Raw genomic sequence first — 81,199 nt, 5'->3', positions numbered from 1 at the left:
AAACGCTCGGCTGGGAAGCCCCAGCCGAGCGCCTGCATAAACTGCTCGCGGCCTGATCAACCGACCACGTGTTGCGACGATCCCCAGAATCCGCCCGCGGCGATCGGGGCCCTGGCGGTGGCCGCCCAGATATTCATCGGCATCGCGCGGGGCGTCCTGTTCACCGAGAACCTTGAGGCGCAGATCGCCGCGCTGGTGATCGTCTCCGCGCTGGTCGTGCTCTTCGCCGCCGTACGGGACCGCAATGAGCGCCGTCTCACCCAGAGCCGCTCGGTGGCCGCGGTGGCCCAGCAGGTCCTGCTCCGGCCGCTGCCGGCGCAGAGCGGTGAGCTGGAGATCGCTTCCCTCTACCTGCCGGCCGAAGAGGAGGCGGAGATGGGCGGTGACCTCTTCGCGCCGGCGCGCACCACCACCAGTACCCGGTTGATCATCGGCGATGTCCGCGGCAAGGGGCTGCCGGCCTACAGCCACGCCGCCCTCCTCCTCGGCGCCTTCCGGGCGGCCGCCCATCGCCAGGCCACGCTGCCCGATCTCGCCCGCCACCTCGACGGCGCCGTCCGTTGGGACAGCAGCCAGTGGTACGCCACACCGGACGTCACGGCCGGGCCCGGTACCCCACCGAAGGTCAATACCGGGACCGGGACGAGCAACCGACCAGCGGACCGGTCGGAGGGCCGGCCACCGGACCGACCGGCGGACCGGTCACCGGACCGGGCTGCTGTCGATGCCGACCCCACTGCCCGGCGCGCCCCTGCTCGGACCCCAAGGCCCGACCGCCACCCTGCCCCTGCCCTGGCCCCCGACCGCGCCCCCGAAGCCGGGGCGGCAGCTGGCGCCGCAACCGACACCGAAGCTGCCGTCATGGCCGGGGTCGAGACTGCGGCTGAGGTCGGGAGTGCGGCCGAGGTCGTAGGCACTGCTGCGGTCCGAGGTGCTGCTGCGGGCGATGGTGCTGCCGAGGCCGAAAGCGCCACCAAGGTCGACATCGCTGCCGCTGGCGGAGCCGGTGCGGCTGGCGGAGCCGGTGCGGAAGCCCAATCGGACTCCGAAGCCCACTCGCACTTCGAACCCCACTCCGACTCCGATTTCCACTCCGACCCCGACTCCGACGCCGTCATCGAAGCCGACGAAACCTTCGCGATCGTCTCCCTGCTGGACATCCCCGACCGCTGGCCCGTGCTCCGCAGCATCACCTGTGGCCACCCACCCGCACTGCTGCTGCGCGACGGACGGGCCCGCACCCTCCCCTCCGAGCGAACCGCCCTCCCCATCGGGCTTGGTGGCCTACCCGGCGCCCCCGACTACGAGGTCGAGACCTTCCCCTTCGAGCCCGGCGATCTGCTGCTGCTCTATACGGACGGCGTGACCGAGGCCCGCGACGACAAGGGCGCCTTCTATCCGCTCGTCGAGCGCGCGGGCGCATGGAGCGGATGCAGCCCGCGGCAGCTGGTGCGGCAACTGCGTAGGGACCTGCTGGCGCACACCCGCGGCAGGCTGGGCGACGACGCCGCCGTGGTCGCCGTCCGGCGGAAGCCCGTCCCGCCGACAGCGCGCACCGAGGGCGACCCCGCGCCTGCTGGACGATGAATGATGAATTCCGTCACGCTCGGATTGCCCCATTGATCGAGTACGGCGCGGCGAATATCGCCCACGCCGCCCCAATCCACTCCAGTTTCGCCACTTTCATCCCTTTCGTTCGAACACTCTGTGTCACCACCTCAACCCGCCTCGCGTCCGCCGTCCGACCGCAGCGAGGTCCCTGCGCCACCCCTCCCCGTCTGACGCTTCCTCAGTGCCGTCCCGCTTGATAGACACGTCCGAATCATCCGCAAGTGGTAGGGACGCGCACCATGAACGACCGCCAGACCTCGGACCACCACATATTCACGCTCGACCTCACCGAGCATGAGGTCCGCCGGCGGACCGAAGTCCTCGCGGCGCTGGGCGACACCTGGGACCCCATCGCGGTGATGGAGGGCGAGGTCGACGCGAACCGGCTGCTCTACTCGGGGCTCGACGCGGAGCAGCAGGCCACCTACGACATGCTGGTCGCCGCCGGCGTCCTGCCCGGCTCCGGACAGGACTGAGCATGCTGCCGCTCGACCCCACCGCCGACATCGGACGCCGGGCATGGGTGCCGTGCCCCGGTTGCCAGGACCACCGGGGCTGCGGTACCTGCCTCGACGGCCGCACCTGCAATGACCACTGGCGCTACCTGCTGTCCAACGAGGGCAGCGTGCTGCACCTCCAGTGCCCCAACTGCACCCACCTGTGGGCCTGGCAGTCGGGCTTCGGCGCAGACGGACGCAACGCTGAAGGACGCAACGCAGGCGGTCGCAACGCTGACGGGCGTGACGCAGAGGGACGCCACGCCGACTGACGGCCCCGCTCCACCCCGGGCCGCATCGCGCTCCGCCCGGCCGTCGGATCACGTCCGGCTCACTCCAGGCGCCGTATCGCTCCCTCGTACGCCGCCTGGTACGCCTCCTCCAGTGCCTTATCGGCGGGCACCGACACGTCCGGCTTCACCCCGACGCCCTCCCAGTTGGTGCCCGTGACCGCGTTGATCGTCCGGGCCGTCGGCGCCGTGACGGTGATGTGCTCGGTCACCGGATGTCGGCCGGTAGGGTGCGCACCGCCCCGCGTCGTCTCCCCGACGACCACCGTACGCCCAGTGCTCGCAGGGCGTACGCCACGTCCTCGCCGCCCCGACACTCCCGCAGGTCCAGAATCGGCGCGCGGGTGTGCGCCGCCAGCTCCATGGCCGGCCCGGTCGCCCGTCCGCCTTCCCCGGCGTCGGCGATCCACCGCATGTCGAGGTAGTCGATGTTGCCGTCGAGCTGCTCCAGGCGTCGGATTCCCTGGTTCTCGGCCCGGAGGAGCGCCAGGAACGCCGCCCGGACGGCATCGTCGGGCGTGGTGGGGTGGTGGGAGTCGATCGGACTGGCCTGTATGCAACCGGCGCGGTGCACTGGGCGGCCGGCGGCGGTAGCGTGCGGTTCATGGAGCTGCACGCACGATCGCTTTGGTTGGTGACCGAGCCGCTGCACGCGGTCTGCTACTTCGCCGAGGAGTGTCGCGGCCTGGGGAGGGCGCTCGGCCTGAAGGGCTTCTGGATGGGCTACTTCGCCTCCCGAACCGCCCCTCTGGGCGCCGTGGAACCTGCGGCCGCCACCGCCGTACTCGGGGTGTTCGCCCCCGGAATGGTGGCTCGTGCACTGCCCGCGGCCTGGAGCATCGCCAGCCCGGCCCATGTCCTCGACGAGCGCGGCACCCGCGCCGCACACGCCCTGCGCCGGATCGACCCCGATCTGGAGCGCAAGGCCACCGAACTGCTGCCCCCACTCCAGACCGTGGTCGACGACGCCCCGGACCTCGCCCGGCCCCTCTTCGCCGCCAATCGCGCGCTGTGCGACCATGCCGACCCCGTTGAGCGGCTGTGGCAACTCGTCACCGCTCTGCGCGAGTTCAGGGGCGACGCACACCTCGCCGTGCTCGCCGATGAGGGGCTCGACGGCTGCGAGGCCCTCGTCCTGGCCGCGGCCTCCGGCCGGGTGCCGCGGGACACCATCCGGCAGGACCGTGGCTGGAGCGAGGAGGAGTGGGCGGACGCCACAGACCGGCTGCGCGCCCGTCATCTCGTTGACGCACAAGGCGAGGCGACTGCACTGGGGCGCCGGGAGCGCGACCGCATCGAGCAGGCCACCGACCGACTGGCCGCCCGGCTGCTGCACTCGCTGCCCGAAGCGGAGACCGAAGCACTGCTGGAGTCGCTGGATCCTCTCGCCCGCCGCGTCCTGGCTTCGGACGTGCTGCCCTTCCCCAACCCGATCGGCCTGCCGCACCTCGACGAACCCGTAGCGCGCACCTGAGGCCCCATGCACTGACCCAGCCGTCACCCCACCCCCACCCCCACCCCCTTCACCTTCTGCTCCAGGTCGATCGTGTCGGAGGCGGGCGTCGCCTGGACCGTGCCCGGCTTGTCGGCATCGAAGTGAACGCCCTTGGTCCGTATGCGAGATGAGTGCACGCGAACCCTTCGCGTGAGGAGGCGTAGCGGTTCGAGGCAGAGAGAGCGACAGCTGAGAAAACGGAGAGATCGAAAGTCGGGAAACCTGAGAGCGGGAACCCGGAGAACGAGTGGCCTGGGACCAAGCGACGTGGGACCAAGCGACCTGGGACCGAGGGACCTGAGACCAAGCGACGTGAGACCGGGCGATCTGAGCTTGGGTGACCTTGGCCTGAGAGACCTGAGGTCGGGTGTCGGTGTCCCGGGACCGAGAGATCGGCGACCGGGCGGCCATAGGTGAACGATGAGTCATGGCTCCCCCCAATGAACCACGTACACAGAGCCTCACGACTCTGAAAATCCGACTGATCAAGACCGTAACGCACGGCACTGACAATCCGTGTGGAGTAGTAGCCCAGCCGCCTGACCAGCGTAAATGTCGCTGGGTGACCCCGGAATGGCCCTGTCTCGGTCACGCGGAGTGATTTTCATCTGGTGGTTCGATGGGTGCTTTGGGGTGCTTTGCTATGGCAGATCGGGACACCTCCGCGTAAGAGGCGTTGAATGGGTATGGATCCTAGAGAGTTGTGGGACCGCAACGCCGTTCTGGCGGAAGCGTTTTGTATGGGCGACGAACGCGTGCGGGAAGCGCAGGCCCGGCTCGACGAGGCACAGGCCGACAGGTCACGCGTACTGGCGGCGTTTGCAGTGACGGTGGGCAGTACCGGCGCGGTGGCCGGACTGTTCGGATTGAACGAGCGAGAAGTGCGGATCGCCCGGCGAACGGTGGGCAAGGACGACGCCCGCGCCGTCGCCGAGAAGCTGCTGGCCTCCGGCTCGCTCTCAGCCCTCACCACGCCACCACCAGCGGAGCCGGAAGAGGCATCCCCGACTCCCGATAGCCCTGCCGAATATCCCCATCTGAACACCACCACCCCGGCCCGACCCACCGGCACCACGCAAGAGAGCACCAGCGGCACCACACCGCCACCCGACCAGAACTGGTCCCCGGCCATGGACGCGGTGCTCATCGGGAGTTGGCAGACCGGAGTCGACTTGCGGGAACTCGCCAGCGAATTCGGACTCGACCTCACGCGCCTGGTTACCCGTGCCCAACAACTCTCCGCCCAGGGGCGGTTCTATCCAGGTCCGGCAGAGAACCACGCCGGACGCCACCGCCGCGGCCCCGGCGACATTCACGAAGCCGAATACGCCATCCCCGCACAACAGACCGCCGCCTGGAACGCCGCGCCCTCCGCCCACCACATGACATCCGCCTGGCACACCGGCACCATGGCGGCCACGGACTCCGTTCCTGACGTGACGGCCCTCGCCTCCGAATGGGACAACGCCCTCGCCCCTTGGGGCAGCATCGCTCCGTCGCCCGATGACGCCGCGCCGGCCCAGCAACCCTGGACCCAATACCACCTCAGCTCGTGAGACCTCCTCAACCGTTCCCGTGCCATTCCGGCATCCGTCCCTGAACCGTTCCTCATCCGCCCCTAATCCGCCCTTGATCCGTCCCCGAACCACCCCCGAGCCACACCCGAACCACCCCTGAATCGACCCTGATCTGTTCCTCATCCGTTCCTGATCTGTTCCTGACTCCGCACCTGGCCGACGGCGCATCTGCGACGATGCCGAACGACGCAGCGCGCGCACCGGCGCGCTGGACGGGAGAGTGGCGCTGGTCGCCGGCGCCACCCGTAGCGCCGGACGCGCCAACGCGGCGCACTTCAGCACCTGCGCCTGCCACCCCCGGCCCACGTCGCCCGCGCGATCGCCGCGCAGGCCGCCGCCCCGAACGTCGCCCCGAACGTCGCACCCAACGCAGCCCACTGCTGCGCCACGCTCCCGGCCGCACACTGCTGTCGCCCCACTGCTGGCGCCCGCAGGCCGATGCCCAGGTGCCACGGAAGACCGTCCCGACGGCCCGCACCACGCTCGGCTAGGGTGGCCGCATGCTGTGACACCGCACCCCCGCCAGCCGGGCACCCCCGCCACTCCTTCGTTCGTCGCACCCCGACCCTCACCCCACGAAGGAGCCCTCCCCATGAACTCGTCGACGGCCCTCGACGTCCCGGACGCGTTCGCCGCCTCGTACCGCGCACACGGCGCGGAAGCCAGCGCCTGGATCGCCGAACTGCCGCGGCTCGCCGGCGACTTACTGGCCCGCTGGGACCTCCGGCCCGACGGCCCGGTCGCATACGGGATGGCCTCGCTCGTCGTGCCCGTCCTCCAGGCCGACGGAACGCCCGCCGTCCTCAAGCTCCAGCAGCTCCGGGACGAAACCGCCGGCGCCGCCGCCGGACTGCGGGCATGGCGCGGCGACGGCATCGTGCGCCTGCTCGACCACGACGAGGACACCGGCACCCAGCTGCTGGAACGGCTCGACGCCACCCGGACGTTGTCCTCGATCACCGACGACGCGCAAGCCATGCAGATCCTGGCCGCATTGATGGCCCGCCTCACCTCGGTGCCCGCCCCCGAGAACCTACGACAGCTGTCCGCCATCACCGCCACCATGCTCGACCTCACCCCGCAGGCCGTGCCGGCCCTGCACGACCCCGCCGAACAACGTCTGGTGCGCACCTGCGCTTCCGCCGTGGCCGAACTTCTCGGCGAACCCGGCGACCGCCTGCTCCACTGGGACCTCCACTACGACAACGTCCTCGCCGGGGAGCGGGAGCCCTGGCTGGCCATCGACCCCGAACCCCTGGCCGGCGACCCCGGATTCGAGCTGCTGCCGGCGCTCGACAACCGGTGGGACGACGTGGTCGCGACCGGTGACGTCGCAGCGGCGATCCTCCGCCGCTTCGACCTGTTGACCGAGGTCCTCGGCCTGGACCGGCGACGGGCAACCGGATGGACACTCGGGCGCGTCCTGCAGAACGCACTGTGGGACATCGAAGACGGCGCAACCGCACTCGAACCCGCCCAGGTCGCCATCGCCAACGCCCTCCTGCGCCACCGGACGTAGCGGGCATCGGTACCACCGGCCCCTCGGCCTCTGAGCGTCGCGGCTCACGTCTCGGTCACCGCCGGTAAGGTCACCCGCATGTGGGGCGGGCTGGACGCGGTCGACTGGGCGGGGCTTCAGCACCATTTCGGGTCTGCCGAGGAAGTGCCAGCCCTCCTGCGCCGATGCTCAGGAACGGACCCGGAGGACGCCGAGGTGGTTCTGGTGACGGAGGCCGGGCAGGTCGCCGGGAGGTTCCTGCATCCCGGCTGGTCGTCGGCCTGGGCACATGCGCTGCCCGAGGTGCTCGCCTTGCTGGCCGACCCCGTACCCGAGGTCCGACGGGCCGCGGCCGACCTGACCCGCGTCTGCGCCAGCTCCGGCACGCTGCTGCTGGCACCGCTCCTGCACCGCTGGCAGGTCGAGAGCGACATGGCCACGCGCCTCGACCTGGTCCTCGCACTCGGCCGGGCGGTCCGGCGGGAGCCGGCCGGCGACCGGTCCCAGGAGACCACCCTCCTCCTCCACGGGTTGCTCGACTCTCCCGAGCCGCAGCTCCGGTTGGCGGCGGTGCATGCACTCGCGGACGGCGACGCGGGCCGTGCGCAGCGGCGATTGGAGCTGGTGCTGGACGCGGTCCGTGACCCGAGCGTCGAATTGTGGCAGCACACGAGCGCGGTGGAGTGCGGGGTACAGGGCGTTCAGCACTGGACGGCGGCGCTGTTCACCGGAGCGTCCGCTGTCGGGTTCGCCGACGAGTCCACCGGCACCGACACGTTCACCGACACCGGCACCGACACGTTCACCGGCGCGCGCAGTGAGGAGTCCGCCGGCGCGTGCACCGACGAATTCGCCAGCGCCTCAGCTGGCGCGTCCACCTCCTTCACGCTCGGTCTGTTGGCCGACCACCCCGACCCGGAGCAGCGGATCGGAGCGCTGGCGCAGGCGGGCGGACTGCTGTCCCAGTGGCGATCGCCGGCCACCGCGTTGCTGCCGGCCATCGCGGCCCGGCTGAACGACCCCGCCGCCGAAGTGCGCTACCGCGCAGCCGAACTGCTGGCCTGCCTCGGCCCGTCGGCGGCAGCCCACGGGGACGCGGTCGCCGAACTGCTCGACGACACCGTCGCCCGCACCACACGGACACCGGAAACGGTCGCCGATGCGGCCCTGTGGGCGCTGGCCCGGATGAACGACCCGCGCTGCGTGCCCGGCCTGGCCGCCCGCGTGGCCGGCGCCCCGTCCGGCTTCCCCTCGACCGGCGTCTTCCACAGTGCCCGCCACGCCGTCCACTTCCCCCTCCTCCCCGCCCTCCACGAGGTACTCGCTCGCCTCCCCGACCACGCCGAGCTCCTGCTGCCAGCGATCCGCGACCGCCTCGGCACCGCCACGGACCCCCGCCTGCTCGACCAACTCTGCGACGTGCTCGCCGCCTGGGGGCCCGCAGCGGAGGCGGCCGTGCCACAGCTGCTCGACCTGCTGGAGGACGACCACACGTGGCCACCCGCCGCCACTGCGCTGGCCGCGATCGGGACGGCGGGCAACGGGGCAGGCGAACTGCTGCTGGCCCGCTCGACCGCCGGGGGTGCCGGCGCAGACGCGGAGCTCGCCGCCTGGGCGTACTGGCGGATCGGCGGGGAGCCGGCCCCGGCCCTGAACGTGCTGGGACCGGCCGTCGCCAAGAGCCGTCACCTGCACCCGGCCCTGCGCAGACTGGCCGACCTCGGCCCGCACGCCGCCGGCTACGTCGACGAGATCCGGACGGCCACCACGGACACCGACCCCTGGACCAGGGTCGAGGCCGCGCACGCCCTCTGGGCCGCGACCGGTGATACCGACACCACCATCCCGGTCCTCGTCGACGCCGTGCAGGAACTGGCCCACGGCACCTATGCACCGGTCATGCTCCCCGCCGTGCGCCATCTGAGCCGGATGGGCCGTGCCGCCCGGCCCGCCGCTCGGCTCCTGCACAAGCTGCCCATCAGGGACCGGCGCCTGCACCACTTCGGCGCCTGGCGCACGTTCACCGAGGACGAGTCCGTCCGGGCCGCCGTCGACGAACTGCTCACCGCGGCCGGCTGACCGCCGAGGCGAGCCCGCCCGGCGGGACACCCGGCAGGACACCCGGCAGGTCGTCCAAGATCGTCCATTAGAACGCGCAGCAGGACGCGCAGTAGGGGCTCCTGGGCCTGCACGGTGTGCGGCGTGCGGCGTGCGGCGTGAACGGGGAATCGGTGCGCGGGTACTGCCGCCACGGAGAACGGGCCCGAGGCGGGCTCAGCTCTCGCCGGGTGAGGCCTTCTCGGACGGCGTCGGATCCTGGGCGGACCGCTCGTCCGCGGTCAGACTCCCGAGGAGGGCGAGTGCCTGTTCCGAAGGGCTGCCAGGGACGGCCTGGTAGACGACCAGCTGTTGGCCGGGGGTGCTGTTGACGGTCAGCGCCTCGTAGTCCAGCGTCAGCTCCCCTACGAGGGGGTGCCGGAAGCGTTTGGTCTCGTGGGTCTTCCGGCGGATGTCATGGCGGGCCCACAGCCGGCGGAACTCCGGGCTCTTCAACGACAGTTCACCGACCGTCCGGACGAGCTGTGGGGCGTCGCGGTCGGTCCCCGCCGCCGCCCGCAGAGCGGCCACGGTATCGGCAGCCACCCGCTCCCAGTCCGGATAGAACTTCCGCGCCCCCGGATCGAGGAACACGAGCCGCATCAGGTCAGCGCTGTGGGTGTGGCCGGCGAACAGGGCCCGGCCCAGGGAGTTGTGGGCCAGCACCGTCAGACAGCGCCCCAGCACCACGGCCGGAGTGCGGTGCCAGCCCTCCATCATCCGTAGCAGGGCTGGGCTGACCCGCTCCGGCCGGGTGCGTGCCCGACCCCGGTCCGGGACCGGCCGCGTCAACCGGTGCAGGTGCGCCACCGCGTCCCCGTCCAGGCCCAGCGCCCCGGCCAGCGCCTCCACCACCTGCGCGGAAGGATGCCGTTCCCGGCCCTGCTCCAACCGCACGTAGTAGTCCGTGCTGACCCCGGCCAGGATCGCGACCTCTTCGCGCCGCAGCCCCGCCACCCGGCGCCGACCGGAGACCGGCAGTCCTGCCTGCTCGGGCGTGAGCAGGGCACGGCGGGCACGCAAGTACTCCCCGAGCGCGTTCGCAGTGTCCATGAACGCAACCCTAGGCACCGCAACCCGGTCGCGGGAGCCCGAAGGGTGGCCGTAGAACTCCTACGATCACCCCTACCAGGAGAGGCGTTGCCTGGTCCCCGCAGCGGGCCCGCCGCACAGTCAGGGCATGACCACTTTCTCTTTCACCACCGGCTCCGGCGATGGCCGCACCACCGGCCCGGGCAGCGCCCACACCACCGACCCCGGCGACGGTGGCACCGTCGGCCCGGGCGGTGGCCATCTCGCTCAGCCCCTGGCCGGCCGGATCGCGGTCGTGACCGGCGCCTCCAGCGGCATCGGCGCCGCCACCGCCCACCGCCTGGCCGTCGACGGGGCGCACGTCGCCCTCCTGGGGCGCCGCGCAGACCGGCTCGAAGACCTGGCCGACCAGCTCCGCCGCACGACCACCGGAGCCGCCCTGCCGGTGGCCGTCGACCTGACCGACCCCGAGGCCATCGACACCGCCGCCCGTCACATCACCTCTGCCCTCGGGCCGGTCGACCTCATCGTGGCCAACGCCGGAGTGATGCTCGGCGCCCCCTTCGAAACGGCCCGGACCGACGAGTGGGACCGCATGATCGACGTCAACCTTCGCGGTCTGCTGCACACCGCACGCGCCTTCACCGACGGCCTCCTCGCCGCCGCGGCGGACGGCCGCCCCGCAGATCTGGTGCACGTGGGATCCGTCGCCGGCCACGCCCTCTACCCCAGTTGGTCGGTGTACTGCGCCACCAAGTCCGCAGTCGCCCACCTGACCCGCAACCTGCGCGCCGAACTGGGCCCCCGCGGCGTCCGCGTGAGGAACGTCGAACCCGGCGTCACCGTCACGGAGCTCGGATCGGACATGCACGATGCCGACCAGCGCACGTCCCTGGCCCGCATGCGGACCGACCTGCGCCCACTGGCCGCGGAGGACATCGCGGAGGCCATCGCCTTCTCCGTCGCCGCGCCATCGCACGTCAACATCGCCGAGCTGGTCGTCGTCCCCGTCCAACAGGGCTGACCCCCGGGCTGAGCACTCGGGCCCGTGCCGCCGTCGGTCATGGGAGACGACTGGGAGACGACCGGGAGGCAACTGGAGGCAACTGCGCAACTGCGAGGCGAAAGGGGAGGCACATGGGAGACGAATGGGAGACGATCATGGAAATCGTCTCCCGAAGCTCGCAGGAATCTGCGAGGACCTGCTGGATCCGAGTAGTCCGAAGTCGCGGCAGAAGAGCCGGTCTCAGCCCGCCGTCCCACCCGCGTTCGGTGCCAGTACACCCGCCCCGACCAGCGCGAACAGCACGATCCCGAGCAGGATGCGGTAAATGACGAACGGCATGAAGGACTTGTTCGAGATGAACTTCATGAACCACGCGATCACCGCGTAGCCGACGACGAAGGCGATGACCGTCGCGAAGACGGTGGGCCCCCAGGCGATATGGCCGCCCTGGCCGGCGTCCTTGAGCTCGAAGACGCCCGAGGCCAGGACGGCGGGGATGGCCAGCAGGAAGGAGTAACGGGCCGCCGATTCACGGGTGTAGCCCATCAGCAGGCCGCCGCTGATCGTGGCACCCGAACGGGAGACTCCGGGTATCAGCGCCATCGCCTGGCAGACGCCGTACAGCAAGCCGTCCTTGACGCTCAGCTCGGTGAGGTTCTTGCGCTGCTTGACGGCACGGTGCCGGCCACCGCTCTCGTCGCGCGCCGCCAGCCGGTCCGCGACGCCGAGCACCACACCCATCACGATCAGTGTGGTCGCCGTCAGCCGGAGATCTCGGAACGGACCCTCGATGGCGTCCTTGAGTGTGATGCCCAGCACGCCGATCGGGATCGAGCCGACGATCACCAGCCAGCCCATCCGGGCGTCATGGGCATGCCGCAGCTCCTTGTCGAACAGGGAGCGGGCCCACGTGGAGATGATCCGGCCGATGTCCTTGCGGAAGTAGATGATGACGGCCGCTTCGGTGCCGATCTGCGTGATCGCCGTGAACGCCGCACCCGGATCCTCCCAGCTCGCGAACGCCGCGGTCAGGCGGAGATGCGCACTGGACGAAATGGGCAGAAACTCGGTCAACCCTTGGACGAGTCCGAGGATGAAAGATTCAAACCAAGTCATGGAAAAGGCGCAATCCAAGGGTGATCAAGCGCTTACCCGCGCGAAAATGGAGAAACCGGACTCCGATGACGGGTCTGAGCCACCACCGACCCGGGCAGCGTAACGTCCGAAGATGACCGGATGACCAAGAGGTCCTGGATGCACCCCATCCATCCATGGCCGCGCGACACCACGAGCGCCACGAGCGCCACGAGCGCCACGAGCGCCACGAGCGCCACGAGTGCGATGAGCGCCACGAGTGCCATGAGCGCCGCGAGTGCTGCGAGTGCCACGAGTGCTGCGAGTGCCACGAACACTCGACGCGGCTCCGCTGTCCGCCCGTTGCCCCCCGCTCAGCCGCCGCGCAACGCCTTGCGCTTGCACCACGCCACCACCAGCGCACCCACCCCACTCAGCGCGATGAAGCCCATGGAGATCAAGAACGCCGGTGACGTGGGCGCCGACGCCCGCGCACCCGCGACGACATAGGCCGCAGTGTTCGGAACGCTACCGAGCGCCGTCGCCACGAGATAGGGCGGCCAACCCATCCGCGACACCGCGGCACAGTAGTTCATGGCGCAGAACGGCAGACCGGGAAACAGTCGGATCGCCAACATCGAACGGAAGCCGTGCTCGCTCAACTGCCGATCCGCCGCCCTCAACCACCGCGCCCGCAAGAGAGGCCGCAGCGCCTCCTGCCCCAGCAGCCTGCCCAGCCCAAACGTCAGCGCAGCACCGAGCACCGTCCCGGCCAGCGCAGTGGCCATACCCGCCACACTGCCGAACAACGCACCCGCACCGAGATTCAGCACCGGACGCGGCACAAACGCGGTCGTACACACCCCGTACGCCACGGCGAAGACCACCAGAGCCACCGGACCCGACAACTGCGCCGGCCAGCCACCCGCCAGCAGACGCTGCGGATGCCACCACACCATCGCCGCCACGCCGCAGGCCAGCAGTACGCACAGCAGCACCAGCCGAGACCACGGGGAGAACAGCACACGCGCGCAGCGCGCGGTCAGGCCCTCGGGCGTTGCAGCGGGGTCGAGCACCCCGGGAGCGTACCCGACACCGCCATCGACGAGCCGTCATCCAGGCCGCACGGCCCCCAACCGGCCCCACCGCCCACGACCTGCCCCTATTCGTCGCGGCCCGCCACCCGGCGCCCACCACCCTGATAAATCAGTCGACGCCGACGCAGTGGCCCGGCACCATATGACGCATGTTCCGGTACGCCTTCACTTCGCTCCCGTCCGCAGTCGCGGACGAGCCGAAGGCTGCCGCCGATTTCCTCGCAGCCGTTTTCCTCGCGGCCGTCGTCGCAGTCACCGACGGTGCACGAAGCTGACCCTCTCCGGATCGTCCGGCGGACCCCGCAGGGGGAGGGTCGGCCAGGCCCAGGGGTCCCCACGGCGCCAAGTCGCCGTCCTCATCGCTTCGTTGCGAGGAAGAACACCATGCCCAAGACGGCATACGTACGCACCAAGCCGCACCTGAACATCGGCACCATGGGCCACGTCGACCACGGCAAGACCACCCTCACCGCGGCCATCACCAAGGTCCTCAGCGACCACGGCACCGGCACCTTCGTGCCCTTCGACCGGATCGACCGGGCCCCCGAGGAGGCCGCCCGCGGCATCACCATCAACATCTCGCACGTCGAGTACGAGACCGGCACCCGCCACTACGCCCACGTCGACATGCCCGGTCACGCCGACTTCATCAAGAACATGGTCACCGGTGCCGCACAACTCGACGGCGCGATCCTCGTCGTGTCCGCGCTCGACGGCATCATGCCGCAGACCGCCGAACACGTACTGCTCGCCAAACAGGTCGGCGTACGCCACATCGTCGTCGCCCTCAACAAGGCCGACGCCGGTGACCCCGAGCTCACCGACCTGGTCGAGCTGGAGGTGCGCGAGCTGCTGACCGCCCACGGCTACGACGGCGAGCACGTGCCCGTCGTACGGGTCTCGGGGCTGCGCGCCCTGGAAGGCGACCCGCGCTGGACGGAGGCCATCGACGCGCTGCTCGACGCCGTCGACACCTACGTCCCGATGCCCGAACGGTACGTCGACGCGCCGTTCCTGCTCCCGGTGGAGAACGTGTTGACGATCACCGGGCGCGGCACTGTCGTCACCGGTGCTGTCGAACGCGGCGCGGTGCGGGTCGGTGACCGGGTCGCGATCCTCGGCGCCGACACCGAGACCATCGTCACCGGACTGGAGACCTTCGGTAAGCCCATGGAGTCCGCCGAGGCCGGCGACAACGTCGCGCTGCTGCTCCGCGGCATGCACCGCGACCAGGTACGGCGCGGGCACGTGATCGCGGCACCCGGCAGCGTCACCCCGCGACGCCGCTTCACCGCCGAGGTGTATGTGCTCTCTACCGAGGAAGGCGGCCGCCGGACGCCGGTGTCCACCGGCTACCGCCCGCAGTTCTACATCCGTACAGCGGACGTGGTCGGCGACCTCGACCTCGGCGAGCGCGGTATCGCCCGCCCGGGCGAGACGGTGACGGTCTCGGTCGAACTGGGCCGGGACGTGCCGCTCGAAACGGGCCTCGGCTTCGCCATCCGCGAAGGCGGCCGCACCGTCGGCGCCGGCACGGTGCGCACCGTCGAGGACTGAGCACCGCATGACACGGGGCCGGGCCCCGCACCTTCCCGGTGCGGGGCCCGGCCGCGTCGCTCACCCCAACTGCACCGCCTCCGAGAGCGGGCCCGGGCAGAGAGCAGGAGCAGTCCCAGTTCCAGTTCCAAGCCCAGTCCCAGGCCGAGGCCGAGGCCGAGGGGCGAGCGGAAGGCGTGGACCACTGACCGGACAAGCTCCGGGCAATGAATGACAGGGCAGTGACAGGACAGGGTCAGGGCGAGGCAGAGGCAGGGGCAGGGGCAGGGGTAGGGCGAGGCAGGGGCAGGGCGAGAGCGGATGAAGGGCGAACCGCCGCCCCCAGGCGGAAATCGAGCCCCATGAGAAACTGCTCGCCCGAAGAATGACTCGCGCCCGAAAAATGCATGGACATGTCAACCTTCAGCCCGCATGGTGTGCACGGGCAGCCAGACCCTAGGACGCAGGACAGGGGAGGACGTCTGATGGCGGGTACGGCACTGGTCCTGGGGGGTGGAGGACTCACCGGAATCGGCTGGGAGATCGGCATGCTCGCCGGCCTGGCGGACGCCGGCATCGACCTCGCGGACGCCGACGTCGTCATCGGCACCTCCGCCGGATCGATCGTCGGCGCCCACCTCACCTCACAGCGCCACACCCTGGCCGAGCTCTACGACCACCAACTCGCCGGGCCCGACGGTGAGTCGAGCACTCGGAACGGCGAGCCGACCGCCCGGATGGGATTGGCGGCATTCACCCGCTTTGCCGGGATCGCGTTGCGTTCCCGGGACGCGGTCTCGTTCGGCGCACGCATGGGGAAGCTGGCGCTCGCGGCCCGCACCGCTCCGGAGAAGGAACAGCGCGCTGCAATCGCCCGCACCTTGGGTGGCCTGACCGACTGGCCCGCCCGCCGCCTGATGATCACGGCCGTGGATGCGTCGACGGGGCAACGGACCGCCTTCGACGACACCAGCGGTGTGACGCTCATCGACGCCGTGGGCGCCAGCTGCGCGGTCCCCGGCATCTACCCACCCGTCACCATCGACGGCACCCGGTGGATCGACGGCGGAGTGCACTCCAGCGCCAACGCAGATCTGGCCGCCGGATACGCCCGGGTGGTCGTCGTCGCGCCGATGGCGGTCAGCGGCGGACCGATCGCCGGCCCCCGGTCACAGGGCGACCGGCTGGCCCGACAGGGCGCCCGCGTCTGCGTGATCACCCCCGACCGCGCGGCCCGCTCGGCGTTCGGCCGCAACGTCCTGGACCCCTCCAAACGCGCCGCGGCCGCCCACGCCGGCCGACGTCAGGCAGCCGCCCACGCCACCGAGGTCCGACACATCTGGTCGGCCAAGAACTGACCCCGCCCACACCGACACGCACCGTGTGGCCCGCCCTTCCACTACCGCACGCGCCCACCACCGCACGCGCCCACACCGCCCGGCCGGGACGCGGGCATCCCCAGCCCCCGTTGGCGCGCAGCCCAGCCCCACCGGCACATAGGCCCCCACCGCCGCAGCAACCCTCACCATCAGGCTTGCACCGTCACGATGGCCAGCCCCGTCACGTCACGATGGCCTGCACTGTCGCGATGGTCCCCACCGTCACGATGGTGCCCACAACCCCCATGGTCCCCACCGGCACAATGGGGCAGTGGACGAAGCACCCGAGCCGACACCTAACAAGGCCACCCCCAGCGCGGAGGCCCCGAACGCGTCGACAACGACACCTCACACCGGCACCGAGCACACCCCCGGCCCTGGTCTCGGCCCCGGCCTCGTTGCTGACCCCATGCCCGGCATGGAGCCCCCTCCCGGCCCCGCCTCCGATCCCACTCCCGATCTGGCCCCTGGTCCCGCCCTTGTTCCTGGTTCTGGTGTCTGGCCCGCCGCAGGGCCTGCTTGCACCCCCGAGCCGATACCCGTGACCCGGCCCGTGGACGGCGGCACCGCCAAGCTCCTGCCGGACGTCGACCGCCCGCGAGCCTGGCTGCTCACGGTGGACGGCGCACCCCAGTCGTACGTCGACCTCGACGCACCCGCCCACCTGGAATTCGAGTACACCCAGCGCCTCGCCCACCTCCTGGACGAGATGGCTGCGCCGGGACAGCCGCTCGATGTGCTGCACCTCGGGGGTGGCGCGCTGACCCTGCCCCGCTATCTCGCCGCCACCCGCCCCCGCTCCCGGCAGATCGTCATCGAGGTGGACCGTGGCTTGCTCGCTCTGGTGGCGGAGCGGCTCCCGCTGCCCGACGACTGCGGCATCACGGTGAGCGCAGAGGATGCCCGCACTGCCTTGGAGGCGGCCCCGGCGGACAGCGCTGATGCCATCGTCGCCGACGTCTTCGGTGGCTCGCGCGTGCCGGCGCACCTCACGTCGATCGAGTACGCGCGAGCCGCTGCCCGGGTTCTTCGCGCGGACGGCTGCTACGCGGCGAACCTCGCGGACGGTGCTCCCTTCAGCTTCCTGCGTGGCCAACTCGCCAATTTCGCCGCGGTCTTCGAGCACCTGGCACTGATCGCGGAGCCCGCGGTGCTGCGGGGGCGTCGCTTCGGCAACGCCGTGCTGCTTGCCTCGCGCACCGAACTCCCGGTCGCGGCACTGGCCCGGCGAACAGCTGGCGACGCCTTCCCGGCACGGGTGGAGCACGGTGCGGGGCTGCGGCGTCTGATGGGGGACGCGATCCCCGTGCGGGATGTCGACGCGGTGGCGTCACCGGAGCCACCGGACGGCGCCTTCAGCGTGGGCTGAGGGTGGTTGAGGGTGCGTGGGCTGACGGGCTGACGGCAGAGGGGGCTGCCACTGTCGCGTCCCTGGGTTCCGACTCGGGTCAGGGGCGGGGACTCGGGTCAGGGGCGGGGAGGTGGCTCAGGGTGATCCTCCGAGCCAGGGACCGTGGTGCCTTTCCTGGCTGCTGCTGCGCCTCCTTGCTCGCCTGGCCTGACCTGGCCTGAGATGCGGAGCCTTGATTGGTTGGTTGATCAGTGGGTGGGCGGGTTGGGGTCGTACGGGCTCGTTGGGGTCGTACGGGCTCGGGGGTATGCGTAGTGGGGACGGCGGGGTCATGCGTAGTGGCGACGGTGCTCGTTCGGCCTTGCGTGCCTCCTTCTTATTCCGGCAACGATTACGGAGAGTTGTTTGTTCCCTTGAGGTTATTACGTTGAGTTAGTTGTTGTGGGGGTGTGAGGAAGAGGTCTCGCCTGGTGAAGAGGTGTCGCCTGGTGGGGTCAGTGGGGCTGGTGAGGTGGTGTGGGGGAGGGGCGGGGTGCTGGTGGCGGGGGTGCGGCGGGTGAGGTGTCGGATGTCGGGGACGCACAGCACTGCGGCGGTCAGCAGGGTGATCAGCGCTGCGCAGCCCCACAGGGCGGTGGTTCGACCTATGAGGTCTTGTGCGGGGCCGGCCAGCGCCGTGGCCAACGGGGTCATGGCCAGGGAGCCGAACCAGTCGTAGGAGGAGACCCGGGAGAACTTCTCCTCGGGGATCTCCTGGTGCAGCGCCATCATCCACGTCACCGAGAAGATCTCGACGGTGATTCCGGAGCCGAACATGATCGCGGTGAGTCCGGCTGCTGGGAGTGGTACTGCGAGCGCCGCGGACGGGAGGGCGAGCGGGAAGATGCAGAGGGTGCCGGTCAGGAGGAGGCGCCGAGGCTTGCATCGGGTCATCAGCAGGGCGCCGCCCACGGTGCCCGCGCCGAAGGCGGCCAGCGCGAGTCCCCAGGGGCCGGCACCGCCGAGGTGTTGCTCGGCGACGAGCGGTCCGTAGACCGACTCGGCGGCCGATGTCAGCCCGTTGACGATGGCGAACTGCGCGACCACCGCACACAGCCACGGTCGGGAGACGACTTCCCGCCAGCCGTCACGCAGGTCGTGCAGCATGTTGCCGCCGGCCGCGCGTGCGGGGACCCCGCTGACGTCGAGGAAGGCGCGCAGCGCTGCCGCGAGGGCGAACGAGGCGGAGTCGATCGCCAGCACCCAGCCGGGGCCGACCGCGGCCACCAGCGCGCCGCCGAGGGCTGCACCGCCGATGTTCGCGCCGTTCATGCCCATGCGGAACACGGCGAAGGCCTGCCCCGCCTGCTCTCCGGAGACGCTGGCGAGCACCATGCCCTCCGAGGCCGGAGCGAAGAACGCCTGCCCTGTGCCGCCGAGTGCGGCGAGTAGCGCCATCTGCCACAGTCGTGGCTCGCCGGCGAGGACGAGCGCGGCGAAGAGGCCCTGGGAGACGCAGTTGAGGGCGTTCGCGGCAACCATCACGCGGTGCCGGGGGAAGCGGTCGGCGACCGCGCCGCCGATGAGGAGGAAGAGGACGAGCGGGATCGTGCGGGCGGCGGCGACCAGTCCGACGTCTGTAGCGCTGCCGCCGGAGGCGAGCACCGCGAAGGCGGTGGCGATCAACGAGCCGGAGCTGCCGAGGTTGGAGATCACCGTGGCGCCGGTGAGCAGCAGGTAGTTGCGCCCCGCCCAGCTGGGGCGGGCCATCACCACGTGGGCGCCTGGTGTGCCCGGCGTATCCGGTACGCGCGGTGGGTGCGGTGCGTGTGGTGCGCCGGGTGCCGCCTTGATCCGTCCTTGCCCGGGCGTCGCGTGGGTCCGCCCTTGTGGTGTTGGTGTCCTGACTGCATGGGCGTCAACGATATGTGGGGTGTGGTGTGTGGCGCCGCGTTATTCGGTAGGCGCCGCGTTATTCGGTGATGGGCGTGATGGACGTGATGGCGGAGAGGGGCTTCCCGCCCGCCGGCTCGACGGTGGTCGCCGCTTCGAGTTGCTCGGCTCTTCACAGCTAAGCTACCGCTAGGTAACATGATCTCATGTCCTCTGAGACCCTGCCGTCGATCGGCGAGATGATGTCGGCGTCCGTGCCGATGGTGCGCACCCTGAACCTTGAGTTCACCGAGACCACCGCCGAGCGCGCCGTGGTCCGCATGCCCGACCAGTCCGACTTCCACAACCACGTCGGCGGACCGCACGCCGGCGCGATGTTCACGCTCGCCGAGTCGGCGAGCGGCGCGATAGTGATGACGGCCTTCGGCGACCAGCTCGGCCGCGCGGTGCCGCTGGCCGTGCGCGCCGAGATCGGTTACAAGAAGCTCGCCATGGGGCCGGTCACGGCCACCGCGGAGCTGGGTCGGCCGGTGGCGGACGTGGTCGCCGAGCTCGACGCCGGTGAGCGTCCGGAGTTCCCGGTGCAGGTCGTGATCACCCGCGAGGACGGCGCTGTGACCGGCGAGATGAGCATTGTGTGGACCCTGCGCCCCAACAAGGCTCAGTGATCAATGCATCCGAGCGCCCAATGCGTCCGGGCGGCCAATGCGGTCGAGCGACCATGCGGCCGCGTGGCCACCACGGTCGAGAGAGTGACCGACAGGGCTGAGTGATCAGCGCCAAGTGGTCGACAAGGTGTGTGCGCCGGCGCCAGGTGAGGGGCCCGGACCGCGGTGTTGACCGTGGGGTTGCCGTCGGGTGAGGGCCCCGTGGGGCTGGGTGAGGTGTCCCCGCGGGGCCGAGATCGAGTCGTCGAAATGCCGGATGTTGCCTACCGCACGTGGATTCGGCCCTCGGACGGAGCGATCGAGTACGCTTCCCGGGCGCGCTGCGGTGCGCCAGGGGATCGACCGGCACCGGCGTCAGGGACGCCGGGCAGCGGCCCACGGGGGCCTTTCACCAGCGGAGGAATCGGCGTTGCACATCCAGGAGTGGCTGGAGACGGTACCGGCCGTGAGCGTTTACCTCCTGGTGGGGGTGGTCATCGGACTGGAGAGCCTGGGCATTCCGCTGCCCGGTGAGATCGTCCTCGTCAGCGCGGCGATCCTTGCGGCGACCCAGGACCACATCAACCCGTTCGTGCTGGGCACCTGCGCCTCCGTCGGCGCGATCGTCGGTGACTCGATCGGCTATCTGATCGGTCGCAAGGGTGGCCAGCCCTTGCTGGTCTGGGCCGGCCGGAAGTTCCCCAAGCACTTCGGCCCCGACCATGTCGCCATGGCCGAGGCGAAGTTCGACAAGTGGGGGATGTGGGCGGTCTTCTTCGGCCGTTTCATCGCGCTGCTGCGGATCTTCGCCGGACCGCTCGCCGGCGTACTGAAGATGCCGTACTGGAAGTTCCTGATCGCGAACGTCCTCGGCGGCATCATCTGGGCCGGCGGTACGACCGCGTTGATCTACACCGTGGGCATGGTTGCCGAGCCCTGGCTCAAGCGCTTCTCGACGTGGGGCCTGGTTGCCGCGGTGCTGTTCGGTATCGGCTCGTTCCTCGTCATGAAGCGGCGGGCGAAGAAGGCGGCCGCCGCGCGGAAGGCAGCGGAAGCTCCGGTCGCCGCGACCGTCGACTGACCTGCGTACGGCGCCGCACCGCTGGTTCAATCAGTTCGTTCAACCAGGTTGAATGTTCTGAGCGTTGGGGGCGATTTGCGGGGCGTCGGCAGCGCATACTGCCCCGTTCCCGGTTCCCCGTTCGCTGCTCGCTGTTCAACGTTCCCCGTTCAACGTTCGCTGTTCACCCAGGCCCTCAGGACATCAGCCAGACGTCCGGGCCGCCGTCGCGCCATTCGATGATGCCGGTGTCGTCCCAGACGAACTTCGTGGTGCAGAAACCGGCGCGGCGCAGGATCGCGGCCACGTCACCGGGGCGCAGTGCCCGGCCCAGATCCCGTCCGTGGAGCGTCACACGGCGACCGCCGGTGGACGGCGGATGCACGATCACAGGGGCACGCTTCATTCCTCCAGGATGCGACCGGCCCGAGGGCCCCGCATCCCGACCGCGATCGGGAGCTCACCCTGCGTGTGCACTGGTGCGGGCGGCCCGGACGACCGCGTCGTGCCCCTGCCGCCCTGCCGCCCCGCCACTTCGCTGCCCCGCCACTCCGTCACTCCGCTGTCTCAGGACCCGGCCCTCGTCCGCGAGAAGAACGGCTGCGCCCGGGGGTCGGGGCTGTCGCGCTCCCACCAAGGGACCTCGTCGTGCTCGTCCGGTACCGGGGCGCCGCCGCGTACCTCGCGGCGCAGATCGGCGAGCAGATTGCGGGCCCCGGCGATGAACAGCGGATCGCCGATGAGCTTCTTGGCCACCAGGGCCTTGCGGCAGGTCCGCAGCGCGGCAGCCGGTTCGCCACGGGTGCGCTCGATCAGGGCGTGCGCGTAAAGGATCGTCGAGTACAGCCAGAAGTCCCCGTCGGAGTGCCGGGCCTGCCAGGCGTTGTGGGCCGCCGTCGTCGCCCGCTCCGCGTCGTGTGGCGCGAGGGCGATGGCGAGCAGCGCCCAGCCGTGCGCGGGTCCCGGCCCGAACCAGGGATCCCGTGAGCGGTGCCGGGCGGCCTCCTCCAGGCACACCACGGCCGCCGCGGTGTCCTTCCGGTACAGCGCCAGCACGCCGTGCGCGTGCGCGACACGGGCCAGCCCGTCGGCGTCGGCGTGCATCACCGCCGCCGCCCAGGCCTGGCCGAGCAGTCGTTCGGCGGGGCCGAGCGCACGCTCCTGCGCCGCCAGGTAGCCGGCCAGCCACAGCGCCCGGGCCCGTAGCGCGGTGTCCTCCCGGGACAGCATCAGCAGCCGGTCCAGATGGGCCCGGCCCTCGTGGCGGTAGCCGCAGGCCACCCAGTGGAACCACAGGGAGACCGCGATCTCCAGTGCGCTGAGCGCGTCCTCGGCGTCCTGCGGGGGGTGGGTCAGAGCCGTGTCGAGGTTGTGCTGTTCGTCCTCCACCAGGCGCACGGCGACCTGTTGGTTGGGGCCCTGCCAGGCGATCTGCGCCTCGGCCGCGAGCGCCGCGCAGGCCTGCCGGAACCGCCGTAGCGCCGCGGACTCCTCGCCCGCCTCGCGCAGCTGGGTCCGGCCGAAGTCGCGCGCGGCGCGGGGGAGTCGGTAGCGTGCCGGCAGGGCGGCACCGGTGTCCTGGTGCACGCTGCCCGCGTCCCGTACGCGCTCGATGACCGAGGCGCTGCACAGCCGCTCCAGCGAGCCGTCCACCGCGGCCGCAGGAACGTCACTGCTGGCACAGACGCACCCGGCGAGCCAGGGATCGAAATCACCGGGCAGTACCGAGAGCCTCGCCCACACCCGCCGGTCGGTGGCCGAGCAGAGGGCGTAGCCGGCGGCGTGGGCGGCGTAGAGCGAGGTGTGCCGTGCGCTCGTTCCCGGCCCCGAGTAGAACAGCGCCCCCTCCGCGCCCACCTGGGCCGCGAGCTGCGGCAGCGACATCCGGTCCAGTTGGTGCGCGGCCAGGGCGATGGCCAACGGGGAGCCCTCCAACGCCTGGCACACCGCGACCAGCAGCTCCGGCGCGGCCGGCCCGGTCCGGGCGGCCAGCAGCTCGACGGCCGGACCGGCGATCCCCTCGCCCAGCGTCACCGGCAAAGGCGCGATCCGGACGACCCGTTCCTCGGTCAGCCCCAGCGGTCGCCGGGCGGTGACCACGATCCGGATGCCCGGCTCGGTCCGCAGCAACCGCCGTACCAGGTGGGCGCATTCGTCGAGCACCGGGTCGCAGTCGTCCAGCAGCACGGTTGCGCGGTGCTGCCGGCAGTGCGTGGTGAGCGCCGCGACGGCCGAGGTGTCCGTCGGGGGAGTGCCGGCCCGTGCGTCCCCGGAGCCGGCCCGGGGACGCGCCGGCCCGCTGACGCAGGGGTGGGCCCTGCGCCGGGCCAGCGCCCGTGCGGCGTCCCGTCGGGCGGCGTCCGGCAGGCCGGCGGCCCGGAGCAGCGCCTCGGTCACACCGCCCTCGGCCAGGCCGTCCCAGCAGCCGACCTTGAGGACCGTGCGGCCGTGCCGGGCGGTGTGCTCTTCCAGGACGGTGCGGGCCAGCACGCTCTTGCCCACTCCGGCGGCCCCGGTGAGTGTCACCAGCCGGGCGCTGCCCAGCAGCCCGGACACCTGCTCGTGCTCAACGGCCCGTCCGACTACGCCGGGCAGTGGCCCGCGATCGGCCCACGCGGTCATCGGTCATCCCCAACCACGGCTCAGCGCCGCGCCCTTCCGAATGAGGAACCAACCATGCCAGAACCGACCCTGGGGTAAACGGGCGGTGGCCGCATCGAACGAGGGAAACCCGGGCGGCGCATTTGACGTGGCGGGGCGTGTTCTCGTGGGGCGGAGGACGGATCGGCAGGTCACGGGGGTAGGGGTGGGCGTCGGCGGCTCTCCGGTCGCTCTTAGGGTGGTGTCTTTCGACCGGAATGGCCGTGGCGGAGTGGATGCCCGCGGCCGGCCCAAGGACCCGAGGAGAGAACGTCCCGATGAAGTGCCTGCGCGTCGGCGCTGCGGTGTGTGTGGTGGCCCTGGGGCTGCTGGCCGGATGCGGAAGCAGGGACGTCGTCGACGCCTCGGGGGTGCCGCGACTGCGGGCGCACGCCGCGGACGCGGTCGACGGCAAGCCCCGGGTGGCGCTGCCCCGTGGGCCGCGCTCCACCTTCACCCCGTTCCGCACCACCGGCGAGGACGGCACCCAGGTGGTCGTGACGAAGTGGCACGGCCGCAAGTCCGGCTTCACCGGTGACGTATGGGCCTGGGTGCCGCCGCAGTACCACCAGCGGCAGTACGCCAAGAGCGGTTTCCCGGTGCTGATCGCGCTGCCGGGTGCCTACGGCTATCCGTTCAACTACTGGGCCGGGGCGCCGTTCGCGTTGGAGGAGCGGATCGCGGAGTGGTCACAGCAGGGCAAGACGCTGCCGTTCATCGTGGTGATGCCGGTGCTCAATCCCGGCAAGAGGTACTACGACGGCAGCGACATCCCCGGGCAGCCGAAGATGGGCACCTGGCTGACCGAGGACGTGCCGGACTTCGCGCGGGCCAACTTCCGTACGTACGACAGCCGTGACGGCTGGGCCTTCATGGGGTCGTCGTCCGGAGGTTTCGCCGCGCTGAAGGCCGTCCTCAAGGAGCCGGGGAAGTTCAAGGCCGCCATCGTCAACGGGCCCGACACGGCTCCGGATTCGCCGATGTGGCAGGGCCACCCGGCCGAGATGCGCGCCAACGACCCACGGCACCTGGCACGGCAACTGGCCGCGCGGAAGGGCCCGCAGGTCTACCTGGCCTTCGAACTCGGCAGCCTGGAGGCCGCGGTGCCCGATGTGAAGCGGTTCATCAGGGAGTACACGGGCGGGCCGATCCACTCCACGCTCTTCGAGATACCGGATGGTGTGCACAGCGGGCACACCTACATCCAGCGGATGCCCGAGTCGTTGCACTGGATCAGCGAGCAGATGCAGGGGCCGGTGCCGGCGGGTTGACGCTCCGTCACCCGGCGGCCGCACGGTGATGCCGGTGGCCGGGCTTCGGCACGGGGGCGCCGAGTACCGGGTGACGGGCGCGGCCATGGCGCCCGGCACCGCTCGTCGCCGTCGACCGCTGACGGTGCCCTCGGTGGCCGGATCGGCTCAGTCGTCGGTGTCCGCCACGGCTTCCCGGTGCTGTGCCGCCAGTTCCAGGTACATCGTGGCATTGATCTTGATGAGTTCGCGCTCCTCGTCGGTCAGCGCCCGCTTGACCTTCGCCGGTACCCCGGCGACCAGGGAGCCGGGCGGCACCTGCATGCCTTGGGGGACCAGCGCCTGCGCGGCGACCAGCGAGCCCGCGCCGATGTGCGCGCCGTTGAGGACCGTGGCGCCCATGCCGATCAGCACGTCGTCCTCGACGGTGCAGCCGTGCAGCACCGCGTTGTGTCCGACGGAGACCCGCTCGCCGACGGTCACGGGGAAGCCCGGGTCGACGTGCACCGTGCAGTTGTCCTGGATGTTGCTGTCGGCACCGAGCACGATCGGGCCGCAGTCGGCGCGCAGCACCGCGTGGTACCAGACGCTGGCGCGCGCTGCGAGGGTGACCTCGCCGAGCACGACGGAGGTCGGGGCGGTGAACGCCGTCCGGTCGATCCGCGGTGCCTTGCCGCCGACCTGTGAAATCAACGCCTGTCCTGCCATGTCCGGTTCTCCTTGCCACGTGTGCGCCGCGCCACCAGCACCGTAGACGACGGTCAGGGTGCCGGGCAGGGCTCGCTGCTGGTGGGGCGAAGATCACAGCGCGGTGTGCGGTCGGGCGAACGGCGGGCCGATTACGGTGTGCGGGTGCCGATACACCAGAACGTGTTCTCATCCGTCGCGGCCTGGCGGCGCCGGGCCGTGTCGCGTGCCGTCCATCGTGGGGCGCGCTGGGTGAGGGAGACCGCGGCCGTGACCGCCGAGCGCCCCGGCCCGTACCGCTTCCGCCGGATCGGCACCGGTACCCGGCTCGCCTTCCCGCAGGGCACCGTGTTCGGCGACCCGTGGATCGAGATCGGCGACCACTGCATCATCGCCCGGGACGTGACGCTGACGGCGGGGATGATGCCGGACCTCGACCTGGGGCCGGAGTCGATCCTCACGCTGGGGAACGGGGTGGTGCTCGGCCGTGGCAGCCATGTGATCGCCGATGTCCGGCTGACGATTGGAGATGACTGCTTCTTCGGTCCTGGTGTCTATGTGACCACCACCAACCACAGTTACGACGATCCCGAGGTGCCGGTCGGCAAGCAGTGGCCGCGCACCGATCCGGTCGTCATCGGCCCCGGCAGCTGGATCGGTACCGGGGCGGTGATCCTGCCCGGTGCGCGGCTGGGCCGGAACGTGGTGGTCGCGGCCGGCGCGGTGGTCCGCGGCGAGGTCCCCGACCATGCGGTGGTGGCCGGCGCGCCGGCGAAGGTCGTCCGGTCCTGGGATCCGCGGCAGGGTTGGCAGCCGCCGCTGCGGACCCCGGCGCCGGTGCCGATCCCGGAGGGCGTCACGCCGGAGCAACTGCTCGCCCTCGGGGAGTGGCAGGAGGCGGGCGCCGGCGAGGCGCACGGGGCGCCCTGAGGGGCCGTCAGACGCCCGTGGGCGGGGCCGTGTTAGGTGCCCTTGGATGGCCCCGACCGGCCCCGCCCGCGGGCGCGGGTGGACGTCCGGGTCAGCCGCCGGAGGCGAGCAGGACCGTGCCGACCAGGGCCAGGGACGCGCCGGCCGTCTGGATCGCCCGCATCCGCTCCTTGAGGACGCCGAGCGCGGCGAGCGCGGTGACGACCGGGTAGAGGGAGGCGAGCACCGCGGCCATGGTGACCGGGCCGTGCTGTGCGGCGACGGCGTAGGTGCCGTTGGCGGCGACGTCGGCGATGCCGACGAAGGCGAGCGCGGGCAGCGAACCCCGGAGGGCCGGGAATCCCCCTTCGGGCAGCGCCGGGGTGCCGCGCCGTATCGAGGCGTACAGGGCGGCTCCGCCGACGGCGACGTTGCACACCCGCTGGACGAACAGTGCGAGGAAGAGTCCGGTCACGGTCGTGGACGCCTCCGAGATCAGCGCCATCACGGCGCCGAAACCGAGCGCCGAGACCAGTGTCAGCACGATCGTCTGGCGGGCCACGGAGGCGCCGCTGATCCGCGGACCGCCGGCCAGCAGGACGCCGACCACGGCCACCACCATGCCGGTGGCCTGGAGCAGCCCGGGCCGCTCGCCGGCCACGAACCCGACGCCGAGCGGCACCATGACGGTGCCGAGCGAGGCGAGCGGGGAGACCACGCCCATAGGGCCGAGCGCCAGCGCACGGTAGAAGCAGAGCATCGCGGCGGGCCCCACGACACCCGCGCCGACCGCGAACCACAGCTGCGGTCCGGCCTCCCGCCAGCCGCCGGTGGTCACCACGACGGTGCCCAGGACGAGGGCGGCGAGCGTCTGCGAGACCACCACGACGGTGAGCGCCTGAAGGCGTCGGGTGAGCAGTCCGCCGCCGAAGTCGGCGAGCCCCCACAGGAGGCTGGTGGCCAGGGCGAAGACCGCTGTCATGAGTAAACCTCGCAGTACAGTGAACCGGACGCTGAAGTACACCACACCGTAGTGCAAGGGATTGAACTGCGGTATCAAATATATTGGCCTACGACGTGGACGGACCGTGACGGACCTCGACCAGCTCACGCAGTCGCTCGCCCGCAACCTCAAGCACTGGCGTGCCGAGCGCGGCTTCACCCTCGACGCGCTGGCGGCCCGTGCCGGGGTCAGCCGCGGCATGATCATCCAGATCGAGCAGGCCCGTACGAACCCCAGCGTGGGGACCACCGTCAAGATCGCCGACGCGCTCGGCGTCAGCATCACCACGCTCCTCGACTACGAGCAGGGCCCGCAGGTACGCATCGTGCCGCCCAGTGAGGCCGTCCGGCTGTGGTCCACCGAGGCCGGCAGCTTCACCAAGCTCCTCGTGGGCGCCGAGGCACCCGGGCCGTACGAACTGTGGGACTGGCACCTGATGCCCGGCGACAGCAGCGCCTCCGATCCGCATCCGCCCGGCACCGTCGAGCTGCTCCACGTCCGGGCCGGCACGCTGACGCTGGTGGTGGACGGCGCGGAACACCAGGTGCCGACCGGGGCCTCCGCGACGTTCGAGGCCAAGGTCCCGCACGGCTACCGCAACGACGGCGACGAACCGGTCGAGATGACCATGTCGGTGGTCATCCCGCCCGCTCGTTGAGACGGCCCGTCGGCCGGTCGGGCCCGGCTGTTACCTTGGCGCGCATGCCCGTGCCGATGGATGCCTTCGACGAAGTCCGGCCCGCCGCCGACTGCCTGGACCTGCTGACCGAACCGGTGGCCGCCGCGATCCGCGCCTGGAACGGCTCCGTGCCCGTGCACGAACTGCGCTACGTCGACACCGACCCGGCCATCGCGGACACCGCCGCCCTCGTCGAGCACCACGGTCCTTGGCTCCTGGAACAGTCCGCGAACTGCGTGGTCGTGGCCGGCAAGCGCGGCGGCACGACGACGCTGGTCGCCTGTGTCGTGCTCTCGCACACCCGCGTCGACGTCAACGGCGTGGTGCGCCGTCACCTGGCCGCCCGCAAGGCGTCGTTCGCGCCGATGGACACGGCGGTCGGTGAGAGCGGGATGGAGTACGGGGGCATCACCCCGATCGGACTGCCGGCCGACTGGCCGCTCCTGGTGGACGCCGCCGTCGCCGACACCCCCTACGCGCTGATCGGCAGCGGCTCCCGCCGCGGCAAGCTCATCGTGCCCGGCAAGGCACTGGCCGAACTTCCCGGCGCCACGGTCCTGGAGGGCCTGGGCGTCGCATAGCCGCCCGGTACCCCCTCCGGCCTCCCGCCCGGGGATCGTCGGCCGGGCCGGAGCGGCCCCGACGGCCGTACCCGGCCGCCGCGGAAGCGCGCGACACAGCCCGTGAGAAGATCCCTGCGCAGTGTGCGCAGGCGGTCACCGTGGAGGGCGACGATGTACGCGATATCCCTGGGCGAGGACGGCGCGGAGCTGCGCCCGCTCGAACCGTGGCAGGCCGAGGAGTTCCTGGCCCACATGGACCGGGGCCGGGACTTCATCGGGCGGCACAACGGGCTCCCCGACGTGGTCAGGGACCTGGCGTCGAGCCGGGCCTACCTCCAGGGGTACGCGGAGAAGGCCGCGGCCGACACCGGGCGGATCCACGGTATCTGGTCGGACGGCACGCTGGTCGGCGCGGTGATCCTCCGGACCATGGACGTCCCGCAGCGCACCGCCGAGGCCGGCTGCTGGCTGGAGCCTTCGGCGGTCGGCAAGGGGCTGGTGACCCGGGCCGCGCGGCTGCTCATCGACTGGGCCGTCGAGGAGCGGGGCATTCACCGCGTGGAGTGGTGGGTCTCCGCGGCGAATGCGCCCAGCATCGCCGTGGCCCGGCGGCTCGGGATGACGAAGGAGGGCGTGCTGCGGGAGAGCTACCTGTACCGCGGGGAGCGGCACGACATGGAGATCTGGTCGGTCCTCGCGCCGCAGTGGCGGGCGGGCACACCGGCGCCGAACGCCTCCTAGAGCCGGCGTTCGTCCGCCGGACGCAGGTCCAGGGAGAGCGGGGTGGCGTGCTCGGTGAAACCCAGGCTCCGGTACAGCGGCTCGGCGCTGTCGGTGGCGTGCAGGTCGACGCGGCTGACGCCCCGCTCGGTGAACCAGTCGAGCAGGGCCTCGGTCGTGGCCCGCGCATAGCCGCGGCCCTGGTAGCGCGGGTCCGTGCACACGGAGAAGACGAACCCGAAGCGGCCGGTGGGGTGGCCCGGGGCCGGCAGCCGCTCCTCGACCGTGCCGACCGCGCACGCCGCCAGGTGCGCGGCGCCGGGCCCGTCGCCCGCCACCACGAACGCACCCAGGCGGGCGTCCGGCCCGGCCAGCAGGCGGCGCGCCATTGCCTCCGCGTCCTGCTCCCAACTCCCCGGCGAATCCTGCCCGTTCATCGCCCGGAACATCAGCCGACGCAGCCGGACGAGTTCGGCGGCGTCCTCGGGGACGGCGGCCCGTGTCATGATCATGTACAGACGCTAGCGCACCCCGTGCTCAGCCCAAACGCGGTATCTCAATGGCCGGACAACGATCCATGACCATGGCGAGGCCGGCGTCGTGCACCCGGTTCCAGGCGCCCTCGTCGACCACGCCGAGCTGGAACCACACGGCCTTCGCCCCGACCGCGACGGCCTGGTCGGCGATGCCGCCCGCCAGCTCGCTGTTGACGAAGACATCGACCACGTCCACCGGGAAGGGGATCGCCTCCAGCGAGGGGTAGCCCGGCTCGCCGTGCACCGTCTCCGCCTTCGGGTGCACCGGCACGATGCGCTTGCCGTAGCGCTGGAGCACCTCCGCGACGCCGTGCGCCGCCCGATGCGCGTTGTCGGACAGGCCCACGACGGCCCAGGTGTCGCCGAGTTCGGTGAGGATCCTGCGGATCGTTCGGGGATCGCCGTACACGCTCTGCCTCCTGCCGGGACGGTTCCTTGCGAGGATCAACGGCCCGCCCGGCCCGATGATTCCCGCACCGCGTCCGCAATAGGGAACGCCCCGCCCGAAGGGGAAGACGGGCGGGGCGGGTCGAAGGGGTGGGACCGGGGCAGGAGCAGGGGTGGCGTCAGGGAGCGGTGTGTGCCGCTCCGGTGGTGGCGAGGCCGGCGCCGACGGCCGTGGTGCCGTTGGCGGCCCGGGCCGGCTTGCCGATGGCCCGGCCGTTGCTGCCCACCGGCTCGGCGGCCCCGGCGCCGGTGCCCGGGCGCAGCGGGCCGGCCGTGGCCGCATCGTGGGCCTCGTCGGGCGTCTCGGCGGCGTCGGCCAGCATGGCGCGCAGCTCCTCGGTGTCCACCAGCATGCTCACCGGGCCGGTCGGGTTGAGGTACAGCGCGTGCCCCGGCGGCAGCTGGTCGACGAGTTCGGCCACCGGCCGCCGGTCGAACAGCAGCCGGCCCACGGATTCGAGGTAGCTCTGCGAGGTGTAGACCGGGATCACCGGGGTGCCCTCGGGCGAGGCGGCGGCCAGCGGGGTGCCGGTCGCGGTGACCAGTACCGCGACCTCCGCGTGGGCCAGCGCCTCGGAGACGTCCTTCCCCGGGCCGTACCCCGTCGCGGCGAGCTGGAGCGCGCGGTCGACCGCATCGGTCGGCTCCGACCAGTCCAGCATCTGCGGCGAGGGCCGGTACTCCGGGTTGTCCCGCCACTCCTCGATCTCGCCCGTCGGGCCCGACCGCCACTGTCCGATCAGTGCCCAGAGCGGTGGCGGTCCCTCGCCCTGCCAGGTCAGGTCCACCATGGCCAGCCAGTGGTCGGGCGCGTTGCGTGCCGCCTCGATGACCTCCGGCGGGGGCTCGGGCATGTCCTCGCCCGTCACGGGTTCGCCCGCCGTCATCGCCGACTGTGTGCTCTCTTCCATGCAGCCCTCCGCCAACCCGCCGTTCCGATCGTGCGTGTCCGAGCGGGGCCCCGGAATCACGAGGCTCTCGCGCTGGCCTCACCCTGCCCACGCCCGGCGCGGACGTCTCCGCGACGCACCGTGCGGACGGGGCGGGTACGCCGCCTGGCCGTGCGCACTGCGCCCGGACGGCGGACACCCGTGCCGCCACGGCGGACACCCCGGCGCGGGTCACCACGGTCGGCCGGTGCCGGCCTGTCAGAGGGGCCGCATAGGCTGGTGCGATGCAGGAGCAGTACCGGACGCTGGCGCACGAGGGCGTCCACGAGATCGAGATCAACAAGTCGCGCTTCATCTGTGCGCTCGCGCCCGTCGCGACCGAGGCCGAGGCCCAGGAGTTCATCGCGCGGATCCGCAAGGACCACCCGACCGCCCGGCACAACTGCTGGGCGTACGTCCTCGGGGCCGACGGCGGGGTCCAGAAGGCGAGCGACGACGGGGAGCCGGGCGGCACCGCGGGTGTCCCGATGCTTCAGATGCTGGTGCGCCGCGAGATGCGCTACGTCGTCGCCGTCGTCACCCGCTACTTCGGCGGCGTCAAGCTCGGCGCGGGCGGTCTCATCCGGGCCTACGGCGGGGTGGTCGGCGAGGCCCTGGACGCGCTGGGCACGGTCACCCGGCAGCGCTTCCGGCTGGTCACGGTCACCGTCGACCACCAGCGGGCGGGCCGGGTGGAGAACGGTCTGCGGTCGACGGGGCGGGCGGTGCGGGAGGTGACGTACGGGGCGGAGGTGCGCATCGAGGTCGGGCTGCCGGATTCCGAGGTGGCCGCCTTCCGCGCCTGGCTCGCGGACACGACGGCCGGGACGGCGCGGCTGGAGGTGGGCGGGGAGGCGTACGGCGAGGTCTGAGCCGCGGTGTCCCGGCGGGGCCGCGGCAGAACGTTCCGTCCGGACCGGTGCGCCCGCGCGCCGGCCGTGTCAGCCTGGCGCGGCGAGACCGGGCCGCGGAACCGGCGTGCGTGCCGGCACGAGAAGGGGCTGACCCATGCCTGAACTCCCCGACGAGCGGGCGGGGTTCGTCCGCCGGATCGGTCTGTTCCAGGCCACCGCCATCAACATGAGTCAGATGTGCGGGATCGGCCCCTTCGTGACCATCCCGCTGATGGTGGCCGCGTTCGGCGGGCCGCAGGCCGTCGTCGGGTTCCTCGCGGGCGCGGTGCTGGCGCTCGCGGACGGGCTGATCTGGGCCGAGCTGGGCGCTGCGCTGCCCGGTGCGGGGGGCAGCTATGTGTACCTGCGGCAGGCGTTCCAGTACCGCACCGGGAAGCTGATGCCGTTTCTGTTCGTCTGGACGGCCATGCTGTTCATCCCGTTGGGGATGTCCACGGGCGTGATCGGGTTCGTGCAGTACCTCGGCTATCTGTGGCCGGACATGAGCCAGGGGCAGGGGGACCTCGTCGGCCTCGGCGTCACGGTGGGCATCGTGGTGCTGTTGTGGCGCCGGGTGGAGAGCGTCGCCAGGCTCACCGTCGTGCTGTGGGCGGTGATGATCGCCTCCGTCGTCCTCGTCGTCGCCGCCGCGTTCACCCATTTCAGCCCGGAGCGCGCGTTCGGCTACCCGGCGCACGCCTTCGATCTGACGGCCAGTCACTTCTGGCTGGGGTTCGCCGCGGGCCTGACGATCGGCATCTACGACTACCTCGGCTACAACACCGTCGCGTACATGGGTGCCGAGATCCGCCGGCCCGGCCGCACCGTCCCGCGCGCGATCATCACCGCGATCCTCGGCATCATGACGATCTACCTGCTGCTCCAGATCGGCACCCTGGGCACGCTGGACTGGCGGGAGATGCTCGACCCGCACTCCACGGCGTCCTCGTCCGTCGCCTCCGCCGTACTGGAGAAGGCCTGGGGCAGGGGCCCCGCCGACGCCGTCACGGTGCTGATCCTGCTCACCGCCGTCGCCTCCGTCCTCACCGGCCTCCTCGGCGGCTCCCGGGTGCCCTACGACGCCGCTCGCGACCGGGTCTTCTTCCGCCCGTACGCAACGCTCCACCCACGCCACCGCTTCCCGGTCCTGGGGCTGCTGACCATGGGGGCGGTGATGGCCGTGGGTTTCCTCATCGGACGGCACACCGACCTGACCACCGTCATCCAGCTGCTGACCACCGTGATGGTGATCGTCCAGTCGCTGGCCCAGGTCGCGGCGGTCACCGTGCTGCGCCGTCGTCAGCCGGGCCTGTGCCGCCCGTACCGGATGTGGCTGTACCCGCTGCCGAGCCTCGTGGCGCTGGCCGGCTGGCTGGTGATCTACGGCTATGCGGACGCCAATGCGCCCGGCCGGCACCCCATCGAATGGTCGCTGGCCTGGGTCGCCGCGGGGGTGGTGGCCTTCCTGCTGTGGGCGCGGCGCGAGAAGGAGTGGCCGTTCGGGCCGAAGCGGATCGAGGAGGGGTGCCTGCACGGGGCGGATCCGGACGCCGAGCGGCCGGCCGGGGGAGCGCGCGGCGTGCCCGGAGCCGAGGGGGCGGTGGGCGCGGGCGGCTGACCTCCCGTCAACCGGCGTGGTGCACCCCGTGCGTACCGGCCCGCCGGCGGCCCGTCCCACCGGCCGCGGATCCGGCCTTGTCGCCCGGGATCCTCCGACGTGCGCCCCGGTATCGCGCCCGGCGCCCGGCCCGCCGTGCTCCGCAGATGGAGCACCGCACTGAGTGCTCCTTTAGCGGCAAATAATGACAGTAATGAGCGAATCCGGGCGATACGGTACGTAGACGGGCTACAGGGACGGAAGAGCTGACATGGCAGCGGACAGGACCAGGGTCCCGGCGGACGGCCTCACCGGACGGCAGGCATTGTTCGACGTCGCGGACGCCGCCGTGCTGCTCATCGACGCGCACGGAAGGGTCGAGAGCTGGCCCACGGCGGCCGAGTGCCTGCTCGGACACCCCGCCCGCGACACGGTCGGTCGCCCCGCCGCCGCGCTGCTCGCCCCCGACGACGCGGCCCGTCTGCCCGGTCTCGCCGCGGAGTGCCGGCTGCGCGGCGGCTGGTACGGGCTGCTGTCCGCCCGGCGCACCGAAGGCCGGCCCGCCGACCTCCTCGTCCAGGTGGCCCCGGTGACCGACCACGCCGGCCGGGCGCACTGGCTGGTCCTGGCGGCCGACGCGCCCTCCTCGCGCAGCTGGGAGACGAGCCGGCCGGTGCTGGAGCGGATCGTGACGACGTCCCCCGTGGGCATGGCCATCGTCGACACCGACCTGCGGTACGTCTGGTCCAACCCGGCGCTGGAACAGTTCGGCGGCGGGCCCGCGCAGCAGCGCCTCGGGCGGCGGTTGGGCGAGATCCAGCCGGGCCTGGACGCCGCGGCGCTGGAGGCGCAGATGCGGCACGTGCTGCACACCGGTGTACCGCTGACCGGCTACGAGCACGCCGGGCGGGTGGCGAACGACCCGTACCACGAGCGCGCCCAGACCATGACCGTCGTCCGCCTCGACGACCCCGAGGGCCGGCCCCTGGGGCTGTGCTACACGGTCATCGACGTCACCGAGCACTACCGCTCGCGCCGACAGATGGCCCTGCTGGACCGGGCCGGCGAGTACATCGGCCGCACCCTGGACGTGTTGCAGACCGCCCAGGACCTCGCGGACGTGGCGGTGCCCGAGCTGGCCGACTTCGTCGCCGTCGACCTGCTGGACTCGGTGGTCCGAGGGGAGGAACCGGTACCCGGGCCGCTCAGCGACGCCGACACCGTCCCGCTGCGGCGCGGCGGCCAGCAGTCGCTGCGCGACGGCGTGCCCGAATCGGTGATCGAGATCGGCGGCCTGGCCAGCTACCACGCCTGGTCGCCGCCCATCCGCTGTCTCGCCGGCGGCGGCTCCTGGCGGGCCGAGCGGCTGGACCCGCTCGGCCCGGAGTGGGCGGCCGAGCTCCCCGGCGGGCACCATGCGCACTTCGAGGAGCTGGGGCTGCACACCGCGATGGTGGTCCCGATCCGCGCCCGGGGCACCACCATGGGCGTGGCCACCTTCTTCCGCAGCGAGGGCGACGAGCCGTTCACCGAGGACGACCTCCGGCTGGCGGAGGAGTTCGTCGCCCGGGCCGCGGTGTGCATGGACAACGCCCGCCGCTACACCCGCGAGCGGGAGGCGGCGCTCGCCCTCCAGCGCAGCCTGCTGCCGCAGAGCTCCCCCGCACAGGACGCGGTACGGGTGTCCTCCGCCTACCGCCCGGCGAACGAGCTGGGCGACGTCGGCGGCGACTGGTTCGATGTCATCGCGCTCTCCGGCGCCCGAGTCGCCCTGGTCGTCGGCGATGTGACGGGCCATGGCATCGACGCGGTCGCCACCATGGGCCGGCTGCGGACCGCCGTACAGACCCTCGCCGCGCTCGATCTGCGCCCCGAGGAGTTGCTCGCCCACCTCGACGACGTGGTCGACCGGGTGGTGCGGGAGGGCAAGGGCAGCCGGCCCGGAGCCGGCGCGCTCGGCAGCAGCTGCCTCTACGCCGTCTACGACCCGATCGGCCGGACCTGCACCATGGCCAGCGCGGGGCACCCGGTACCCGCCGTGGTCGCCCCCGACCGCACGGTCACCTTCGCCGACCTGCCGGTGGGACCGCGGCTGGGCGTCGGCGGCCTGCCCTTCGAATCCGCCGAGCTGTCGGTGGCGGAGGGCAGCGTGCTCGCCCTCTACACCGACGGACTGCTCTCCGGCAGCACCACCGCGGACGCTCGCACCGGCAAGGAACAGCTGCACCACGCCCTGGCGGCACCCGACCTGGCGCTCGACGCGCTCTGCTCCCACGTCATCGACGAGCTGGTCTCCACCCGGCCACAGGACGACGTGGCCCTGCTGCTCGCCGAGACCCGCGCCCTGGACGCGGACCGCTACGCCTCCTGGGACCTGCCCGCCGACCCCGCGGTCGTCGCCGAGGCCCGGGCCACCGCCGCCGCCCAACTCGCCCGATGGGACCTGGCCGAACTCGCCTTCACCACCGAACTCGTCGTCAGCGAACTGGTCACCAACGCCATCCGGTACGCGACCGGCCCGATCCGGCTCCGTCTGATCCTCGGACAGAACCTGATCTGCGAGGTGTCCGACGGCAGCAGCACCTCGCCGTACCTGCGCCACCCCCGCACCACCGACGAGGGCGGCCGCGGACTCTTCCTCATCTCCCAGTTCGCCGACCACTGGGGCACCCGCTACACCACCGAGGGAAAGGTCATCTGGACGGAACAGCCCCTCTCGCGGCAGGACTCCGGGGCGCCGGTGCGGGCGGTGGCGGAACGGGCCTGACGGCGGCTCCCCGCGCGCCCGCCCGGCACCGACACGGTGACCACCACCGAGATCACCCGGCATGGGTGCAAGAATGAGATCCGCGTCGGGCGGTGCGGCCGGCAGCCGGTGCGGTGAGCGCCGGGCGCCGCACGGTGCCGGAGCGGCGTCGGATCGTCGGCCAGCGGGCTCTCGGAGGGGAAAAGGTGCAGGTCGGAGCGGATAGTTGAGATTTCTGCACACCTCTGACTGGCACCTCGGGCGGTCCTTTCACCGTGTGAACCTGCTCACCGCCCAGCGGACCTTCCTCGACCACCTCGTCGCGACGGTGCGCGACCGGGAGATCGACGCGGTAGTGGTCGCCGGCGACGTCTACGACCGGGCGGTGCCGCCGCTTGCCGCCGTCGAGCTCTTCGACGACGCACTGCACCGGCTCGCGGACCTCGGTGTGCCGACCGTCATGATCTCCGGCAACCACGACTCCGCCCGCCGCCTCGGCGTCGGCGCCGGGCTGATGGAGCGGGCCGGGATCCACCTGCGGACCGACCCGGCCGGCTGCGGCACCCCCGTCCTGCTCACCGACGCGCACGGCCCGGTCGCCCTCTACGGACTGCCGTACCTGGAGCCGGCCATGGTGCGCGACACCCTCGGCGCGCCGCGGGCCGACCACACGGCGGTACTGGGCGCGGCGATGGACCGGGTACGGGCCGACCTGGCGGAGCGTCCGGAGGGGACGCGGTCGGTGGTGCTGGCGCACGCCTTCGTCACCGGCGGCTCGGTCAGCGACAGCGAGCGCGACATCACCGTCGGCGGGGTCGCCTCCGTCCCCACGGCCGTCTTCGACGGCGTGGACTACGCCGCCCTCGGCCATCTGCACGGCTGCCAGACCCTGACCGAGCGGATCCGCTACTCCGGATCGCCGCTGGCGTACTCGTTCTCCGAGGCCGACCACCGCAAGTCGTCGTGGCTGGTCGACCTCGACGCGGACGGCGCGGTGCGGGCCGAGCGGGTGGACTGCCCGGTGCCGCGACCGCTGGCCCGCATCCGGGGGCGGCTGGAACGGTTGCTGGACGACCCGGCGCTGGCCCGGCACGAGGACTCCTGGGTGGAGGCGACGCTCACCGACCCGACCCGCCCGCACGAGCCGATGGCCCGGCTGGCCCGGCGCTTCCCGCACGTCCTCAGCCTGGTCTTCGAACCCGACGAGGGACCCGCCCGCTCGCTGGCCTCGTACGCCCAGCGGCTGCGCGGGCGCAGCGACCAGGAGATCGCCGAGGACTTCGTGGAACACGTACGGTCCGGCCGCGCGGCCGACGAGCAGGAGCGGGCCGAACTGCGCTCGGCCATCGACGAGGTGCGCCTCGACGAAGTGGTGGCGGAGGGGACGCGATGAGGCTGCACCGGCTGGCGGTGACCGCCTTCGGGCCGTTCGCCGACACCCAGACCGTCGACTTCGACCGGCTCGCGGGCGACGGGCTGTTCCTGCTGCACGGGCCGACCGGCGCGGGCAAGACCTCGGTCCTGGACGCGGTGTGCTTCGCGCTGTACGGGTCGGTGCCCGGGGCGCGGCAGAGCGGCCAGGCGCTGCGCAGCGATCTCGCGGACCCGCACACCCTCACCGAGGTCGTGCTCGAACTGACCGTGGGCGAGCGGCGATTGGAGATCACCCGGCTGCCCGAGCAGGCCCGCCCCAAGAAGCGGGGCAGCGGGACGACGAAGGAGAAGGCGCAGAGCCGGCTCCGGGAGTTCACGCTGCCCGCCGCCGGCGGCGCGGGCGAGTGGAAGGCGCTCAGCCGGTCGCACCAGGAGATCGGTGAGGAGATCGGGCAGCTGCTCGGGATGAGCAAGGAGCAGTTCTGCCAGGTGGTCCTGCTGCCGCAGGGGGACTTCGCGCGCTTCCTGCGGGCCGATGCGGAGGCCCGCGCCCGGCTGCTGGGGCGGCTCTTCGACACCCGCCGGTTCGCCGCGCTCGAAGAGCAGCTGAACGCGCGCCGCAGGGCCGCCGCCGACCAGGTCGCCGCCGGTGACGAGCAGCTGCTGGCGCTGGCCCACCGGATGGCCGAGGCGGCCGGCGGGAGCGCCGACCTCGCCGACCTCGCGGACGTCGTGGGGGCGGGGGAGACCACCGGCCCGACGGTGCCGGCGCCGGCCCGCGGCGGAGCGGCCCGGGGGAGCCACCGGACGGCGGCGGATCGGACGACGGCGACCGCATCGGCGCCGGCATCGGCCACGGGGACGGTGGTCGCCACCGTGCCGGGGCAGACCGGCGGTGCGCGGCGGGGCGGCCGCGCCGGGGCTGCCGGCTCCGGCACCGAACGACCGGCGGCACCCGGACCGGGGAGCCCGGGGTTCGCCGGCGCGGTGCTGGTCGGAGCGGCGCTCGCCCGGGTGACCGCACGGGAGCGCCTGGAGATCGCGCGGGCCGCGGTGCGGGCCGCCGAGGAGGCCGAACAGGGCGCGGCGCAGCGACTGGCCCAGGCCCGCGAGCGGCACCGCCTCCAGGAGCGGTACGCGGACGCCCGCCGCCGGGCCGCCCGTCTCGACGGGTACGCCGAGGAGCGGGAGCGCACCCGCGAGCGGCTGGCCCGGGCACGAGCGGCCGCCGAGGTGGCGCCCGCGCTCGCCCTGCGGGACGCCGCCTGGCGCGAGTTGGACGCCGCGCAGCGCGCCGAGCGGCAGCACCGCAGCCCGCTGCGGTGCGACCTCGCAGACGCCGAGGGCGACCACCTCGCCGCGATGGAACGGACGTTGAGGGAGGAGCTGGGATCGCTCGGGGCGGCCCGGCGGGCCGAGCGGCGGGCCGCCGACATCGGCCGGGAACGGGCCGCCCTCGACCACGAGGCGCGGGCCGACGAGCAGACGCTGCTCGACGCCGCCGAGTGGCTCGCCGCATGGGACGACGCCCGCCGCGCCCACCAGCAGCGCATCGAGACCGCCCAGGAGGCGGCGACCCGCGCCGAACGGCTCGGCGCCCGGATCGAACCGGCCGAGGAACGCCTCGCGGCGGCCCGCCGACGGGACCGGCTCGACGAGGAACTGCGGGCGCTGGAAGCGGAGTCGCTCGCCGCCAGGGAGCGCTCGGCGGCGGCCCGCGAGCACTGGCTCGACCTCAAGGACCGCCGGCTGCGCGGCATCGCCGCCGAGCTCGCGGCCGGGCTGCGCGAGGGCCGGCCGTGCGCGGTGTGCGGCGCGACCGAGCACCCGGACCCGGCCCGGGCCGGGTCCGGCCACGTGGACCGGGCCACCGAGGAGGCCGCGCTCGCCGCACACCGCCGCGCCGAGGAGGCCCGGCAGCAGGCCGAGTCGCACTGCCAGTCGGCCAAGGAGGCGCTGGCCGCGGCCGTCGCCACGGCCGGCGACCGCCCGGTCGACGAACTCGCCGCCCAGGTAGCGGAGTTGCGCACCGACCTGGCCCGCGACCATGCGGGCGGCGCGGACCTCCACGCCGCCCGCGAGGCGCTCGACCGCGCCGAGCAGGAGTACCAGCGACGGCTCGCCGAACAGCAGCAGGCCGACCGCCGGGCCGCCGCCCGCACCTCCCGGCGCGAGGCGCTCGACCGTGAACGGGCCGCCCTGGACAAGGAGTTGACCCGGGCCCGGGGGCGCGACGGCACCGTCGCCGAACGGGCCGACCGGCTGGAGCGACAGGTGGCGCTGCTCGCCGCCGCGGCCGAGGCGTCCCGTACGGCCACGGCCTGCGCCGAGCGGCTCAAGGAGGCCGACGCCGGGGCGTCCGACGCCGCCTACCGCGCCGGATTCGACACCCCGCAGGCCGCCGCCGAGGCGCTGCTGCGGGACGACGCCTGGCGGGCGTTGCAGCAGCGGCTCGACGACTGGCAGGCCGAATCGGCCGCGGTGGCCGCCGAGTTGGCGGACCCCGAGGCGCGGGCCGCGGCAGCGCTGCCGCCCGCCGACCCGGAGGCGGCGTACGCGGCGCACCGGTCCGCGGCGGAGCGGCTGCGCGCGACCTCGACGACCCACGCCACCGCCCGGGAACGCTGTGCCGCACTCGACCGGCTCTCGGCCCGGGCCGAGGCCGACGCCCGTCGACTGGCCCCGCTGCGCGCCGCCCACGACCGGATCGCCCGGCTCGCCGCACTCGCCTCCGGCACCTCCACCGAGAACGAACGGCGGATGCGCCTGGAGTCGTACGTCCTCGCCGCCCGGCTCGAACAGGTCGCGGCGGCCGCCAGCCTCCGGCTGCACCGGATGTCCGCCGGCCGCTACACCCTGGTCCACTCCGACGAACGGGCCGGCGGTGCCCGACGCTCCGGCCTCGGACTGCACGTCATCGACGCCTGGACCGGCCACGAGCGGGACACCGCCAGCCTCTCCGGCGGCGAGACCTTCTTCGCCTCGCTCGCGCTGGCGCTCGGCCTCGCCGACGTCGTCACCGACGAGGCGGGCGGCACCCGGCTGGACACCCTCTTCATCGACGAGGGCTTCGGCAGCCTGGACGAACAGACCCTCGACGAGGTGCTGGACGTCCTCGACGCGCTGCGCGAACGCGACCGCAGCGTCGGCATCGTCAGCCACGTCGCGGACCTCAAGACACGCATCCCGGCCCAGTTGGAGGTCGTCAAGGACCGGTCGGGCTCGACGGTCCGGCACCGCGTACCGGGGTGAGCCCGCCGGTGACACCGCCAGCCCGGCAACACGGCCGGCCCGGCAGCACCGCCAACCCCGGCCCCGTGGGCTCCGGTTACGCGGACGGCGAGCCGCACGGGGCGTTGACGCCGACGGGGGGAGTCCCGGGCGGGGCGGAGGCGTCGATCTCGTAGGCGCGCAGGCCCTCGCGGTCCCCGACGAACCGGAAGCCGGCCCGCGTTAGGACGCGCTGCGACGGGAGGTTCTCCGGCTCGGTCAGCGCGCACACCGTCCGCACCTCGGGGTGGGCGGCCGCCCAGCCGGACAGCAGCCGGGCCGCGTCGGTGGCCCAGCCGGCGCCGCGGGCGGACGGGGAGAGGTCGTAGCCGATCTCCACGAAGCCGGTGTCGTCCGGTGGGCCGTGGAAGCCGATGCTGCCCAGCGCCGTGCCGGCCGCCGCGTCGGTCAGGACGAAGACGCCCCAGCCGGGACGGTAGCGGCCGGCCGCGGCCGCGTGGACGGCGATGCCGGCGCCGCCCGAGGTGGTCTCCGGCGGTCCGCCGTCGATCCAGTCGAAGCCGGCGGCCTCGCCGTCCGCGACCCGGGCCGCGACGGCCGGCAGCAGGGCGCGCAGGGCCACCCGGCCGGCCGTCAGGGTCAGCGGATAGCCAGCGCCCGCGGTGACCAGCGCCTCGAACAGCGGCCGATGGTCCACCCCCGCCGGCAGCCCGCTGACCTGGCCGTCGCCGACCTCCACCACCCGCCAGACCCCGTCGCTGCGCAGCGCCAGATCCGTGGTGACGAAGCGGGCGCCCAACTCCCGTACGGCCGGGGCGATATGGGTGAGGTCGGGGGTGGGGCGCAGGCCCGGAGCGTCGGGGTGCGGGCCGGTCAGCACCGGCTCGCCGTCCACCCACCACACCCGTGCCTCGCCCACCGCCCGGTCGAAGTCCTCGAAGGCGCGCAGCACCACACCGCCGGTCAGGAACTCCTCCTGGAGGGCGACGAAGCGGCCGACGACCGCGGCCAGGCGGCGGGTGTCCGAGGCGTCCGGGACGTAGGACGCCTCGTCCCATTCGTGCTTGCGGGACTTGACCCAGTCCTTGACGACGAGCGGCCGGCGCGCCCCCGGAGGGCCGAACGGCTCGGCGAGCCGGGCGAGCGCCGCGGCCGTCGGCGGCCGGCCGGGCGGGCAGGGGAGCCAGGCGCTGTGCGGGGTGAGCGCGCGGAAGGCGCCGTACCAGCCGGGGAGCTCATGGGCGGTGCGATAGGCGGCGGGGGAGGTCAGCAGGCGGCAGCCGCGGTCGGAGAGCGCCGCGGCCAGCGCGGCGTAGCGGTCGGCCGGCAGCATCCAGCCGCGGTACCAGACCGGTCCGGCATCGCGCGGGACGTGGGCGACGGCCGCGGTCGCGTCCCCGGCGAGCAGCGCCTCGTGGCCGAGTACCGCGGTCCGCGCGCCGGCGGCCTGTGCCGCGGCGGCCTCGGCCGCGAAGTGCGGATCGGTGCGCCGGGGGCGCAGCGGGTCTCCGGAGAGCAGAAAGAGCGGCCGGTCCGCCGCGAGGTCCCCTGTCATGTCAGCGGACCCTACGGAACGGCGGCGGCCGGCCACAACACCCTGCGGTCGCGGCCGGCCGCCGTCGAGCGGGGCCATGGTCAGAGTGCCGACAGCTCGCTCAGCAGATCGTCCAGGCCCAGCGACCCCTGGGACAGCGCCGCCATGTGCCAGGCCTTGAGGTCGAAGTCCGCGCCGTGCCGGGCGCGGGCCGCCTCCCGGCCCCGGAGCCAGACCCGCTCGCCGAGCTTGTAGCCGATCGCCTGGCCCGCCATGCCCTGATAGCGGACGATCTCACTCTCGACGAAGTCGGCCGGGCGGCTGCTGTGCCGGGCGAAGAACTCGTGGGCCAGCTGCGGTGTCCAGCGCTCACCCGGGTGGAAGGGGGAGTCCGCCGGGATCTCCAGCTCCAGGTGCATGCCGATGTCGATGATGACCCGGACGGCGCGCATCATCTGGGCGTCCAGGTAGCCGAGCCGTCGCTCGGCGGTGGTCAGGAAGCCCAGCTCGTCCATGAGGCGCTCGGCGTACAGCGCCCAGCCCTCGGCGTTGGCACTGACGATGCCCACCGTCGTCTGGTAGCGCGAGAGCCGGTCGGCGACGTGGACCCACTGTGCCAGCTGGAGGTGGTGGCCCGGCACTCCCTCGTGGTACCAGGTCGAGACCAGGTCGTACGCCGGGAAGCGGGTCTCGCCCATGGTCGGCAGCCAGGTGCGGCCGGGGCGGGAGAAGTCCAGCGACGGCTGGGTGTAGTACGGCGCTGCGGCGCTACCGGGCGGGGCGATCCGCGACTCCACCCGGCGCACCCGCTCGGCCAGGTCGAAGTGGGTGCCGTCCAGCGCCTCGATGGCCTCGTCCATCAGCGACTGTAGCCACTGCCGGGTCTCCTCGACGCCCTCGACCGCCTCGCCGTGCTCGTCGCACCAGGCCAGCGCCTCCCACGGGGACTTCGCTCCGGGCAGGACCTTCTGCGCCTCGCTCTCCATCTCGGCCAGCAGCCGATGGAACTCGGACCAGCCGTACGCATACGCCTCGTCCGGGTCGAGGTCGGAGCCGTTGTAGTAGCGGGCCAGCCGGGCGTAGCGCTCCCGGCCCACGACGTCCGGTGCGCCGGCGATGGCCGGTGCGTAGCTGTCCCGGAACCAGTCGCGCAGCTCCACCAGGGCGCCGGTCGCCACCGCGGCGGCCTCGGTCAGCTCGGCGCGCAGCGCGTCCGGGCTGGGGTCGGTGAACTCGGCGAACCAGCTGCGGTCGGTGCCGATCCACTCGTCCAACTGACCGATGACGGTGGCTACTTGGAGCGGTCCGGCGGGGAGGTCCTGCTTCCGGCCGGCGTCCAGCGCGGCGCGGTAGCCCTCCAGCGCGGCCGGGACGGCCCGCAGCCGCTGGGCGATCGCCGCCCAGTCCTCTTCGGTCTCGGCGGGGGTGAGCGTGAAGACCTCGCGGACGTGGTGCAGCGGTGAACTGAGGTTGCTGACCGTGCGCAGCCCTTCGCCGGCCTCGTGCACGGCCAGTTCGGCGGTCAGCCGCTCCCGCAGCAGCCGTGCGCAGATCCGCTCGGCGGGGCTGTCCGCGCCCGGCCGGGCCTCGGCCGCGGTGAGCTCCTCCAGTGTCCTGCGGGCGAGTTGGGCCACCGCTTCCTGGCCCGTCGGCGAGAAGTCGGGGAGCCGGCCGGAGCTCTCGGGGATGCCGAGGAAGGTGCCGGTGATGGGGTCCAGGTCGACGAGGGCGTCGACGTAGGCGTCGGCGACCTGACGGGGCAGCTGGCCGCCCCCGGAAGTAGTGGTGTTGGACATGCGGGCCATCCTCGTACGGATCACCCGGTCACGTCACCATCAAGAGGCCGTACGTTCCTGTCGCTTTACGACGCCATTGCCTTACCCGGCGGCCGGTCGGGCGTCGGAACGCCCGACCGGCCGGCCGCGGATCGGGGTCGCGACCGGGGCCGTGCTCAACGGCGGCCGGTGCCGTCCTGGACGCGGAGCGTCTCCCGGGACTCCTGCCGGACCGGTACGCCCGCCGGACGGGCGGTGATCACCAGCGTGCCCTCCTCGATCTGGTAGTCGAGCGGCAGCCCGAGGCCGCGCATCGCCGCCACCATGCCCGTGTTGGAGGCCTGGGTGATCGCGTACACGCTGGCGCAGCCGGTCTCCGCCGCCATCGTCACCAGCCGGCGCAGCAGCTCCGCGCCGATGCCGCGCTGCTGCCAGGCGTCCTCGACCAGCAGTGCCACCTCGGTCTCGTCGCCGTCCCACAGCAGGTGGCCGAGCGCCACCAGCCGGCCGGACGCGGTCTCCACCGCCAGGGTGCGGCCGAACCGCGGGCTGAGCAGGTGCCCCAGGTAGCGGTCCGCGTCCCCGACCGGGCCGTGGTAGCGCAGCGCGAGGGTCTGCGGCGAGCAGCGGTCGTGCATCTCACGGGCCGCGGCCAGGTCGGAGGTGTCGGCGCGGCGGACGGTGATCTCGTCGCCCTCCGGCAGCGTGAGCACATCGCGGCGCGGCGGCACCCGCTGGCCGAGCCGGGCATCCAGCTCGACGAGCGCGCGGACCCGGGCGAACTCGGTGGGGGTGAACGGCAACTGCGGCCTTTCGATGGTCAGGGAGCCCCCGGAGGGGTCGCGGAACTTCATCACATGCTCCTCCAGCACTCCCTCGGCGGGCACCGGCTCGGCGAGCGGCTGACCCGTCAGCGAGCGGGCGGGCACCGAGCGGATCGTGCAGCGGCCCAGCAACTGTCGCAGAGCCAGGGGGAGTTCGGCGGAGTCGAGGGCGGTACGGGTCGCCAGCCCGAGCATCCGGGTCGGGGCGTCCACGAGGTCGTGCGCATCGGCGCGCTCCAGCCAGCTGTGGGTGCCGCCCGCACCGGCCACCGTGCGGGTCAGCTCCGCGGGCGCCAGCGACCCCGGCGCCCGCAGCAGGAACTCGTCGACCGTGCCCTCGGACAGCGGGTGGGTCTGGAGGCTCAGTATGTCCACCTGCCGGGCGGCCAGCGCCGTGCACAGCGTGGCCAGGCTGCCCGGCTCGTCACGGACCGTGGTCCGCATCCGCCACAGCACCGTCTCCTGGCGGCCGGCCGCGGGGGCCGGGGCGGCGGGGGACGGTGCCGTGGCGCCGGTATCGATCGGCGGCGGGGCGTTTTTCTCGTACCGTCGTGACCACCAGACGTGGAACGCCGCCGTGGCCAGCAGGGCCACCGCCGCGGCGCACAACAGTATGGGGCCCGACGGGCCGTGCGCGACGGTGTTGGCGGCGGCGTCGGCCACCGCCACGGCCGTGAACAGGGCGGCCAGCTCGACGACGTCCCGGCGCCAGTGGTGGCGGCGGGTGGAACGGGCAGAGGACGTTTGAGTCATGCACACAGCCTCGCCGACGGGTGTTGCCTGATCGCCAACACATTGTGTCCGACGGGTAAAAGACGCAATCGATGCATTGGCCCCTACTGTCCCACCCGTCCCGGTTGGAGCACCTTGCTGAACAACACCTCTCCGCCCTCCTGACGCAGCCGCACCGTCAGCTCCCCGCTTGCTCCGTCGATGTCGATCTCGCCGAAGTTCTGCGGACTCTCCGCCGGGGAGGTGTTGGCACGGTCCGGCGCCTTGATGAACGCCTGCTCGGGACCGAACGTTCCATCGAGTTTCACGGCCTGGAACCCGCCCGCGTTCAACGGCCCGGAGACGAACTCCCAGAACGGCTCGAAGTCCCCGAATGCGGCCCGCTCCGGTGCGTAGTGCTGCGCCGACGTGTAGTGGACGTCCGTCGTCAGCCACAGGGTGCCGGTGATCCGGTCGTGCTTGATGTGCCGCAGCAGGTCGGCCAGCTGGAGCTCGCGGCCCAGCGGCGCGCCCGGGTCGCCCTGTGCCACCGCCTCGAAGTCGGTCTTGCCGTCCGGGACGACCAGCCCCAGCGGCATGTCGGAGGCGATCACCTTCCACACCGCGCGCGAACGGGACAGCTCCCGCTTGAGCCAGCGCAACTGCTCGGCGCCGAGGATGCCCTGCGGGTCCTCGGTCTGCCGGTCGGGTGAATTGGCGTTGCGGTAGCGGCGCATGTCCAGCACGAAGACGTCGAGCAGCGGGCCGTGGTGCACCACGCGGTAGACCCGGCCGCGCCCGTCCGGCCGCAGCGTACGGATCGGGAAGTACTCGCTGAAGGCGCGCAGCGAGCGCGCGGACAGGACGTCCGCGCTCTTCTCCGTGTACCGGGCGTCCTCCAGCAGCTGCCCCGGGTACCAGTTGTTGTGCACCTCGTGGTCGTCCCACTGGATGATCGTGGGCACCTGCGCGTTGAACCGGCGCAGGTTGTCGTCCAGCAGGTTGTACCGGAAGGCGCCGCGGAACTCCGCGAGCGTCTCGGCGACCTTCGCCTTCTCCTCGGTCGTGACGTTCCGCCAGATCCGGCCGTCCGGCAGGGTCACCGTGTCGGTGATCGGGTTGTCCGCGTAGATGTTGTCGCCGCTGCACAGGAAGAAGTCCGGGTTCCGGCGCCGCATGTCCTCGTAGATGCGGTAGCCGCCGCGCTCGGGGTTGATGCCCCAGCCCTGCCCGGCCAGGTCGCCCGACCAGTGGAAGCGCACGTCCGCCCGCTGCCCGCCACCGCTGCGCGAGGTGCCGTCGGGCGTGCGCCGGCCGTCCGGAGCGGTGCGGAACGTCCCCGACACCGGCTCGCCGGCCCGGCGGGGGTCGTCCGGGTCGGCCAGCAGCACCCGGTAGTGGATCTGCTCGCCCGCCGGCAGACCGTGCAGCGCCGTGACGCCGGTGAAGTCCGTCCCCGCCCCGAGCACCGGACCGCGCCACGTCCGCGTGGTCCCCGCATCGCGGAACGACTCGGTCGCCGAGGTCTGCACCACCATCCGGGCCGGCCGGTCGGACCGCACCCACACCAGGCCCGACGACGTCGTCACGTCCCCGACCTGTACGCCCCAGTCGGCCCGCGGCCGTCCGCTGCGGGCCTGCGCCGGTGCCGCGGCAGCCAGGGCGGGCAGCGCCAGCGCCGCGGAACCCGCCGCGGCGCCCTGCAACAGCGAGCGCCGTCCGAAGCCGCCGGATCCCTGAGCCATCTCAAACCTCCATGCCGTGACCGAGTTCGGTATGACCCGTTCGTATCGGTGTTCGGTGCCGCGGGGTCGAACGGACGGTGAACACCGGCCCGTTCGGACCGCGCCGGGCCGGGGTCGTGGGCCCGGAGTCCCACCGGGACCGGGCCATGGTCGCAAGACCATCGACCGATCGCCAGGACGTCACCGGGCCGTTTACGGTCTCGGTACACGCCACCGGAACGGTGGCTCCGAGAAAGGTGACACCCCGTGCCGGCCAACGGTTCCGCCCACCTCCGCATCGCCCGCCCGTCCCGCGACCTGGCCGCGGCCGAACGCTTCTGGAAGCAGGGGCTCGGCCTGACGGAGCTGTTCCGGCACGCCACCGAGGGCACCGAGCACGCCCTGCTCATGCTCGGCTGGCCGGACGCCCAGTGGCACCTGGAGCTGACCCTCGACCCGACCGGAACCCTCCAACCCTCCCCGACGGCGGACGATCTGCTCGTCCTCTACCTGGGCGAGGAGGTGCCGGCGGAGCTGGTCGAGCGGCTGGAGCGGTGTGGCGGAAAGCGCGTTGCGGCGTACAACCCGTACTGGGACGAGTGGGGCGTCACCCTGGAGGACCCGGACGGGTACCGGCTGGTGCTGTCGCGGCGGGACTGGTCCAACTCCTGAAGCCCCGTTGGTGGCGCACGTCGCACTCCGCCGTTTCCGCTGGACAACGCGGGGACGGCCGGGTGGGATGGAGGGGTGTTGGAGGAAACCGCGACCGACGTCTTCGAAGCGCACCGACCCGTACTGTTCGGGGTGGCCTATCGCATGCTCGGCCGGGTGGCCGACGCCGAGGACGTGCTACAGGACGCCTGGCTGCGCTGGTCGGGCGCGGACCGGACGGAGGTACGGGAGCCCCGTGCCTTCCTCGTGCGGATCACCACCCGGTTGGCGATCGACCGGCTGCGGCAGGTCCAGTCGCGGCGCGAGTCCTATGTGGGGCCCTGGCTGCCGGAGCCCCTGGCGACCGACTTCGCCGGTAGCGCGCCGGACACCGCCGACCAGGCGGTCTTCGCCGAGTCCATCACCCTCGCCGTGCTCGTCGTCCTGGAGTCGCTCTCCCCGCTGGAGCGCGCCGTGTTCGTGCTCCGCGAGGCCTTCGGCTACCCGTACGCGGAGATCGCCGCGGCCCTGGAGCGCAGTGAGGCCGCGGTGCGCCAACTGGCGGGCCGGGCCCGGCGGCACGTGCAGGAGGGCAAGCCGCGCTTCGAGGTCGACCCGGACCGGCAGCGCGACCTGACCGAGCGGTTCATGGCCGCGGCGGCCGGCGACGACCTGGACGGGCTGCTGAGCCTGCTGGCGTCGGACGCCCGGCTGGTCGGGGACAGCGGAGGGAAGGCCAAGGCCCCGCTGCGGATCATCGAAACCCCCGACAAGGTCGCCCGTTTCCTCCTCGCCGTCACCAAGAACCCGGAGCCGGCCATGGAGTACACGCTCCTCGAACTCAACGGCGGTATCGCCCTGTTGGTGCACCGCGGCGGCGTACCGGACTCCGTCCTCCAGCTCGACGTCCAGGACGGCAGGATCCAGACGGTCTACATCGTGCGCAACCCCGAGAAGCTGGTGTCGCTGGCCGCCAGCTGAGCCGCGGCCCGCAGGCCCGGGCGCGGGCTCGCCAGCGCCGGAACCGGCAGGCCCGGACGGCCCGCGACGGGCGCCATGGACGCCTGCGCCAGGACCAGCACGTCGGCGTCCCGCACCCGTCGCGCCGCGTCGTCGACCACCGCCAGATACCCCTCGGTGTCACCGGCCTCGAACCGCTCCCAGGCGCCCGGCACCAGCACCGTCCGCACGTCGATCGCGTGCCCGGCCCGTTCGGCCTCCTCGGCGAGCAGCTCCCCGGTGGGCGCGAGGGTGCTCTCCAGGGCGGCGAGCACCGCGATCCGTGGTCCCGCGGCGACCGCCGCCGCGGCCATCGGGCGGTCCACCCGCAGGGTGGGCAGACCCAGCGCCGCGCCGGCCGTCTCGGCGACCGAACCGAGCGTCGAACAGGTGCAGAGAGCGGCCCGCGCCCCGTCGGCCGCTGCCGCCACGAGCGTCGCGGAGACCTCCTGCCGGACGGCGTCGGGCCCCTGTGCCCTTGCCCGGTCCAGGAGTTCGGGGCGGACCAGGTGACGCAGCGCCAGACCGGGCGCCTCCTCGTCGCGCAGCGCGTCGAAGACCGGGACATGGACGGGCGAGGTGTGGAGCATGGTGAGCATGGTCGAGAGGGTAGCCAATCGGATGCGGGATTGGTCTTGACCAAGGGTGGGGGCGGCCATATCTTCGGGATACTGCAACAACCTTTAATAAAGAAGCGCTCATAAACGGACGCCCGGGCGGGCCCGCGACGCAACGGGCCCCGCGGGCGGGTCCGGGGTCGACGGGGGCGTGCCCCGCGGGGCAACGGCCAGTGCGGAGGACAGGGTGGGGACCACGCAGCTCGAAACGGTGCCGGAACCGAAGTACTGGCACCTCAAGACCGTGCTCAGCGACGCGCTGGACTCGGAGTTCGCGGTCGGTGAGATTCTGCCCAACGAGCGTGAGCTGGCGGCCCGGTTCGGCGTCGCCCGCGCCACGCTGCGACAGGCCCTCGAACAGCTGGAGTTGGAGGGTCGACTCCAACGCCGCCGTGGCGTCGGCACCACGGTCGCCCCGCCGCGGGTCGGCGTGGCGGTCGACCCCGCCCGGCACACCTGGCCCGGCGCCCCCGGCGACGACTGGCAGCCGATCGACGCGGTCGAGAGCGACTCGGTGCCGCCCGCGGTGGCCCGCCTGCTGGAGACAGCTCCCGACGAGCGGGTGCACGTGGTGCGCCGCAGCCGGGTCTCCCAGGGGCAGCCCGTCGCCGCCGAGCTGCTGTACGTACCGGCGGCCGCGGTCCCCGGCTGTGCCGACGCGGACCCCCTCGGTGGCCCGGCCCGCGCCCGCGCCGTCCTGCGCGAGTTGCAGGAGCGCGAACTGGACGGCCAGGACCGCACCGTGGAGCTCGGCTCGGCCCGCGCCGAGGACGCCAAGCAGCTGGACCGGCTGCCCGGCGCGCCCGTCCTGGTCGTGACGACCCGCTATGTCTCCGGCGGCCGAACGACCGCGGTGGCGGTGTCCACGTACCGCGCGGACACCTGCCGGCTGACCTTCGGCGAGAGCACGGCGATGCCGCTGCTGGCCGGCTAGGCCCTGCCCGAGGGTCAGGGCCGAGTCAACGGCCTTTCCGGCCCTTGACACATAGGGAAGGCTCCAGGTCCCGCCCCTGCGCGCACCGCGCGGCCACGGAGGTCAAGCCGCATCCCCCGGCGCCTGCGCCACCCCCACCGCTGTCGCCACGGCCCGTCCCGGAGGGATTCCCCCGGCACGGGCCGCAGCGCTGTGGAAGCCGGCCCGGTCAGCGGCGGGACGTCACCGTGCCCTCCACCGCGAAGAGTTCGCCCTCCACATGGTCGAGGGCCAGCCGCAGCGCGCCGGTGGCCGCCGCCGCCTCGCCCAGCTGCGACAGCGCGACCTGCGGGGGCCGAAGGCAGTAGCGCGCCAACTCCCGGCGCAGCGGCGTAAGGACGCCCGCCAGCCCGGCCGCCCAGCCGCCGATCACCACCAGCTCGGGGTCGAGCGCCAGCACCAGGGCCGCGACGTCGTGCACCAGCCGCTGGATGAAACGGTCCACCGCGTCCCGGGCCCGGGCATCACCGTCCCGCGCCGCCGCGAACACCGCGGCGACCTGCTCCTCGTCGAGGGGTTGCAGTGGCTGTCCGGTCGTCGACAGCAACTTCTCGGGCCGGGCCTCGCGACCCAGCAGGTGCAACGCGCCGATCTCGCCCGCCGCCCCGCCGAACCCGCGGTGCAGCCGACCGCCGATCAGCGAACCCGCTCCGGGACTCAGCCCGGCGAGGACGAAGACGACATCGTCCGAGCCGGCCGCCGCGCCCTGCCAGTGCTCGGCGACCACCGCGGCGTTGGCGTCGTTCTCCACCAGCACCGGGCAGCGGAACGACCGCCGCAGCCGGTCGCCCAGCGGCAGGCCCGTCCAATCGGGCAGCGCCGTGCCCAGCCGCACCGTGCCGTCCGCCTCCACGATGCCGGGCGTGGCCACCCCGACGGCCCGCAGCGAACTGCGCGGGACGCCCGCCCGCCGCAGCAGATCCGCCACCACCGTACGGACCCGGTCCAGCCGCTCGTCGGCCCGCGCGGCTTCCTCCACGGCGCGCTGCCCGGTGTCCACCACCCGGCCGCTCAGATCGGCCAGCAGCGCGGAGACGCGGTGCGGGCCGATGGCGACGCCCAGCAGGTGCCCGGCCTCGGTACGGAACCGGAACCGGCGCGCCGGGCGGCCCTGACGGCGGGTCTCCCCCTCCTCGGCGGGCACCTCGACCACCAGACCGGTCTCGATGAGCCCCTCCACCACACCCTCGACGGTGGGCCGGGACAGGCCCGTCACCTGGACGAGGTGGGTGAGCGTGGGCGAGTCCGCGGCGCGCAGCGCATGCAGCACCACCGCGGAGTTGATCCGTCGCAGCAGGGAGGGGTCCCCGCCGGTGAGCCGCCCCAACGTCCGTCTCCCTCGCTTCGCGTGTGTGGCGGATCGTAGCCGGTCAGAGGGTGCGCGGCGAGCCCCGGAGGGGCCGTCCGGTCAGCCCGGCGCGACGAACCCCGACTCGTACGCGGCGATCACGGCCTGGGTACGGTCACGGGCCCCCAACTTCCCCAACACCGAGCTGACGTGCGTCTTCACGGTCTCCGCGCCGAGGACGAGGTCAGCGGCGATCTCCGCGTTGGACAGCCCCCGGGACATCAGCCGCAGCACCTGCTGCTCCCGCTCGGTGAGCCCGGCCCGTTCCAGGTCCGCACGGGCCCGCTCGTTGCGGCGGCCGGCCGCCCTGGCCCGCAGCGCGGCCGGCAGCAGCAGCGATCCGCCCTCGGCCACGAGCCGCACCGCGTGCACGATCTCCGCCGGCCGGGCGCGCTTGAGCAGGAAGCCGTCCGCGCCCGCACGCAACGCCTCGTAGACGTAGTCGTCGTCCTCGAAGGTGGTGATGACCAGGATGCGGGGCGGCTCGTCGACCGAGCGCAACACCGCGCGGGTCGCCTCGATGCCGTCCAGCAGCGGCATCCGCACGTCCATGGCGATCACGTCCGGCCGCAGCTGCCGCACCAGCGGGACGACCACGGCGCCGTCGGCCGCCTCGCCCGCCACCTCGATGTCGGGCTGGGTTTCCAGGACGGCCCGCAGCCCGGCGCGGACCAGCGGTTCGTCGTCGACGAGGAGGACGGATATCGGCACGGGGTCAGCCTATGGGCTTGCAGGGAAGCAACCGCGTGATTCCCTGCAAGCCCTTGGGGCCCGTCGTTTCAGCGAGGTCGGCGCGGCACCACCCGGCCCGAGCGGAAGCCGGGCGTACACCCGCCACTCGCCGTCGTCCCCCGGCCCCGTCGTGGCCTCGCCGCCGAGCAGCGTGGCCCGTTCGCGGATGCCCCGCAGACCGCGGCCGGCGGCGCCGCGCGGCGCGGGCGTACGGGGCAGGGGGTTGCGGACGTCCAGTTCGAGGGCGTCGTCGGCGGCGGCGATGCGTACGGACACCGGCACCGGGCCCGCGTGCCGGAGCACGTTGGTGAGCGCCTCCTGCACCATGCGGTACCCCTCCCGCGACACCGGACCGGGCAGTGCGTCCAGGGGGCCGCTCAGCTCGGCGCGTACCTGCGAGCCGGCGGCACGGGCCGACTCCAGCAGGCGTGCGGCGTCGGTGAGGGTCGGCCGGTCGGCGGGGCGGGGGGCGTCCTCGCGCAGCAGCCGCAGCGCCCGCTCCAGGTCGTCCAGCGCCTGCCGCCCGGTCTCCTCGATCGCGGCCAGCGCCCGGTCGGTGAACTCCGCCGAACCGGCCGCGCGGGCCGCGCCCGCCTGGACGACGGTGACGGTCAGCGCATGGCCGATCGAGTCGTGCAACTCCTGGGCGAGCCTGTTGTGTTCCAGCATCCGCTCGGTACGCGCCTCCAGGGTGGCCAGCCGTTCGGCCGCCGAGGGACCCAGCAGGCGCCGCGCGGCCGCAGCCGTCAGTGAGCCGGCCGCGACCACGACGGCCAGCAGCACCACCAACGGGAGCGGCACCAGCAGGCCGTACCACCAGTGCGGCGCGTCGATCGACGGCAGGTCCCTGAGGTGTGTGCGCAGCCCCACCGCGGCCCGGGCGAACGCGACGGACAGAAAGGGGAGTTGGACGGTGAGCGCGGTCAGGGCGACACCCGTCGTGAGCCGCAGCAACAGCCATCCGGCGGTCCGGCCACGGTCGCGCCAGGATGCCGAAGGGGAGGTGGAGATCCCGGACGTGGCGCGCTCCTCGGGGCCGTGCGGGCCCGGTACCAGCAGCAGCTGGGCCTGGAGGCCCTCGACCCGTCGCACCGCCGGAATCAGCGCCGCCAGCAGGAGCAGCGGCACGGGCAGCACCACGTACCACAGCCATACCCAGGCGCCCGAGTAGAGCGCCTCGCTGCGCAGGAAGCCGGTCAGGACCCCGGCCACCGTGGCGATCAGAAGGTGCAGCCAGCGGGTGTAGGTGACGGCCCGGGTGAGCGGGCGGAGCACGGCGGAGAGCGAGGAGGACACGCCGTCATCGTGCCAGCGGCCCACCGGCGGGCACCTCCCCCGCGCGGGGGAGCACGCTCGCCGACCGCGGGGCGCCGGGCGCCCGCGACGGAGGGTCAATTGTCAGACCCGGCCGGTTTACTGAGGACATGACGCCAGACGAACAGCTGACGGCCATCGACCAGTGGCGCCGCCGCGCCTTTCCGACCGAGCGGAGCCGGTCCGCGCTGGCCGAGAGCGGGCCGGGCTTCCACATAGCCGCCCTGCGGGTCAGCGCCTCGTTCTGGGACGCGGACTGCGCCGAGGTCGCGGAGGCCGAGGAGGAGTTCGCGGCCGGGCTGGCGGCCCTGGTGCAGGGGCTCTCCTTACGGTGGGGCGCGCCGGAAACCGTCGATCTCACCGCGTCCCTGGAGCGGACGGCGATGGGCCTGCCGGTCCGGCCCCCGCTGGACACGCTGTGCGGCTATGTGCCCCGGATGCACGGCTGGCGGGTGCAGGGCCGCTGGATCGGTGTCGGGGTGGGGCAGGGCGGCCGCGAACTGCCCCTGCAACTGCTGGTCGCGGTGGGGGAGGGGGATGTGACGACCACGGCGGATGGCGACGGACGGCCGGCGGACGGCGGGATCGACCCTAGCGGATGAAGGCGGGGGCGAGCGCGGCGCCGACGAGGCGGTGCGGGGTGCCGGTGCCGTCGGAGGGGACGGTCCACAGGTCGGAGCCGTAGTCGCCGGGCAGGGAGTAGACCAGGGTGTGGTCGTCGCGCCAGACGGCCTGGTCGTCGATGTTGCGGTGCTCGCCGGTGGCGGTCTCGCGCAGGGTGCGCAGGTCGAGGACGTACAGCCGCCAGGGAGCGTCCGGATCGGCGCCCGCGACACGCTTCTTGTACGCGATCCGGGTGCCGTCGGGGGAGAGCGAGGGGCATTCGACGTTGCGGTGCAGGGCCCGCAGGGTCCTGGCGGTCCGGTCGCCGCGGACGAGGTAGGTCCTTCCGCCGGTGGCGACGGTGGCGTAGAAGTGGTCGTCGTCGGCGAAGGTGACGCCCCAGACGTTGATGTCGGCAGTGTGGACGCGCCGTCCGTCGATGGACAGCGCATAGGTCTCCAGGTTGGCGTCGAGGTGCCAGGAGCGGGTGTCGAGCACGGAGGTACGGGTGGAGAAGGCGGTCCCGGCGTAGGAGTCGCCGCTGACGAAGACCGTCCAGGCGACGGTGCGTCCGCTGGGGGAGACCCGGGCGCGGGTGGGGGTGCCGGCCAGCTCGTAGTGGCGCCGTTCGCGCAGTCGGTCGTCGAGGACCACCGCGCGGTAGGTGTCGCGGAGTTGACCGTGCACGGCCCGGAGGCAGACGCCGGTACCGGCGGACGCGTGGAAGCGCAGACAGCGGACTCCGGAGGAGGTGCGCGGACCGGCGAGCCGATCGTCCGGGACGGCGGTGATCTCGTCCCGGTGCGGGCCCCACGCCATGTTCCGGAAGAGCGCGCGATGCGGGTCGTCGAGACGTACCCGCCCGGGGGTGACCGCGGGCCCGCCGGCCTGCTGGCGGTCCTTCTCGGCGGCGCGCCCGGCGGCGTGCAGGGTGGCCCCGACCGCGATGCCGCCGAGGACGAGGGCGGTGACGAGCAGGACCACGAGGCGGGCGGTGCGGTTCATATGACGGGCTCCGAAGGGCTGGCGGGGGCTGCCGGGACACGGCCGAGCAGCCCGGCGCTGAGGGCGGCGGCGAACGCGAGGCCGCCGGCGGCCAGGCCCAGGGCCCAGCGGTCGCCCCATGCGGTCCAGGCCGCGCCGAACGCGATCGAGCACCCGAAGCGTGCCGCCGCCTGACCGGTCTGCACGACCGCCAGCCCGCTGCCGCGCAGCTCCTCGGGCACCGCATCGGCGGTGGCGGCGGCCAGTACGCCGTCCGTGGCGGCGTAGAAGCCGCCGTGCAGGGCGAGCACGCAACAGCTCAGCACCGGGGACGCGCCGAGCGGGGCGAGCAGCAGCCCGTAGGCGCAGAGCAGGGCGAGGTGGCCGAGGAGGAACAGCCGACGGCGGCCGACCCGGTCGGCGAGCGCCCCCAGCGGCACGGCCAGCAGCAGGAAGGCGGCGGCGGTGCCCAGCGGCAGCATCGGGAACCACCCCTCGGACAGGTCGAGTCGGCGCTGGAGGGTGAGGTAGAGGAAGGAGTCGCTGACCGTGGTCAGGCCGAGCAGGACGGCACAGCAGGTCAGGCGGCGCACCGCGGGGCTGCGCAGCAGGGGTCGCAGCGCCGCGCCGGATTCCCGGTCGGGCCGGGGCCCACCGGTCCGGGCGCGGCCGGGGACGAAGAGCAGCAGTACGGCCACGCCGAGCGCGGCCACACAGCCGCTGACCGTGAACACCGCGTCGTAGCCGCCGGCGGCGGCGCGCAGCACGAGGAAGGCGACCAGCGGGCCGAGCAGTGCGCCCGCGGTGTCCATCGCCCGGTGCACACCGAACGCCCGCCCCCGGGCGGCCGGTTCGCAGGAGAGCGAGATCAGCGCGTCGCGGGGTGCGGTGCGCAGGCCCTTCCCGGTGCGGTCCACGGCCAGCACCGCACCGATCAGCGGCAGGGTGTGGACCGTCAGCAGCAGCGGCTTGCACAGGGCGGAGAGCCCGTAGCCGAGGGCCGCGACCGCCTTGTGGCCGCCGCCCCGGCCGCGGTCCGACGCCCGCCCGCCGATCAGCCGCACCAGCGCGCTCACGCCGTTGTACACCCCGTCCAGCAGTCCGAACCCGAGCGGTGACAGCCCGAGTTCGGCGACGAGGTACAGGGGCAGGACCGCGGTGACCATCTCCGAGGAGACGTCGGTGATCAGGCTGACGGTGCCCAGGACGAGTACGGTCGCGGGCACGGCGGCCCGGACCGGCCGGCCCGGGCGCGCACCCGGACCGGCGGTCGTGGAGGTGGTGCGGCCGTCCGCGAGGTACACGTCAGCTCGCCCAGATGCCGCTGATGTCCTTGCCGTTGGCCGCGTTGCCCGCATGCTCGGTGCCGTACATGTCCTCGAGGGTGCGCAGCACGTCGTAGTGGTTGTAGGTGGTGGCGGAGGTGGAACCGGGTTGCACCGGCTGGCCGTAGAGCACGGTCGGGATGCGGTTGCCGCTGAGCCGGTTGTCCTCGTCGAAGGTGACCAGCAGCAGGCTGTTGTGGGTCTTGGCCCAGTCGGCGTAGTCCTTGAGGTGGTCCTTCAGCCAGGTGTCGCCGGTCGAGACCGAGCAGTCGTGCATATCGCTGCACAGGTTCGGCACGACGAAGGAGACGGTGGGCAGCTGGCTGAAGTCCGTGGGGAAGGCGTCGAAGGTGTGCGCCGTGTCGGTGGGCACGTTGCCGAAGCCGAACCACGGGTTGTGCTTCTGCGCGTACTTGCCGCTCTTGCAGGTGGTGGACCCGTCGGAGGGCAGCGATTCGTTGTAGCTCGCCCAGGACTTGCCGACCGCCGTCACTTCGGAGGCGAGGTTGGGGGCGCTGCTGAAGCCCGGGGTGACGCAGCTGTCGTCGGTGACGCCCTGCGTGTCACCGGAGAACATGGCGTAGTAGTTGGGCTGGCTGGGGTGGGTCTCGGCGAACGAGGCGGTGAGGCTGGCGCCGTCGTCGGCCAGGGAGTTGAGGTACGGGGCGCTGGAACTGCCCATCACCTGGCTGAAGGCGTGGTTCTCGAACACCACGACCACGACGTGGTCGGGCGTGGGCACCGCGGCGGCGGCCTCGGCGCCGAAGCCGTTGCCCGCCCACACGCCCAGGCCGGCGACGGCCAGGCCGAACGCCCCGGCGAGCGCGGTCAGTTTGCGGCGGCGCGAACGGTGGACGCGGTGCGAGGAGGGCGCCGGGTCGGCGGGGCCGCACGCGGACGGTTCGGACAGGCCGGACGGCTCGGACGACGAGGAGGACGGAGCAGGCACGGGGGCCTCCGTACGGGAGTGGGGGGTGCACGGGCGGCGCCAGAGTAGAACCCGAGCGATGGCATGTACACGCCTTCGAGATGACGTATTGCCGAACGGGCAGTGATCCCCGGAATACCCCTTGCCCCCACCCCGTTCTGGCCCGCAGGGGGCGCACCCCACCCCTACGGGATCCGTTCCCACGCCCCCTAGGGAGAACGCACCGCTCGCTACCGGCCCCGGCGAACAACGGAACAGCGGTTGGCGCCAAGCGATTGATCTTGCTGGCTACTCGGTCTGTGTGGGCTGGCGGACCTGGTCCTGGAGGCGCTGGCGGAGGTCGACTTCCTCCGGGGTGAGCGGATCGTCCGGCGATGTTCTCCCGCTCGGTCTCCGCCATCGCCGCGAAGAACGCGAACCGCAGTCGGCCCGGCCCGCTGGGGTCGTACATCCCTGGCAGGGGCCCGGCGAGCGTCTCCAAGACCAGGCCGTGGGCAGTGAGGTGGTCGGCGAGCGCGGTGAGTTCGGCGGTGTCGCGGCCCAGGCGCTTCGTCTCGTACACGGTGAAGATGACCCGGCGGTGCGGGGCGTGGGCCTTGATCTGGCGAGCGAGTGCGAGCGCGGCCTCGAACTGGGGGCGGACCCGAACGCGGGTGCTGATCTTCTCGGAGAACACCTTGTCGCGCGGGATGCGGTGCTTGGCGAGTGCGTCGAGCTGGGACTGGAGTTCCTGAGTGAGCGTCGAGCACCTCGCGTACCCGATGCGGATGTCGGCGGTCGGGGTGTCCGGCGCGAGGGCGAGGGGGACGGAGGTGCCAGGCCGCCACGGCTGTCCGGGCCCGCGGTTGGCGGGCGTCGGCACGCGCAGGAGCTTGGCCGAGCAAGATCGAGAAGCGCCGTACGGAGATCGCGAATCGCGGGATCGGTTCGCAAAACTCGTTCTCACTGACACGCGCCAAGGTGGCGTTAGGCGGGCTGTGGGGCGGGCGTTGCCGGAGCGGCCGCGACCGTGCGGGTCTCGCGCATTATCAGCAGGCCGTTGACCACCATCAGTGTCGCGGTCAGGCCGTGGACGCCGAGCGCGGTGGCCACGGAGCCGTGGTGGGCCAGCACGGTGGCCATGTCGCCGTACGCGGCGAGGGCCTCCACCAGTAGCACCCAGCCCAGCGCCCGGCGGTGGCCCGTCACCAGCAGGATGCCCAGGACCAGGGCCAAGACGACGTCGCGGATTCCCTTGATGATCAGGAAGCCGTCGCCGTCGCCGGACGGCCAGCTCGGCAGTCCGAAGCCCGGCGCCGTCGTCTCCGGGCTCAGGATGAACTCCACCCCGAACCAGAGGATGAAGAGGACGAAGGCGGCGACCAGGACGGTGTTGATCTTCTTCAGCGACATTGTTCTTGTGACTCCTCTTCAGGGGACAGGGCTACGCGCGGTGGCGGCTTCGGCGGCCTCGGCGACCCGGCATGGTGCATGGATGCGTGACTGCCCGGGGGAAGGCAGGGCTTGTCCGGCTGCCCTCCCCCCGGCTACAACTGCTGTGTCATACGTCGATCTGCTCGAAGATGTGCGGGTACGACACGATGTCGTCGGGGAACTCGGCCGCCATGCGCTGGAACTCCGGGCTGCCGAACGCCGTGGCGAGAGCCTCGGTCGACTCCCAGACCGCGACGTTCATCAGAAGGTGACTGTCCGCCGTTCCCTTGTGCATCTGTAGGGAGACGAATCCAGGCTGAGCCTTCATGAACTCCGCCTGCCTCCGAAAGAGGGCCAGGAACGCTTCAGCCCTCTCCTTCGGAACGAAGAAGGTGTTGGCCAGGACGATGGGCCCGGTCTTCTCCTTGAACTGCGCGAACATCGGCGTAATCGGGTCCAGGCTCTGCAGCGTGGCCATTCTCGGCACTTCCTCTCGCTATCGGTCAGTGGGTGTCGCTGGCGCCCGCGTCCTGGGGATACCAGCGGAGTTCGAGGGTGTTGGTGTCCGGGGGTGTAGATGGAGGTGGCGGTGCCGCACTACGGGCGCGCGGCCGAGCGGTTGCGGCTGACGACCGGGCGGGTGAGCCCGCGGGCTCAGGTGAGGGCGGCGACCAGCAGGGCGAAGGCGGCGATGATGACGGCGACGCGGACGTAGTGGAAGCGGTCCCAGCGGTTCATCTGCTCCTTCCAGTCGGCGGGCCGGTTGTCAGGGGTCCACGTCTTGCTCCGGTTGTTGATCGGGACGAGCAGCAGAAGCGACATGATCACGCTGAGGATCAGCAACGTGCCGGCGGTGACGACGAGGCCGGTGCCGTGGTGGTGCCATCCGGCGATGGCCCAGACTGCGACAAGGGCGAGCGAGGTGAGGTACCAGACCGGCATCACGGCGCCGAGCATCCGGCCCCCGTGGGCGCGGCCGAGTTGGCCGCTGTCCTCTGGGAGGGCGTTGAGGATCGGGTTGATGACGAAGGCGACGGAGAACTCCACCCCCACCATCACGCCGACGACCACGGTGGTGACGACCTCGAGTGCGTTGAGCATGATGACCCTCTTCGCATCTAGTGTTGCTAGCTGATGAGGCAACGCTAGTACTGCTGCCGCTCTCATGTCTAGCGATGCTAGGATCGAGTTATGTCGGTACAGGAACGCAAACAGCGCGAACGGGCGGAGCGCGAGCGCCTCATCGTGGCGACAGCCCGCGAACTCGCCGAGCAGCAGGGCTGGGACGCGGTCACCACCCGCCGGCTCGCCGAGCGCATCGAATACAGCCAGCCCGTCCTCTACAGCCACTTCCGCGGCAAGCGCGAGATCATCGGCGCCGTCGCCCTTCAGGGGGCCGCCGAACTGGCCACAGCGGTGCGGGTCGCGACCTCCGCCGCGGACGGCCCGCGCGCCCGGGTCGCCGCCCTGGCCCGCGCCTACCTCGACTTCGCCGCACGCAACCCGGCGGTCTACGACGCCTTGTTCCAGCTCGACGGCGGCCTGCCGTACGCGCAGGAGGACACCCCGGAGCCTTTGAAGGACGCCTTCGCCGCCCTGCTCGAGTCCCTCGCCGAGGTTGCCGGGGACGGCGTCGACCCGGGGCTGTTCACCGAGGTGTTCTGGGCGTCCCTGCACGGCCTGGCGACCCTGACCCGCGCGGGCCGCCTCCTGCCCGAGGACGCCGAGCCGAGGGTGGAGCTGCTGGTGGGCCGGCTCGCTGTGCTCTGACACGCCACCCCCGCGGGCACGCGGCCGGGGCCCTCGCGCCCCGCCGCTGCCTGCCTGCGGCAACGCTTCCGGTCCCTCGCGTCCACACGGCGCAGCCGCAGATCGCCGGGCCCCGTACCCAGACGGGCACCCGCCCCGGAAGCTGCGATGCTCATTGATCACGACCCGATACGCGCCCTGACGCCGCGTCATTCGCCGGTGCCCTCGTCGTCCTCGTCGAGGTGGACGGTCGCCGGGTCACGCAGTGGGCGCAGGCCCTCGCGTGGCGGGCGGGCGGCGAAGCTGTAAGCGGCCCAGGCAGTTGAGGTTGGCGTGCTTCAGCGGGGAGACCCGGGCCGCGTCCTCGTCCAGGACGTCATGCCCCCGCTCCTCCTCCGGCGGCAGGGCCCTCAGGCGGTCGACGGCGGCGTCGAGGTAGTGCGTTGTCCAGAGCGCGGCGGCATTGAGGACCAGGCCGAGCGCGCCGAGTTGGTCCTGCTGCCCCGTCCTGTATGCCTGCATGATCTGTCCGTGCTTGCCGTGGCAGATGTCGCGGGCGAGCTTGTGCCGTGACTCCCGGACGTGACCTGCCGGTTCATCTGGCGCCGGTAGGTGTCGTCGACCCGGACGACGACCCGGAGCAGGTGGAGAGTCTTGGTGATCCGTCCGTACTCGGCGAACGCCAGGTGATGCCGCGCTTGAAGTGGTAGTACTTCGGCGACGGCCCGGCGTGGACGGTCCGCTTCGGGACAACGAACCGCAGCCCGTCGACCGGGGCCAGCAGGCCCTCACCCCAGAACTTCACGATCGGCACCTTCGCCTGCGCCTCGATCAGTTTCGACCGGCCCCACTCAGGGTCTTCGTATTGGTGGTAGCCGTAGGCTCGCGGATCTCCAATTCCACCGGCACGGCCGGACCGTAGCCCCGCGGCGACCAGCTCAACCGAGCTTTGCCGAACCTCGGCAGAGCCGTTGGACGCTCTGCCAGACGGCAAGATCAGGCCTTGGCGCCAACCGCTGTTCCATTGTTCCCCGGGGCCGGCTACGGGGAATGCACCGCACCGCAGGGTCGGTAGCGCGTGGGGGGTCAGGCGAACCAGCTGTCGTAGGCGGTGCTCAAGCTGTCCTGGGGCGGGTCCGGGAGCAGCTGGTAGAACTTCCATGCGTAGTCGTACGGATCGAGGCACTCGGCATATCGCTCGCCCCACGGCGCGTTGAGCGGGGCGGTGGTGACCGTGGCTCCGGCCGAGCGGCAGTACTCCACGGTCGCGTCGACGTTGTCCACCTCGATACCGATGACAACACCGAGGCCCCGCTGACCGGTTCTGGTCATGTGTTCACGGTCGCTGTCAGGAAACGGCATACCGGTCAAGGCGTCGACGAGCAGCTGAAGGTCACCACGTCTCAGGATCGCCATGATCGGCCGGCCGTCGGGACTTGATATCGATCCGGCCTGCTCGAACCCGAGCCCCGCGTAGAAGGTGGCCGCCTCGGCCACGTCCTGCACGCGAAGTCCTACCCGGAAGGGAGCTTCATCGGTCATTGCGTCTCCGTTCGGCGAACGATCTCGGATAGGCACAATGCATCAATGCGGGGAGCCGTGGCCAGTGTTGGGGTTGGTCACGCGGCTTTGGAGCGGGGGCGGCCCCGGCGTTGTCGGCGTTCGCTGCGGATCTTGTCCTACCAAGCGGCCGTCACCCTCGCATCTCTCCCGATGTGGGCGTGACCTTTGACGACAACTCCGCAGGGGGAATGCGGCGTTCCCCTAAGGAGAACGCACCGCACCGCCGGCGTCGTCCTGCGGCGCGAACGCCGCCGCGCGCAGCCGGCCGTACTCCTCGGCCATCGTCTCCAGCGTCCAGTGCGCGTTCAGACCGCTCGGGTTGGGCAGCGCCCAGATGCGCGTCTCGCCCAGGGTGCGGGTCTGCGGTCCGATCGTGGCGCGCTTGTCGTCGAAGGCGACGCGGTACGCGGTGACACCGGCGACGGCGAGCCAGCGCGGCCGGAGCCGGGCCACCTTCTCGGCCAGCAGCCGGCCGCCCGCACGGTACTCCGCCGCGGTGAGCTCGTCGGCCTTGGCGGTTGCCCGGGCCACCACGTTGGTGATGCCGAGGCCGTGCGCGAGCAGCTCCTCCTGCTCGGCCGGCCGGAACCGGCGGGGCGTGAAGCCCGCGGCGTGCAGCACCGGCCAGAAACGGTTGCCGGGCCGGGCGAAGTGGTGGCCGGTGGCCGCCGTCATCAGCCCCGGGTTGATCCCGCAGAAGAGCACCCGCAGGCCGCTCGCCGCCACGTCCGGGACGAGGCAGTCGCGAGCGGCCTCCAGCTCCTCGGGTGTGAAGCGCACGTCAGAGGATCGCGCCGGGGGTGTACGCGGCGGCCTCCGGGTGCTGCTTGGCGACCTCCTCGATCCGGGCGACGACGGACGCCACCTGGTCGGCCGCCGCGCCGGTGAAGGAGAGCTTGTCCGCCATCAGCGCGTCCAGCTGCGCCCGGTCCAGCGGGATCCGGGAGTCGGCGGCCAGCTTGTCCAGCAGCTCGTTGCGCTCGACGCCCTGCTCCCGCATCGCCAGCGCCGAGGCGACCGCGTTCTCCTTGATCGCCTCGTGTGCCTCCTCGCGGCCGACACCGGCGCGCACCGCGCCCATCAGCACCTTCGTCGTGGCGAGGAACGGCAGGTAGCGGTCCAGCTCGCGGGCGATGACGGCGGGGAACGCGCCGAACTCGTCGAGCACGGTCAGGAACGTCTCCAGCAGGCCGTCGAGCGCGAAGAACGCGTCCGGCAGGGCCACCCGGCGCACCACGGAGCAGGACACATCGCCCTCGTTCCACTGGTCGCCGGAGAGCTCACCGGCCATCGAGGCGTAGCCGCGCAGGATCACCATCAGGCCGTTGACGCGCTCGCAGGAACGGGTGTTCATCTTGTGCGGCATCGCCGAGGAGCCGACCTGGCCGGGCTTGAAGCCCTCGGTCACCAGCTCGTGACCGGCCATCAGCCGGATGGTCTTGGCGAGCGACGAGGGGGCGGCGGCGAGCTGGACCAGCGTGGTGACCACGTCGTAGTCCAGGGAGCGCGGGTACACCTGGCCCACGGAGGTGAAGGCCCGGCCGAAGCCGAGGTGCGTGGCGATCCGCTGCTCCAGCTCGGCGAGCTTGGCCGCGTCGCCGCCGAGCAGGTCCAGCATGTCCTGCGCGGTGCCCACCGGGCCCTTGATGCCGCGCAGCGGGTAGCGGGAGAGCAGCTCGGTGAGCCGGGCGTACGCCACCAGCAGCTCGTCCGCGGCGGTCGCGAAGCGCTTGCCGAGGGTGGTGGTCTGCGCGGCGACGTTGTGCGAGCGGCCGGCCATCACCAGCTCGGCGTGCTGCGCGGCCAGCGAGCCCAGGCGCGCCAGCACGGCGACGGTGCGGTCCCGCATCAGCTCCAGCGACAGCCGTACCTGGAGCTGCTCGACGTTCTCCGTCAGGTCGCGGGAGGTCATGCCCTTGTGCACCTGCTCATGGCCGGCGAGGGCGTTGAACTCCTCGATCCGGGCCTTGACGTCGTGCCGGGTGACCTTCTCGCGCTCGGCGATCGAGGCCAGGTCGACGGTCTCCAGGACCCGCTCGTAGTCGGCAAGCGCCCGCTCCGGGACCTCCACGCCCAGGTCCTTCTGGGCACGCAGCACGGCGAGCCACAGCTTGCGTTCCAGCTTGACCTTGTACTCGGGGGACCACAGCACGGCCAGCTCCGCGGAGGCGTAGCGGCCGGCCAGGACATTGGGGATGCGAGGCTTCGCAGACACAGCAGTCACGTGGTCAGAGTCTACTGGCGATTCGCGCAGGCCAGCGCCCCGGTCCCGGCCGTACGTTCCTCCAATCGGCGCGCCGGGCGCTCACCCTTCGTACGGGGGCGGCTCCGTCCCTTGTGCGGAAGTGGCTCCGCGCCTCGTGCTGGGGCGGCTCCGTCCCTCGTACGGGAGTGGCTCCGTGCCCCATGCGGGAGCGGCGCCGGGCGCTCGGTCGGGCGACTGCCTCGACCCGGTGCGCGGTGACGGGCCGCGACCGGAAAGGGGCTTTTCGTGGTCGCCCCGCCTCGGGCCGGCCGCCCCTACCGGCCCCCGTTGATGATCACCCGCTGCACCGCGCCGTCCTCCATGGACCACTGCTTGAGGATCTTCGCGTACGCGCCGCTCCGGACGAGGCGGTCCAGGGCGTCCCGCACGGTGTCGCGCAGGGCGGTGTTGGCCTTGGCGACCGCGATGCCGTACGGAAGCGGGTCCAGCTGCCGGCCGACGCGTTCGAGGGCGGCGCCGCCCGAGTGGGTGGCGGCGGTGTGGGCCGCGACCGGGAAGTCGTCGAGACAGGCCGAGGACCGGCCCTCGGCGACGTCGTCGTAGAGTTCGGCCGTCGAGTCGAACTCCCGGACCTTCACCTTCCCGGGGACCTTCCGGCTGATCTCGTCCATGTAGTCACGCGCGGCCGAGCTGCGCTGGACGGCGACCGTCCTGCCGGACAGGTCCGCGGCATTCCTGATGCCGTCCGGGTTGCCCTTGCGGACGACGAGCGTGAGCCCGGCCGTCAGATAGTCGATCATGTCGACGCCGGGGGTGGGACGGGTGCCGTCGGCGCCCCCCACCTGCCGGTCCTTGGTGTCGGTCATTGCCGACATGACCAGGTCGAAGCGGCCGGAGTGCAGGCCGGCAAGCAGGTCGCCGAAGAGGGCGTTCACGAATTTGAAGCGCACGCCCAGCTCCCGACCGAGGGCGTTCGCGAGATCGACGTCGACACCGGCCGGCGCGCCGCCGCTGGTGAACTCCATGGGCGCGTAGGTGATGTCCGAGCCGACGGTGACGAAGCCCCTGTCGCGTATCGCCGCCGGCAACCCGCCGGCCGGCTGCCCGCCGCCGCCGTGCTGTTTCCCCGTGCTCGTACCGCCGCCGCCGGGCTGGTTCCCCGCGCTCGCGCCGCCACTGCCGCCGTCCGGCCACAGTGCCCAGGCCAGCGCCCCACTGCCGGCCACGCCCCCGATGACGGACAGCGCGGCGAGCAGGCGGCGCCGGCTCGGCCCCGGGGACACGGGTCGCCCGGGGGAGTCCGGCAGCGGCGGCGCGGGGCTGTGCGCGGGCCACGGCGGCATCGCGCCGTACGCCGGCGGGGGCGGTGCGCCGTCCGCCGCCGCCGTACGGGTCGGCAGCTGGTCGTAAGGGACGTCGACGGGCCCCTCGGCTGGAGGCCGCAGTGCGTGGGCGTCCGCGGACCCGGCGTCGCGGAGCTGCGCGGACAGTCGGCGGAGCGGTGCGGCGACGGTCTCCGGCAGCCAGTCGCCGTACGGGCCCGGGGTGCCCACCCGCGCCATGAGGGCGGGGAGGGCGGGCCGCCGCTCCGGCTTCTTCGCCAGGCAGGCCGCCGCCAACTCCCGCAGACCGACCGGCAGTTCGTCGATCCGCGGTTCCTCGTGCACGGTGCGGTACATCAGGATCTGCGGCTCGGCGTTCCCGTACGGGCCGCCGCCCGTCGTCGCGTACACGATCACCCCGCCGAGCGCGAACACGTCCGCCGCGCCGGTGACCTTGGGGCCCGTCATGGCGAGTTGCTCGGGTGCCATGAACCCCGGGGTCCCCAGGGCGGTACCGGTCGTCGTCAGGGCGGTGTCCGCGGCGGAGTACGCGATGCCGAAGTCGATGACGCGCGGGCCCTCGGTGGTGAGCAGGATGTTCGACGGCTTCAGGTCACGGTGCACCAGGCCGTGCGCGTGCACCGCCGCCAGGGCGTGCAGCAGGCCCGCCGTCAGCGGCCGTACCACGTGCTCGGGCAGCGGTCCGCCGTCGTGCACGGCATCGGCCAGCGAGACGCCCGGCACGTACGCGGTCGCCATCCAGGGCACGTCGTCGTGCGGCGCGGCATCGACCACCGGTGCCACGAACGGTCCGCCCACCCGCTGGGCGGCGGCCACCTCACGGGCGAAACGCGTCCGGAAGCCCCGGTCGTCGGCGAGTTCGGACCGCGCGGTCTTCACCGCCACCATCCGTCCGTCCGCCGCGCGGCCGAGATAGACCCGCCCCATGCCGCCGCCCCCGAGCAGCCCGACGATCCGGAACGGGCCGATCTGCTGCGGATCGCCCTTCGCCAACGGTCGCACCCATACCCCCACCCGTAACAGCATCTGTGTGCGGCAGTATTCCGTACGTCGGGCCGGCGTTCGGCCACCGTCTCCAACTGCCGCAACGGCCGCTGTCAGTGGGCGCCCCTACAGTGTCCGCATGGTGTCTGGGACAGCGCAGGAGAACTCCCCGCAGCGTCTGCTGGAGGCGTGGTTCGGCGATCTGCCGTACCGCCTGCTGCTGTTGCAGACGACGCTCTTCGGCGAGGAGACCCCCTCCTTCCCCTTGGACTACTCCGCCGGGTCGCTGGACGAGCTGGAGGCTCGCCTGCTGGCGCGCCACGACTCCATTCAAGATCCCGAGGAGTGGGCGGAGTCGGTGGAGCGCGCGACGGCCTACCTCGGCGAGGTCCTGCTCGGCGTGGCGGGCGGCGCCTGGGGCTGGAACGCACGGCCGGTCGACGACCTCCCCGGGCAGCCGGTGGTCCGTCCGGACCCGGAACTGCAACTCTCGCCCGTCGCACCGCGGTTGCTGATCTGCTACGCCCTTCGGGTCCGCACCGGGACCGCGTTCGCCGGGGAGGTCGCGCGGCTGCGGCGGGCCGTTGCGGCACGGCAGCGCGAGGTTCCGGGATGGGAGCCGGTCAAGGATCCCACACCGCACGTGGATCCCACGGCGCCGCTGCCGGAGGACCCGGTTCTGACGGCCTGGTTGGACGAGCGCGAGACAGCGCATCCCGACTGGGCCGAGGACGCGCTCGACGGAGCGTGGAGGCGGAGTTTCCACCCCGACACGTTGGGCCGGCTGGAAGCCGCCGTGCGGCAGCGGTTCGCCACGGCGGCGGAGTTCGACGCCGCGCAGGACGAGCCGTTCGTGCAGGGCGCCTGCTGGTATCTGGGCGAGGTGATCCGGCGGAACAGGGGAGCGGTGTGGCAGTACATACCGTTCGACCCCGACGCCGAGCCCGGAGCCCCGGGCTCGTGGGAGAACGTGTGGACCGGGGTGCCCTTCGTGGACCAGCCGGACAAGCGGCTCGGGGGCATGGCGATTCCGCTGGGGTGCCTGCGCGAACTGCTCCTCCCCGAGGAGGCGGACGGGCAGCCGCAGGACGGCGAGGACCGTCTGCGGGACGTGCTGATCTGGTTCAGGGCGTCCTCGTACGCGCACGTGGGGGCGCTGCTGAAGCGGATGGGCATGGTGACCCGGGAGAAGGTCGAGGAGGTCCTGGCCGAGTGCGCGGCGTTGGCCCACAGAGAGCTGTTGCCCCATGAGGTGGCCAGTGCGCTCGAAGAGTTCGGTGTGGCGATCTCGGCCCACGGGGACGACGTCGACGAACTGGAGGGGAGCTACGCCGCCATCCTGGAGGAGGCCGCGGCACTGACCGGCGGCGCCGTCACCATCACCGACCTGCGGCTGCGTCCGGACGAGGAGCGCGGCGGGGTCCTGGAGTTCGCCCGCAACGGCGTCCCGGTGACCCTGTGGGCCGAGCACGCGTCGGGCGACTACCTCGACCTCCTCGCGGTCATGGAGTGCATCGGCCACGTCGATCCCGACCCCGGCGACGATCCCCGCCGGTTCCACCTGGTGGAGTTCGTGCGCCTGGTAGAGACCACCTTCGACACCTACTTCGTCTACGCCACGCCCGAGCAGGCGACCGTGCTGGAGAAGGAGCTCGGACTGGACCTGCGCTGACGCGGACGGCCGCCCGTTCCGCGACCGGCGGTTGCCGGCCCCGTTCCGCGACCGGCGGTTGCCGGGCGGCCCGGTCGGTGACGGTGCGCGCGGTGCCGGGGCGGGGTGGGACTACGTCGCCAGGCGTTGCCACTCCGTCACCGGGCCGGGGTTGGTGCGGTCCGCGGGGGTGACCCAGAAGGCTTCGCCCAGCTCGGCGCTGAACTGGGCGCCGGTCCGGCCGTCCCCGGAGGAGCGGCCGGACAGGCGCCGGCCTATCCAGGGCACCAGGTGCTCCCGGGCGAAGCGCAGGTCCGCGGCCCGCCGTGCGCCCCAGGACGGCGGTGCGGGGGCGGGCAGCGGCGCGTCCCAGTCCGACTCGGCGGGCAGCCCGAGCGCCTGCCAGACCGCCTCGGCCACCCGGAGGTGGCCCTCGGCGTTGAGGTGCAGCCGGTCGTCCGCCCACAGCCGGGGATCGGCCAGCGCCCGTGAGGCGTACAGGTCGACCACCACCGCGCCGTGCCGCGCGGCCACCTCGTCGATCCGCGCGAACAGCTGCTCCATGCGCGGCCGGAAGCGTTCCAGCACCGGCCCCTGCCGACCCGGGCTGCGCATCAGTACCAGCTGCCCGCCGCCCCTGGCCAGCAGCCCGGCGGCGTTCTCCAACGTGGCGCACACCTGCTCCACATCGCACCGGGGCCGCAGTACGTCGTTGAGGCCGCCGACCAGCGTCACCAGGTCCGCGCCCATCGAGGCGGCCGGCCCGCACTGCTCGTCGGCGATCTGCCCGATGAGCTTGCCGCGCACCGCGAGATTGGCGTACCGGAAGCCGGGGGAGCGAAGCGCAGCGGCCTGCTCCCCGGCCGAGGGCTGGGGGAGGCCCGCCAGCCGGGCGGCGAGCAGATCGGCCCAGCCCCGGTACGAGCCGTTTGGCAAGCCGTCCGACATTCCCTCGGTGAAGCTGTCGCCGACCGCGACGAAACTGGTGTATTGGGCATGCGTCTCCATGGCGGGGAGATCCTACCGCCCTCCATACCGAACGGTACGGCCAGCTCCACCAGGGCCGTGTCGACGGTGTGCGGTGTACGGTCTGGTGACGTCCGCAGGGCGAGGAAGACGTCCGGCGAAGGGCGAGGAAGACGTCCGGCGAAGGGCGAGGAAGACGTCCGGCGAAGGGCGAGGAAGACGTCCGGCGAAGGGCGAGGAAGACGTCCGACGACGGGCGAGGAAAGGGACAGGTGGACGCGCGATGACTCCCCGCCGGGGCGACGGCCCCGACGCCGCTCCGACGTTCACCGAGCGGGCCCGCCGGCAGCAGCTCATCGAGGCCACCATCGACCTGGTCTCCACCCGCGGCTACCCCGCGACCTCGTTGTCGGCGATCGCCGAGCGGGCCGGGCTGTCCAAGGCCGCGGTGCTCTACCACTTCTCCTCGAAGGACAACCTGACCCGGGCCGCGCTGGAGCAGGTGCTGGAGCAGTTCAGCGCCCATGTCGCCGAGCGGCTGGCCCGGGCCTCCGGCCCACGGGACAGGCTGGTCGCCTACGTCCGGGCGATGGTCGGCTACCAGCAGGCCCACCGCCGCCACGTCCGTGTGATCACCGAGATGCTGCTCGACGACGCCGGTGGCACCCGCCTGAAGACCCCCGGCTCGCACGACACCCACGACCGCTGGCAGCACCTCGCCCATCTGCTGACGGAGGGTCAGCAGGCGGGCGTTTTCCGGGAGTTCGACCCCCAGACCATGGCCCTGGCGATCGGCGGGGCGATCGACGGGGTGATCGCGCACTGGCTGGCGCACCCGGAGTTCGACCTCGATCCCGCGGCCGCGGAGCTGGAGGAGTTCACCCTCAACGCGATCGAGCGCCGGGACTGATCCGCCGGGCGAACGCGGGCGTGCGCTCGGGGCGTATCCCGATCCCGCCCAGGTAGCCGGCCACGGTCCGCAGCGGCGGTACCCGTCGCAGCAACCGCATCGGCACCGGCAGCCGGTCGCCGTCGAGCGTCCCGGCCAGCGCGGAACGGATCATGGTGTGCTCGGCCTGCTGGGACTTCTGCATCAGCACCATGGGCAGCTCCCGCCGCTTCTGCACCCGTGCCAGGTCCGCCGTCCCGACCGCACCGCGGCGCAGCGGCGCCGCCAGGATCCGGGCCGCCGCGACGGCGTCCTGTAGCGCCAGATTCACCCCGACGCCGCCGACCGGCGACATGGTGTGCGCGGCGTCGCCGATGCACAGCAGCCCGTTTCGGTACCAGCGCCGCAGTCGGCCGAACGTCACCTCCAGCAGCTTGACGTCGTCCCAGGAGCGGATCGCGCCGGTGGCCTCGTCGTCCCAGTCGAACAGCGCACCGAGCCGGTCCCGCAGCCACTGGACGTCGTGCGTGCGCAGCTGCGCGTCCCGGCCCTTCTCGATCAGGTAGGAGGTCTGGTAGTACGTCCCGCGGTCCATGGTGACCGCCACCTGGCCACCGCCGAAGTGGGCGAAGACCCGGCCGCTCTTGAGGTCGTCGGAATGGGGGTCCCCCTTGCTCGAACGCAGTTGAGAGCTTGGGGGAGCGTCCACCCGCACCTGCCAGACGTCCATCGGCACCGCGAACTGCCGCTGCCGCAGCCCGGCCGCCTGCCGTACCACCGAGTCGCGGCCGTCGCAGGCCACCGTCAGGTCCGCGGCCAGCGTGCCGGGCGTGCCGTGTTCGTCGACGTACTCCACGCCGGTCACCCGGCCGCCGTCGGTGCGCAGCCCGGTGACCCGGGTGCGCATCCGCAGGGTGAAGCCCGGCTCCTCGGCGGCCGCGCCCGCGAGCAGGTCGAGGAAGTCCCACTGCGGGACCATGGCGAAGTACTTGTGGCGGCCCGGGATGCGGCGCATGTCGGCCATCACGACGGTCGTGCCGCCGATCTGCGCCCGCATCTCCGTCAGCTCGGCGAACGGCAGGCGCGCGAACGCCTCTCCGAGGCCGAGCTCGTCCAGCAGCCGCAGGGTCGACGGGTGAACGGTGTCCCCCCGGAAGTCGCGCAGGAAGTCGCCGTGCTTCTCCAGCACGGTCACCTCGGTCCCCGCCCTGGCCAGCAGCAGTCCCAGCATCAGTCCGGCGGGTCCGCCGCCCACGATGCAGCACGTCGTGCGGTCCATGCCCATGCCCCCCTCAGTCGTGGCTAACCGATCGGTCAGCAATCTAACCGATCGGTCAGGACCACGGGCATCCGCCCCCCTCGTCAGGTCGCGGGCTGCTGCAACACCAGCTCCCTCAGTACGTCCTCCATGGTCACCAGCCCGGCCAGCCGCCCGTCGTCGCCGATCACCGCGGCCAGGTGGGTACGGGAGCCGCGCATCGCCGTCAGCACGTCGTCCATCGGGGTCGAGGCCTTGACCCGGGCGATCGGGCGCAGCGCCGACACCGGGAACGGCAGGTTCCGCGGGGTGGCGTCCAAGGCGTCCTTGACGTGCAGATAGCCGAGGATGCGCCGGGTCTCGTCGACCACGGGGAAACGGGAGAAGCCGGACGTGGCGGCCAGCTGCTCCAGCTCCTCGGGGGTGCTCCCCATCCGGGCGGAGACCACGTTCTCGACCGGCAGCACCACGTCCCGGACCGGGCGACGACCCAGCTCCAGCGCGTCCCGCAGCCGCTCCCGGGCGCGTTCGTCGAGCAGCCCGGCCTGCCGGGAGTCCTCGACCATCTTCGCCAGCTGGTCGTCCGAGAAGGTCGCCGCCACCTCGTCCCTGGTCTCCACCCGCAGCAGCTTGAGCAGCCCGTTGGCGAACGCGTTGATCGCGAAGATCACCGGGCGCAGCGCCCGGGTCAGCGCCACCAGCGGCGGCCCGAGCAACAGCGCGGTGCGCACCGGCTCGGCCAGTGCCACGTTCTTCGGCACCATCTCGCCGACCAGCATGTGCAGATAGGTGGCCAGGGACAGGGCGATGACGAACGAGATCGGGTGGATCAGCGCGCCCGGGATGCCCACCGCATGGAACACCGGCTCCAGGAGGTGCGCGATCGCCGGCTCGGCGACCGCGCCCAGCACCAGGGTGCACAGCGTGATGCCCAGCTGGGCGGCCGCGAGCAGGGCCGAGACATGCTGAAGACCCCACAGCACACTGCCGGCCCGGCGGTCCCCGCGCTCCGCGTACGGCTCGATCTGGCTGCGCCGCACCGAGATCAGTGCGAACTCGGCGCCGACGAAGAAGGCGTTGACGACCAGCGTCAGCAGGCCCACGAAGAGCTGTAGCGCGGTCATCGGCCGGCCTCCGCATCCTGCTCGACGCTGCTGCCCGGCGCCGGGGCGTGCAGCAACACCCGGGCCGCGCGGTGGCCCGAGGCGTCGAGGACGTCCATGGTCCAGCCGGCCACCTCCAGATGGTCGCCGGCGACCGGTATCCGCCCCAGTTCGGAGGCGATCAGACCGGCGAGCGTTTCGTACGGGCCCTCCGGCAGCCGCAGGCCGATCCGCTCCAGCTGGTCGGCCCGGGCCGCGCCGTCGGCCTGATAGAGGCTGCGGCCGTCGGCGTCGGTGCCGGCCGGCGCCAGGTCGGGGGTCTCCATCGGATCGTGCTCGTCGCGGACCTCGCCGACCACCTCCTCGACGATGTCCTCCAGCGTGGTGACACCGGCCGTACCGCCGTACTCGTCGATCACCACGGCCATGGTGCGCTTGCCGGAGAGCCGGTCGAGCAGCCGGTCCACGGTCAGCGTCGTGGGGACCAGCAGCGGCTCGCGCAGCAGCTCGGAGACCGGGTGGCGGGGGCGCCGCTCGGCCGGAACGGTCAGCACGTCCTTGATGTGCGCCACGCCGACGACGCTGTCCAGGCTGCCGCGGTACACGGGGAAGCGGGAGAGCCCGGTCGCCCGGGTGGCGTTGGCGACGTCCTCCGCGGTGGACTGCACCTCCAGCGCCACCACCTGCACCCGCGGCGTCATGACGTTCTCCGCGGTCAGATCGGCGAGGTTGAGGGTGCGGACGAACAGCTCGGCGGTGTCCGGCTCCAGCGCGCCCTCCTTGGCGGAGTGCCGGGCCAGGGCCACCAGCTCCTGCGGACCGCGGGCCGAGGCCAACTCCTCGGCGGGCTCCAGCCCCATCCTGCGGACCATGTGGTTCGCGGTGTTGTTGAGGTGCCCGATGAACGGCTTGAAGGCGGCGCTGAAACCGCGCTGTGCGGTGGCCACCCTCCTCGCGATGACCAGCGGATTCGAGATGGCCCAGTTCTTCGGGACCAGCTCGCCGACGACCATCAGTACGACCGTGGAGATCAGGGTGCCGAGGACCACCGCCAGCGACTCGGCCGCCGACCGCGGCAGGCCGATGGCGTCCAGCGGCCCCGCCAGCAGGGTGGCGATGGCGGGCTTGGACAGCATGCCGATGACCAGGCCGGTGACGGTGATGCCGAGCTGGGCCCCGGAGAGCTGGAAGGTGAGGCCCCGGACCGCCTTCAGCGCGCTCGCCGCGCCCCGCTCGCCGCGCTCGACGGCGCGTTCGAGTTCACTGCGCTCGACGGTGGTCAGCGAGAACTCCGCCGCCACGAAGACGCCGCAGGCCAGGGTCAGGAGGAGCGCCACGCCCAGGAAGAGCAGCTCGGTCATCGAGTCACCTCCGTTCCATGATCGAACAGGATCGGGAGGTTCGCGCTGTGTCGGGAGGGTGCTCGACAACTGGGAGGCTCGCCCATGACTGGACGCTCACACACCTTTCATCGGGGTAGGGGAAACACCATGGTAAAGGATCGGCAAAGTTGAGGGTGCGGTGCTCCGAGGTGCGCTGATCGCCCCCCGCCCGGGCCGTCGGGGCGGAGGCGCCCGGGCGGCCCGCGGCGCCGCGACGCCAACGGCGCACCGCCGTCCCTCTGCCGGCGGCGGCAGAGGGGCGGCGGGGGGCGGTGACGGCGGCGGGACGGCGGTGACGGGGATGGACGGCCGGCCAACAGGGGACTCGGTGCCGGCCGTCGCAGCCGAGGTTTCGCAGCCCCCCTCGGCACGGGCCGATCACGCTCAGACCAGCGGCTTTGTCCAGCGCCGCCACTGCTCCTCACGCTGATATCCCGCCGCTGCCCAGGCATGGTGGGCCAGTTCGTTCGCTTCCAGCACCATCGCGTCTCCGCGCCGTCCGCCGAGCTTCGCGAAGCGCTCCTCGGCCGCTTCGAGGAGCGCCTTCGAGACTCCCTGCCGACGCCGGGACGGGTGCACGGCGAGGCGGTACAACGAGGCTCGCCAGCCGTCGAAACCGGCTATCACCGTGCCGACGAGCACCCCGTCCGACTCCGCCAGGAGCAGCGCATCAGGGTCACGCCCGATCAGCCGGGTAATCCCTGCCACGTCGTCGCTGATGCTCGTGCCCTCGGCGGCCACCCGCCAGAAGTCGAGAACGGTCGCAGCGTCCGCAGAAACAGCAGAGCGGATCTCTATATCGATCATGGCCGCAACCCAAGCACCAGAGGCTTCCCGTCCGCCAGCCGATTCTTGGGTCCCGAGCCCCGCGCTCCCTCACGACGTTGACCGACTGAGCAGTGAAGCAGGCGGGCTTCCACCGCCTGGAACGTGCGCACCCCGACCGCGACGAGGCGTCCTGCAAGGTGGCGACCAAGGCCGGCTTTGAGGCTCGTCCGCCTCTCCACGAACCGTGGAACGCAATCCCCCATGGACGGCGTTTGGATAGGCATGTGGATCTCTCGAAGAGGTGCTGTGGGATGGGGCGCTGCGGCAGTGGTGGCGTGTGCCGTGGTCTCGGCGTGCGGGACGGCGCCGGGCGGGAAGGACGGCGGCGGTGCGGCGTCCGCTTCGCCGGCGAAGAAGGGGCCGGGAGGCTTGGGAGGGGTACTGGCCGGCGGCGTCTGGTCGATCAGGGACCTCACGGTGGACGGGAAGAAGATCAAAGTGCCGTACTCCGCCAGACCGTGGTTGGAGTTCCATAGGGGGAGCGCCCGGAGTACCCCGGTGACGCCACTTCGCAGCTGAGGAACGAACACGGTGACGCCCTCAGCGTCAGCCAGATCAGGCCCCAGGGTTTCTTCGACATCAGGTGGCAACTGACGGAGTGGACCGCAGAGGACCTCACCGAGGACTTCAAGTCCGGCAAGGACCTCTACTTCGACTTCCATCCGAACGGCACCGTGACCGGCAAGCTCGGCTGCAACGACTTCACCGCCAAGGTCTTCTTCTCCGGCGTGCACGTCATCTTCCGCGACCCGAAGCTCACCACCCACCGCACCTGCGCCGCACCGAACATGGCGGACGAGGCGCAGGTCGTCAGGGCGCTGGCGAATGCAGAGATCTACCAGTACAGCACACACACCGAGAGCCTCTCCCTACAGACGGACATCGCCGACATTGAGCGCTCAACCGGCCTCAGGTTCAAGGCCATGCCGAAGCGGTAGGCCGCAGCCAGCGCACCCGCCCTGCGCCCAGCGCCCTGCGGCCTGCGGCCTGCGCTACGAAGACACCGCATGGCCGGCGGTGAAGGGCGCGCAGTGGAACCTGTCGGCCGAACCACATGGGCGGTGTCATTCGCCCTTCAGTTCCTCCAGTACCGGGGCGAACGCCTCCAGATACGGATCCAGCACGGTGATGTAGGAGAACCCGTACCGCTCCCGGCGCTCCCGTAGCTGCTCGGCCATCTGCTGCGGCGTGCCGAGCAGCAGCGTCGGCGCGTCCAGTGCCTGCTCCTCGTCCAGCCCGACGCCCAGGGCGGCGCACTCCCGGGCGGCGGCCCGCCGGTCGTCGGTGGCCACCACTCGCTGCACGAGGATGTTCAGCTCGGCCGGCTCGGGGCGGTCGGCCGCGAACGACCGGTACCGCTCCACCGAAGCCGCCAGCGCCTCGGCCGGCAGCAGCTCCAGTGTGCCCTCCGGCCCGCCGGGCGCCTGCCGGCCACCCGTGAACGCGGCGATCTCGGCGCGCCGCGCCGCCAGCCGCAGCATCCGCGGGCCGTTGCCGCCGATCAGCAGCGGGGGCCGGGGCCGCTGGGTCGGCTGCGGTACGTGCTCCGGGTCGCCCAGCAGCCGGTCCAACTCCTCGACGGTACGGGCCAGATGGTCCACCCGCTCGCCGGGGGAGCCCCAGGGCAGCCCGGCCGTCTCGTGCTCGGCGCGGACGTACCCGGTGCCCAGCCCGAGTTCCAGCCGGCCTCCGGTGAGCGCGTCGGCGGTGGCCACCTCGCGCGCCAGCAGCGCCGGGTTCCAGAAACCCACGTTGAGGACGAAGGTGCCCACCCGCGGGCGCTCGGTCGCCTCCGCCGCGGCGATCAGCGCGGGGAACGGCGCGGGCATGCCCAGGTGGTCGGGGACCAGGAGGACGTCGTAGCCCAACTCCTCGGCCCGGCGGCATTTCTGACGCCAGGACGCCCCGGCGTCCAGGGTGAACATATTGATGCCGAAGCGGAACGGACGTGGCATGGAGCCCCCTTGGAGCGTGCGTGATCGTTGTCGACCCTGACCGGTCAACTCCCTTGTACCCGCGATCCGTTCCCGCCCGGCCGGCTATCGGGCCGGGCCGGACGACCCGTCCTGGTCGTGCGGGGGCTGGGTGCGCATGCGCTGGGTGACGTACCCGGCCGCGCCGACCGCCAGCAGCAGGACGGCCGTGCCCAGGGTGAACGCCTCGAAGGTGAACCGCGAGACGCCCCAGGCGGCCCGGAAGTCGTAGCGGATGCCGACGAACGTCTCCAGCGTGCCGGGGAACAGCGCCACCCAGCAGCCCAGCAGGATCCAGGCGTAGACGAGCAGGGTCGCGACGGTGAATCCGCGCCGGCCGAACGGGACCCGGTAGGGCCGCGGTACGTCCGGGTGGCGCAGCCGCAGCGCCAGCAACGCCGGGATCACGGCGATGTACGACAGCAGCAGGGTGGTGATCGCGACGGTCAGCACCACACCGAAGATGGCCGAGGCGTCCCCGTTCGCCAGGCTCATCGCCGCGGCCATGAACAGGGTGGCGGCGACGCCGGAGAGCAGGTTCATCCGTACCGGCGTGCCCAGCCGCGGGTGGAAGACGCCCAGACCCCGGCTGAAGAACCCGCCGTCGGCCGCCGCCATCGCCTGCATCCGGTCGGCGACGATCATCCAGGCGCTGCCCTGGGTCAGCAGCGCCAGCGCGAACAGGACCGCGACCAGGGTCAGCAGCGGTCCGCGCCAGCTCCCGTAGATCCCGAAGACCAGCCGGGCGGCGTCCATGAAGCCGCCCACGCCGGTGACCCGCCCGGCCGGGGCGACCGCGACGATGGCCGCCACCGGAAGCAGATAGCAACAGGTGGCGATGGTGCCGGACATCGCGATGGCGACCGGCACATCGCGCTGCGGATCGAGCATCTCGTCACCGGCCGCATTGGGTGCCTCGAACCCGACGAACGCGAACAGCAGCACCGGCACCAGGGTCAGGAACCCCGCACCGCTGGGCGTGAAGACGGAGCCCTCCAGCCCGCGGAAGCCGTGCTGGACGCCGTACGCCACCGCCGTCGCGGTGAAGAGGGCCAGCGCCAGCACCTTCGCCCCGGCACCGCCGGTGGTGATCCACTTGCCGCGGCGCAGCGACACCACCGCGGTGAGGATCGCCGCCCAGATGAAGACCAGCTTGAAGACGTAGTCCGCCACCGTTCCCGAACCGAGCGGAAAGACGAAGCCGTCCCACGCCTGGGCCGCCACGAAGACCAGCGAACCGCCGAGCCAGACCGGGTTGGTGACCCAATAGAACATGGTGGTCAGCGCCGCGGCCAGCCGGCCGAACGCCACCTCCACCCAGACGTACGGGCCGCCCTCCTGAGGGAACGCCGCACCGGTCTCGGCGAAGATCAGCGCGTACGGCAACAGGAACCCCGCCGCGATCACCGCGATCCAGGTGACGGCCTGGCCGCCCCCGGCGGCGATCTGCCCGATCACATCGAACGAGATCACCGCGGCGACGCCGATCGCCATGATGTCGAAGCGCCGCAGACTGCGCCTGAGGTGGGGGACGGCGGCGGGGACGGACACGGCGACGGTCCTCCTGATGGCCGAGGTCGCAGGGCGCTCACATCGTGCGCCATCGGCTCCGGAAGGCCCGGCAGCGGCGCGCGGATGCCTGTGCCGGGCCCCGCGTCCGGCCGACCGCGCCGCGTCCCGCCGGCCCTGGACGGCGGTGCTTGCCGGTGCTAGCGGAACCGCGCTAGCTTGGAGGCGTGGCGAAGACACAGCTGAACGTCCGGGTGGACGAGGCCACCGCCGAAGCGGCGCGGGAACGCGCCCTACAGCGGGGGGTGAGCATGAACCGCTATATCGAGGAGCTCGTCCTCAAGGACGCCGGCGAGGTCGGCCAGACCTTCGTCGAGGCCGCCTCGGACTTCATGAAGCAGTACGAGCGGGTCTTCGCCGAGGAATTCGGCCGGGAACCGGACGGCGGCTCCGGCAGTACCGCACCCACCGACCGCGAAGGACTGCCGGGCACGACGTGACACTGCGCATCGATCTCGCCTGGCTCCTCCTCATCGCAGAACGACACACCCCCGGAGACCCCCAGGTCACCGACTGGGGCGCCCTGGTGGCCGCGGTCAGCCGCCATGAAGCCGAGATATTCGGCGTTCCCGTCTACCGCGAGCCCCAGGACCGCGCTGCTGCCCTCCTCCAACTCCTGCTCCAGGTACCGGCGTTGGAGCGGTCGAACGCGATGTTCGCGACCGCCGTCGCCTACGGCTACCTCGTCGCCAGCGGCCTGAAGATCGCCACCTCCCCCGAGCAGGTGCGCGACCTCGCCCGGCTCGTCAAGGAGGGCACGGCGGATGTGCACGCCATCGCGGAGGAACTGCGGACCTGGACGGTGTGACCGGAGGTCAGCCGGCCGGCCGGCGCGCCACGCCCAGCACCGCCGGTGAGGTGGGCAGGGTCGGCCCGCGCTCCGGCACCGTCAGCCGCCGCACCCGCAACAGCTCGAACCCGGCCGCCCGGATCCCGCCCAGTGGATCCCGCCAGGTGTGACAGCCGCCCATCAGCAGCGGCCAGACCGTGTGGTCCAGTCCCCACTGCACCGCCGCCAGCCCCCGCCCCGCGGCCCGCCCGTGTTCAAAGAACCGGAGCTCACCGCCCGGACGCAGCACCCGCCGCAGCTCCGCCAGCGCCCTTGGCACATCGCGCACCGAACACAGCACCAGCGACGCCACCGCCGTGTCGAACGCCTCGCTCTTGACCGGCAGCGCCTCCGCCACCCCCGGCACCAGGTCGACCGGCACCTCCACGCGCGCGGCCGCCGACCGGGCCACCTCCCGCAGCGTCGGCTCCGGCTCGATCGCCACCACCTCCGAGACCGTCCCCGGATAGTGCCGGAAGTTCAGCCCGGTTCCCGCACCGACCTCGATGACCCGCCCCGTCGCGCCGGCCAGCAACTCCCTGCGGAGCCTGGCCACCCCGACCCGCGCATCCGCGGCCGGCCCGCAACAGCTCGCGTAGAAGCGGGCGAACACCGGGTGGTGCACGGTGCCTCGCGCATCGTTCCTGTGGTGCGGCATGAGGGGCACTCCTCTCGTCGGTAGGAGCATGCCCGTGCGGGCGGCGGTCTTCCCACGTTGTTGGCTTTCTCGCCGTGGCCTGGCGGCCGGCGCTCGCCCCGCGTTGTTGGCTTTCTCGCCGTGGCGCCTGCGGCGGGCTGTGCCGCTGCGCGGGGCTGTTCGCTGCGGGTGTGGGCCTGCGGGGCTGGGTGTCCGGACTGCTTCGCTTTACGTCTGGACACCCAGCCCCTCCGGCCCCCACCCTCCCGTGGGTGGGAGAGGGAAAGGCCGGTGGGGGCGCGCACGAGTGGTCCCCTGCCCGCAGTGAACAGACAGCGCTCGCCCCCCAGGATCAGTCACCCCCACTCACGGGAGGGGACGGGTCGGAGGGGCAGGGGTGTGGGACGTAAAGCGAAGCAGTCCCACACCCCTGCCCCGGAGGACCGTCACCGCGCCCGACAACCCACGCCCGCCGCAGGCGCAACGGCGAG

74 protein-coding genes and 3 pseudogenes are annotated in these 81,199 nt (G+C 72.4%); 35 read left to right on the top strand and 42 right to left on the bottom strand.

The features are described 5' to 3' along the window. Nucleotides 1-96 precede the first annotated feature (96 nt). The 4 genes and pseudogenes from AB0C96_RS32850 to AB0C96_RS32835 form a co-directional block, all read left to right on the top strand. Nucleotides 97-579, top strand: a pseudogene (locus AB0C96_RS32850) (SpoIIE family protein phosphatase); the annotation flags it as partial. Nucleotides 580-861: 282 nt separating this feature from the next. Next, nucleotides 862-1,587, top strand: coding sequence for a PP2C family protein-serine/threonine phosphatase (locus tag AB0C96_RS32845; RefSeq protein WP_362922527.1), 726 nt, complete (start codon nt 862-864; stop codon nt 1,585-1,587). 263 nt (nt 1,588-1,850) lie between these two features. Next, entirely contained in the window at nt 1,851-2,087 is a 237-nt protein-coding gene (locus tag AB0C96_RS32840; protein WP_362922520.1) for a DUF6400 family protein, read from the top strand. A gap of 2 nt (nt 2,088-2,089) precedes the next feature. Then, nucleotides 2,090-2,380 (top strand): hypothetical protein, encoded by a 291-nt coding sequence (locus AB0C96_RS32835; protein ID WP_362922519.1) that lies wholly within the window; start codon nt 2,090-2,092, stop codon nt 2,378-2,380. A gap of 59 nt (nt 2,381-2,439) precedes the next feature. Here the strand turns inward: AB0C96_RS32835 and AB0C96_RS32830 are convergent, their stop codons facing one another. Continuing rightward, nucleotides 2,440-2,610: a hypothetical protein gene (locus tag AB0C96_RS32830; protein WP_362922518.1), complete on the bottom strand. Its 171-nt coding sequence runs from the start codon at nt 2,608-2,610 to the stop codon at nt 2,440-2,442. Continuing rightward, nucleotides 2,607-3,014, bottom strand: a complete 408-nt coding sequence (locus tag AB0C96_RS32825) for a hypothetical protein (protein ID WP_362922517.1) — start codon at nt 3,012-3,014, stop codon at nt 2,607-2,609. The genes AB0C96_RS32830 and AB0C96_RS32825 overlap by 4 nt, the downstream gene beginning before the upstream one ends. Between AB0C96_RS32825 and AB0C96_RS32820 the strand changes: the two genes are divergently transcribed. After that, on the top strand, nt 3,003-3,872 hold the full coding sequence (locus AB0C96_RS32820; RefSeq protein WP_362922516.1) for a hypothetical protein: 870 nt from the start codon (nt 3,003-3,005) through the stop codon (nt 3,870-3,872). The genes AB0C96_RS32825 and AB0C96_RS32820 overlap by 12 nt on opposite strands. 23 nt (nt 3,873-3,895) lie before the next feature. On the opposite strand, the gene AB0C96_RS32815 is transcribed toward AB0C96_RS32820, so the two are convergent. Beyond that, on the bottom strand, nt 3,896-4,030 hold the full coding sequence (locus AB0C96_RS32815) for a hypothetical protein (RefSeq protein WP_362922515.1): 135 nt from the start codon (nt 4,028-4,030) through the stop codon (nt 3,896-3,898). 564 nt (nt 4,031-4,594) lie between these two features. On the opposite strand from AB0C96_RS32815, the gene AB0C96_RS32810 reads away from it, so the two are divergent. The 3 genes from AB0C96_RS32810 to AB0C96_RS32800 all read left to right on the top strand — a co-directional run bounded on the left by AB0C96_RS32810 (nt 4,595) and on the right by AB0C96_RS32800 (nt 9,047). Continuing rightward, nucleotides 4,595-5,449 (top strand): hypothetical protein, encoded by an 855-nt coding sequence (locus AB0C96_RS32810; RefSeq protein WP_362922513.1) that lies wholly within the window; start codon nt 4,595-4,597, stop codon nt 5,447-5,449. Nucleotides 5,450-6,062: 613 nt separating this feature from the next. Continuing rightward, on the top strand, nt 6,063-6,989 hold the full coding sequence (locus AB0C96_RS32805) for an aminoglycoside phosphotransferase family protein (protein WP_362922512.1): 927 nt from the start codon (nt 6,063-6,065) through the stop codon (nt 6,987-6,989). A gap of 195 nt (nt 6,990-7,184) precedes the next feature. Next, nucleotides 7,185-9,047, top strand: a complete 1,863-nt coding sequence (locus AB0C96_RS32800) for a hypothetical protein (protein WP_362922511.1) — start codon at nt 7,185-7,187, stop codon at nt 9,045-9,047. 195 nt (nt 9,048-9,242) lie between these two features. Here the strand turns inward: AB0C96_RS32800 and AB0C96_RS32795 are convergent, their stop codons facing one another. Continuing rightward, nucleotides 9,243-10,118, bottom strand: a complete 876-nt coding sequence (locus AB0C96_RS32795) for a helix-turn-helix transcriptional regulator (protein WP_362922510.1) — start codon at nt 10,116-10,118, stop codon at nt 9,243-9,245. Between the two features lie 127 nt (nt 10,119-10,245). On the opposite strand from AB0C96_RS32795, the gene AB0C96_RS32790 reads away from it, so the two are divergent. Continuing rightward, entirely contained in the window at nt 10,246-11,121 is an 876-nt protein-coding gene (locus AB0C96_RS32790; RefSeq protein WP_362922508.1) for an SDR family oxidoreductase, read from the top strand. Between the two features lie 222 nt (nt 11,122-11,343). Here the strand turns inward: AB0C96_RS32790 and AB0C96_RS32785 are convergent, their stop codons facing one another. Further along, complete coding sequence (locus AB0C96_RS32785) at nt 11,344-12,219, bottom strand: undecaprenyl-diphosphate phosphatase (protein ID WP_362922507.1); 876 nt, start codon at nt 12,217-12,219, stop codon at nt 11,344-11,346. 332 nt (nt 12,220-12,551) lie between these two features. Further along, complete coding sequence (locus AB0C96_RS32780; RefSeq protein ID WP_362922505.1) at nt 12,552-13,253, bottom strand: TVP38/TMEM64 family protein; 702 nt, start codon at nt 13,251-13,253, stop codon at nt 12,552-12,554. A gap of 170 nt (nt 13,254-13,423) precedes the next feature. Here AB0C96_RS32780 and AB0C96_RS32775 point away from each other — a divergent pair, with 170 nt between their 5' ends. The 4 genes from AB0C96_RS32775 to AB0C96_RS32760 all read left to right on the top strand — a co-directional run bounded on the left by AB0C96_RS32775 (nt 13,424) and on the right by AB0C96_RS32760 (nt 17,558). Next, entirely contained in the window at nt 13,424-13,549 is a 126-nt protein-coding gene (locus AB0C96_RS32775) for a hypothetical protein (RefSeq protein WP_362922503.1), read from the top strand. A gap of 109 nt (nt 13,550-13,658) precedes the next feature. Next, nucleotides 13,659-14,831 (top strand): elongation factor Tu, encoded by a 1,173-nt coding sequence (gene tuf, locus AB0C96_RS32770; RefSeq protein ID WP_362922501.1) that lies wholly within the window; start codon nt 13,659-13,661, stop codon nt 14,829-14,831. A 464-nt stretch (nt 14,832-15,295) separates the two neighbouring features. Beyond that, complete coding sequence (locus AB0C96_RS32765) at nt 15,296-16,168, top strand: patatin-like phospholipase family protein (RefSeq protein WP_362922500.1); 873 nt, start codon at nt 15,296-15,298, stop codon at nt 16,166-16,168. 556 nt (nt 16,169-16,724) lie between these two features. Further along, entirely contained in the window at nt 16,725-17,558 is an 834-nt protein-coding gene (locus tag AB0C96_RS32760; protein WP_362922525.1) for a fused MFS/spermidine synthase, read from the top strand. 414 nt (nt 17,559-17,972) lie between these two features. Here AB0C96_RS32760 and AB0C96_RS32755 read toward each other — a convergent pair whose 3' ends face one another. Continuing rightward, nucleotides 17,973-19,289, bottom strand: a complete 1,317-nt coding sequence (locus tag AB0C96_RS32755; RefSeq protein ID WP_362922498.1) for an MFS transporter — start codon at nt 19,287-19,289, stop codon at nt 17,973-17,975. A gap of 329 nt (nt 19,290-19,618) precedes the next feature. Here AB0C96_RS32755 and AB0C96_RS32750 point away from each other — a divergent pair, with 329 nt between their 5' ends. Next, complete coding sequence (locus AB0C96_RS32750; RefSeq protein WP_362922496.1) at nt 19,619-20,080, top strand: DUF4442 domain-containing protein; 462 nt, start codon at nt 19,619-19,621, stop codon at nt 20,078-20,080. Nucleotides 20,081-20,489: 409 nt separating this feature from the next. Then, nucleotides 20,490-21,140 (top strand): DedA family protein, encoded by a 651-nt coding sequence (locus AB0C96_RS32745; protein WP_362922495.1) that lies wholly within the window; start codon nt 20,490-20,492, stop codon nt 21,138-21,140. 175 nt (nt 21,141-21,315) lie between these two features. On the opposite strand, the gene AB0C96_RS32740 is transcribed toward AB0C96_RS32745, so the two are convergent. Beyond that, nucleotides 21,316-21,525 (bottom strand): hypothetical protein, encoded by a 210-nt coding sequence (locus tag AB0C96_RS32740; protein ID WP_362922493.1) that lies wholly within the window; start codon nt 21,523-21,525, stop codon nt 21,316-21,318. Between the two features lie 161 nt (nt 21,526-21,686). Continuing rightward, a complete protein-coding gene (locus tag AB0C96_RS32735) occupies nt 21,687-23,741 on the bottom strand; it encodes an AAA family ATPase (protein ID WP_362922492.1) in 2,055 nt (684 codons plus the stop codon). A 296-nt stretch (nt 23,742-24,037) separates the two neighbouring features. Here AB0C96_RS32735 and AB0C96_RS32730 point away from each other — a divergent pair, with 296 nt between their 5' ends. Further along, on the top strand, nt 24,038-25,030 hold the full coding sequence (locus AB0C96_RS32730; protein ID WP_362922490.1) for an alpha/beta hydrolase-fold protein: 993 nt from the start codon (nt 24,038-24,040) through the stop codon (nt 25,028-25,030). A 147-nt stretch (nt 25,031-25,177) separates the two neighbouring features. Here AB0C96_RS32730 and AB0C96_RS32725 read toward each other — a convergent pair whose 3' ends face one another. Then, nucleotides 25,178-25,717 carry a gamma carbonic anhydrase family protein gene (locus AB0C96_RS32725; RefSeq protein WP_362922489.1) on the bottom strand — a complete coding sequence of 180 codons (540 nt, stop codon included), beginning with the start codon at nt 25,715-25,717 and terminating at the stop codon, nt 25,178-25,180. Between the two features lie 144 nt (nt 25,718-25,861). Between AB0C96_RS32725 and AB0C96_RS32720 the strand changes: the two genes are divergently transcribed. Continuing rightward, nucleotides 25,862-26,626, top strand: a complete 765-nt coding sequence (locus AB0C96_RS32720; RefSeq protein WP_362922488.1) for an acyltransferase — start codon at nt 25,862-25,864, stop codon at nt 26,624-26,626. A 91-nt stretch (nt 26,627-26,717) separates the two neighbouring features. Here AB0C96_RS32720 and AB0C96_RS32715 read toward each other — a convergent pair whose 3' ends face one another. Continuing rightward, nucleotides 26,718-27,587, bottom strand: a complete 870-nt coding sequence (locus AB0C96_RS32715; RefSeq protein WP_362922486.1) for a DMT family transporter — start codon at nt 27,585-27,587, stop codon at nt 26,718-26,720. A 106-nt stretch (nt 27,588-27,693) separates the two neighbouring features. Between AB0C96_RS32715 and AB0C96_RS32710 the strand changes: the two genes are divergently transcribed. The 3 genes from AB0C96_RS32710 (at nt 27,694) to AB0C96_RS32700 (ending at nt 29,591) form a co-directional block, all read left to right on the top strand. After that, nucleotides 27,694-28,266 (top strand): XRE family transcriptional regulator, encoded by a 573-nt coding sequence (locus AB0C96_RS32710; protein WP_362922485.1) that lies wholly within the window; start codon nt 27,694-27,696, stop codon nt 28,264-28,266. 44 nt (nt 28,267-28,310) lie between these two features. Continuing rightward, nucleotides 28,311-28,868 (top strand): YbaK/EbsC family protein, encoded by a 558-nt coding sequence (locus AB0C96_RS32705; RefSeq protein WP_362922484.1) that lies wholly within the window; start codon nt 28,311-28,313, stop codon nt 28,866-28,868. A 153-nt stretch (nt 28,869-29,021) separates the two neighbouring features. Further along, nucleotides 29,022-29,591 carry a GNAT family protein gene (locus AB0C96_RS32700; protein ID WP_362922483.1) on the top strand — a complete coding sequence of 190 codons (570 nt, stop codon included), beginning with the start codon at nt 29,022-29,024 and terminating at the stop codon, nt 29,589-29,591. Here the strand turns inward: AB0C96_RS32700 and AB0C96_RS32695 are convergent. The 3 genes from AB0C96_RS32695 to AB0C96_RS32685 form a co-directional block, all read right to left on the bottom strand. Beyond that, the gene (locus AB0C96_RS32695) at nt 29,588-30,082 is read right to left on the bottom strand and encodes a GNAT family N-acetyltransferase (protein WP_362922482.1); all 495 of its coding nucleotides are present in this window, start codon (nt 30,080-30,082) and stop codon (nt 29,588-29,590) included. The genes AB0C96_RS32700 and AB0C96_RS32695 overlap by 4 nt on opposite strands. Nucleotides 30,083-30,107: 25 nt before the next feature. Next, nucleotides 30,108-30,515: a CoA-binding protein gene (locus AB0C96_RS32690; protein ID WP_362922481.1), complete on the bottom strand. Its 408-nt coding sequence runs from the start codon at nt 30,513-30,515 to the stop codon at nt 30,108-30,110. Between the two features lie 157 nt (nt 30,516-30,672). Continuing rightward, nucleotides 30,673-31,464 (bottom strand): type VII secretion system-associated protein, encoded by a 792-nt coding sequence (locus tag AB0C96_RS32685; RefSeq protein ID WP_362922480.1) that lies wholly within the window; start codon nt 31,462-31,464, stop codon nt 30,673-30,675. 263 nt (nt 31,465-31,727) lie between these two features. Here AB0C96_RS32685 and AB0C96_RS32680 point away from each other — a divergent pair, with 263 nt between their 5' ends. The 5 genes from AB0C96_RS32680 to AB0C96_RS32660 all read left to right on the top strand — a co-directional run bounded on the left by AB0C96_RS32680 (nt 31,728) and on the right by AB0C96_RS32660 (nt 41,344). After that, nucleotides 31,728-32,354, top strand: a complete 627-nt coding sequence (locus AB0C96_RS32680; RefSeq protein WP_362922479.1) for a YigZ family protein — start codon at nt 31,728-31,730, stop codon at nt 32,352-32,354. Nucleotides 32,355-32,490: 136 nt separating this feature from the next. Then, nucleotides 32,491-33,993 carry an APC family permease gene (locus tag AB0C96_RS32675; protein ID WP_362922478.1) on the top strand — a complete coding sequence of 501 codons (1,503 nt, stop codon included), beginning with the start codon at nt 32,491-32,493 and terminating at the stop codon, nt 33,991-33,993. A 250-nt stretch (nt 33,994-34,243) separates the two neighbouring features. After that, the gene (locus tag AB0C96_RS32670) at nt 34,244-36,739 is read left to right on the top strand and encodes a SpoIIE family protein phosphatase (protein ID WP_362922476.1); all 2,496 of its coding nucleotides are present in this window, start codon (nt 34,244-34,246) and stop codon (nt 36,737-36,739) included. A 205-nt stretch (nt 36,740-36,944) separates the two neighbouring features. After that, the gene (locus AB0C96_RS32665; protein WP_362922474.1) at nt 36,945-38,111 is read left to right on the top strand and encodes an exonuclease SbcCD subunit D; all 1,167 of its coding nucleotides are present in this window, start codon (nt 36,945-36,947) and stop codon (nt 38,109-38,111) included. Further along, a complete protein-coding gene (locus AB0C96_RS32660) occupies nt 38,108-41,344 on the top strand; it encodes an SMC family ATPase (protein ID WP_362922472.1) in 3,237 nt (1,078 codons plus the stop codon). Before AB0C96_RS32665 ends, AB0C96_RS32660 begins: the two co-directional genes overlap by 4 nt. 76 nt (nt 41,345-41,420) lie before the next feature. On the opposite strand, the gene AB0C96_RS32655 is transcribed toward AB0C96_RS32660, so the two are convergent. The 4 genes from AB0C96_RS32655 to AB0C96_RS32640 form a co-directional block, all read right to left on the bottom strand. Continuing rightward, nucleotides 41,421-42,878, bottom strand: a complete 1,458-nt coding sequence (locus tag AB0C96_RS32655) for a GNAT family N-acetyltransferase (RefSeq protein WP_362922471.1) — start codon at nt 42,876-42,878, stop codon at nt 41,421-41,423. A gap of 80 nt (nt 42,879-42,958) precedes the next feature. Then, nucleotides 42,959-44,653, bottom strand: coding sequence for a DUF885 domain-containing protein (locus tag AB0C96_RS32650; RefSeq protein ID WP_362922469.1), 1,695 nt, complete (start codon nt 44,651-44,653; stop codon nt 42,959-42,961). Nucleotides 44,654-44,808: 155 nt separating this feature from the next. Further along, nucleotides 44,809-46,209 (bottom strand): GNAT family N-acetyltransferase, encoded by a 1,401-nt coding sequence (locus AB0C96_RS32645; protein ID WP_362922468.1) that lies wholly within the window; start codon nt 46,207-46,209, stop codon nt 44,809-44,811. Nucleotides 46,210-46,292: 83 nt separating this feature from the next. Then, a complete protein-coding gene (locus AB0C96_RS32640; RefSeq protein ID WP_362922466.1) occupies nt 46,293-47,912 on the bottom strand; it encodes an alkaline phosphatase D family protein in 1,620 nt (539 codons plus the stop codon). Between the two features lie 246 nt (nt 47,913-48,158). Between AB0C96_RS32640 and AB0C96_RS32635 the strand changes: the two genes are divergently transcribed. Beyond that, complete coding sequence (locus AB0C96_RS32635; protein ID WP_362922465.1) at nt 48,159-48,563, top strand: VOC family protein; 405 nt, start codon at nt 48,159-48,161, stop codon at nt 48,561-48,563. 75 nt (nt 48,564-48,638) lie between these two features. After that, nucleotides 48,639-49,523, top strand: coding sequence for an RNA polymerase sigma-70 factor (locus AB0C96_RS32630; protein ID WP_362922463.1), 885 nt, complete (start codon nt 48,639-48,641; stop codon nt 49,521-49,523). Here the strand turns inward: AB0C96_RS32630 and AB0C96_RS32625 are convergent. Further along, nucleotides 49,475-50,140, bottom strand: a complete 666-nt coding sequence (locus tag AB0C96_RS32625) for an aspartate/glutamate racemase family protein (RefSeq protein ID WP_362922461.1) — start codon at nt 50,138-50,140, stop codon at nt 49,475-49,477. The two genes, AB0C96_RS32630 and AB0C96_RS32625, sit on opposite strands and share 49 nt — an antisense overlap. A 205-nt stretch (nt 50,141-50,345) precedes the next feature. Here AB0C96_RS32625 and AB0C96_RS32620 point away from each other — a divergent pair, with 205 nt between their 5' ends. Further along, nucleotides 50,346-51,092: a GntR family transcriptional regulator gene (locus AB0C96_RS32620; RefSeq protein WP_362922459.1), complete on the top strand. Its 747-nt coding sequence runs from the start codon at nt 50,346-50,348 to the stop codon at nt 51,090-51,092. Between the two features lie 208 nt (nt 51,093-51,300). On the opposite strand, the gene AB0C96_RS32615 is transcribed toward AB0C96_RS32620, so the two are convergent. From AB0C96_RS32615 to AB0C96_RS32605, 3 genes are all read right to left on the bottom strand, one after another. Beyond that, nucleotides 51,301-52,458: an ROK family transcriptional regulator gene (locus AB0C96_RS32615; RefSeq protein ID WP_362922458.1), complete on the bottom strand. Its 1,158-nt coding sequence runs from the start codon at nt 52,456-52,458 to the stop codon at nt 51,301-51,303. Nucleotides 52,459-52,539: 81 nt separating this feature from the next. Next, nucleotides 52,540-53,190, bottom strand: a complete 651-nt coding sequence (locus AB0C96_RS32610) for a response regulator transcription factor (RefSeq protein WP_362922456.1) — start codon at nt 53,188-53,190, stop codon at nt 52,540-52,542. Between the two features lie 9 nt (nt 53,191-53,199). Further along, entirely contained in the window at nt 53,200-54,507 is a 1,308-nt protein-coding gene (locus tag AB0C96_RS32605; protein ID WP_362922454.1) for a histidine kinase, read from the bottom strand. Nucleotides 54,508-54,635: 128 nt separating this feature from the next. Here AB0C96_RS32605 and AB0C96_RS32600 point away from each other — a divergent pair, with 128 nt between their 5' ends. Next, nucleotides 54,636-55,127 (top strand): hypothetical protein, encoded by a 492-nt coding sequence (locus tag AB0C96_RS32600; RefSeq protein WP_362922452.1) that lies wholly within the window; start codon nt 54,636-54,638, stop codon nt 55,125-55,127. Here AB0C96_RS32600 and AB0C96_RS32595 read toward each other — a convergent pair. The 7 genes and pseudogenes from AB0C96_RS32595 to AB0C96_RS32565 all read right to left on the bottom strand — a co-directional run bounded on the left by AB0C96_RS32595 (nt 55,117) and on the right by AB0C96_RS32565 (nt 60,879). Next, entirely contained in the window at nt 55,117-56,133 is a 1,017-nt protein-coding gene (locus AB0C96_RS32595) for a TolB-like translocation protein (protein WP_362922451.1), read from the bottom strand. The two genes, AB0C96_RS32600 and AB0C96_RS32595, sit on opposite strands and share 11 nt — an antisense overlap. Then, a complete protein-coding gene (locus AB0C96_RS32590) occupies nt 56,130-57,416 on the bottom strand; it encodes an MFS transporter (protein ID WP_362922449.1) in 1,287 nt (428 codons plus the stop codon). The genes AB0C96_RS32595 and AB0C96_RS32590 overlap by 4 nt, the downstream gene beginning before the upstream one ends. Nucleotide 57,417: 1 nt before the next feature. After that, nucleotides 57,418-58,242, bottom strand: coding sequence for an alkaline phosphatase family protein (locus AB0C96_RS32585; RefSeq protein ID WP_362922523.1), 825 nt, complete (start codon nt 58,240-58,242; stop codon nt 57,418-57,420). A 544-nt stretch (nt 58,243-58,786) separates the two neighbouring features. After that, a pseudogene (locus AB0C96_RS32580) lies at nt 58,787-59,227 on the bottom strand (recombinase family protein); the annotation flags it as partial. A gap of 104 nt (nt 59,228-59,331) precedes the next feature. After that, the gene (locus AB0C96_RS32575; protein ID WP_362922447.1) at nt 59,332-59,757 is read right to left on the bottom strand and encodes a DUF4267 domain-containing protein; all 426 of its coding nucleotides are present in this window, start codon (nt 59,755-59,757) and stop codon (nt 59,332-59,334) included. A 148-nt stretch (nt 59,758-59,905) separates the two neighbouring features. Continuing rightward, nucleotides 59,906-60,256 (bottom strand): antibiotic biosynthesis monooxygenase family protein, encoded by a 351-nt coding sequence (locus AB0C96_RS32570; protein ID WP_362922445.1) that lies wholly within the window; start codon nt 60,254-60,256, stop codon nt 59,906-59,908. A 176-nt stretch (nt 60,257-60,432) separates the two neighbouring features. Next, nucleotides 60,433-60,879: a DUF1772 domain-containing protein gene (locus AB0C96_RS32565; protein ID WP_362922443.1), complete on the bottom strand. Its 447-nt coding sequence runs from the start codon at nt 60,877-60,879 to the stop codon at nt 60,433-60,435. A 90-nt stretch (nt 60,880-60,969) separates the two neighbouring features. Between AB0C96_RS32565 and AB0C96_RS32560 the strand changes: the two genes are divergently transcribed. Further along, complete coding sequence (locus AB0C96_RS32560; protein ID WP_362922441.1) at nt 60,970-61,548, top strand: TetR/AcrR family transcriptional regulator; 579 nt, start codon at nt 60,970-60,972, stop codon at nt 61,546-61,548. Between the two features lie 188 nt (nt 61,549-61,736). Here AB0C96_RS32560 and AB0C96_RS32555 read toward each other — a convergent pair. The 5 genes and pseudogenes from AB0C96_RS32555 to AB0C96_RS32535 form a co-directional block, all read right to left on the bottom strand. Beyond that, a pseudogene (locus AB0C96_RS32555) lies at nt 61,737-62,368 on the bottom strand (Tn3 family transposase); the annotation flags it as partial. A gap of 245 nt (nt 62,369-62,613) precedes the next feature. After that, on the bottom strand, nt 62,614-63,069 hold the full coding sequence (locus AB0C96_RS32550; RefSeq protein WP_362922439.1) for a VOC family protein: 456 nt from the start codon (nt 63,067-63,069) through the stop codon (nt 62,614-62,616). Between the two features lie 222 nt (nt 63,070-63,291). Then, the gene (gene mug / locus AB0C96_RS32545; RefSeq protein WP_362922437.1) at nt 63,292-63,870 is read right to left on the bottom strand and encodes a G/U mismatch-specific DNA glycosylase; all 579 of its coding nucleotides are present in this window, start codon (nt 63,868-63,870) and stop codon (nt 63,292-63,294) included. Nucleotide 63,871: 1 nt separating this feature from the next. Continuing rightward, nucleotides 63,872-65,305, bottom strand: a complete 1,434-nt coding sequence (gene purB / locus AB0C96_RS32540) for an adenylosuccinate lyase (protein ID WP_362922522.1) — start codon at nt 65,303-65,305, stop codon at nt 63,872-63,874. 305 nt (nt 65,306-65,610) lie between these two features. Then, nucleotides 65,611-67,653: a bifunctional serine/threonine-protein kinase/transporter substrate-binding domain-containing protein gene (locus tag AB0C96_RS32535; protein WP_362922436.1), complete on the bottom strand. Its 2,043-nt coding sequence runs from the start codon at nt 67,651-67,653 to the stop codon at nt 65,611-65,613. A gap of 109 nt (nt 67,654-67,762) precedes the next feature. Between AB0C96_RS32535 and AB0C96_RS32530 the strand changes: the two genes are divergently transcribed. Next, the gene (locus tag AB0C96_RS32530) at nt 67,763-69,295 is read left to right on the top strand and encodes a hypothetical protein (protein WP_362922435.1); all 1,533 of its coding nucleotides are present in this window, start codon (nt 67,763-67,765) and stop codon (nt 69,293-69,295) included. 111 nt (nt 69,296-69,406) lie between these two features. Here AB0C96_RS32530 and AB0C96_RS32525 read toward each other — a convergent pair whose 3' ends face one another. Next, nucleotides 69,407-70,282 carry an SGNH/GDSL hydrolase family protein gene (locus AB0C96_RS32525; RefSeq protein WP_362922433.1) on the bottom strand — a complete coding sequence of 292 codons (876 nt, stop codon included), beginning with the start codon at nt 70,280-70,282 and terminating at the stop codon, nt 69,407-69,409. Nucleotides 70,283-70,523: 241 nt separating this feature from the next. Between AB0C96_RS32525 and AB0C96_RS32520 the strand changes: the two genes are divergently transcribed. Then, a complete protein-coding gene (locus AB0C96_RS32520) occupies nt 70,524-71,150 on the top strand; it encodes a TetR/AcrR family transcriptional regulator (protein ID WP_362922431.1) in 627 nt (208 codons plus the stop codon). Here the strand turns inward: AB0C96_RS32520 and AB0C96_RS32515 are convergent. The 4 genes from AB0C96_RS32515 to AB0C96_RS32500 form a co-directional block, all read right to left on the bottom strand. Then, nucleotides 71,125-72,408 carry an FAD-dependent oxidoreductase gene (locus AB0C96_RS32515; protein ID WP_362922429.1) on the bottom strand — a complete coding sequence of 428 codons (1,284 nt, stop codon included), beginning with the start codon at nt 72,406-72,408 and terminating at the stop codon, nt 71,125-71,127. The genes AB0C96_RS32520 and AB0C96_RS32515 overlap by 26 nt on opposite strands. A gap of 83 nt (nt 72,409-72,491) precedes the next feature. After that, complete coding sequence (locus tag AB0C96_RS32510; protein ID WP_362922427.1) at nt 72,492-73,511, bottom strand: hemolysin family protein; 1,020 nt, start codon at nt 73,509-73,511, stop codon at nt 72,492-72,494. Continuing rightward, nucleotides 73,508-74,851, bottom strand: coding sequence for a hemolysin family protein (locus tag AB0C96_RS32505; protein ID WP_362922425.1), 1,344 nt, complete (start codon nt 74,849-74,851; stop codon nt 73,508-73,510). Before AB0C96_RS32505 ends, AB0C96_RS32510 begins: the two co-directional genes overlap by 4 nt. Before the next feature lie 405 nt (nt 74,852-75,256). Continuing rightward, a complete protein-coding gene (locus tag AB0C96_RS32500) occupies nt 75,257-75,679 on the bottom strand; it encodes a GNAT family N-acetyltransferase (protein ID WP_362922424.1) in 423 nt (140 codons plus the stop codon). Nucleotides 75,680-76,215: 536 nt separating this feature from the next. On the opposite strand from AB0C96_RS32500, the gene AB0C96_RS32495 reads away from it, so the two are divergent. Continuing rightward, a complete protein-coding gene (locus tag AB0C96_RS32495) occupies nt 76,216-76,638 on the top strand; it encodes an META domain-containing protein (RefSeq protein WP_362922521.1) in 423 nt (140 codons plus the stop codon). A 126-nt stretch (nt 76,639-76,764) separates the two neighbouring features. Here AB0C96_RS32495 and AB0C96_RS32490 read toward each other — a convergent pair whose 3' ends face one another. Both AB0C96_RS32490 and AB0C96_RS32485 read right to left on the bottom strand, forming a co-directional pair. After that, nucleotides 76,765-77,655 (bottom strand): LLM class F420-dependent oxidoreductase, encoded by an 891-nt coding sequence (locus AB0C96_RS32490; RefSeq protein ID WP_362922422.1) that lies wholly within the window; start codon nt 77,653-77,655, stop codon nt 76,765-76,767. 84 nt (nt 77,656-77,739) lie between these two features. After that, nucleotides 77,740-79,224 (bottom strand): APC family permease, encoded by a 1,485-nt coding sequence (locus tag AB0C96_RS32485; protein WP_362922421.1) that lies wholly within the window; start codon nt 79,222-79,224, stop codon nt 77,740-77,742. Nucleotides 79,225-79,409: 185 nt separating this feature from the next. Here AB0C96_RS32485 and AB0C96_RS32480 point away from each other — a divergent pair, with 185 nt between their 5' ends. Continuing rightward, nucleotides 79,410-79,682, top strand: a complete 273-nt coding sequence (locus AB0C96_RS32480; protein ID WP_362922419.1) for a toxin-antitoxin system HicB family antitoxin — start codon at nt 79,410-79,412, stop codon at nt 79,680-79,682. Then, entirely contained in the window at nt 79,679-80,050 is a 372-nt protein-coding gene (locus tag AB0C96_RS32475) for a fic family toxin-antitoxin system, toxin component (RefSeq protein WP_362922417.1), read from the top strand. The genes AB0C96_RS32480 and AB0C96_RS32475 overlap by 4 nt, the downstream gene beginning before the upstream one ends. 7 nt (nt 80,051-80,057) lie before the next feature. Here AB0C96_RS32475 and AB0C96_RS32470 read toward each other — a convergent pair whose 3' ends face one another. Further along, on the bottom strand, nt 80,058-80,729 hold the full coding sequence (locus AB0C96_RS32470; protein ID WP_362922415.1) for a class I SAM-dependent methyltransferase: 672 nt from the start codon (nt 80,727-80,729) through the stop codon (nt 80,058-80,060). Nucleotides 80,730-81,199 lie beyond the last annotated feature (470 nt).

Source organism: Streptomyces sp. NPDC048506 (genome assembly GCF_040651315.1).
Taxonomy (GTDB): domain Bacteria; phylum Actinomycetota; class Actinomycetes; order Streptomycetales; family Streptomycetaceae; genus Streptomyces.
This window is presented reverse-complemented; position numbering and strand designations above follow the sequence as displayed.

Coding starts and splice junctions, on each gene's coding strand:
- AB0C96_RS32795 (WP_362922510.1), bottom strand. CDS start 10,118: ATGGACACTGCGAACGCGCTCGGGGAGTACTTGCGTGCCCGCCGTGCC.
- AB0C96_RS32740 (WP_362922493.1), bottom strand. CDS start 21,525: ATGAAGCGTGCCCCTGTGATCGTGCATCCGCCGTCCACCGGCGGTCGC.
- AB0C96_RS32735 (WP_362922492.1), bottom strand. CDS start 23,741: ATGACCGCGTGGGCCGATCGCGGGCCACTGCCCGGCGTAGTCGGACGG.
- AB0C96_RS32750 (WP_362922496.1), top strand. CDS start 19,619: ATGTCCTCTGAGACCCTGCCGTCGATCGGCGAGATGATGTCGGCGTCC.
- AB0C96_RS32715 (WP_362922486.1), bottom strand. CDS start 27,587: ATGACAGCGGTCTTCGCCCTGGCCACCAGCCTCCTGTGGGGGCTCGCC.
- AB0C96_RS32700 (WP_362922483.1), top strand. CDS start 29,022: ATGTACGCGATATCCCTGGGCGAGGACGGCGCGGAGCTGCGCCCGCTC.
- AB0C96_RS32725 (WP_362922489.1), bottom strand. CDS start 25,717: ATGGCAGGACAGGCGTTGATTTCACAGGTCGGCGGCAAGGCACCGCGG.
- AB0C96_RS32530 (WP_362922435.1), top strand. CDS start 67,763: ATGGTGTCTGGGACAGCGCAGGAGAACTCCCCGCAGCGTCTGCTGGAG.
- AB0C96_RS32550 (WP_362922439.1), bottom strand. CDS start 63,069: ATGACCGATGAAGCTCCCTTCCGGGTAGGACTTCGCGTGCAGGACGTG.
- AB0C96_RS32730 (WP_362922490.1), top strand. CDS start 24,038: ATGAAGTGCCTGCGCGTCGGCGCTGCGGTGTGTGTGGTGGCCCTGGGG.
- tuf (WP_362922501.1), top strand. CDS start 13,659: ATGCCCAAGACGGCATACGTACGCACCAAGCCGCACCTGAACATCGGC.
- AB0C96_RS32520 (WP_362922431.1), top strand. CDS start 70,524: ATGACTCCCCGCCGGGGCGACGGCCCCGACGCCGCTCCGACGTTCACC.
- AB0C96_RS32500 (WP_362922424.1), bottom strand. CDS start 75,679: ATGATCGATATAGAGATCCGCTCTGCTGTTTCTGCGGACGCTGCGACC.
- AB0C96_RS32805 (WP_362922512.1), top strand. CDS start 6,063: ATGAACTCGTCGACGGCCCTCGACGTCCCGGACGCGTTCGCCGCCTCG.
- AB0C96_RS32595 (WP_362922451.1), bottom strand. CDS start 56,133: ATGAACCGCACCGCCCGCCTCGTGGTCCTGCTCGTCACCGCCCTCGTC.
- AB0C96_RS32775 (WP_362922503.1), top strand. CDS start 13,424: ATGTTCCGGTACGCCTTCACTTCGCTCCCGTCCGCAGTCGCGGACGAG.
- AB0C96_RS32625 (WP_362922461.1), bottom strand. CDS start 50,140: ATGCTCACCATGCTCCACACCTCGCCCGTCCATGTCCCGGTCTTCGAC.
- AB0C96_RS32505 (WP_362922425.1), bottom strand. CDS start 74,851: ATGACCGAGCTGCTCTTCCTGGGCGTGGCGCTCCTCCTGACCCTGGCC.
- AB0C96_RS32765 (WP_362922500.1), top strand. CDS start 15,296: ATGGCGGGTACGGCACTGGTCCTGGGGGGTGGAGGACTCACCGGAATC.
- AB0C96_RS32820 (WP_362922516.1), top strand. CDS start 3,003: ATGGAGCTGCACGCACGATCGCTTTGGTTGGTGACCGAGCCGCTGCAC.
- AB0C96_RS32835 (WP_362922519.1), top strand. CDS start 2,090: ATGCTGCCGCTCGACCCCACCGCCGACATCGGACGCCGGGCATGGGTG.
- AB0C96_RS32515 (WP_362922429.1), bottom strand. CDS start 72,408: ATGGACCGCACGACGTGCTGCATCGTGGGCGGCGGACCCGCCGGACTG.
- AB0C96_RS32840 (WP_362922520.1), top strand. CDS start 1,851: ATGAACGACCGCCAGACCTCGGACCACCACATATTCACGCTCGACCTC.
- AB0C96_RS32660 (WP_362922472.1), top strand. CDS start 38,108: ATGAGGCTGCACCGGCTGGCGGTGACCGCCTTCGGGCCGTTCGCCGAC.
- AB0C96_RS32570 (WP_362922445.1), bottom strand. CDS start 60,256: ATGGCCACGCTGCAGAGCCTGGACCCGATTACGCCGATGTTCGCGCAG.
- AB0C96_RS32525 (WP_362922433.1), bottom strand. CDS start 70,282: ATGGAGACGCATGCCCAATACACCAGTTTCGTCGCGGTCGGCGACAGC.
- AB0C96_RS32575 (WP_362922447.1), bottom strand. CDS start 59,757: ATGTCGCTGAAGAAGATCAACACCGTCCTGGTCGCCGCCTTCGTCCTC.
- AB0C96_RS32845 (WP_362922527.1), top strand. CDS start 862: ATGGCCGGGGTCGAGACTGCGGCTGAGGTCGGGAGTGCGGCCGAGGTC.
- AB0C96_RS32695 (WP_362922482.1), bottom strand. CDS start 30,082: ATGATCATGACACGGGCCGCCGTCCCCGAGGACGCCGCCGAACTCGTC.
- AB0C96_RS32640 (WP_362922466.1), bottom strand. CDS start 47,912: ATGGCTCAGGGATCCGGCGGCTTCGGACGGCGCTCGCTGTTGCAGGGC.
- AB0C96_RS32680 (WP_362922479.1), top strand. CDS start 31,728: ATGCAGGAGCAGTACCGGACGCTGGCGCACGAGGGCGTCCACGAGATC.
- AB0C96_RS32705 (WP_362922484.1), top strand. CDS start 28,311: ATGCCCGTGCCGATGGATGCCTTCGACGAAGTCCGGCCCGCCGCCGAC.
- AB0C96_RS32600 (WP_362922452.1), top strand. CDS start 54,636: ATGACGCCAGACGAACAGCTGACGGCCATCGACCAGTGGCGCCGCCGC.
- AB0C96_RS32560 (WP_362922441.1), top strand. CDS start 60,970: ATGTCGGTACAGGAACGCAAACAGCGCGAACGGGCGGAGCGCGAGCGC.
- AB0C96_RS32490 (WP_362922422.1), bottom strand. CDS start 77,655: ATGCCACGTCCGTTCCGCTTCGGCATCAATATGTTCACCCTGGACGCC.
- AB0C96_RS32670 (WP_362922476.1), top strand. CDS start 34,244: ATGGCAGCGGACAGGACCAGGGTCCCGGCGGACGGCCTCACCGGACGG.
- AB0C96_RS32675 (WP_362922478.1), top strand. CDS start 32,491: ATGCCTGAACTCCCCGACGAGCGGGCGGGGTTCGTCCGCCGGATCGGT.
- AB0C96_RS32470 (WP_362922415.1), bottom strand. CDS start 80,729: ATGCCGCACCACAGGAACGATGCGCGAGGCACCGTGCACCACCCGGTG.
- AB0C96_RS32510 (WP_362922427.1), bottom strand. CDS start 73,511: ATGACCGCGCTACAGCTCTTCGTGGGCCTGCTGACGCTGGTCGTCAAC.
- AB0C96_RS32565 (WP_362922443.1), bottom strand. CDS start 60,879: ATGCTCAACGCACTCGAGGTCGTCACCACCGTGGTCGTCGGCGTGATG.
- AB0C96_RS32655 (WP_362922471.1), bottom strand. CDS start 42,878: ATGACAGGGGACCTCGCGGCGGACCGGCCGCTCTTTCTGCTCTCCGGA.
- AB0C96_RS32755 (WP_362922498.1), bottom strand. CDS start 19,289: ATGGCCCGCCCCAGCTGGGCGGGGCGCAACTACCTGCTGCTCACCGGC.
- AB0C96_RS32790 (WP_362922508.1), top strand. CDS start 10,246: ATGACCACTTTCTCTTTCACCACCGGCTCCGGCGATGGCCGCACCACC.
- AB0C96_RS32645 (WP_362922468.1), bottom strand. CDS start 46,209: ATGACTCAAACGTCCTCTGCCCGTTCCACCCGCCGCCACCACTGGCGC.
- AB0C96_RS32650 (WP_362922469.1), bottom strand. CDS start 44,653: ATGTCCAACACCACTACTTCCGGGGGCGGCCAGCTGCCCCGTCAGGTC.
- AB0C96_RS32785 (WP_362922507.1), bottom strand. CDS start 12,219: ATGACTTGGTTTGAATCTTTCATCCTCGGACTCGTCCAAGGGTTGACC.
- AB0C96_RS32685 (WP_362922480.1), bottom strand. CDS start 31,464: ATGGAAGAGAGCACACAGTCGGCGATGACGGCGGGCGAACCCGTGACG.